This is a genomic window from Sulfitobacter sp. PR48, assembly GCF_028807335.1.
Taxonomy (GTDB): domain Bacteria; phylum Pseudomonadota; class Alphaproteobacteria; order Rhodobacterales; family Rhodobacteraceae; genus Sulfitobacter.
The window spans coordinates 1-105,788 of sequence record NZ_JARAMM010000016.1 but is presented as its reverse complement, the minus strand read 5'-3'; the positions used below and the strand labels follow the sequence as shown (position 1 = coordinate 105,788).

Here is a 105,788-nt window from a genome sequence, read left to right as displayed (position 1 = left end):
CGCCGCCAGTTCTTCCTCGCGCGCGATGAGACGTTCCTCCTCGGCGAGCAGGTCCGGATCAGGCTCGATGTCCTGCGGATAGACCCGTCCGAAACTGCGAAACGCGCCGTAGTCCACCGAGAGGTGAACCTCGACCCATTTCCACGCCGCCTCGAAGGGTTTGGCCGCAGCCTGCAGCTTTTCGATGGCGAGGCGCTCCAGGAGCTCGGGGTTTTCCATATGAGCGCTGGCGCGGTCATCGAAGAGGTCGCGTAGCAGAACCCCGCCTGCCGCCTCATAGGCCTCGATTCCGACAAAGCGCCCGAGGGCCGAGTTCGCCGAATGGGCCGTCTCGGTCAGATGGCGTTTGATGCTTTGCGGATGGATGTGATAGCTGCCCTTTACCGCGTTCCAGACTGCCAGTTGGCGATCATGGTCGTCGGTCAGCGTGAAGGCCATCACGCATTCGAGGGTCAGATCGCCCGCGCGGAAATGCTCGATGATCTCGGGCGCGACACGGGCGAGTTTGAGGCGGCGGCGCACCAGGTCGACGGAGACGCCGAACTTCAGTGCAATTTCGTCCTCGCTGCGGCCTTCGGCGATCATCTTGTCGAAAGCTTCGAACTGGTCCGCCGGGTGCATCGCCGCGCGCTGGAGGTTTTCCGTGGCAGAGGTGAGAATGGCGTTGCGCTCGTCCTCCACGAGGCAGGTCACCGGGTGGTCTGCGGGGATCACACCGTCCTCAGCTAGTTGTTTCAGTGCCTTGAGGCGACGGCCACCCGCATCGACCGCAAAACGTGTCCCAGACAGCGCATGAACCACCAGGTTCTGCTTGACACCGGTCTCTCGGATGCTCGCGAGGAGTTCAGCTTCGTCACTGGCGCTCGCGGCGACTTTGCGGACGTTGAGCGGGCTCGGCTCCAATTGGTCGAGCGGGATAAGGCGAATGTCGGCAGCGCCGTCAGGCGTTGCCGATCCAGCGGCTTTGGTTTTCTTTGCGGAGGCGGATTTCGGGCGGGTTACGGTCTTGGCCATGGTCAGTGTCCTTGTCATGCCGGACCCGGATGAGACTCTCTCTATCCTTTCAAGCCCGGCACCCGGGCTTCCCTTTCTCTGGCTTTCAAATCGCCTTTTCATTTTCTCACCCAGCCTGCCGTCGCGACCGGCGTGTCGCCCTCGCCCTGCTTCAGAAGGAAGGTTTGCTGCGCCTCTGTGAGCTTCAAAGACTTTACGCGTTTCCGCTCCTCTCTCCCCCGGAGAAGCTCAACCGGAGGCAGCAACTTCGAACAGTCCAGATATCAGGGGCCGGCGTAATTGACCTGCAGACACTCTGTTGTTCGCGAGAAATGTCGGGTTTCAGGTCAACGCCTACCTGGGCAGAGAGATGCCGCCAGGCTGAAAACCGGTGCCACTGTCCAGTGTGATCGACTGGCGCACAACTGCGTGTATGGCTGCCAGCCCTCGGATCAGGATCACTTTGATTGGTCAGGACAGGAAATATCAAGTGATATTGCGACGGCACCTCGACGAGAGAGGTACCGTTCGACTTTGCATATTATTCGCGGAACATCACCGGATTGCACACCCGATGGTCGAGCTCGCGAAGGCTAGAGATGCACCCTGGCCAGTGTGATTAGTTTTGGCTGTCGAAGGTATGCGTTCGATCGTGCTGACGACGGCCGCGTGGCCTGCAACACGTGATCCGTCCGCCAGCCATACGGCGCCATGCAGCAGAGAATGATTTTATAAAAACGAACCGCCGTTTTTTTCTTGACTCGACGTCGTCGAAGCGCTTTTCATGACGTCGCCGTCCATCGTCGAACCGATGACGGCCTGTGGACTGAGGAGCCCGCGGATCCCAGGGAGGGGTAATGCTAGAAGTTGAGAACATTCAGGTGGTGTACGACAACGCGATCGAGGCGTTGCGAAACACATCTTTCCAGGTTGAGCCGGGCAGTATCACGGCGCTATTGGGCTCGAACGGAGCCGGCAAGAGCACTGTCCTCAAATCCATTTCGGGTACGCTTTACCCCGAGAACGGTCGCGTCAGGAGCGGCATTATCCGCTTCGACGGCCAGGAACTCGCGCAGCTGATGCCGGACGCGATCGTGCGCCTCGGAATTGCGCAGGTGCCAGAGGGGCGGCGGCTGTTCATAGAGCTGACCGTCGAGGAAAATCTGCTGATCGGCGGCTATACGCGGAGCCGCGGTGAATGCACTGAAACCCTCGAGGAAATCTACGAACTCTTCCCGCGCCTGCGTGAAAAACGCGGCGCTGTTGCAGGATACCTCTCTGGTGGCGAACAACAGATGGTTGCGATCGGCCGGGCGCTTATGGCGCGTCCGAAGCTGCTGATGTTGGATGAGCCGTCGCTCGGGATTGCACCGGTCATTGTGCGTGACATTTACAAGGCGATTGTCGAATTGAACCGTTCCCGCGGGATGACGATTCTGCTGGTTGAGCAGGACGCGGCGCTGGCGATCAAGACCGCCGGATATGCCTACGTTATGGAGAACGGTCGCGTCGTGTTGGACGGTTCGGGAGAGGACCTGTCGAAGAACGAAGATATCCGGGAATTCTACCTGGGCCTCGGTGCGCGCGGCGACCGAAAATCCATGCGCGATGTCAAACACTACAAACGACGGAAGCGGTGGCTGTCATGAGCGCTTTTTTGGAAGTGGAGGCGCTGGCCAAGAATTTTGGCGGCGTACAGGCGGTTAAGGATGTTAGCTTCTGTGTCGAGAAGGGCAGCATCTGCAGTGTGATCGGCCCGAACGGAGCGGGCAAAACGACCGTGTTCAACATGATCAGCGGTCTGCTGCGGCCGAATTCCGGGCATGTCCGCCTGGAGGGCCAGGCGCTGACCGGCGTGCCCGCGCATCGGATGGCGCGGATGGGGTTGGGGCGCACGTTCCAGAACCTTGCCGTTTTCGGGCATGCCAGCGTGGTCGACAATATTCTGATCGGCATGCATTCCAAGCTGCGCAGCGGCCCGTTCTCGGCCGCGATCTATTGGGGCCGGACACGGCGTGAAGAGGTCGCGGCGCGGGAGCATGTCGAGAAGATCATTGATTTTCTCGAGATTCAGGGTGTGCGCGATCTGCCGGTCGGAACCCTCTCTTATGGTGTGCAGAAGCGCGTCGAATTGGCGCGGGCGCTGGCCAGCGAACCGAAGCTTCTTCTGCTCGATGAAATGGTGTCAGGCATGAATCAGGAAGAAACCGAGGACATCGCCCGCTTCATCCTGGACATCCGAGAGGAGCTTGGGACGACCGTTGTCATGGTCGAGCACGACCTCGGGATCGTAACCGATATTTCGGACAAACTCGTTGTGCTCGATTTCGGCCGCAAGATCGCCGATGGCCAACCCCACGACGTGATCTCGGATCCCACGGTTATCGCAGCCTATATGGGCGCAGAGCAGGGAGCAGCGGCATGAGCGATCTGGTTGAAAATCTCCTTTCGGGTGAGAACACGCTGCCGCAACTTCTTCTGCACTGGGCGCATGAACAGCCCCACGCGCTGGCCTTTCGCGAAAAAGATCTGGGTATCTGGCGCAGGATCACCTGGGGCACATATCTCGAGAACGTTCGATACTTCGCATCCGGCCTTGAAGAGCTTGGATTCCGCTCGGGCGACCGTCTGGCGATCGCGGGCGAAGGTATTCCGGAATGGATGTATGCGGATATCGCCGCGCAGTCTCTTGGCGGGACGTGTGTTGGGCTTTACCCCACCAGCCCGTGGCAGGAGCTGTCTTATATCCTGCGCCATTCCCGGGCCCGCGTCGTGGTTTGTGCGGACCAGGAGCAGACCGACAAGGTTCTGGACGCGATGGAGCACGACGGCCTTCCAGACCTTGACTGGATCGTCTGTGTCGATCCCAAGGGGATGCGCCACTACAACCATGCGAAGATTGTGTTTTTTAAAGACGTGCTTGAGCGCGGGCATGGGGCGGACTCGGTCAGGTTTGAGCGCAATATCAAGGCGCTCAGCCCGGACCAGCCGGCCATTGTCGTCTATACCTCGGGCACGACCGGCGCGCCGAAAGGCGCACTCCTGACGCACCGAAACCTTCTGATCGCTTCGCAAAGCGTTCTTTCGGCTCATGGCTATGACGGGCGCACCCATGAAACGGTTTGCTACCTGCCGCTTTGTCACGTGGCCGAACGCTCGTTTTCCACGGTCATGCATCTTTGCTGCGGATCGGTGGTGGACTTCGCGGAGTCTGTCGACACTGTTTCGGCGGACCTTCGGGAAATCGCTCCGACCATTTTTCTCGGGGTTCCGCGCATCTGGGAAAAACTTCAGCAAACCATTCTGATCAAGCTCCGCGAAAGCTATGCGATCAATCAGTGGATCGTCGACCGCACTATCGCCTATGCGATGCGGAATGCTCGGAAGGAAATCGTTCCGGGTGAGCGCCCCGGTGCAATCGACCGGGCCGCTTTGTGGCTGCTGCGGAAGGTTGTTTTCCGGAATCTCAGGCGATTTGCCGGTTTGCATCGCTGCCGGGCCTGCTTTTGCGGAGCAGCGGCGGTCTCGCCCGAAGTTCTGCTGTTCTTCCGCGCGATGGGCCTGCCGATTTTCCAACTCTACGGGATGACCGAGACAGCCGCCGTCGCCATCCAGCAAATACCCGGAAAAGAAAGCTTTGGCGGTGTCGGTGTGCCTATCCCGTCGATGCAGGTCAAATTGGGGCCGGACGGCGAGTTGATGATGCGCGGCCCGAGTATTTTTGCCGGGTATCTGGATGCGCCAGAGGCCACCGAGAACGCATTCGCCGATGGCTGGCTGACGTCAGGCGACATCGCATCTGTGGATGACGGAGAATATCGGATCGTCGACCGAAAGAAGGATCTCATTGTTACGTCGGGCGGCAAGAACATCGCTCCGTCTGAGTTGGAACACGCTCTGAAGGAAAGCCCCTATGTCCGGGAGGCCATCGTTCTGGGCGACGGGCGCAACTTTGTCTCGGCCCTGCTTCAGATCGATCACGACGTGGTCGCGAAATGGGCGCAGGAACAGCAGCTGTCCTTCACCACGTTCCGCAGCCTGACCGCTTTGCCCGAAGTGCTCAAGCTGATCGATGGAGCGGTCAACGAAGCCAACGCGCGTTTCGCGCGCGTCGCACAGGTGCGGAAATTTGTCCTGCTGGAAAAAGAACTGGACCACGACGATGGCGAACTGACCGCGACGATGAAAGTGCGCCGAAAGGCCATCGCAGAAAAATACGCGGCTCAAATCGCTGAAATCTATGGAGAAAGAGCATGAACTACTTGATCGCTCTGATCGCGGCCGGTTTGGCGACCGGGGCCATATACGGCCTTGTCGCAATCGGCTTTGCCATCATCTACAAGGCAACAGGCATTATCAATTTCGCCCAGGGCGAGATGGTGATGCTGAATGCCTACCTCGGCCTGTCCATCGCGACCTTTTCAGGAGTGGGATTCTGGGCGCTGGTGCCGCTTGTGATCCTGGCGTCTATCCTCGTCGGTCTTGCAGTCGAGTTTCTGTTGGTTCGCCCAATGCTGGGTGAGCCGGCTATTTCCATTGTCATGATGACGGTCGGGCTGGCCGTCTGCCTGCGGTCCCTGGTCATCCTAATCTGGGGCGCCGAGCCGCAGGTTCTTCCAGTTCACCCCGCAGAGGATGTCGTTCAAATTTTGGGCGCCCGGCTCTATTCGACGCAGATACTTGCAATTGTGTGCCTCGCGTTGGTCGTGGTCGGCTTCTTCGTGTTCTACCGGCATACACGTGCCGGTCTTGCCATGCGGGCATCGTCCAGCAATGAGACGGTCGCGCTGCTTATGGGGATCGATGTGCGCCGGATATATGCGCTGGCCTGGGGGCTGGCGTCGGTCACCGGCGGGCTGGCCGGGCTTCTGGTTGCAACCATCTACGAACTGGGGCCGGATATGTTCGCATTCGGTCTGCGCTCGTTCCCTGCGGTGATCCTGGGCGGCCTCGACAGCGCCATCGGCGCGGCCGTCGGAGGCGCGATCATCGGTGTTCTGGAAAACCTCGGCGAAGGTTACATCGGCCGCGGGTTGAAAGAGATCGTCGGTTTCGTGGTGATCCTGATGGTTCTCATGGTGCGCCCCTACGGCATGTTCGGCACCCGTGACGTGGAGCGGGTCTGATGCGCGCAGGTATCTTCAAGGAAACTTATCCCGAACTGGTTCGTCTGACTGACTCAATGCCGGTCAAGGTCTGGTCGATCCTTCTGGTCCTGGGCGCATCGCTGCTGCCTGCTCTTGTCGGCTCCTATGCGCTGAGCTTTGGGACTACGATCGTAATTACCTCGATCGGAGTTGTCGGTCTCAACTTGCTGACAGGCACCTGTGGGCTGATTTCGCTTGGCCATGCCGGCTTTATGGCGGTTGGCGCCTACGGGGCGGGGATCATGGCGTTGGACTATGGCTGGTCCGCGATCCCAGCGATTCTGGTTGGCGGCTTTGCCGCGTCGCTGTCCTCCTTGCTGGTGGGGGTGCCGTCGCTGCGGCTCAAAGGTCTGTATCTGGCTATCACCACATTGGCCTTCACGGTCATTGTGACCCATTTGATCCTGAATATGCCCCAGCTGACGCGCGGTTCCGCCGGCCTCTTCATGCCGGTCGCGGACCTGATGGGTATCGAGATGAAATCGACGGGCGCGTTTTACCTTTTTGCCCTGGCGCTGGCCGTACTGGCCGTTCTCGGAGTGCTTAACCTGATGCGGTCGCGCGTCGGACGCGCGTTTCTGGCGATCCGCGAACAGGACATCGCCGCCGAGATGATGGGCATTCATTTAGCCCGGTTCAAGCTTCTCGCCTTTGCGATTTCGGCTTTCTACACGGGTATCGCCGGGGCGCTGTTCGCCTATCAGGTCCGCTATATCAACGTCGACAGCTTCGGCCTGCTTCTGAGCATCGAGGCTCTCGGCATCATCATCGTGGGCGGCCTGGGATCTGTCGCGGGCGCGGTTATCGGCACTGTCTTCATGACGTTGCTGCCCGAAGGCATCCGAATACTCTTCGATCTTCTTGGGGCTGGCCTTCAGGAGATCTTCTCGACCCGAGCGCTTGAGCTGCGGGGCCTGATCTATGGCGCCGTAATTATCCTCGTTCTGAGATTTCAGCCCGAGGGACTGATCGGGATCTGGCGGGAGGTCCGCCGGATCTGGACGAACTGGCCGTTTCGGTACTGAGCCCGGCCAGACAAACACGGAGGAGACGACAATGAAAAGAATGATTGCGGTTGCCGCAGCGGTGCAGGCCCTGATGGGTCCGGCTTACGCCGAAGCGCCGGGAGTATCCGACCATGAAATACGGATTGGGGAAATCCTTCCCCTGACCGGCCCGGCGAGTTTTGCCGGAAAGGCGCACTACCTCGGCACCAAGATCGCTCTGGCACAGGCCAATGACGAAGGCGGGGTCGGCGGGCGCACGGTCGTGGCGCTGACCGAGGATGACGGTTACGTCCCGGCGCGGACCTTTCAGTCCGCCCAGAAGCTGCTGAGCGTGGACGGGATCTTCGCCATGACCGGCACCTCCGGCACCAGCCACATGCTGGCCATGCTGCCGTTGCTCGAAGAACAGGACGTGCTAACGGTTGTGTCGATCAACCCCGCGGAATCGCTGTACAATCCCGTGCGCGAGAACATCTTCGTTGTCGGCACCAGCTATGGCAACGCGATCCACCGCATCATGCGCCTCGCCGTCGAGGAGCGGGGTCTGAAGGACGGAAAATTCGCGATTATCTATCAGGAAGATGACTACGGCGCGAACGTCAAGGCCGGGTATGACCGTGCGGTCGAAGAGTTCGGACTGAACAGCGTTGCCGAGATTCCCTACAAGCGCGGCCAGAAAGATTTTGCAGCCGAGATGTTGCGGGTCGCGAATGAAGGCGTCGATTTCCTGATCTCGGGCGGCATCATCTCCGAGAATGTCGCAGTCTTTAAAGAAGCGCGCAAACTGGGGCTCGACGATCTGGGCATCGGCACTGTCTGGACGGCGCATTTACCGATCGTCCAGAAGCTGGCCGGTGAGGCGGCCAACGGCTATCTGACTGCAGATTACGCGGCGACGCTTTCGGAAGAGGCGGCCCAACCGTTCATGGAGTTGGCCCGGAAATACCTTGACGAGAGCGAGGTTGCTGAGATCAATCGTTACTCCATGACGTCCTACGCCGGCGCGACGGTCCTGGTTCAGGCCATGCGGGAATGTTCCGACGATCTGACAAGGGCTTGTGTCAAAACCGCATTGGAAAGCGGTAAGGCCTTTGAGGTGGGCAGCGCGCTTGGTGCTGTGACCTTTGCGCCTGATCGTCATTTCTCGGATTCTCCGGTGCGCGTGTTGCGCAGCGATCCGGAGGGTGCAGGTTTCGTGCCGTTGACGAATTTCTAGCCGATATGTGGGGCGGCCGGATACTGGCCGCCCCGCGCGCAAAGCTTGTGCTACCCCGCATATATGGCTTATTCGCTGACCGGAACATGTGGAGACCCCCCGGGGAAGGCTGCAATACGATGGTCAGAACTGTTGGCTCGGACGGAGCCAAAACGATGCAAGCCATCCGCAAGGCCGGAGTGAAGCGGATTTACAAGCATGGTTTCGAGGCGATGAAGCTGCGGAGCCTTGCGGAGGATGTGGGGATCCAGGCGGGTTCACTTTACAATTACATCCGCAACAAGGAGGAATTTCTGTTTCTCCTGCTGAAGGAAGTTCTGGAAGAGCTTCTCGAAGGGCTTGAGCGGGAGCTTGCCGGTATCGACGATCCGAAAGAGGCGCTGATACGTTTTATCAACTTTCATTTGCGCTGGCATACGGCGCGTAAGGAAGAAGTGTTCATCGGGAACATGGAGCTGCGCAGCCTGTCGAAGCAGCATCTTCAGGAGATTATCAGGATGCGGACCGAGTACGAGTCGCGCCTGCGCCGGATACTGGAGCGCGGAAACGAGGCGGGGGAATGGTCGGTCGCGGATCCGCAGGTTATTTCCTATTCGATCATCGCGTCGCTGACGGGCGTGTGTAACTGGTACTCGCCGCGGGGTCGCCTGTCGCAGGACGAGATCATCGCGATCTATACCGATCACGTGTTGGGCGCGGTGGGGGCCCGCTAGACGTCCGCCAGGGTCACGCGCCATGCCGGGGGCCGCTTCCCGAGAAACGCCGATATCCCCTCTGCTGCAGACCTATTCCAGAATACCCAAGTGGGCCAAAACTCGGCGACTTGTTGTGACCCGGCACATGGAGTGTGTGAGAGCCCTAGGTCGGACGCAGTGCGCGCCAGCAGGTCCTAAGCGCGCGGTATTTCGACAATGTCCGCATCACTGCCCGATGGCACCGCGCCCGATCAGGGTTCTACCCGAATATCCAGGCCAGTGTTGCAGTGGTGCCGGCGATCCCCAGGATGATCCAAACGGTTACGGCCATCCGATCGGTCCGCATCCCGCTTTCTGCCAAAGCTGCGCTTTGTCCTTTCCGCACTTCGCTTCCATGGGCCGTCGCGAGCTGCATCCGGTCAGCGAAGAACCAGATCATCGCGACCCCCGAAGCCCAGGCGATCATGATCCAGACAACGATCGAAGGCAGACCCAGCATATTCTCCTGCTCGCGACCCACTGTCCGGACAAAAAGTGAGTTGCCGATAGCGATGCCGGGCCCGATGGCCAGAAAGAACCAGGCCAGTGCGACGGACCAAGCCGTCGAAATGACCGGCGTCGAAAAGGGCTGAGCGGGGAAAGTAGATTCCAGGAACCGGGTCAGGGCGTTCCAGCGCTCGCCCTGATCGTGGTAACGGGTGATGACCGAAATGACCAGAACTGCTCCGGTGTTGAAGAACAAACCCCAGCCTACAGAGTGGATGGTCCAGGGCGCGGGGCCCCAGGGCAACTCCAACCCGACAAAATCCAAGGCCCGAATGCCGAAGGGTTCTGTCACGAAAACGCAGAATACGCCGATTAGCGCCCCGACCGCGATGGAACGGTGTGCGATGCTGATCCGGTAGCAGGCGGCGACCATCGCCGGTAAAAGCTGTGCGGCCAACGGCAGGCAGAGCGATGCGAGCTCTGCTGAAAGGAAAGGGGCTGTTATCGACATCAGCACGGAAATGAGAACCAGGATCGCGACCAGGATACGGATCGAAGCCACGGCAAGTTTGTCGCTCAGATCCCGATGATAGTATCGGCGGTATATATCGACCACGCCGAGCTGAGCGGCGGCGAGAAAGCTGCCGGAGATCAGGGCAAAAACCAGCGAGAAAAGACCGAAGTAGAGAGCTGCCATGAACCAAGGCGACAGCTCCGACACGCGCTCCATCACCTCACCTGTGATATCCGGCATGTTGCTGATCAGGCCGAACCCGCCGACGATCATTGCGAATGCCATGATCGCGGCTCCGACCGCGCCGGCGGAAACCCAGGTCAGGCCGGGGCCGAAAACCCGGTTCGATTTGCTTGAGACGGCGAAGAGGTACAGTACCGGCGATGCGCTCAGCCCCATGAAAGCGAGCGTCGCCGAGAGAACCATCGCGGTGCTCCACGGGCTTCCGTCGGGGGGGGCGAAACCCGAGCCGAGCGTAAACTGGACGATGCCGGATAGATTGAAGAATGGTGCGGTTCCTTCGCCGTTCATCTGAAGGTCAACAATGCGGTCTGCCAGCCTTTCGAACCCGCCCGCGAGGAATAGAGTGAAACCGATCAGGCCAATCAGGGCAAGAAACCCCATCGCGCCATAAACCGCACCGCTGTACATGACGGCGCGTATTCCGCCGATCACTGCAATCAGTGCGACAATCGAGGCGATGAGAAACAGGGAATAGACCGGATCGAAGACACCACCGGTCAGGTCATGATAGAGCAGGGCGAAGGCCGTCATTACCCGCCCGCCGAAGGCGACGGCAAACAGAACGGCGATCACGGCAGACAGCACCACAAGGGATTTACTGGCGAATACCTCATCGAGAAAGCTCGCCTGGCTGGGGGTATTCAAATGAACGGCCAGAGCCCATATGCGTTTGAAGAGAAAGACGCCGGCAAGCGGTATCAGCACGCAGCCCAATGACATCGAGGCATAGGCAAATCCGTTTTGCGCCACCCCGTCGGCAAGGCCGATGGAAAAGAATGGCACAAAACCAGAGGTCGAAATGACGATGATTGCGGTGAATGAAGGCAGCGTGCCAACCGGGTCGATAAAATTACGGGCGCCTGTACCTTGCTGTACCGCAATGCGGGCCCAGTAAAGTGCGATCCCCAAAAAACCCGATCCAAAGGCGAAGAGCCACAGAGCGGGAGATTCAAGCGCGATCATCGTATTGCCCTCAATCCGGCTGGCGGCTGTGGAACCGCGAAAAGGCTCCGCGCCCGCCGTGCCGGGTAACGATGTGACCGAAAACGCAGCCCGCCGTCACCAGAACGAAGGTGATGGCGATCAGCAGGTCGGTAGTTGAAAGGTCGAACGACACCCAACTCACCAGAAACAGCACGCCCCAAAGTGCCAGAACCGCTGTTCCGAAGGCGATCTCGCCGGGGGTGAAAGTCTGGTCGAAATAGGTGTTCACGATCAGGTGCCCCATGAAAGCACCGGCGAGTACCAGTGCGCCCGAAGCCCCTGTCAGAAGGTGATCAAAGGCAATTCCTTGCAGCATCAGGCAAAACCCGAGCGGTCCCAGGCTCAGCCAGACCGCGTAAACGGTGATACGTCTGTCAATTGTCGCATCTGTTGCCATCCTGACCTCCATTTATTCATGCTGGCGGTCCGCGGCGGGATTGTGCCCGCCGCGGATTTGCCGCTACGCGTCGTACTAGTCCGATTTCGTGGAAGAGCCGCTCCGGCGACGATCCCGGTCGCGTTCGCTGTACATAACCTTCGAAAGGTCCTCCAACGGATCAACCCCGCGTGCCTGGGAAGCCGACAGGCCGATTTCTCCCAGAAGACGGTCGACGAAAGGTGCCTGAGTCCGGTAGCGCAGCGCGGATGTGACGACTTGCTCGGCCGGGTTCCCCGACTTTTCGACGCCGTCTCCATTGCCCGAAATGCCGCCAAGACCGTCCACCTGGAGGATCTTGATCTCGTCGATCTTCTCCATCGGTTTGACGCTCTCGCGGATGATCGCCGGCAGGTTTTCGACAAGGCGATTGTCGATCTCGCTACGCCGGCTTTCCGCAGTGCGCATGTTTTCTGCCTCGTTCAGGGCGCGCTTGCCTTCGGCCTCGACGGCATAACGCTCCTTCATCGCAGCGACGGCAATCCGGTCGGCCTCGGCCTTGTCGGCGGCGGCGGATTTTTCCGCTTCGGTCAGGATCCGGATCCGGGTCGCTTCCGCCTCTGCCTGCTGCTTGGAGTCGATCACTTCGATGGCCATCCGGCGATTGGCGATTTCCAGTTCGCGTACCGTGCGGGTCTTTTCCTCGCTTTCTGCAAGCTTGCTCTTGGCCGCTTCGGCCGCCGCGAGCGAATCCGCCCGTTCCCTGGCCTTCTGCGCGATAGTGATGTCTTTCTCCTGCTCTTCGATCGCCTGCGACATCAGCCGTCGCGTATTGAGCATGTCCAGCTCCTTTTCCAGCTCGATCCGGGCCTTTTCGGTCGCTTCACGCTCGCTGAGACGCTTTTCCTCGATCTCACGCTCATGCACGGCGGACGCTTGCGCGATCTCGGCCCTTTGCGCGGAGCGACGCAGCGATACTTCGGCCTCTTGCGAAATGCGGGCGAATTCGCTTTCGCGCTGGATATTGAGCGACTCCAGTTCCGCTTCGAGATCTTTCTTGCGGATCGAAACCATCGTGCTCTGTTCGATTTCGTTGCGCAGTTTCTTGCGGCTTTCGATCTCTTCGGTAAGTTTCGTCAGGCCTTCCGCGTCAAAGGCGTTATCGGGATTGAACCAGTCTCGGCCGGTTTGATCCACCAGCGTCACCGCAACACTGTCTACCTCCAACCCATTTGTGGCCATGTTTTTCTCAACCGCCTTGCGGATTGAAGCGGCGACATCGTTCCGGTTCTCGTGCAGTTCTTCCAGAGTTTTTGATGCCGCCACGACGCCCATGGCATCGACAAAGCGGCCGTGAACCAGATCGCGAAGGTTTTCGGAACTCATCGTGCGGCTTCCCAACGTCCGCGCGGCGGTGGCCACGCCCTCATTGGACGGCATGACCCGGACCAGGAATTCCACCCCCAGATCAACTCGCAGGCGATCACGGGTGATCAGCGATTTTTCCTGAGCGAGTACAACCTCTTGCCGCAAGGTATTCATGTTGACCTCGGTAAGGCCGTGGATGATGGGCAAGACAAAGGCGCCGCCGCCCATCACAACTTTCTCGCCGCCGAAGCCGGTTCGAACGAAGGACACGTCCTTGCTCGAACGGCGGTAGAGCCAATGCAGAAGATACGCGAAGACTGCGATGACGATCGCCGCCAGGATCACGATTGCAACTATGTTCGCACCATTCATATGCCCATTCCCATCCTACGGTTGATGCGCGGTCCTTCAGCGGACGCCGCGCGTTGTGTCAGTTTCAGGTTCATTTTCCTGCTTCCGCCTCGGCAGGGGCCAGCATCACGGCGACCGTCAGCAGGGCCAGTCCGAATGCAATGCGGTTGGGAAACTCGGCCAGGCTAAGTGTCAGTCCGACTGCACCGTTCGATATGCCGCTGTTGCTGCTGATCAGGAACTGCACCAGCGGGTAAATCGCCCAGCCGACGGCCACGATAAGGCGCAGCCAGAAATAGCCCCGGCGCAGCGGAACGATGCGCGCCCGGGTAACGGCTTCGTCCATCCTCCCGAAAAACAATTCGCCCAAGACGTAGAGCCAAAGAACGATCCCCAGAAGGAAGCTCAGCGTTGCATCGAGGAATCTCGCGTCTCCCAGGTACCGTACGGCTACCATCAGGGCGGTCACCCCGATCAGCCTCCAAAACAACGATACGGTCTGAGGCTCTATCTGCCTGACGGCAAAATAAAGTGCGGCGATCTGCAGCGGCATTGAAGCGAGCCATCCCGCATAGAAATAGTCGACCGGTGCGACCCCGGTCGCGACCCAGCTCGCACGTGTTTCATAGGCACAAAGCGTGCCGACCAGTGCGGCAAGTGCGGTCAGAAGAATTGGCAGCTTCCAGCCGCGCCGGACCCATGCCGTTCCCATCAGCAGGAAGACACTTGCTGCGGCCAGCGCCAGAACCGACGCGGAATAGCCGGCGGCGACGATATCTCCCGCATTCATATAGGTTCCTGACATTGCTCACTCCGTCCTTGTCATGTTTCAGATTTGCGTGCGTATGTGCGGCGAGCGCGCGTAGAGCGCCACCATGGGCAGGATTAGCAATCCGAAGATGAATTGCTGCCATTCGAAGCTGAGCCCGATTCCGACCAGGAACGACGTCAGCACCTGCAGAACCAGAACTCCGATAACGGTAAAGCCGTAGCCGCCGACGCCTCCCAGCAAAGACGTTCCACCGACCACCACCGCGGCGATGGTCATAAAGAGGTAGGAATCGCCAATTCCGATAAAGCCGCCTCCGCTCCAGCCCAGCAAAAGGGCGCCAGTAAAGCCGGAGAAAACACCGCTGATGACGTGAACGCCGTACCAGTAGCGCCGTTCGGAGATATTTACTCGTGACGCAGAGGTGCGGTTGACCCCGATGGCGTACAGGTAACGTCCGTAGACAGTGAATTTCAGCGCCAGGATTACCAGCGTGCCCAGTACGATCCAGATCAGGATCACGGCTGGAAATTTCATACCGAAGGTGACACCGTTCATCGCCGCGATGTTGCTAAGCCACTCTGGCACCGGACCGAACAGAGAGCCGCCGTAGCGGGATCCGAAGATCGTTGCGATCTGGGTGGCGCCAGCCACTGCGAAGCCAACCCCGAGAGAAACGATCAGGGCTTGTCCCTGCAATTTGTAACTCAGAACGCCGTTCAACAGTCCGATCAGCCCGGCGGCGACGATCACCACGGCGAAGGCGAGGGAAGAATGCACGCCGAGGCTGAGAATATAGGCCAGCCCGACATTGGCACTGCCTATGACGAAAGGGATCGAGAGATCGAGCCCGCCGACGAGCGCCACCAGCGTCTGCCCGGTGCAGGCCAGCCCGAGGAATGCGGCAAAGACCAGCATGGATTTCACGTTCCCGGTTGAGGCAAAGCCCTCGACGGTCATCGACCCTACAGAAAACAGCCCCGCCAGCACCATCAGTCCGATGAACGAGCTTCGGTATTGGGCCATGTAGCGGCTGAACCGGAGGGTCAGAACGAGAATCCCGAGCAGAATTGCCGCCGATATCACGGTGTAGATGTTGAAAAATCCGGTCAGGGACACCGACAGTACGGCAAATCCCGCAACCAGCAGGCCAAAGACGACGACTGCCCACTTATGCCGGTGCCAGATGCTTAGGAACTCGTCGATAAGAGACAACTCGTCGACGCGCATCCGCATCTGCTGCGGCGTGAATTGATGGGCCAGGAAATTCCAGACCCAGACGGCGATGGCAAGGGTGCCAAGCCCGATGATGATGACAACGGGCATCGGCATGTCTTGCTGAACGCCCAGTACGATATTGGCAACAGCGATGCCTGCGCCAACCAGAAGCCCGGCCAGGCGGATGATTAGGCCAAGGCGGAGGTTCGGAGTATTGCTGTCGGTTGTCATCTGACCCCCAAGATGCTGCTGGCGCTTCCGAGACCGGTGGAGAGCGCGAAGATGAGAAGAAGGATGATCGCCGCGATGACGACGTAGACGGCGACATGCACATTCGCCCGGCTCGATCTCGAAACCAGCAGACGCAGCATCACCGGGATCGTCAGAGCAACGAAAACGACCCCGAGCCAGTAGCCGAAGAGGCTTCCCATACCCGCCGCCGGACTGTCGATGACAAGCGCGGAGTAAAGCTCAGGGGCAGAGAGTACCGGTGCCGCCTGTGCCAGGTCGCGGTAGTCGAAGACGGCATGCAGGGCGACACCCAGCGCAACGCTCGCGACCGCGATGAAGAACAGGGTGGGTGAGAAGCTGCGGATACGCCGCTGGATATGCGGCAGAGCCAGAGTAAGGACCAGCGATGCGACAAGAACAGCGCCATAGGACAGCTGGGTCACATAGCTTTGCATCGAGCCAAAGTTGAAAGTCGAGAGGCTGTAGGAAATCAGATAGATGTTCACCGCCCCAATGAGCGATCCGGCAACGCTGGCCCTCCCGCCGGCCAGCGACGCACCGCCCAGAACAAGCGCCGTTACCGCCGAGAGCGTATAGTTCGTGCCCTGTGACGGGTCTCCCGAGGAAATCAGCGCGGTAAAGCAAATCGCTGCAAGGCCGGCGTAAATGCCGGAAATCACATGCGCGCCGATCCGCACCTTGTAGATCGGAATGCCGGCCGTGTAGGCGGCGCGCTCGTCCGACCCCATAAGGCGCAGGTGCGTGTAGAAGGCAGTGCGCTTGAACAAAAGCCAACCGGCCGTCGCAAGAACCACGATCAGCAGAATGGGTGAGAAAATGGTGGTGCCGTAGCCCCAGGTCGCCATGAACTGCGGAGCCATCCCGCCCGGCCGGGGCAGGATCACCATATTGATCCCGGTCATCGCCAGATAGCCGCTAAGCGACACGATGATTGGTTGTACGCGGACATAGATGATCGCCAGCGCCATCAAAACCTGGTAGGCGACACCTGCCAGAATACAGAAGCCGAATACCACGAACAGGTTCTGCGACATGCCGTGCGCTGTCAGCTGGATTAGCGAAACGTTGATAAAGCCGATAAGCGGTCCGATTGCCAGATCGACCGTGCCGCGCCCGGCAATCACCGTTGCCATCAACGCATATGTCGCAAGGGTCAGCGGTGCGAGTACGATCATCGCACTCCCGAAACCGCTGGGAGATATCAATGCCGGCGACCGAAGTGCAGCCAGCACGAGCAGACCGAAAAGCAATGTGATCGGTATCAGAAGCCCGATGCCGGACGTATCACGGCGTCGCAGGAATACGGCCTGTGGGGTAGGGGCCGCGGCTGCGTCGCTCATTTGCGAACCTCCCCTTCGATCACCTGTCCGTTCTCTCCGAATTCGACGATACGGATGGGGCCTGGCGCGTATGGCCGCGGTGCCTTTGCGGGTTGAGGCGCGGCTGCCACGTTCGGCATCTGTGCGATCCCGGCTGCGGTCTCGGGGTCATCGCCGGCTTCCTGCCGGGGAACGCGCGTCAACGGGAAATTGTCGCTTAGACCCGCCCGGTTTGTCTGGCCGAACATGGCTTCAAGAACACGGTGATTGTCGAGCGTGTCGCCATCGAAAGCATCGAAGAGACTGCCATTGCGAAACACCATCACGCGCGAAGCGAAGCCGGGGAACTCCTCCAGTTCGCTCGACATGTAAACAACAGTATTTCCCCTTTCGGCGAAGGCACTTAGATGCTTGTGCAGTTCAGCTTTGGCCTTGCCGTCGATCCCGCGGGCCGGATCGTTGAGGATCATGATTTTCGGTCGCAGTGCGAAGCCCCGTCCGATCAGAACCTTTTGCTGATTGCCGCCCGACAAAGAGGTAATCCTGTCCCTTTTGGCGCCGAACTTGATCAGCAGGTTGGCCGCCTCGGATTTAAAGCCAGAATCCAGAGTCGGCAGATCGATGATCCCAAGCTTGCGGCCAAACGTGCGCAGCCGGTAGAGCGGCATCATCATGTTCTCGAAAATACTGAGCGACGGGAAAATACCTTCGCGCCTGCGGTCGCCAGAAACATAGGCCACGCGCGACTCCTGGGCCGAGGACAGGCTGTCGACCAGAGATGCCTTGCCGCCGCTATCGTAGACACGGATAGTGCCCGCCAGCGGTTCGATGACCCCGGCCAGCATCTGGACGAATTCGGATTGTCCTTGTCCGTCAAGCCCGGCGAGCCCGACGATTTCACCCTTGATCAGTTCAAAATCGAACGTCTCGCTGCCCGGCCAGACTGCGACGGCCTCGGCGCGCATGGCGAGTTCGGCATGTTCGGGCTTAACCGGCTCAAGCGTAGGCGACAGCTTGCCCGGATCGTCTCCGGTCATGAGCGCCAGCAGATTGTTTTCAGTAATTTTTGATTTCGAAAGAACGCCGACATCGCGCCCGTCACGCAGGACGGTGGCCTTGTCGGAAATTTCGATAAGCTCCGCGATCCGGTGCGTAACGATCAGGATCGAAACCCCGGCATCGCGCATCTGGCGCATCTTGTCGAACAGCCGCTTGGTGCTGTCGAGGTCAAGTGCCGCGGAGGACTCGTCGAGGATCAGAATCTTCGGATCGGTCAACATCGAACGTCCGATGGTGATCCATTGTCTCAGGTTCAGCGGGAGCGCCCCGACAAGCTGGTGCGGGTCGACATGTTCACCCACGAGTTCGTGCATGATGGCCTCGGCGCGCTCGACCTTTTCTTCGAAGGGCAGCGATTTGCTGAACAGCTCGTCCGCGCCCATGAAAAGGTTGTCGACAACTGAACATTCGTCGGCAACCAGCACTTCCTGAAACACTGTCGCGATTCCCAGGTTGTGTGATTCCGCCGGCGTCGAGGGCGTTTCGCCCAGGATCGAAACCGTCCCGTCATCGACGGGGAGGATGCCTGAGACAACCTTGGCAAGCGTGCTCTTGCCGCAGCCGTTGCCGCCTACGATGGCGTGGATTTCTCCCGCGCGCACCGTCAGCGATACACCATCCAGGGCACGCGTGGGGCCGAAGTACTTCTTCACACCGGACAGAGAAATGGTCACCGGCCGGCTGCGCGTCTGAGGAGTGTGCGTTATGGAAGTGGCTGCGTTCATTTCCGAACCAATCGTCGATGTCCGCTGCCCCTGGGCGGGGCAGCGGCAGTCAGGTTTGTGACTACGGCTTGTAGGCGCGCGGATCTGCTGGGTTCAGGAAGAACTGATCCAGATTTCCGCCCCAGACATTCGCACCGAGCTGCAGCCAGTGCTGGCTGTTCTCATCGCAATCCTCGGGGACGTATTCCGCCATTTGCTCGTAGTTCAGACGCACTGGGGCCATCATGACCGACGCGACCTTGGGGCCTTGGCCCTGAAGGGTGCGCATCATCAGCTCGAAGACCACCTGCAGTTCATCGCGCGGCGGCCAGGTTTGCACCGCCGACTCGGCGATATCGGGATTCTTGCGCCAGGTGCAGAGTGCCCCAAGCTCGCCGCCGATCGACACTTTGATGTCCCGGCCCGATTGCTTGACTGCGCGGAGCAGGCCCATTTCCATCGACGACTGACCGACGATCGCGTCGATTTTTCCGGGATGGGTGGCCAGCCACTTCTGCAGCTCGCCCTGAGCAACCTGGTCGGTCCACATGCCTGCGATCGTGTCTACGATTTCGATTTCGGTTCCTTCGGTCAGGCCCGCGCGAATGCCGCGGTCCTGGCTGTCCGAGGTCGAAGTTCCCGGAACGCCTTCGACGACCAGAACCTTACCCTTGCCGCCCAGTTCCTCGGCCATGGCCTGACCGACAGCAAATCCTGCGACCTGGAAGTTGACCGAAGTGTTGAGAACGACGTCGGATGACTGGTAGCCCGTGAAGGAAAAGATCGGAACGCCTCTTTCCCAGGCATACATCACCGATGGCGTCATGGCTGTGGGGTTGGAGCAGCACATGATGATTGCATCGACGCCCTGATCGACAAGCTGGCGGATCTGTTGGATCTGCACAGAGTCGTTCAGGTTCGATTCCGTCACGAGAATTTCGCTGACGAGCCCGAGGTCGTGCCACTCAGGAACGATCTTGTTCATAACTTCGTCCATGGCGTCGACGCGCCAGGTATTGCCGGCATATGAACTGGCATAGCCGATCTTCCATGGCGGTGGGTTCTTTGCCACGAAATCACGCAGACCCGACGGTCCGATCGGCTGTGCCGGATCGAGCATTTCGGGGTTGTAGAGGTAGTCGACAAGCGCGGGATCGAGCTCGTCTGTGCCTTCGGCCGAGACTGTCGAGCCGAATGTCATGAGGCCGATGGCCGCGGCCATCAAGGTTAACGTGGGTTTGAATTTCATTTCGTCCTCCCAGGTTGCTGGTTTCTTAGTTCTCTGGATCTGGCAGGCGCTTGCGATTGCGGAGCCGTTGCGCCTGCCGCCAGAGTCGTCAAAATTTTGTCTCCTCGTGCGGTTGACAGGTCATGCCGCGCTCACCCGGCTTTTGCGTTCGACAACCTTCAGGGCCTCGAGCAAATAGCGGCGGAACGCGGGATAGTTCTCGGCCATGGGCAGATGACCCAGACCGTCCAATTCGATGAAAACACTGCCCGGAATCTTCCGGGCATAGGCCTCGACCGCTTCGGGCGGGGCCAGATAATCGTAGCTTCCGGACATCAGGACGACGGGGCAGGCGCGACAATCGATATTGCCCAGCTCTTGCCTCAGGTCGTGATCGACCGAATAGAAGTAGGTGTCTCCGTGAAACGCCGCCGCGCCTTGCGATGCATGATGCATTACGAGGCGCCGGTCGCGTTCGGGGCTGTGCGGAGACAGGCTGTCCCACATGGCGGCGGGGATTGCGCGGGCCGGATTGGCACGCGGGCTGCGCCAGATTTCCTGATGGAAACCGGGGGAGTGGTGCATTGCGCCGATCGGAAGAACGGCCCGGAACCGGTCGGCATGATAGCGGGCCAGTTGCAATGCCAGATTGCCGCCGAAGGAGACACCGGAGAAGATCGGCCGTTCGAGATTAAGCGCGTCGCAGAACCGCAGGACAAATTTCATGAAATGGTCGGCGGTCAGGCGGTATTCGCTTTCCCACCAATTCCGGTTCGCCGGTGGGTCCGACTTGCCGTGATAAGCGAGGTCATAGGCGATTACGTCATAACGGCGGGTGATCTCGGAATCTTCCAGCAGGCTGCGCCACTGATGATTGTGGCTTCCAGCTGCGTGCTGGCAGACCAATGGCTGACCCTGTCCATTGCGGAGGTAAAATACCTCGTATTCAACCTCATCCACGTGAATGGTCACGTAACGTCCGACGGCCTGAGCGTGATGTGCCATATCAGAGCCTCGGTTCCTGAAGGATTGGGATCATTGCGGCAATCCCACCTGGCGCAGGAGCTCGATCTGTCGGGTGATCCCGCCGAGATTGCGCATCAAAACGGCAATATCGCCTTCGATTCGCATATCTCGCGTGGCACTGGCAGCGAAAATGCCCTGGCAGCCGGGCGCGGGGACGGTCTGAGCCATATCGCGCCACGTGGCCGCACAGGCCCGAAGCGCAAAATCGTAGCTTTCCAAGGGGCCGGGATCGGGGGTGATGCGGTGAACGCGCCCATCGACCATCTCGACTAGTGCCCGCGAGCTGCCCATGTCCAGCAGATACGAGCATGTGAAACCGCGGCCATGTGCAGAGACCACCGGATCGACATCCGACGCCGAAGCGAATTGCCCTGCCCATTCGGACGTCTGCATTCCCGGTTTCCCCCCCAGTTCCCTCGCCCCTACGCCGGGCCCTTCTTGTCGCGGCGCCGTGCGTATATGTATAAATTTCGAAATTTCGAACTTTATTTGATATGTCGAACTGTGGTCGGCAAAATAGATTCTGTCAAGCGCATTGTGTTGGGAAAGCCATTAGGTATACCTGCTGGCATCTGCGGGCCATGCGAAAGACTGTTGAAAAGGATCGAAATTGAACAAATCGACCGATCGCGGGATCGACCGGAAAAAACCGCCTGTTATCCCCGAAACACCCACGCCGGCGATTGCCCGGGGGGCGGCGATTCTCGATTTTGTTGCGGCGTCGTCGACGTCGGTGACGGCTCAGATGATCTCGGAAGGTCTTGGACTGCCCAAGAGCAGCGTGCACAATCTTTGTTCCACGCTCGTTACCCTGGATATGCTGTCGCGCCGCGGCAATCAGTCCTATGTTGTCGGCCCGCATGTCATGCGCTGGTCCCGTGCATTCAGCCAACGTGCTGATGTCGCAACGGAATTTGCTCATGTTCTGGATGACTCGACGCCCGTTTTAGACGCGGTGATTACACTTTCTCTGCGTGAGGGAGACGAGGTGATGCTGATCGCGGTGCGCAATGCAGGGGCTCTTGTCGGCGGCGGGCTGCGTATCGGACAGCGGCTGCCGCTCGCCTTTTCGGCGATGGGCAAAGCGTTCCTAAGCCACATTTCGGATGCCCGGATCGAGCAGATGTTCGAAGACGGGTTTCCCGCGCGGCCCACGGGGTTGTCAGCGCAGTCCGTCAAGGTTCTGATCGCCCAGGTGCGCCGCTGCCGGATCGAAGGCCATGCCACGGATGACCAGGAATGCCGTGATGGGGTCCGCTCATTTGCAAGTACGGTGCTCGATGCGTCTAATCAGCCGGTCGCGGCAGTTGCCGTTTCCATCTCATCAGACGATCCCGATCTGGATCGGAATCAGGAAGTTGCCGCGTTCACGCGATTGACCGCACAGAAAATTTCCAGCCGTTTGGGGGCCGATCTGGGCGAATGATCCTCCGTTCGCCGCGGTTCCAGGCGGTTTGCCCCGGACCGACAGCCCGCCTCGCTTTGGCGCGCTAGGATCAGGACTTGTCGGGCATTGATCTACACGCTAGTGTTCGCGGGCGGAGCCGACCCCAATGTTATGCATAGGAGAAAGCTCATGAACGTCATATCCCCGAGGATGGGGAAATCCGGCGCCGATTTCGATGCTATCGTCGTAGGCGCGGGTTTCGGCGGAATGTACACCATTTACAAGCTGCGCGACGAACTTGGCCTGTCTGTTCAGGCTTATGAAAACGCCAGCGATGTGGGTGGCACCTGGTTCTGGAACCGCTATCCCGGCGCGCTGTCAGATACCGAAAGTTTCGCGTACCGCTATTCCTTCGACAAGGAAGGCCTGAAGAACGCCAAGTGGAAGACCCGCTATCTGACCCAGCCGGAAATCTTCGGTTATCTTCAGGATTTTGCCACCCGTTACGACATTCGCCGCAGCTATCAGTTCAACACCAAGGTGACGGCTGCGAATTTCGACGAGGCGGCTGGCCTTTGGCGTGTCACCACTGACAGAGGTCAGCAGGTGACTGCTAAATACCTGATCACCGGTCTGGGGCTGCTGTCGGCCACGAATACTCCGCCTTTCAAAGGTATCGATAAGTTCAAGGGCGACATTTTCCATACCGGCAACTGGCCGGAAGGCATCGACCTGTCGAACAAGCGGGTCGGGGTCATCGGGACCGGATCGACCGGTGTGCAGCTGATCATCGCGCTGGCCCCTGTCGTCAAGCATCTGACCGTATTGCAGCGTTCCGCCCAGTATGTTGTGCCGATTGGCAATTGGCCCGAGGACGAGGCCCGAATCAACGAATACAAGGTGCGCTACGATGAAATCTGGGAACAGGTGAAGAATTCCGTGGTCGCTTTCGGCTTCGAGGAAAGCACCGTTCCGTTCCATTCGGTATCGCCGGCGGAACAGCAGCAGATATTCGAGAATATCTGGAATAAGGGCGGCGGATTCCGCTTCATGTTCGAGACATTTTCCGACATTGCCACCGATCGGGACGCGAACAACGCCGCGGCGGACTTTATCAAGAGAAAGATCGCCAAGATCGTTAAGGATCCGGAGACGGCGAAAAAGCTGATGCCCAACGATCTTTACGCCAAGCGTCCGTTGTGCGCGGTCAACTACTACGACGTGTACAATCGATACAATGTCACCCTGAAGGACGTGAAATCCGATCCGATCGCCGAGTTTACCGAGCGCGGTGTCCGGCTTGAAAGCGGTGACATGTCAGAGCTTGACGTGGTCGTATTCGCTACCGGCTTCGATGCGGTTGACGGGCACTATACCCGGATGAATCTGACGGGACGGGAAGGGGTCTCGATCAAGGAAAAATGGAGCGACGGACCTCTGGGTTATCTCGGCATGATGGAAGCCGGGTTCCCCAATTTCTTCATGATCCTTGGCCCCAACGGCCCCTTCACGAACCTGCCGCCAGCCATTGAGACTCAAGTGGAGTGGTTCTCGGACGCTATCAAGATGATGGAGGAGAACGGCCACGCGACGATGGAGCCGAAACAGGCCGCGGCGAATGAATGGGTCGAAACCTGCCGCGACATCGCCGACATGACGTTGTTTCCACAGGCGGAAAGCTGGATTTTCGGAGCCAACATTCCAGGTAAGAAAAACGCAGTGATGTTCTATCTCGGAGGTATCGGCAATTACCGGACTGCGCTTCAGTCGGTGGTCAATGACGGGTATTCGACAATGATGTTCGACCGTTTCAATGTCAGACAGGACGGCCCTGCACACTGGAGGCGGCTAAGTACCTCGCTCAAATAGATGCGTGCGCGTTCCGCTTTAGGAGATATCGGCCCCGGCTCGGCGCAGTGCCGTGCGGGGCCGGTGCTTGCAGACCGTACGGCGTGCAACCAATAGTCCATGTATTGCGAGCTCTTCAGCGATTTCACGGTCGCTGAGGCGTTCGGGATGGGTGCGGCAAATCTCGGCGATCCGGTGTTGCAGCTCCAGAGACGTAACCGGCCCTTGGTTGCCGGTACCGATCCCTCGGAAGAACAGATCCGAAAAAGCGAACCTGCCGCCTTCAATGCCCAGGGTCAGGTGTTTTCGAATGCGCCCGACTGTTGTTTCGTGCAAGGAAAGGTCGTGCGCCAGAGCCGATGCGGTCAGAACCTGCGGATAGGCGATATCGCCGTTCAGAAAGCCAGCTTGCACATCCAGTGCACTTTTTGCCACGAGGAAAATCATTGTATCTCGTGCTTCGAAAGTCCGCAGCTCGCGCAGGGCGCCTGAGATCAGGCTTTTGTCGGTGCACGTTGCCAGCGACAAAGTCGGTTTCAGATAGCTGTTGCGTTCCAACTGCCACTGCCCGGCCTCGTCCTTGAAAAGGAACATGTCAGGTCCGGGCGGCGCGATCGGGCCGGCCTCGAAATCCGCGCCGGGTTTTGGATTAAGGCCCCGCAGCCTTCGGATCATCGCGGCAAGGGTGTCGAGAGGTACTGCGCATTCCCGGGCCAGCTCAGCCAACGAGCCAGCCGCCAGAAGTGGCAACCGCGACAGGAGCGCCCGCATTTGGTCGGTCAGGGCATCCTGTGCGGCAAGCTGAAGCGAAAGGCACTCGGCGAGCGAACGCGCGAACAGCCCGGAAGGCTCGGCATCCTGCAGCGCCAACAGCACGGTCTCTGCAACGGGCGCATCTGTTCCGGCGAAAGCCGCGATTTCTGTGACATTGGCGCCGACCCAACCTGATGGCTCGAGAACTTCCAGCCATTTGTGAGCGATGGGATGCAACGCGCGATCCTTCACCAGAAGCGGGATTTGCGCGGCGACGTGGGTGTAGAGAGAGGTCTGCGGGACCGCAATGTTCAGCACCGTTCGACTTGATTTACTCAGGAATGCGGGCGGCGGGCGATGTCTTGGAGGATCGGCGATGTCAAACGATACCGCCAACGCAGGGTTGTGACCGGCGGATACCACAACTGCCTCGACATGTTCGTCTTCCGAGAGCGCGCAGGTTTGAACAAAGGAAAGAACGCCCGGCGCCGTTTTCGCTGCCGCGCGCTGTCCGGTCTGCAGCGACAGACCGGGCCGGTCAGTCAAGCGCAGGGGAGCGATCTCGGGCAATCCGCCGGTAAAGCGTTGAACGCGGTATATCCAGCTCTTCGGCGGCCTTGGCCACCGATCCTTCGTGGCGCGCCAGTGACCGTTCGATCGCATCGCGCTCAATCTCGGCCAGGGTGAGATGGCCCATGTCGACCTTGTCTTCATTCTCGAAGGGTGCGACCGGAAGGCCAAGCGCATAGCGTTGCATGAACGATTTCAACTCCCGCACATTCCCGGGAAAATCGTGGTTCATCAAGAAGTTGAGTGTATTGCTGTCAATATCGCTGATATCGGTTTCCTTGCTTATCTGGCCTAGAATGCGATAGCTCAGCGGAACGATATCCGCGGGCCGCTCGCGCAATGGCGGCACATGTAGACGCGCTACGTTCAGCCGGTAGAAGAGATCCGACCGGAACTTTCCTTCCTGGACCAGTTCCTCAAGCGGTTGGTGCGTCGCGGCAATGATGCGCACATTGATTTCGCGCCCCTTGCTTTCGCCGATCCTCGACACTTGTCCGGTTTCCAAAAATCGCAGCAGGTAGGGCTGCATTTCCAGCGGCATGTCTCCGATCTCGTCAAGGAACAGTGTTCCGCCGGCGGCATCTTCGATCCGTCCGGACATGCCCCCGCGCCGGGCGCCGGTAAATGCACCCTCGACATAGCCAAACAGCTCCACGCCGATCAGGTCGCGCGGAATGGCCGAGCAGTTCACCGCGACGAAAGGTTTGCCTTTCTGGTCGCTCGACTGATGGATCGCCGAGGACAACACCTCTTTACCGACCCCGGTTTCGCCGGTGATCAGGACTGGCACATCGGCTTTCGCGAGAACGGCGGCTTTGTCCACAAGATCGGTTTGCGACGGGCAGACCTCAACGAACTTGGCCAGGGGTTCGGGCATCGAGGCGCTGTGCCGGACGGGCTTGCGCTTACCAACATGGATGGCAGCACCGATCAGTTCACCGTCGGAATGAATCCACTCTATTTCTCCGCCGCGCAAGGCTTCATGCGTGAGATCCAGCGACCAGCTTTCGGGGGACAGCCCCTGCAAGCCGGGGACAAACCCGCCCTGGTCCAGCTTGGCCTTATCCAGGCCGCCCCAGCCATTGCGCCGGATGATTTTTCCCCGCCAGTCGACCATGACGAGACCCGTATTGTTTGCAGGGCGCTCGTGAAAACTGTCGATCAGGGTAAGCTGATCGATGAGGTCCAGTTTCGACAGTTCGCTTTCAATTCGCTCTACCAGTGCCGAGATGACCGCGCCCGCTCGCAGAGCGATAGTTTCGGCGGGTCCGGTGAGATCGACAACGCCCAATACAGAATGATCGACCGGGTCGCGAATGACGTCGGCCGCACAACTCCAGCTCTTGCCGGCGGCGCAGAAATGCTCGTGGCCGTGAATCATCACCTCGCGCTGTTCCTTGAGTGCCGTGCCGACAGCATTGGTCCCGATCTGAAGCTCGTCCCATGTGGCGCCGACCATCACGGCGTTCGCCGCCAGATCGTCAGAGAGTGAATCGTCGCCGTCGATGAAGATAAGCTGACCTTTGCGGTCGGTCCCGATGAGGATGGATTGCGCTTCGTCAAGGTAGTGCCCGACGGATTTCAGTGACGTCCGTATCACGCTTTGCATGCGGCTTTCGCTGATCGTAGGGCCTTCGCTCTCGTTCAAGGGTCCGACCGGAGCAGCCGCTTTCGTCGGGTCGAGCCCATAGCCCAGACAACGTCGCCAGCTATCGATGACGACCGGCCTGACCATGCTCTCGCCGACTTCGTCGCCGCTGAGCAACTTATCCCAGTGCCTTTCCAAATCGTATATGTATTCGCGAGAGTGCAACTTTGCGATTTCTGTGACAGCCATCCCTGAACCTGTGTGAAAAACTCCTGTCCTTCGGAGGGCCGATGTTAAAGCATGAACTCTTGCATGTAAAATGGTGGTTTATGCTGTGATGCAGCATGAAATTAGCGCATTTGTCTGTTTTTGCTGCCTTCGGAGGAAGGTGGCAGACCCGACAGGAACTGCGACGCCTTCGCCTTTGGCGGAAGTTTCGCCGGGGGGCTGTTGGTCCGGGCCAGGCGTCCGCCGCGGGGAATGTCTCATGACGGTCGCCAAGAGTTGGCCCGGTCGCCGGAACCTGCGAATTGGGAACAAAAGCTGCCATTGTTCCCTCCGACATCATGTCATCTGGCTGAAGCCCGGGTACCCGCTTTCGGCTTCCTTCCGGATGGCTTTCAGATAGGTCGGCACTCCGCCCGGATAGATCAGAAACTCGCGGGTTTTTCCGGGAATATTTGCGCCGACATACCACGAGTCGCCTTGCGGAAAGAGCGTCTGGTCGGCGATTTCAATGGTGGTTCGGGCCCAGTTCGCGGAAGCTTCGGTGTCGGCTTCGATCCGGCTCACCCCTTTTTGGTCCATATCTTCGATGAACTGGATGATCCAGTCGCCCTGAAGCTCGGCGCAGGTGGGGCCGTTGCAGAAACCAGATGGGCTTTGCGGGCCGTAGGACATTAGCAGATTGGGGAAGTCCGGTATCGCCATGCCCAAGTGCGTCGTAATACCCTTTGACCAATGCTGGCGCAGGTTGCGCCCATCGGTGCCTTTGATGTCGATCTGCGTCATGCCGCCCGATACAGCATCAAAGCCGGTGGCATATACGATGATATCGAACTCCCTTTCCTTGCCGCCAGAGAAGATGCCCCTGTCGTAGATACGGTCGATCGGATATTTGTTGACGTCCACCAACTCCACATTGTCTTGATTGAAACATTCGTAGAAATGCTGTTCCAGGCAAGGCCGCTTCACGCCGAAGGGGTGCGGAGGGTCCGTCGGTGCGAGAAGTTCGATCAGTTCCGGCTTTTTGATCCGCTTGCGGGTCTGGTCGCGCCAGTAGTCGTACTCCGCGCGGTTTGCGGCCGGGTTCGACAGCACGTCGTTGAAATTGCCCAGCCACCAGTTGAAGGCGCCCATCTCCCAAATTTCCTGGAATGTCGCCTTGCGCTCCTCCTCCGAAGATTCCGCCCAGGTCCGGGGGTGGAAGTCGAACTCAAAACCGGCAAAGGTGCGCGGTCTGGTTTCGAAGATTTCAGGATAATGTGCCTTCATCTGGACATTGTCGGCCTTGCTCAGCTTCTTCTGCCGCATGGGAATTGTCAGGTTCGGAGTCCGCTGAAACACAGTAACCTGCCGGGCCGTTTTCGAGGCTTCCTGAAGAATCTGAACCGCGCTGGCACCCGTGCCTATGATCGCGATGCGCTTGTCATCCATGTCCAGGCCATATTGCGGCCAGTGCGCGGAATGGTGGGCGACGCCGCGAAACGTGTCCCGCCCCGGAAAATTGGGGATCACAGGCTTTGACGCAAACCCCAGACAGGGGACGAAATACCTGCAGGTAATTGTTTCGCCGTCGTCCTTGTGAACCTTCCAAACACGCTGGCGCTCGTCGAACTCGGCGCCGTTGACTCGCGTGTCGAACTGACAGTCTTTGCGAACGCGCCATTTCTTATCGACATGGTGGAAATACTTTCGCAGCTCGACCCAGGACGGGAATTTCTCGTTGAAATCCCAGTCTTGCCACAGCTCGGGATCGGAGAACTGGTAGATCGCGCCGATGCTGTCGACGCGCGCGCCCGGATAGCAATTCCAGTGCCAAACGCCTCCGAGGTCGTGACCGGCTTCGATAAGGCGAGTTTTGTAGCCGTGTTTGCGCAGGTGATAGAGAAGGTAGACGCCGGCGAAACCGGCCCCAACGAGCACAACGTCGAAATCCGCTGTGCTGTTCTTTGCCTTGGTAGTCATAATCGCTCCCCACGATTTGCCCGCCCCTCGTTCATGGAGCGGTGTTGTCCTGATGTCCCGGATGTCAGTCCCAGTAACGGCCGCCTTGCGGCAGGGCATTGAATTCGCTCGGTTCATGGCAGAGGTAGAGCGGAATTCCCGACCGTTCGAGCTGCTTGATCTTCTTGCGTGACGAGGTCATGGCGTGACAGCTCCAGTCCCACGGCATGGGGATCAACGCTTCGAACTGGTCGCGCTGGTGCGCGACGTCCGCGCCCAGAATGAATCGCCCGCGATGCTGAAGGGTCACGACCAGAACCTGCATGCCCGGGGCGTGGCCGGGTGCCTTGATCAGGCGGAATGTACCGTCGCCGAAAACATCGTGGTCGCCATCGATCAGCAGGACATTCAGTTTGTGAATGTCGCGGAAGTCGTTCTGCACATAGACCGGGCGGGTCCATTCGTCAGGGAAAAGCGCATACTGTAGTTCCGCGCGCTGCATGATGTGCACGGCGTTGGGAAAGTAGCTCATTCCGCCCGCGTGATCGAGATGCAGGTGCGAATAGATGACATACCGAACGTCCTTGGGCTGGATGCCCATGAAATCCAGCTGCCGGTCGATGGCATGGTTGCGTGTGAAGCCCTGAGCGCCGAAGGCGTCACGGATGCCCGCGCCCCAATAACCTTCGGCTTCTTCCGGGTCGGCCACGGCATGATTGCACCCGGTATCCCACAGGATCACCCCGTGTTGCGGGTGCTGAAAAATGGCAACCGTGGTCGGAATCGATACCGTGCCTTCCGCAAAGGCTACCAGTTTCGCCTTTTCAAGCGTCAATGGCCCGCAGTCGACCACGGACATTCTTGGTCCTGGTTTCATTCACTCCTCCCAACTGAGTAGGACTCAGGGAGCAGGTTGTGTGCCAAAATCGCAGAGAGGCATAAATATCAATTAAAACAAATAACTATTGGAAATTCTTGAGCGTTTTGGATTTCAAAATGAGAATCCTGATATGAGTGGAGTCTCAATTTGGGAATGGCTCGCGCGCCGATCCTCTCGTCAAAATTGTAAAGCGGGCTGATGCGCGATTCTTCCGAAACATGCCTGGAAAAAGTGAGGGCGCCCGAGCGCTCTCAGGTGTGAATCCCGGAGACAAAATGGACAGCGGGAACGGTCGGGTGATCTGACCGTCGCGGAGTAAAATTCCGCATCTTGTGCCTGAGGCAACGAGCTGAAGGCAGGGAGATGTATGCTGTGGAGCTTTACAACCGGGTACGCCTTGCGTGCCATGTTTAAGGAATGAGCAAGAGCGAGGCGGTGCGACTGTTCAACATCGACCGCAAGACGGTCGCGAAGATACTGGAGCACTCGGTGCCGCCTGGGTATCGTCGGTCGAAGCCGCCGGTCCGACCGAAGCTTGATCCCTTCATTCCGATCATTGACCAGATACTGGAGGAGGACAAAACCCAGTTGAAGAAGCAGCGGCACACGGCGAAGCGTATTTTCGAGCGTCTGCGCGACGAGCACGGGTTCACAGGCGGCATCATCATCGTCACCGACTATGTCCGGGAGAAGAAGCGCCGGACGCGGGAGGTGTTCGTACCGCTCACTCATCCGCCGGGGCACGCGCAGGTCGACTTCGGAGAGGCGGTCGGCGTGATCGGCGGCGTCAAACGCAAACTGCACTACTTCGCGATGGTCCTGCCACATTCGGATGCCCTGTTAATCAAGGCGTATCCGGCCGAGACGACCGAGGCGTTCTGTGATGGGCACGTCTCGGCCTTTGACTTCTTCGGCGGTGTGCCGGCGTCGATCCTTTACGACAACACCACCATCGCGGTGGCGAAGATTCTCGGCGACGGCAGCCGCAAGCGCACCCGGGTGTTCTCGGAACTGCAGTCGCATTACCTGTTCGAGGACAGGTTTGGCCGGCCGGGCAAAAGGGAACGACAAGGGCAACGTGGAAGGTATGATCGGCTTCGGTCGGCGGAACTACATGGTGCCGATGCCATGCTTCGAGAGCTTCGAGGCGCTGAGCGCCTGCCTGGAGGCGCAATGTCTCAAGCGTCAGGACGAGGTCCTTCGCGGTTACGCCGAGACGGTCGGTCAGAGACTTCTCCGTGATCTCGATGCCATGATGGCCTTGCTGGCAGTACCCTACGATGCCTGCGACAAGATCAGTACGCGAGCCACCTCGATCTCGATGGTGCGCTACCGTGGCAACGATTACTCGGTGCCAGTTGCCTACGCCCATCGCGAGGTCCAGGTCCGCGGCTATGTTGGCGAGGTTGTCATCGGTTGCGGTGCCGACGTGATCGCGCGGCATCGGCGGTCCTACGAGAAGGCCGACATGATCTTCGATCCGATCCACTTCCTGCCGCTGCTGGAGCAGAAGGTCGGGGCCCTGGACCAGGCCGCGCCGCTGCAGGGCTGGGCCCTGCCCGGAGAGTTTGCCACCCTGCGCCGACTGCTGGAGGCTCGGATGGGCAAGAATGGCAAGCGCGAGTACGTCCAGGTCCTGAGGCTGCTTGAGACCTTCGAGATGGATCACGTCCATGGTGCCGTGCGCCAGGCCCTCGATCTCGGGGCGATCGGCTACGACGCGGTCAAGCACCTGGTGCTTTGCCGCATAGAACGCCGGCCGCCGCGGCTCGACCTCGACATCTATCCCTACCTGCCCCGGGCGCGGGTCCAGACCACGAAGCCGGCCAGCTACATGAGTCTGCTGTCCGGAATGGCGAGATGAGCGACACGCCGCAGGTGCTGCTTCAGCACCATCTCAAGAAGCTCAAGCTGCCCACTTTCCAGTCCGAGCACGCCAAGCTTGCGCGGCAGTGCGCCGCCGAAGGCCGGGACCATGTCCAGTACCTGCTACGGCTCTGCGAACTGGAACTGATCGAGCGGGAACGCCGAATGATCGAGCGCCGCCTGCAGCGTCTGCAGAAGACCATCGCCGACCAGGACCTGCTGATCATCGACGAACTGGGCTTCGTGCCGCTCTCGAAGACCGGCGCCGAACTGTTCTTCGAGATCATCTCGCAGCGCTACGAGCGCGGGTCCATCATTCTCACCTCGAACCTGCCATTCGACGAATGGACCGAGGTCTTCGGTTCCGAGCGCCTCACTGGCGCAATCTTGGATCGCCTGACACACCACGTCCACATCCTCGAAATGAACGGCGAGAGCTTCTGGCTACGTCAAAGCCGAAACGCCAAAATTTGACCTCGCGAAGTCAAGGTCAAAAAACTGGCCTGCGGCCAGGGCGCCTTGACGCGCGTCAGCTATCTGGAGAGCACGCGCGCCAAGGCGCCCATCATCCCAGAAAAACTGGGGACTATTGCTCCGGGAAACTGACCCTTTTTGCGCCGGGATTGACAGATGGCCGCAAGCCGCAACCCGCTGGCAACGGCGGAGTATTTTGAACATGTTTGGTGCGCATCCGTTCAGGCTGGTGCCGACGGCATTGTCCGGGTGGTTCTGGGAGATGTCCACCTGGGCCTGATGAGCCGGCCGACAGCAGCGGCTCGTTATGGAAAGGCCTGTATCGACGGGATTCCGGATGACGACGTGGCTTACCTCGGCTTCCGCATCCAGGTCGCTTCGATCCGAACCTTGCGAGAATGCCTGGATGACGCAGGCTTTCCCGTCGCAGGCAGCACCGCAGGCGCCGTTTGGCTGGCGCCGTCTCAGGCGCATGGCTGTCTGGTCGAATTTCAAGAAGACACCGGTTTCTCGGAAGGCGCGCGCTAGATGACCGGCATGTTCAAGTGGTTTGACCGGTTCGTCTCGGCGCTGATGGTTCTGGGCGAGATAATCGTGGCTGTGCTGTGCCTTCACATCGTGGTCCAGATCATTGCCAGCGCCGTGTTCGACAGCCCGCTCGAAGGCACCGACGCCATCGTGTCTTATTGGTACATGGTGCCGATCGTGTTCCTGCCGCTGGCCCACATCCAGCGCAATGACAAGCACATCAAGGCTGAGATATTCACGAACAAGCTCGGCCGCAAAAGCCGATTTCTTCTCGATCTCGTCATTCTTGCCGCTCTGGGCGTATTCTGCGCGCTTTTGACCTGGCAGACCATGCAAGAGGCTCTTCAGGCCACGAGGATGAACGAAGCGATCGAACTGGTTCACACCTCGCTTCCAGCCTGGCCCGGCCGCTGGTTCGTGCCGCTGGGATTTGGCGCGATGGGCTGTGCGGTTGTGCTGATGTTCATCAGGCGTGTGGTTGCCGGTGCAAAGGGCCGGGAAAAGCCATGATGGGGGTCGAACAAGGCTTTCTCGCCGTCGTTGCCCTGCTGATCCTGATCGCGCTCAGGTTCCCGATTGGCCTGTCGCTGGCGACGGTTGCATTCTCGGGAATAGCGCTATTTCTCGGATTTGGCCCGGCGCTGAGTTACGTCGGCCGGATTCCACGGGAATTTGCGACTCAGTACGAGTTTTCGGCAATACGATGTTCACCCTGATGGGGTCGGTGGCTTTCCAATCCGGAATGACCACGTCCATCTACAAGGCAGCGAGGCTTTGGCTTGGCCGGTTGCCGGGCGGCCTGGCCGTGGCGACCAATTTCGCCTGTGCCGGGTTCGGTGCGGCTTCGGGATCGACATTTGCGACGACGATCGCGATGGGCAAGATCGGCCTCCCAGTGATGCTGCGTTACAAGTATCATCCGGGCCTGGCCACGGCCTCTTGCGCCTGCGGCGGAACCCTGGCGGCGGTAATCCCGCCCAGCATTGCGTTGATCGTTTATGGAATTCTCGCTGAGGTCTCGGTTTCCAAACTGTTCGTCGCCGGCATCGTTCCGGGCATTGTGACGGCCTTCGCATATGGCGGTATGACCGTCGCCCGGTGCCGGCTGAACCCCGATCTGGCGCCGAAACTTGAGGATCGCCCGACATTGCGCGAGAAATTGGGTGCACTGGCGGAAATCTGGCAGTTGCCGGTACTCGTTCTGATCGTCATGGGCGGTATCTATGGCGGGCTGATGAGCCCGACTGAAGCCGGCGCTTTTGGGGCCTTCGTCGCAATCTTGATATCGGTCTTGCAGCGCCGGCTGTCCTTCGCACCGCTTCGGCGAAGCTTGAGAGATGCCATGGTGACGACGGCTTCGATCCTATTCGTCGCGATCGGCGCGCTGATGTTTTCGCGTTATCTGGCTTTGATCGGTTTGCCCGCTTTCATTTCATCGGCGGTCCTGCAACTGTCGCTCACGCCACTGACGGTGATCATCTGCGCCAGCGTGGTCTTCATTTTGCTCGGTATGTTTCTCGATCCGATGGGCATCATGCTCATTACAATTCCGATCTTTCTGCCGCTGTTCACGGAAATCGGCTATGACCTGATCTGGTTCGGAATAGTCGTCGTGAAGTTCATTGAAATCGGGCTTTTAACGCCTCCGGTCGGATTGAACGTTTTTGCGGTTTCGACCCTCGTTCGCGGTCAGATCGGTGTCGAAGTCGTCTTTCGCGGCGTGGCCTGGTTCCTGTTGGCCGAAACCGTCGTGATGATCCTGCTTTTCGCTTTTCCCGAGATTGTAACGTGGCTTCCCGGATTTATGAGATGACAAAAACCATACGTGGCCTGATTCCCGAAATTTCCGCGCGTCATTAGCATTGGCCCTTGCTGAGGCGAGATCTGCATGCGCATCCCGAGACGGCTTTCGAGGAGACGCGAACCTCCGAGGTCGTCGCCGATGCGCTAAGTGACATGGGACTTCAGGTGCATCGCGGGCTGGCGCGGACAGGGGTGTCGGAACGATCCAGTCTGGCTCCGGCGACCGGCGTATCGGGCTGCGCGCCGATATGGATGCGCTTGATATCCTTGAGGAAAACACATTTGCGTATCGATCGGTTTTCGAGGGGAAAATGCACGGATGCGGTCATGACGGCCACACGACAATGTTGCTGTCCGCAGCCGAGTATCTACAGAACTCCAAGGACTTCAATGGCACGGTCAACCTGATTTTCCAGCCCGCCGAGGAAAACGAAGGCGGCGGGCGCGAGATGGTTACCGACGGGTTATTCGACAAGTTTCCCTGGGATGCGGTCTTTGGAATGCACAACATCCCCGGCATTCCGGCAGGTCACTTCGGTGTCAAGGACGGGCCGATGATGGCGTCCTTCGACATTTTCGATGTTGAGGTGACAGGCAAGGGTACACATGCCGCATGGCCGCATACAGGCACCGATACGGTTCTCGCGGTCGCCTCCATGATCCAGTCGCTTCAGTCAGTCGTGAGCCGGAGTGTGGCTCCTCTGGATGCCGCGGTCGTCAGCGCGACAAAGCTCTTAGGTGGGAACGCGTGGAACACGCTGCCCGAGCGGGCGGGGTTCGGCGGCACCACGCGAACATTCCGGCCCGAAGTGCAGGATGCCGTTGAAGCGGGAATTCGCCGTGTCGTGGAGGGGCAGGCGAAGAACCACTGTGTAGAGGCAAGTGTGCGCTACGAGCGGCGCTACCCGCCTACGATCAATACCTTGCACGAGGCGCAGATTGCCGGCGATACGATCGAAGAGGCCTTCGGGGCAGGGCGGTTGAACCGAAATCCGGATCCGCTTATGGCAGCAGAAGATTTCGCGTTCATGCTACAGGAACGTCCCGGTTGCTACATCTGGCTGGGCAACGGCTCAGAAGGTGAGAAGGGCGGCGTGATGGCCCACAAACCGCTCTACGACTTCAACGACGACATCATCCCCTTCGGTGCGAACTACTGGGTTCACCTGACGGAAAAGATACTGCGGTCCGGATGATAGGGCGCTCAAGGATCGTGCGGACAAATCATCCCGGGCGCTACGGTCGGCGATACTGCTGGCAGATGCGCGCCGGGTGTTCTAGAAGACCGCCCATCGGACACAAGTGAAGAGCATCATGGCAGGGAAGGGAACGGGCAACGACTTTGATACCAGCGCGGTGGACGAGCGGAAAGGAATCAACTCCGTTGAGGTCGGGCTGAGAGTTCTGGAGGTGTTATCCAGTGCCGGACATTCTCTGCCGTTGAAGGATATCAGCCGGCTGAGCGGCCTGTCCGGCAGTCAGAGCCATCGGTATCTCACCAACCTGATCCGCGGCGGATTGGTTACCCAGGATGCTTCGACAGGGCATTACCGGCTTGGCAGCATGGCGCTTCGTGTCGGGCTGTCGGCGCTGCCTCAGATCGACGCGCTGAAAGTCGCTGAGGATGCGCTCGACCGGCTTGTCAGCCGGATCACGGAAACTTCCATGATGGCGATTTGGGGCGAAAGAAGCCCAGTCACCGTCAGGTGGCACCGGGGCAGTACGTTCATTTTTTTGCCGGTCGGTGTCGGTAGCACGTTTCCGCTTTTGAATTCCGCGACCGGACGGGTCTTCCTTGGCTATCTTCCCAGGGTGGTAACCAACTCGCTCCTAGAACAGGAATTGGAGGAAGCCGATCTGAACGAAGAAACGGTGAACATGGACGACGTGATCGCCAACGTGCGGGCGCAGGGATATTCCGCGCTGGAAGGCCATGTATTGCCCGGCTATTGTGCCACCTGTGCACCGGTGTTCGACTCGCAGGGAGAAATCGTTGCCGGGATCACAATCATGGGGATGGCCAACCACCCCAAGGAAATCAGACGCGCGTCGACGCAGACGTTGTTGGATATGACGCGGGACGCGTCACGGTCGCTTGGATGGTCGGAGAAATAGCCTTATCGGTCCTGTTTCGCTTTCATCGCGCGCAACCGAAGTTTGTGCATTGTGTTGTGAGTGGACTATTCGCAGGTCGTATATGAAGAGTTTTCCAGGAGAGGTTTATTAGGATGGTCAGAACCGCCGGCTCGGACGGGGTCAAGACGTTGCAGGCGATCCGCAAGGCGGGAGTGAAGCGGATCTACAAGCATGGTTTCGAGGCGATGAAGCTGCGGAGCCTTGCGGAGGATGTGGGGATCCAGGCGGGTTCACTTTACAATTACATCCGCAACAAGGAGGAATTTCTGTTTCTCCTGCTGAAGGAAGTTCTGGAAGAGCTTCTCGAAGGGCTTGAGCGGGAGCTTGCCGGTATCGACGATCCGAAAGAGGCGCTGATACGTTTTATCAACTTTCATTTGCGCTGGCATACGGCGCGTAAGGAAGAAGTGTTCATCGGGAACATGGAGCTGCGCAGCCTGTCGAAGCAGCATCTTCAGGAGATTATCAGGATGCGGACCGAGTACGAGTCGCGCCTGCGCCGGATACTGGAGCGCGGAAACGAGGCGGGGGAATGGTCGGTCGCGGATCCGCAGGTTATTTCCTATTCGATCATCGCGTCGCTGACGGGCGTGTGTAACTGGTACTCGCCGCGGGGTCGCCTGTCGCAGGACGAGATCATCGCGATCTATACCGATCACGTGTTGGGCGCGGTGGGGGCCCGCTAGACGTCCGCCAGGGTCACGCGCCATGCCGGGGGCCGCTTCCCGAGAAACGCCGATATCCCCTCCGCGGCGGCCTCGGACCGCCACGCCCTCGCGATTGCGTCGAGTGCAATCGACAGATGTTCCTCTTCGTCTGCCCGTTCTATGTCGTTGAATAGTTTCTTGCTGGCTGCCACCGCGACCGGAGAGCTCTGGAGGATTTCTCCAAGCATGCCGGAGACGGCGGCATCCAAGTCGCCCGGCTCGGTCACGCGATGCACAAGGCCAATCCGCAATGCTTCGTCCGTCCCGATCGCCGCTCCGGTCAGGCAGGTGGCGCGCGCGGTGCTCCCACCGAGCCGGCGCAGCACGAAGGGGGAGATGACGGCAGGCACGATTCCCAGACGCACTTCGCTCAGCCCGAAAAGCGCTTCGGTCGAAGCTATCGCGATATCCGCTGCGCAGACCATCCCGAAGCCGCCGCCGAAAGCCGGACCATTGACCCGTGCGATCACCGGATGAGGGAAGGATCCAATGGCCTGAAGAAGACGGTGGATCTTTTCCGCTCCAGACCGGCCAATGCCGTCGGGGTCATGCAGAATGCTGCGCATCCAGTTCAGATCTCCCCCCGCGCTGAAAGCGCGTCCTGCACCGGCCAGAACCAGCGCGCGGATCCGGGGATCGTCCCTGAACGCTTCCACCGCGGCAGTCATTTCCGTGACCGTATCGATGCTCCAGGCGTTTCGAACTTCGGGCCTGTTGATCGTCAGCGTAGCGACGCCGTGATCAGATACGTCCTTTAAAACATGGCTCATTTTTGACTCCTTAATTCGTCGCTCATTTATTTTACTAACGGTCATTCGTTTTTTTATTGCATGACCTCCACGCTCATGCAAGATTGTGAGTGCAACATTCTGCAGGAGGAGCTGATGACAACGCAATCCGACAAGATCGAACTGTCTATTGAAGGTTCCGTCGCAACCATCTGGCTGAACCGCCCGGACTCGGCGAACGTGATCGATCTTGAACTAGTGCAGGCGCTTCGATCCGCCTGCTTCGATCTGGAAGACCGCAAGGATATCCGCGTGGTTCTGCTGCGCGGGCGCGGAAAGCAGTTCTGCGGCGGCGGGGATATAGGCATGTTCCACGCCAACCTCGACGAGATGGGGCGCTTTATCAAGGATGTCATCGCGGACTTCCACGAGGCGGTGTTGTCGCTGCGTCGGCTGCCGATGCCCGTCGTCGCTGTGGTGCAGGGAGCGGTCGCGGGTGGCGGGCTTTCCATGGCCTTGGCATGCGATTTTGTCGTGGCTGCGAAAGGAACCAAATTCGCGACCGCCTATCGCAAGCTCGGGGCTTCCACCGATGGCGGCATGACCCACATCCTGACCCGGCTGGTGGGAACCCGTCTTGCGCTTGAGCTGCTGCTCGCCAGAGATGTGTTTCCTGCGGAAGAGGCGTTGGCGCTCGGCCTGATAAACCGGGTCGTGGAACCAGACAAGCTCGACTCTGAAGTTGATGAGCTGTGTGCGGTTCTTGCCGCAAATGCACCTGAGGCCACCGGGGTCACCAAGAACCTTGTCTATGCAGCGCCGACGGCCTCGTTTGACATACAATTGGGGCGCGAGATGGCGGGTTTTGCCCAGGTCGCGTATAGCGAGAATTTCAAGGAAGGCGTGCGCGCCTTCGCCGAACGGCGCAAGCCGGATTTTTCAAGCTGAGGGGATGCCAGAATGGGTAAACTGAAAGACAAGGTCGTTTTCATGACCGGCGGCAGCCGGGGTATCGGTCGCGCCATTGCGCTGCGGTTCGCGCAAGACGGTGCCAGGATCGCTTTGGCGGCGAAGACAAGCGACCCGCACCCAAAACTTGAGGGCACCATCCATTCCGTTGCCCGTGAAATCGAAGCGGCCGGGGGGCAGGCTCTGCCGCTTCAGGTGGATGTGCGTGACGAGGATGCGCTGCGCAATGCTGTCGAAGAGACCGTTGAGGAATTCGGCGGGCTTGACATTTTGGTCAACAATGCCAGCGCGATCAGTCCGACCGGCCTGCTTGGAACTCCGGCTAGCCGTTTCGATCTCTTGCAGACGATCAACCTTCGGGGTACTTATCTGTGCGGCCAGTTCGCGATGCCGCATCTGGTCAAGGCCGAGAACCCGCATATCCTCACATTGTCTCCGCCGATCTCGACCCAGGGCACTTGGTACGGGCGTTATCTGGCATACGCGATCTCAAAGTACGGCATGACGATGTGTACTTTGGGTTTTGCGGAAGAATTCCGGGAGCAGGGTGTCGCGGCCAATTCGCTCTGGCCGCGAACGATGATCAGTACGGATGCGGTCAGGGTATATTACCCCGAGGACTACGCCACGGGCCGTAAGCCTGACATCATGGCCGATGCAGCCTATGCCATCGTGACGAAGGATAGCAGGAAATTCTCGGGCAACGCCGTGATCGATGAGGACTTTTTGCGTCAGGAGGGTGTAACGGATTTCACCCACTACGCCATGGATCCGTCCGCAGAGCTTGCTCTTGATATTCTGATCGACTGATCGACGGAACTCAAATCACGATAAGGACCACTGCCATGATCCCAATCGGCGAGTACCTCAGTCAGAACGCTCGGCGTCTTCCTGAAAAGGAAGCTCTTGTCAGTGGCGGACGGCGTTGGACGTATGCGGAACTTGATCGGGAAACATCCGCCATCGCCGCGACGCTTGTCGCGCAGGGGGTCCGTCCGGGTGACCGGATCGGAATTATCGGCGCGGCATCGGGCGACTGGGTCCGGCTTGCCTTCGGCATCACCAGATGTGGCGGGGTCATTGCCGCGCTGAACTACCGCGAGACACCTGATCGCGTGGCGCGGATGATGGCCGATGTTGGGGTAACGCGTCTCTTCGCGGACCCGTCAAGCGCCAAGGCGCTGGCAGCCGAACAACTGGAATGCCCCGTTTCCGACCTGACGCGCGATGCGGTGGATGGGATGGCGCAGGGCGATGAGCCGGGCGATATTGCCGTTTCCCCTGACGGCGGCGCGGTGATCCTGTTCACCGGCGGCACGACAGGCCTGTCCAAGGGCGTGCTTCTGAGCCATGCGAACCTGTTCTGGAATGTGATCAACCAGGTTCAGGGGACCCGGATGGACGAATCCGACCGGACCCTGATCGGAACCGCATTGCATCATTCGGCGGCATTCAACACTTGGCTTCTGCCGACGCTGTATCTCGGTGGCACGGCTATTGTACTTCCGGAATTCACGCCGGAAGGCTGGATCGAAGCGGTGGGGCGCGATGGGGTGACCAACGGCTTCACGCCGCCGACGATGATCCGGCAGATTCTTTCGCATCCGCTGGCGGCGCGAACCGATTGGTCGCAGTTCCGTCGCTGGTATTCCGGGGCCGGTGGCCTTTCGGCCGAGGACCGCGCGGCGATGGAGGCGCTCGTCCCCGGCGTCGGGATCTACTACGAATACGGGCTAACGGAAGCCGGGCCGATCGTTACCTGCTTGCGGCCTGAGGATTACGAACGGGCGGCACCCAATTCCATTGGCCGGGCCGTCCGGCATTGCGATATCCGCATCCTGCGCGAAGATCGCGGGACTGCCGGGACGGGCGAGGCTGGCGAGATTGCAGTGCGCGGGCCGATGGTGATGTCCGGCTATGTGAACCGGCCCGAGGAAACGGCCAAGACCTTTCACGACGATTGGCTGCTAACCGGCGACCTGGCGACCATGGACGAGAACGGGTTCATCACCTTTCTCGACCGGTCCAAGGACATGATCAAGACTGGGGGGCTCAATGTCTATTCCCAGGAGGTGGAACAGGTTCTGGCCGATCACCCGGCAATCCGCGAGGTTGCGGTGCTTGGCTTCAACGACGACACCTGGGGCGAGCGTGTGACCGCAGTCGTCGTCCTGCGTGACGGTGCGTCGGCATCGGAGCGCGAGCTTATCGATTTTGCGCGGTCAAGGCTGGGTGGATACCAGACGCCGAAGAGCGTGGTCTTTCTACCGTTTGACGCTCTGCCGCGGAACTATCTTGGCAAGATTCTGAAACGTGACCTGCGGATTCAGTTGGAGGCGGAAGAATGACCATCCGTCTGACATCTCCCCGGCCCGGCGTTGCGCTGATCACGATTGACCGTCCGGAAAAGCGCAACGCATTCGACGTAGAAACCGATAACCGGTTGCGGGCGATCTGGCCAGGTATCGAGCGCGACGCTGCCATCCGGTGCATCGTTCTCACTGGGGCGGGCGAGAAGGCGTTCTGTGCAGGTGCCGATATCCCGTCTTATCTGCCTGAACTTAGACGCCGGGCCGAGACCAACATGGATGACGGAACCTTTGGCGGCATGACCCGCCGGGTTCCGACCCGCAAACCGATCATTGCCGCGATCAACGGCGACGCGCTTGGCGGCGGGCTGGAGCTTGCCCTGGCTTCGGACATCCGCCTTGCTTCGGCGAAGGCGCGCTTCGGCCTTCCCGAAGTGTGTGTGGGCGTGATCGCCGGAGGCGGCGGAGTAACGCGGCTGCCGCGGCTCCTGCCTCCGTCACTCGCCGCGCAGATGCTGCTGGCCGGGGACATGATCGACGCCGAAACTGCGCTTGTCTCGGGGCTGGTGAGCCGCGTTTACCCGAACCCGGCCGAGCTTATCGAGGCGGCTCTGGATACTGCCGAGCGTATCGCCAGCAATGCCCCGCTGGCTGTAGAGCGGACCCTCTCTTTGATCCGACAGTCGCGTTCCCTTTCTCTTGCCGAGGCTCTTGAAGCAGAACGCGCGGCCTTCCGCGACATCCTGGCAACGGCGGATTCCGTCGAAGGGATCGCAGCCTTCGCCGAACGGCGCCCCGCCGATTTCAAAGGAGTCTGAACGATGACGGATTTCCATGACCTGGATGAAACGACACGGCAGATCCGAGAAATGGTCTCTGCCTTCGCACAGGATCGGGTGGCGCCACTGGCGGGTCAGCTAGACCGGGACGAGAGGTTCCCAAGGGCACTGTGGCCTGAAATGGGGGCACTTGGCCTGCATGGAATGACAGTTGCCGAAGAGGATGGTGGGGTCGGGCTCGGCTATCTTCAGCATGCCATCGCGGTAGAGGAAATGTCGCGCGCGTCGGGCAGTCTGGGAATATCCTATGTCGCCCATTCAAACCTCTGCATCAACCAGATCCGGAGGAACGCGTCTGCCGAACAGCGGGCTGCATATCTGCCGCGGCTCCTGTCCGGCGAGCATGTCGGCGCGCTTGCAATGAGCGAGGCCGGCGCGGGATCCGATGTCGTCGGCATGCAGATGCGGGCCGAGCGTAGAGGCGACCGGTATGTCCTGAACGGCAGCAAGATGTGGATCACCAACGGGCAGTTCGCAGATGTCGTGGTGGTCTATGCCAAGACCTCTCCAGAGGCAGGCAAGCGCGGGATTTCGACATTCATCGTGGAAACCGGCAACCCCGGTTTCTCTGTCTCGCCGCCGTTGAACAAGATGGGAATGCGCGGTTCGGGGACCAGTGAGCTTGTGTTCCAGGATTGCGAGGTGCCCGCCGCCAACTTGATGGGGCCTCTGGATGGCGGCGTCGGTGTCCTGATGAGCGGGTTGGACTATGAACGGATCATCGCGGCAGCGGCCTGCCTCGGGCTGATGCAGGCGGCGCTGGACGTTGCCATTCCCTATGTTTCCGAACGCCGGCAATTCGGCCGCGCGATCGGCGAGTTCCAATTGGTGCAGGGCAAGATCGCCGACATGATGACGGCCCGCAATGCGGCGCAGTCCTATGTCTATGCCGTCGCAACGGCCGCTGACCGGGGGCTGCCTCTGAGGAAGGAAGCGGCGAGTGCAATCCTCTTCGCATCAGAGAACGCGACGAAAGTCGCCCTCGACGCAATCCAGCTTCTCGGGGGCAATGGTTATGTCAATGACTACCCGGCCGAGCGGATCTTGCGGGATGCCAAGCTTTACGAAATCGGAGCGGGGACCAACGAGATTCGCCGGATGCTGATCGGCCGGGAAATGTTGTCTCATGTGAAATCCGCAATCAGCTGAGATCGCGCGGCTAATACGGTCGGGGGAAGTTTCGCCAAACGAATAATACGGTCGACCGGTTGAAAAAATGACGAGGCCCCTTGCGGGCTGCCGCAGGGTGATTGGGTGGAAACGTCGCTCGGCGGACCGAAGGAAGTGAGATCGAAATGAGATATAGACGACCAGATGTACTTTCCACCGGCGCTGCGCCGGTGTTCAATCCAGTCGAGCTGGCGGCGCCCGGGGCACTGCGCACCCTTCAGGAAGACCGGCTGCGCAAGCAGGTCGACTACCTCGTCCGCAACTCCGCCTTCTATCAGCGCCGCTTCGCCGAGGCAGGGTTGACGGCTGCGGATATCCCGACCATCGGGGATTTGCGGCGCATTCCGTTCACCACGAAACAGGACCTGCGCGACAGCCTGGCGCGTGTCCGGCCCCTGGGCGAGCATCTGGCCGCTCCGCTCGGCGAGGTGGTGCAGATCCAGGCGTCTTCGGGCACCACGGGCAGCCCTTCCTATGTCGGGCTGACCGAAAGCGACGTGCTGTCCTGGCAGGAGATGACGGCCCGCGCCCTGTTCGCCTGCGGCATGCGTCCGGGCGATCTGGTTCTGCACACCTTCGCGCTTGGCAAGGGCTTTGTGGGCGGCATCCCGATGTTCCAGGCGGTTCAGTATCTTGGTGCCAAGGACATCCCGATCGGGGCCGATGGCGGGGCTGACAGGCTGCTGATCGCGGCACGGGACCTGAGACCGCGCTGTGCGATCGGCACGCCGAACTTCCTTCTCTATCTTGCGGACATCGCCAAAGACGTTACCGGCGTCGCCGCGGCCGACCTGGGGGTCGAGCGGCTGATCGTCGGTGGCGAGCCGGGCGGCGGCATTCCCGCGATCCGGGAAGCGCTGGAAGCCGCCTGGGGCGCCACCTGTTGCGAGGTTTTGGGTGGTACCGATCTGGGATGCACCTATTGGGCGGAAAGCGACAGCCAGATCGGAATGCATATGGTCGGCCCGGATCACATTCTGGCCGAGCTCATCGATCCGGAAACCGAGGAGCTATTGCCGTACGAACAGGGCGTGGAGGGCGAGCTGGTCTATTCCGCGCTGACCCGCCAGGCCTCACCGGTCTTGCGATTCCGCAGCGGTGACCATGTCATCGTCACTTCCGCCTCCGGGGCCGACGGCCGCCCAGGGCCGACGATCCGCTGCGTGGGGCGTACGGACGATATGCTGATCGTCCGGGGTGTGAACCTGTTTCCGTCCTCGGTTCAGGAGATCATCGCGGCCATACCCGAAACAAACGGGACGATGCGCATCGTTGCGGATTTCGCTGGCCACAGCACCCAGGGCAACCTCAAGGTTCTTGTTGAGCGCGGTCCGGGGCGTGACGCAGCCGAGGACACGGCCCTGGCCGCCGCCGCAGAAGCGCGGATCAGAAATGCGCTGGCGGTGAAAGCCGACGTCACCATCGTTCCAACCGATTTCTTTTCCAAACCGGGTGCCCTCAAGGTCGCCCTGACCCTACGCGAGATGCCTGATCTGCCGGGAGAAGCCAGATGAACCAGAATGTCAAACCCGCTGCGACCGAGCTCTCCGATGCCGATGAGGCGCAACTGAATGCCGAAGCGTTTGAGCAGCTTCTGAAGGAGCTGCGCAGCCGCCGTGCCGCATCGCGCAGGGGTGGCTCGGACGCTGCGCGCCAAAAGCACCTCGACAGGGGCAAGATGCTGGTGCGCGAGCGCATTGATGCGCTGATTGATCCCGGATCGCCGTTTCTGGAACTGGCTGACCTCGCGGGCGCAGAGCTTTACGGCGACCGCGTTCCCCCCGGTGCGGGCATTGTAACAGGCGTCGGCATGATCGCGGGCCAAGCCTGCATGATCATTGCCAACGATGCGACGGTGAAGGGCGGTACATACTTCGGCATGACCTGTCGCAAGCACGTCCGGGCGCAGAAGTTCGCCTGGACGAACCGGCTGCCCTGCGTGACCCTTGTCGACTCCGGCGGAGCCTTTCTGCCCGATCAGGCGAATATCTTCCCCGACGAAGGTCTCTTCGGGTCGATATTCCACAATCAGGTTGGCATGTCGGCTGACGGTATTCCCCAGATCGCGGTTGTCCTTGGGGCCTGTACGGCAGGCGGTGCCTATATCCCGGCACTTTGCGACGAAATCGTCATCGTTCGCGGGCAGGGTTTCATGTATCTGGCCGGGCCGCAGCTGGTCCAGGCGGCGACAGGCGAAAAGGTGGACCCCGAAGCGCTCGGCGGTGCAGAAATGCACAGCCAGGTCAGCGGGGTCACCGACCATATGGCGGAGAACGACGCGCATGCGCTCGCCATCACCCGGGATATCGTCGCGGAACTACCGGCCCGGCCGGCCCCGATTAGACCGCGCACGTCGCCCGAGGCTCCGGCCCTGCCGCCGGGCGCTATGCACGGGCTGATCAACCGCGATCCGCGACGGCCGAATGACACCCGCGAAATCCTGCGTGGCATTCTCGATGGCGGCGATCTGCAAGAGTTCAAGGCGGGCTACGGCAAAACCCTGATCACCGGTTTTGCCCGGATCGGCGGCTACCAGGTTGGCGTCCTGGCTAATAACGGCGTTCTGTTCACGGAGTCCGCGAACAAGGCAACGCATTTCATCCAGATGTGCTGCCAGCGCAATATCCCGCTTGTCTTCTTCGCCGATGTCTCGGGCTTCATGGTTGGCCGCGAGGCCGAGGTGAACGGGATCGCCAAGGCCGGGGCCAAATTCATCACCGCGATGAGTTCCGCCACCGTTCCGAAATACACGGTCATCATCGGTGGCTCGTACGGAGCCGGCTATCTGGCGATGTGCGGTCGTGCTTTCCGTCCAAACGCGATGTTCATGTGGCCCAACGGCCGGGCGGCGATCATGGGCCCCGATCAGGCGGCGACGACGCTTGCTCTGGTCAAACGGCAGGGCTTCGAGAGCCAGGGCAGGGATTGGACGGCGGAGGAAGAAGAAGCCTTCAAGGCACCGATCCGCCAGGAATACGAAACCTTCGCCAGCGCCTTCAATTTCGCCCGCAACCTATGGGTGGATGGCGTGATCGAACCGGATGAGACCGCACCGGTTCTGTCCCTGCTTCTGGAAATCTCGGCCTCCGTTCCGGCTGGGCCGACTCGCTTTGGCGTATTCCGCACCTGACCGTGGGGAGAGGAGATCATCATGTTCAAGAAAGTTCTGATTGCCAACCGCGGCGAAATCGCCTGCCGAATCGCCCGCACCTGCCGCGAGATGGGCGTTGCCGTCGCCACCGTACATTCCACGGCCGACCGCGATGCACTGCATGTGCGCGAAGTGGGCGAGTCCGTCGAGATCGGATCCGCTCCGGCCGGCGACAGCTATCTGCGGATCGACCGCATTGTCGAGGCGGCCCTGGCGGTTGGCGCCGACGCCGTGCATCCCGGATACGGGTTTCTGGCCGAGAACCCAGAATTTGCCGATGCGGTCGTGGATGCAAGTCTGACCTTCATCGGACCGTCGGCAGAAATTTTGCGCCGTTTCGGGGATAAAGCGGCCGCCAAAGCCGAAGCCGTTGCGGCGGATGTGCCGGTTGTTGCCGGCACTGTCGAGCCGAGCGCTTCCGTCGACGACCTGATCGAATCCGTGGCCGGTATGCCATTGCCTCTCCTCCTGAAGGCTGCTGCCGGTGGCGGCGGGAAGGGGATGCGCGTCGTCGCATCCCCTGACTCGCTGCGTCAGAATATCGAGGCAGCTATCCGCGAAGGGCGGTCGGCTTTCGGAAACCCGAACCTGATCGTCGAGCAATATCTGCCGGAGGCCCGGCATATCGAGGTTCAGATCCTCGGTGACGGCAATGGCCGGGTAATTCACCTGTTCGACCGGGAATGCAGTCTTCAACGGCGGCACCAGAAGGTGATCGAGGAAGCGCCGGTGACAAGCCTGCCCGACGCGCTGCGGCAGGAGATTCTGGCACACGCCGTCCGTCTGGGCGAAAGGGTCGGATATCGCGGATTGGGAACGGTTGAGTTCATCGTCAAAGACGGCAAAGCCTATTTCCTCGAGGTCAATCCGAGGATCCAAGTCGAGCATCCGGTTACCGAAGAAATTTGTGGACAGGACCTCGTTGCCTTGCAGATACGCAGTGTTGCCGAGGGGCGCCTTCCGATCGAACAGGCCGATGTCATCGTAGGGGGGGTCGCGGTCGAAGCGCGGCTCTATGCTGAAGACCCCGATCAGGACTTTATTCCCTCGACGGGAAAGCTCGAGTCGCTCTCTCTGCCATCGGGGCTTCGCGTGGACCGGGGCATTGCGGCAGGCATGAGCGTCACACCCTATTACGATCCCATGATCGCCAAGCTGATTGCCGTCGGCCCGGACCGGCAGCAGGCCTATGCCCGGCTGTCTGCCGCACTCGAGGAAAGCGCGGCCCTGGGTGTACAAAGCAATCTGCCGCTCCTCAGGGCGCTCACCACCTCTCCGACGGTTTTGCGAAACGAGGTGCATACCGGATCGATTGCAGAGATCGTGTTGGATCTGGCGGCTGTACCGCAGGTGTCCACGGAAGAGGCCGCTCTGGCCGCCGCACTCTGGCTCAGGGCCCACCGGGCCTCCGCCCCGATGCTCTGGACGGGCTGGACCGGCGCCACTGGCTGGCGGCTGAACACCGGCACCTCCGAGGCGAACCATGCCCCTTCGATCCGTTGTGCAAGCGGCGCTATGGGTTTTGACATCCGGTTCGGCATGCTGGACCTGGATGACGCTCTGGTTGTCGCGGCGAACGAGGACACCTATGCAATCCGTCTGACCGAGATCGGTGAAGACCTTGTTCTTGCCGATCTCGACGGCCGGACACTGACCCTGATCCCGTCATGCGATGAGGGAAGAGCAGGCTTCATCCGGGGTGCGCGCGGCGTGTCACTGACTGTGACCCCCTACCTGTCAGGCAAACTTCTCTCCTCGGGCGGCACGGCGAGTGGTGAGGTTCTAGCGCCGATGATGGGACAAGTCATAGCAGTCGAGGTAGTCGAGGGGCAGGCGGTTGGTCTTGGAGACCGGCTTGGCGTCATGGAATCGATGAAGATGGAACTGGTTCTGCGTGCCCCCGTTGCCGGAACCATCGGCACCGTCGCTTGTGCCGCCGGCGAGTCGGTGGAAAGAGATCAGTGCCTGTTCGAAATCCTCGCAGACCAGGACGAGGCCGCAGCATGACCGATCTGCCCGCCCGCGTCACCCTGCACGAGGAAGGTCCAAGGGAAGGATTTCAGTTCGAGAAGACACTCTTCCCGCTGGCCGAGCGCGTGCGTTTTGTCGACATGCTCAGCGCAACCGGGCTGAGCCGGATTCAGGTCGCGTCCTTCGTATCGCCCAGGATGGTGCCGCAGATGGCGGATTCGGCCGAGCTGTTCGGCGCAATCGCAAAGCCATCCGGGGTGCGGCATACCTCGCTCTGGCTGAGCGAGAAGGGCTATCGCCAGGCGGCGGAAACGCCCGGTGTCGATCTGTCCGGCCTGATCCTGCTTTATGCATCGGACGCCTTCAGCCTTCGCAACAACGGATGCAGCGCGGACGAGATGCGACGGAGACAGGAGGACTGGATCGCCATGTACGACGCCGATGGCGTCGACATCGAGGCGATCTACATCATGACTGCCTTCGGCTGCAATCTTCAGGGAGACATCCCGTTCGCGGCGCTGGACGCCAATCTGGACTGGATCGCCAGCCGGTTCGCGGGCCGCGCGTTGCCGGTGATCTATCTGGCGGACACGGTCGGCTGGGCGGTTCCAACAAGCGTCACTACGCGTATTTCATATGTGCGCAACCGGTTTCCCGATGCGCGCATCGGCTTGCATCTGCACGACACCCGCGGCGCCGCGATGGCCAGTTTCCTGGTCGCGCTTCAACTGGGCGTAACTCAGTTCGATGGCTCTGTCGCCGGATTGGGCGGCTGTCCCTTCGCGGGGCATGGGCACGGGGCTGCTGCCGGCAACATCTGCACCGAGGATATGGTCTTCATGGCCCATGAGATGGGGATCGAAACCGGAGTCGATCTCGAAGCCCTGATCGAGGCGGCCCGAATGGCCGAAGCGCTGATCGGCCGCCCCCTGCCGGGCCGGGTCATGCATGGCGGATCGCTCGCGTCCTACCGCAACAGCACACCAACCATTGGAAAGAGAACTTAGATGGCGCAAAGTCAATCACGACACACAACAAGCCTGCATACCGTCGCAAAGTCGGCGATGGTCGCCATACCCGCCGTGGCGCTCATCATCCTGTCGGCCCGGATACAGGTGCCGATGTACCCGGCCCCGATGACGATGCAGCTTGCGGCCGTCCTTGGCGTGGCGGCGTTCCTTCCGATCCAAAGCGCCATCCTGCCGATCACACTGTATCTCGGCCTCGGCCTGGCGGGTGTGCCGGTCTTCGCCGGGGCCTCTGCGGGACCCGCCTATTTTGCCGGACCGACGGGAGGATACCTGTTCGGCTTCTTCCTGGCGTCGGCCCTCATCATCGCCTCGCGCCAGGTCACGGATCGGCTTGTGCTGCGAATGCTGGCCATTCCCCTGGCAGCCGTAATGGTTCTGGTCACCGGATGGGTGTGGTTGTCCGTGCTTATCGGCCCGGCCGAAGCGTTCAACGCCGGTGTCATGCCGTTCCTGGCAGGCGACGCCGTGAAATCCGTCCTGATCATGCTGTTGATCTATGCCGTCCACGCGCAACGCCTTGAAAGGACAAAGTCATGACGAGCTATGAAGATATCACCTACGAGATCCGCCCCGAAGGCGTGGCCCGGATCACGATCAACCGACCGGACCGCATGAATGCCTTTCGCGGGCAAACGGTGGACGAGTTGATCCACGCCTTCCAGCGCGCCGGTTGGGACAAGACGATTGGTGTGATCGTGCTGACCGGGGCCGGGAAAAAGGCATTCTGCACCGGTGGCGACCAGAGCAGCCATGATGGTCAGTATGATGGGCGGGGCACGATCGGGCTGCCGGTGGAAGAACTGCAAAGCCTGATCCGCGACGTTCCCAAGCCGGTCATCGCCCGGGTCGCCGGATACGCGATTGGCGGGGGAAACGTGCTGGCGACGCTCTGCGACCTGACGATCGCGGGCGAGAGCGCGCAGTTCGGCCAGGTCGGCCCCAAGGTTGGCTCGGTCGATCCCGGCTTCGGTACTGCTTACCTCGCACGCGTTGTCGGCGAGAAGAAAGCGCGAGAGATCTGGTATCTGTGCCGCCGGTACACCGCAGCCGAGGCCGCCGATATGGGGTTGGTCAACAAGGTCGTGCCGGACGACCGTCTCGACGACGAGGTCGATGCGTGGTGCGCCGAAATTCTTGAGCGGAGCCCGACGGCCATCGCCTTGGCCAAGGCCTCCTTTACCGCCGAGACCGAGAATATCAGGGGATTGTCCGGCATCGCCATGCAGGCGCTCGCCCTCTACTACGACACGGCGGAATCCAAGGAGGGCGTCGCGGCGTTTCTGGAAAAGCGGAAACCGGATTTCCGTAAGGGCCTTCGGGACGGCGAGAAACGGAAAACCTTGTGAATTGGAATGGGCAATGCAAAAAAGCCAGACTGATGGAAGCTTTCTTGACGCGAAAGATATCGCATTTCGGGATGAACTGAGAGCATTCTTTCAAGCCGAAATCCCCGCAGATATCCGCGGGAAAATCAGCGCGGGACAAGTGCTGGCCAAGGAAGAAATTGTGACCTCGCAGCGCATTCTTAACGCAAAGGGGTTGGCGGTGCCCGGCTGGCCGCTCGAATGGGGCGGCAAGGACTGGACACCAATCCAGCGCTATCTGTTCACGGAAGAGTTGCAGTTGAATGCGGTGCCGCTTCCGTTGCAATTCAACTGTCACATGGTGGGCCCGGTGATAGCGGCCTTTGGCAACAAGGCGCAGAAAGAAAGGTTCCTACCGCGCGCGGCAAACTGTGACGATTGGTGGTGTCAGGGCTTTTCCGAACCCAACGCCGGTTCAGACCTTGCCTCGTTGAAGACTCGTGCGGTGCGGGACGGCGACGATTATATCGTGAACGGACAGAAGACCTGGACGACATATGGTCAATATGCCGATTGGATCTTCTGCCTTGTCCGGACCGACCCCGACGCCAAGAAGCAGAGGGGCATTTCATTCCTGTTGATCGACATGACGACGCCGGGCGTGGAATTGCGCCCGATCGTGACGCTCGATGGGCGCCACGAGGTGAACGAGGTATTCTTCACTGATGTTCGCGTGCCCGTCGCGAACCTTGTCGGTGAACCGAACCGTGGCTGGGATTACGCGAAGTTCCTGCTGGCAAACGAACGTTTCGGCATCGCTCGAATCGGTCTTTCGAAAGAGCGTGTCGCGCGGATCCGAAGGCGGGCTAGAGACAATGGCGCTTGGGACGACCCGCTTTTCCGTGCCGAGGTGATCCGGCTGGAAATTGAGCTGAAGGCACTGGAAGTCACGCAGATGCAAATCCTCGAACGCGCCGGGCGAAGGGGCAATGAGCCGGATCCCGCCTCGTCAATCCTCAAGCTGCGCGGTTCACAGCTTCAACAAAGGGCCTCAGAACTTCTGATGGAGCTAGAGGGCCCGGAGGCACAGCGCGCGATAAGCGACGTCACGGATCCCTATGCAAAGGCCGAAGAGGATCTGGCCGCCGCTGCGGCACTTAACAACTACCTGAATTTCAGGAAAGTCTCGATCTACGGTGGATCCAGCGAAATTCAGAAAAACATTGTCTCAAAGACGATCTTGAACCTGTGAGGCCTACGTGGACGTAACGAATGACGAGCATCGGATGCTGCAGGACAGCCTCGACAGCATCCTATCCGAAACGGCCGATCCCGCGGAAATCTGGCAACAGCTCGCCGGGCTTGGAATGCTTGGCCTGACTCTGCCGGAGCATGCAGGGGGCGCTGAGCTCGGGATGCCCGAACTGCTGCTCCTTTCCTACGCCATGGGGCGCGCTGGTTTGACCACACCGCACGTCGGTGCCGAAATCCTTGCCATGCCACTGCTGGCCCGATTCAGCGACCTTCCTTCCGTAGCGCCATTGTTGGGCAGACTCGTCGACGGATCACGTATCGTGACCCTTTCGCTGGAGGCGCGCGCGCCGGTCATGGCCGACCGAAATAGCGAAAGCGGTTTCCGCATGAACGGCGAGGTGACCCTCGTGCCAGCCGGCGCCAGTGCTGACCTAATCGTGCTAATGGCGACCCTGGACTGCGCTCCGGCGCTGTTCCTGTTGGACCTCGGCACTCCCGGTGTTCTTCGCATCCCGTATCTGCCGGTCACCCCCGGCGGCGGTGCGGATATTAGGCTGACGGATGTGACCCTGCCAGAGGGGGCACTGTTGGCACATGGAGACGAAGCGGCGGCGCTGATCGCCGAAGCCCAGGCCCGAGGGCAACTTGCCACCTGTGGCGAAATGCTTGGCGGGATGGAAGTCCTACTCGAATTGACCGTCGACTACCTGCGCACCCGCCATCAGTTCGGCCAGCCGCTGGCTGCGTTTCAAGTCCTGCAGCATGCGGCAGTCGACATGTATGTTGAACTGGAGACCGCGCGCGCGATGCTGGACTACGGCCGCCGCATGTTCGGCGCCGACCCGATGCGGCGATCTCTGGCGCTGGACGCGGTCAAGCTAAAAATGAATGAAGCGGCAAAGGTGATCGGTGAGAGCGCCGTGCAGCTTCACGGCGGCATTGGCATGACCGAGGAAAGCTTGACGGGCCGCCAGTTCGCCAGACTGACCGCCGGACGGCTGGCGTTTGGCGACAGCCGCAGTTGCATGAACAGGCTACTGACCGGTGACGAGAGCATCGCGCTCAGTTGACCCGAACCATCACATCCTGGCGAAAGGCCAAACGATGATCGACGTGTTCCTCTGCGATTACATCCGCACTCCTTTCGGCCGCTATGCCGGTTCGCTGTCTCCTGTTCGGGCCGATGACCTGGCGGCCATCCCGATCCGCGAGCTGATGCTGAGGAACCCGGACGCCGACTGGGCCGCTGTGGATGACGTTTATTACGGCTGCGTCAACCAGGCGGGTGAGGACAACAGGAATGTCGCACGCATGGCGGCGCTGCTGGCCGGCTTGCCGGTCGAGGTGCCCGGCGCGACGATCAACCGTCTTTGCGGCTCGGGCATGAATGCCGTGATGTCTGCGGTCCGCGCCATCGCCGCCGGCGAGGCCGAACTGATGATCGCTGGCGGGGTCGAAAGCATGTCACGCGCGCCCTTCGTCATGCCCAAGGCCGGGGCGGCGTTTACACGCCGGGCCGAGATATACGACACAACCATCGGTTCACGTTTCGAGAATCCGGCCTTCGCGAATATCTACGGATACGAAGCAATGCCTGTGACTGCAGAGAATGTTGCAGCGGATTTCGGCGTCTCGCGCGCCGACCAGGATGCCTTCGCGCTCCGTAGCCAGACGCGCGCAGCCGCCGCGCAGACCACGGGCCGTCTCTCACGCGAGATCGTGGGCGTGGCAGTGCCACAGCGAAGGGGCGGCCCTGTCACCGTCGACCAAGACGAGCATATCCGGCCCGATACGACGCTGGACTCCCTCGCGAAGTTGCGCGCTCCCTTCGTCGAGAATGGCACTGTCACTGCCGGCAATGCTTCTGGGGTGAACGATGGCGCTGCAGCAATGATCCTAGCGAGCGAAAGCGCCGTCCGGAAACACGTCCTCATACCGCGCGCCCGTTACCTTGGCGGGGCGGTCGCGGGGGTGCCCCCGCGTATCATGGGCATGGGTCCGGTGCCAGCGACACAGAAGCTCTGCGCACGGATTGGTCTGTCGCCGACGGAATTCGAAGTTATCGAACTGAACGAGGCCTTCGCAGCCCAGGGACTGGCCGTCCTGCGCGAGCTTGGCCTACCTGACGACGCGGAGCACATAAACCCGAATGGTGGCGCAATTGCCCTAGGCCACCCACTTGGAGCGTCCGGTGCCCGCATAACCGGGACGGCGGTCCTGGAGTTGCAGGAACGCGGCGGAAAACGGGCGCTCGCCACGATGTGCATCGGGGTGGGGCAGGGCATAGCAATCGCTGTGGAGGCTGTTTGATGAGCGACTCGATGGTCCGTCTGGACATTCAGAATGGTATTGCGATCCTGACCCTGAGTAACCCGCCGGTCAACGCGCTCTCGCATGCGCTGCGCACTGCCTTCTCCGTACGGCTGGTAGAAGTTGCCCGTAACACGGCTGTAGAGGGGCTGGTTATCGCCTGTGCCGGACGGACCTTCGTAGACGGCGCCGAAATAAGCGAGCTTGGCCAGGTGAATACCCCGATGCTCCGCGAGATTATCAGTCGGCTCGAATCGATGGGCAAGCCAAGCGTTGCGGCGCTGCATGGCACCGCGCTCGGCGGCGGTCTTGAGCTGGCCCTTGGCTACACGTTCCGCGTCGCCAACCAAGACGCCAAAATCGGCCTGCCCGAAGTCAAGCTGGGGCTGCTGCCGGGCGCGGGCGGAACCGTCCGGACTACCTATCTCGCCGGCGCCAAGGCGTCCCTCGAGTTGGCCGGAAGCGGCGAGATGATGCGGGCGGACGCAGCTGGAAAACTGGGTCTGATCGACGCCGTATTCGCCGGTGATCTGATCGCCAACGCGGTCCGCTTCCTGCAAAGGAAGATCAGTGAGAATGATATTCCCGCCCCGGTCAGCCAGCGCGCCGGGGACATGCCTTCGGCCGATCCCGCAGCGCTGGAAAAGCTGGCCGCCGAGCTTTGCCAAAAGGCGCGCTCCAGCGCGCCGATGCTGACGGGGCAGGCGGTCAAGGCCGCCCTCGAACTGGATTTCGCGAGGGCCATGCAGGAAGAGCGTAGGCTGTTCGACGAGGCGGTCGCCAGTCCGCGTTCCGAAGCACTACGGCACCTCTTCTTCGCAGAACGTGCCGCCGCCAAACTGCCCGAGGATGTCGCCGAAGCCGGCACCCGCTCGGTTCAGGCCGTCGGCGTGATCGGCGCGGGCACGATGGGCAGCGGCATAGCGATGGCCTTCGCCAATAGCGGCTACGACGTGATCATTCGCGAAATGAACGCCGAGGCTCTTCAGCGCGGGCTTGAACGGGTGGCCACGACCTACGCCCGTTCTGTCTCGCGCGGGTCGTTGGCCCGGAACGAGGCCGACCGTCGCATTGCGCGGATCGAGGGCACCGTCGAAGCCGCGGACCTTGCCAAATGTGACCTGATCGTCGAAGCCGCCTTCGAGGATATGGAGGTCAAGAAATTGGTCTTCGCCGAACTCGACAGAATTGCCCGGCCTGGCGCGATCCTGGCGACGAACACATCATATCTGAACGTTGACGCGATTGCGGCGGCCACCTCGCGCCCTGACGATGTGCTGGGCCTGCACTTCTTCTCCCCCGCCAACGTCATGAAGCTGGTCGAAGTCGTGCGCGGCGCCGAAACCGCGCCCAACGTGCTGGCAACTGCTTTGGATGTGAGCCGAAAGCTGCGCAAGCAGCCGGTTGTCGTCGGTGTGTGCCACGGCTTTGTTGGCAACCGGATGCTGGCCGCCCGCAACGCGCAGCTGTCTCAACTGCTTCTGGAAGGAGCAACACCCGCGCAGGTCGACGGCGCATTCCGGGCACTCGGCTGGCCGATGGGCCCCTGCCAGATGCAGGACCTGGCCGGGCTCGACATCAACTGGCGCAATCGCAAGGCGCTCGGCACGCCCGACGCATTGCCGGACAGGCTGTGCGAACTGGGACGCTTTGGCCAAAAGGCTGGCAAGGGTTGGTACCTATATGACGGCAACCGTGAACGGAAACCGGACCCCGAGGTGCAGGTAATCATCGATACGATGGCCGCCGAGCGCGGCATCACGCGCAAACTACTCAGTGAAAATGAAATCATCGACCGAACCCACGGGCCGATGATCACCGAGGGCCGCAGGATCCTAGAGGAAGGCATCGCGGTCCGCAGTTCGGATATCGATGTGATCTGGGTGCATGGCTACGGCTTTCCCCGTGATCTGGGCGGACCGATGTTCTGGGATGACAAGGGCCGTCTGCGGACAAAAGGAGAAATCTGATGGTATTAAAACTGGAAAAATCGCTGAAATCCAAGGACGCGCCCGATCTGTCGCGGTTCGACTGGGAAGATCCGCTGCGGCTGGAGGGTCAGCTGTCGGAGGAAGAACGGATGCTGCGCGACGCGGCGCGGGATTTTGCGCAGGCGGAACTGCAGCCGCGGGTGACCGCGGCCTACCGCGAGGAGAAGGCGGCGCCAGAGCTTTTCCCGCTGATGGGCGCGGCTGGCCTGCTGGGCGCCACGCTGCCCGAGGATTACGGCGGGCTAGGTGCCTCCTACGTCACATACGGGCTGATCGCGCGCGAGATCGAGAGGGTCGACAGCGGCTACCGCTCTATGATGTCGGTGCAAAGCTCGCTGGTGATCTACCCGATTTACGCCTACGGCAGCGAGACGCAGCGCCTGAAATACCTTCCTGGCCTCTGCGACGGATCGCTGATCGGCTGCTTTGGCCTGACCGAGCCCGACGCTGGATCGGACCCCGGCGGCATGAAGACGAAGGCCGAGAAAACCTCGGGTGGCTACCGGCTGACCGGCAGCAAGATGTGGATCTCCAACAGCCCCTTCGCCGATGTCTTCGTAGTCTGGGCCAAGTCCGAGGCCCATGGTGGGAAGATCCGTGGCTTCGTGCTGGAAAAGGGCAAGGCAGGGCTCTCGGCACCGAAGATCGGCGGTAAGCTTTCCCTACGCGCTTCGACCACCGGAGAGATCGTGATGGACGGCGTCGAGGTGGGCGAAGATGCTCTTCTGCCCAATATCGAGGGTCTGAAGGGGCCCTTCGGCTGCCTCAACCGTGCGCGTTACGGCATCGCCTGGGGCGTGATGGGTGCAGCCGAAGAGTGCTGGCACCGCACAAGGCAATACGGTCTGGACCGCAGGCAGTTTGGCCGGCCCCTGGCACAGACGCAGCTGTTCCAGAAGAAGTTGGCTGAAATGATGACTGAGATCACGCTGGGCCTGCAGGCTGCGCTGCGGGTCGGGCGTCTGATGGACGGCGCACAGGCGGCGCCCGAGATGGTCAGCCTGATCAAGCGCAACAATTGCGGGAAGGCGTTGGAGATCGCGCGGATGGCCCGCGACATGCACGGCGGCAACGGCATATCCGAGGAATTCCAGGTGATGCGTCACATGGTGAACCTAGAGACCGTTAATACCTACGAAGGCACCCATGACGTCCACGCCTTGATCCTAGGCCGTGCACAGACAGGGCTGCAGGCGTTTTTCTGAGCTTCAAGACCCGAGGAGATGTGCTGATGAAAGTCCTTGTACCCGTGAAACGCGTGATCGACTACAACGTGAAAGTCCGTGTGAAAGCGGACGGAAGCGGTGTCGATCTCGCCAACGTCAAGATGTCGATGAACCCGTTCGACGAAATCGCCGTCGAAGAGGCAATCCTCCTGAAAGAAGCCGGCATGGCAGACGAAGTCGTGGCCGTCTCCATTGGCGTCAAGCAGGGGCAGGAAACTCTGCGTACCGCGCTGGCCATGGGTGCAGACCGCGCCATCCTGGTCGTAGTCGCCGATGACGTGCACACCGACATCGAACCGCTGGCCGTGGCCAAGATCCTGGCCAAGATCGTCGAGGAAGAACAGCCCGGCCTGGTCCTGGCTGGGAAGCAGGCGATCGACAACGACATGAACGCCACCGGCCAGATGCTGTCGGCGCTCTTGGGTTGGTCCCAGGGCACCTTCGCCTCGGAAGTGGACATCGAAGGCGACAGCGCAAAGATCACCCGCGAGGTCGATGGCGGCCTGCAGACGATCAGCGTCAAGATGCCGACCATCGTGACCGTCGACCTGCGCCTGAACGAACCGCGCTATGCGTCGCTCCCGAACATCATGAAGGCCAAGAAAAAGCCGCTGGATGAGAAAACCGCCGCCGATTACGGCGTCGACGTCACCCCGCGTCTCGAAGTCGTCAAGACCGAAGAGCCCGCCGCGCGTGCCGCAGGCATCATCGTGGGCTCGGTTGACGAGCTGGTTGCGAAACTCAAAGAAGCGGGGGCTGTGTAATGGCTGTTCTTCTTCTCGCCGAAGTCACCGGTGGTGAGCTGTCGATGGACGCCACCGCCAAGGCCGTCACCGCCGCCAAGGCACTGGGCGACGTGACCGTCCTGTGCGCCGGGGCCTCGGCCGCCGCTGCAGGCGACGCTGCCGCCACCATCGACGGTGTGGCCAAGGTTCTGGTCGCCGAAGACGAAACGCTGGGCCACCGCCTGGCGGAATCGACCGCCGCGCTGATCGTGAGCCTCGCCGATGGCTATAGCCACATCGTGGCACCTGCCACCACCGACGCCAAGAACGTCATGCCGCGCGTCGCCGCGCTGCTGGATGTCATGGTGATCTCCGAGGCCACCGACGTGGTTGATGCCGACACCTTCGTGCGCCCGATCTATGCCGGCAACGCCATGCAGACCGTGAAGTCGAGCGACGCCAAGAAGGTTATCACCTTCCGAACCTCGACCTTTGACGCCACCGGCACCGGCGGTTCGGCTTCGGTTGAAATCGTGTCGGCCGCGGCCGACCCGGGCCTGACGAGCTGGGTTGAAGACAAGGTTGCAGCATCTGACCGCCCCGAGCTGACCTCGGCTGGCATCGTGGTGTCGGGTGGCCGTGGCGTGGGGTCAGAAGAGAACTTCGCCCTGATTGAGGCCCTGGCCGACAAGCTGGGCGCCGCCGTCGGTGCGTCGCGCGCCGCCGTCGACTCAGGTTATGCCCCGAACGACTGGCAAGTGGGCCAGACCGGCAAGGTCGTGGCACCGGGCCTCTACGTCGCCGTGGGCATCTCCGGCGCGATCCAGCACCTTGCTGGCATGAAGGACTCGAAGATCATCGTCGCCATCAACAAGGACGAGGAAGCTCCGATCTTCCAGGTGGCCGACTACGGCCTCGTGGCCGACCTCTTCCAGGCCGTGCCCGAACTGACCGAAAAACTCTAACGAAAACCTAAACCCGCCTGCACTCCCGGCACGATCCGGTTGTGGGCGGGGGACTGGTGGATTGCGCCGGTGAGTGCGCCCTTTCCGCCACGGGCATTTCAACAGGTCCAACCGGAGTTCTCAGGCAAATGCGCACAAGCATGTTTCTCACCGAACCGGAACCTCCGCGCCCTGGTGCTTCCCGTCGCGGACGGTATTTCCCGGATAGTCGCGAACAATCCCAGCAAGATGACCTGTCACGGAACGAATACTTATCTTGTCGAAACCACGGACGGCGTCGTTGTCATCGACCCCGGCCCGATGGAGGACAGTGCGCACCTGGCCACCTTGGTCGCTTCCTTAGGGTCAGGACCCATTGATTTCTGTACTGCGGCGTGATTCACGGTTCGAAAACGAGCGGTGACCATGTCTGATCTTTTCTGGCTTACGGACGCGCAGATGGCGCGTCTTGAGCCCTTCTTCCCCAAATCCCACGGCAAGCCGCGCGTTGATGATCGACGTGTGCTGAGCGGCATTATCTTCATTAATCGCAATGGGTTGAGATGGCGCGACGCGCCTTCGGCCTATGGCCCACACAAAACGCTCTATAACCGCTGGAAGCGGTGGAGCGACAAAGGCATCTTCGCGCGGATGATGGCCGGTCTGGCAGCCGAACACGGCGAACAGAAGACGGTCATGATCGACGCCACTTACCTGAAGGCCCACCGTACCGCGACCAGTTTGGGCGTCAAAAAAGGGGGCGCGGACGCCTGATCGGTCGGACCAAGGGCGGCATGAACACCAAGTTGCATGCCATCTGCGACAGCCGAGGGCGCCCACTCAACCTGTTCGTCACCGCCGGCCAGGTCAGCGATTACATCGGCGCACGGGCACTTCTCAGTAGCTTGCCGGATGTCGATTGGCTGCTCGGGGATCGCGGCTATGACGCCGATTGGTTCCGGGAAGCGTTGAAAGACAAAGGGATACGCGCCTGCATCCCTGGCCGGAAACAGCGGAAGAAACCGGTAAAGTACGACAAGCGTCGTTACAAACGGCGCAACCGGATCGAGATCATGTTCGGCAGGTTGAAGGATTGGCGTCGTGTCGCAACCCGATACGACAGGTGCCCGAAGGTCTTCCTGTCAGCCATCGCCCTCGCAGCTATCGTCATTTACTGGCTATGAGATGCTGTAACGGGGCCTGCGTCAGGCACAACCGTTGCCACTTGTCAGATCAGTACCGCGCTGTCGCCATTCCCGTATTGACCCCACATGGAGGATGACGGGATGAAGCTATTTATTGGATTGGATGTGTCGTTGGCGAAGACCGCCGTTTGTGTGGTCAGCGAGCATGGCCAGATCGTCAAAGAGGCGGAGACTGAAAGTGAGCCGGAAGCTTTGGCGCATTGGTTGGACGAACTTGACGGCAGTATCGCAGCGATTGGCCTAGAGGCCGGGCCACTGTCGCAATGGCTGCACAGAGGGCTGACCAAAGCCGGTCTGGAAGCGGTGCTCATGGAAACGCGCCAGGTGAAAGGAGCGCTGAAGGCGATGCCGATCAAGACGGATCGCCGCGATGCAGAAGGGATCGCACGCCTTCTTCATCTCGGCTGGTTCCGCCCGGTCCACTGTAAATCCGTCTCTGCTCAGGAAACCCGGGCAGTTCTCGGCGCTCGAAAGGCTATCCAGCAAAACATGATCGCTCTGGAAATGTCGTTGCGCGGACTGCTGCGGAACTTTGGCCTCAAGGTCGGTGCGATCTCCCGCGGCAAGTTCGAGACACGCATTCGGGAATTGGCAGATGGCAATCCGATGCTGGAAGCCGCGACTGAACCGATGCTGCGGGCCCGAGCGTCCCTACGGCAGGAACTGGCCGGTCTCGAAAAGTGCGTGCGGCGGTTGGCCTGGGATGATCCGGTTTGCCAACGCCTTATGTCGATGCCAGGAATCGGTGTGGTCGTAGCACTGACATTCCGTGCCGCGGTCGATGACCCGACCCGCTTTCGGTCTTCGAAAAGGGTCGGAGCCTGGGTTGGTTTGACGCCTTCACGCAACCAGTCTGGTGAACGGGACTTGTCCGGCGGTATCACCAAAGCGGGTGACGTCAATCTGAGGCGAGCATTGTGCCAGGCTGCAACCGTCATGATGAACCGTGGCCGATCAACATGGCTGAGAACATGGGGAGCCCAGCTCGCGCAGCGGCGCGGGCGCAAAATCGCGATGGTTGCTCTCGCCCGCCGCATTGCTGTCATCCTTCATCGGATCTGGGTGGATGGCACGACCTTCCAGCCGGATGCAGCGCCAAGAGTGGCCTAACAACAAAAGGCACCGCCCATAGCCTGTCTGATCGCAGGCTTTCGAGGTCCCGCAGGGACGTGGTTCCGATGATGCCGTGGTCTGGACTGTCGCTGGCTTTTGCCAAGCACGCCTATGAGATGGGCACACCGGAATTACATCGAACCAGCATCATGTTGGCAGCCGCCGCGCTGACCACGAACCGAAGCATGTACCCGAAGGACCTCAGCCGATAGCCGCGCAAAGACAGGATGGGCTGAAGAAACACCAAGGGAACCGCTCTGGCGGATCAATTTGATTGCACGAAGTCCCTTGACACAGACGCCCCCGTTACCGAAGTCCTGACCCTTCTGTATCTCCGGTTTGCTATCCTGATCCCGTCACCGCCCTTGGCCGAGGCCGGTGACGGGACGGTGTTTGGCGTCTGAGCCTTGTGGCGTTGACCACGTTTCCTAGCGAGCCAGCACCGTCTCTCTTCATCGTCTCGAACAGTTGAATGCGGCCGATCAGGACCGCGGAGCAGAAGGAAGAGAGCATGAGCAAAGTATCACAGGCAAGGATCATCGGTATAGATGTCAGCCGGGATTGGTTGGATATCCACTGTCTGCCAGAAGGCAAGCGCACGCGGCTGCCGAACAAGGCAGAGGGTCACGAGCGAGTCGCTCAACTCGCTCTTGAAACGGGTGCGCTGGTTTGCTTCGAGACTACTGGCGGTCAGGAATGGCGGCTATGGTCCGCCCTGGATGTTTGCGGGATCGCGACCCGGCAATTGCCACCCGCCCAGATCAAGGCCTTCGCCGCCAGCCGGGGCACACGGGCAAAGACGGACCGGATCGACGCAGAGCTCATCGCGCGGTTCATGATGTTTCGACCGGATGCGGGACGCGTACTGCCACATGGAAAACTTCGTCTTATCAGGGCGTTGTCGTCAAAGCGTGGTCAGTTGGTCGAGACACGCAAACGGCTTCTGGCGCAGATCAAGGCGCATGGGAAGCTGGGATCGGCGGATATGTTTGAAGCCATGAACGCCGAGCTGAAAGATCTTCTTGATCGCCAGATCGCAGGGTTGGAGGAGCGGATCGAGCAGACCCTGGCCTCGGATGATGAACTGGCGAGAACTGCCGACATCCTGCGTTCCGTTCCCGGGATCGGCCCCGTCGCTAGCACTATGCTCATCGCCTAGATGCCCGAGCTTGGCCAACTCTCGGGTGAGCAGGCCGCCGCGCTGACGGGTCTGGCTCCGATCGCACATGACAGTGGCGCCATGCGCGGCAAGCGCGCCATCGGAGGCGGCCGCCGATTGTTACGACACGTGATGTTCCAGGCGGCGCTCGTCGCCAGCCATCACAACCCGCTCCTGAAAACCTTCGCCGACCGTCTTCGTGCCGCCGGAAAACCACACAAGGTTGTCATCACAGCAGTCGCCCGCAAGCTCGTCACAATCGCAAACGCGCTTTGCAAATCTCGTCTCAAATGGTCCCATCAGGCCGCATGAGAAATACAGTTGCTAGGCGCGCTGGCTGGGCGCTGCAATGAAGCTCGCTCTATGATCCCTGCAGCAACTGGATGAATCCAGCCCGGTTGATGGCCCGGTCAAACTCCTCAATAATCGCATCGAGAGCATCCGCCTTAATAAGCGCCTCGCGAAAGTCCCAAAGTGTGCCGGCATCCGGCGCGGTGTCGGCGAAGCCGGCCGGGAGAACCACATCCAACTGACACGGTCCCGGATCACGCAGACACCGTATCAACCAGAGACTTCCGTAGGTTCCAAGTATGAAATTTACTTATCTGGTATCGTAAAACCAGTAAACGCCTTGATCTCTTTCAGTGCAAAGTTCGACGTCATGGCCTTGATCCCAGGTAGACGTCGAAGGACGGTCATCGAGAAATCAGCATAGGCGTCCAGATCCCGACAAGCGACTAGAAGAACAAAATCTGAGCCGCCACCCACGGAATGGCAGGTCACGATCTCGTCCAGATCGATGATTGCCTTCTCAAATGCGGCCGCGTCGCTTTCCCCATGGGTGTCGATCTGTACGCTCACATAGACCAAAACGCCCAGCCCGATCTTCCGGCGGTCGAGATTTGCACTGTAACCGGCAATAATGCCAGCTTCCTCTAGCCTGCGGGTGCGGCGCCAGCAAGGAGATGTCGACATACCTGTTCGCTCGGCAAGTTCATTGTTATTCATCCGCCCGTCGCGTTGAAGCTCACGCAATATCCTTCGATCCGAAGGATCAAGTATCCCGTTTCGCGGTGATTCGGCAGCACTCATGCTTCTCGCCCCCATCTCCGAAGATCTTACCCGTTTGGAGATCAATCTGGGAATATCCTACCTGTTCTTCAAGTCAAATCACGAAAATCAGGCAGGTATCTCCAAGTGACAGGTGGCAAGTTCAACGAAAAGGAGAAACACGATGCTTAAAGGCTTTACCGGTCCATACACGCCCAAAGGACGCTCCTCTCTCGTTCCGTCACCGCCATGGCACTACGCCGGCCGGATCGTCTCAATCGGAGCCCGGACCGAAGCGGAAGTAGCGCAACGCTTCCTGCCCTCTGGGTTCGGTGGCGCGTCCGGCCGGATTTTCGGCCATTTCTGCGAATGGCAGGCCACCACGGACGGCTCCGAACTGCTGGATCCGGCATATTCTCAATACAATGAATTCTTCCTGCTGATCGAAGCGCTGTCCGATCAAGGCGAGGCCCGGCTTTTCTGTTCGTTCATCTTCGTCGACCAAGACATTTCGATGGTCCGCGGCCATATGCAGGGGTTTCCCAAGAAGCTCGGCGCGATTCGGATCGGGCGGTCGTACGGCCTCGACCATCCAGCCGCCGGCCGGCAGGGTTCAGGGACGAGGCTGGGCGCCACTGTCGCGGTAAAGGACCGTCGGTTGATCGAAGCCGAATGGACCGGATCGACCGGGAACGCCGAGCCGATCGGCTTTCTGGGAACACCGACTTTCGGACTGGTCGGCGCACCCTCCATCATCGGCACCCCCACCTCTGGGGACATTCGTCTTGTCAGACAGTCACTATCTGCACGGGTCGTCGGACCGATCCATGCGGCAGAAGGAACGCTCAGGCTTCTCGACTCTCCAATTGACGAAATTGGCGACCTAGCGGTCCTCTCATGCTTCGCTGCGACAACCTGTGAGGCGGCGCTTACCGTGACCGGTGCAGAAGAGGCTGCGTTTTGACCGGCTCCGCTCTCGACCCGCTTCGCGGCGATGGCTATCTCAGGCTCGCGGTAATCGTCAACCCCGGCCTGCCACCGGGCTTTCTCGCCAACACCGTCGCAACCATCTCTGTCGGCATCGGAGCGCGACAACCCGGGTTGGGCCGCATCGATTTGGTCGACAGAAATGGCCTCCACATCAGCATTAGCGCCGACAGGCCGGTCCCAATTCTGCAAGCCGGCCCCGAACAGATCCGGACTCTGCTGACGCGCGCGACATCGCAGACCGATCTCGACATCGTCGTGTTTCCTGAATTCGCCCGGCGAATGAACCACTTCAGCGAATACGAGGCCGCCTTCCCTGGCCGGGATCTAATGCAGGAAACGCTCGACGGGATCGGGTTGTGTGGACCGTCCAAAGTCGTGAAATCGCTGACCGGATCCCTGAAATTATTGAGGTAAATATGTCGTCTACTGCATGGAGTTATTTTGAGGGTGACTGGCGCGAGGGCCCGGCGCAATTGATGTCGGCTACCACCCATTCGGCTTGGCTGGCCCATACGGTCTTTGACGGCGCCCGCCGGTATGACGGTGTATTCCCGGACCTGGAACTGCATTGCGAACGGGTGATCCGGTCGGCACGGATCATGGGTATGACGCCCGAGATCACGCCCGAGGAGATCGAAGGGCTTGCGCGGGACGGTGCCAGCCGGTTCGACGGCAACGAAACACTCTACATCCGGCCGATGTTCTGGATCGAGGAAGGCTTCGGGCCGATCGACCCCGGTACGACACGGTTTGCGCTGGTCATCCAGGCGATGCCGATGCCGGATGTTGAACCCGGCTTTTCCGCGCAGATATCCGATTTCCGCAAACCCTCTCCCGAAACCGCCCCGACGGGGGCCAAGGCCTCGTGCCTCTATCCGCAGGCGACCCTCGCCTGGACGGCGGCACGGAAGGCCGGTTTCAACAACGCGGTGATGCTCGACGCCATCGGGAATGTCGCCGAGTTCACCATGCAGAACATCTTTATCGTGAAGGACGGGACGGTTCACACGCCCGTGGCGAACGGAATGCTGCTGCCCGGCATCACCCGCCGCCGTGTCATGCTCTTGCTCAAGGACATGGGGATCGAGACCGTCGAACGGACGATCCGTCCGGCAGAGCTGATGCAGGCGGACGAGATCATATCCTCGGGCAACCACGCGCGGGTCTATCCCTGCAACCGAATCGGCGAGCGGAACATCGGGGTCGGTCCGATCGGACGCCGCCTTGTCACAACCTATCGCGATTTTGCCCATTCCAACATCTGATTAAACCGGAGCGGACCTACGCCGCCGAATATCGCCAACAAACGGAGGGACTAATGACCAAGGAATTCACATCCACACGTATTTCCGTGGAACGTGACGCCAACATCTATGTTCGGATTCACGGAACGGGGAAACCTGTCATCTTTGTTCCCGGCTGGACTTTCGATCATACCGCCTTCGAAAAGCAGATTGATGAAATACCTTCGGGCTACCGTTATGTCCTGTACGATCCCCGCGGGCATGGTCGATCCACATCCTCTTTCAACGGCAATACGTATGAGCAGCACGGGCGCGACCTGAATACGCTCATGACACAGCTGGACCTCACCGAAGCGACACTGGTGGCGTGGTCCTATGGCGCAAATGCAGCCTATTCCTATCTCCGCGATTTCGGCTTCGACCGGGTCGAGGCACTGGTCATTCTGGACGAACCGCCAAAACCGGCGAGCGACGAGACCATCGCCTGGGGAGAGGGGGATATCTGGACGCTCGGCACATATCTGGGAATGCTCGGCAGCGGGCATGGTGAGTTCATGTCCGGATATGCCCCGCAAATGTTCTCCCGAGAGCTTAGCCCCGAGGAATTGGATCATATTATCGGGATGACGGAGAAAACACCGGGATTTGTTGCCGCCAGTCTGTTCGCGAACGGCGCATTTGCGGATTGGCGCGACGTTCTCACTGCCGCGTCAAAGACCATTCGTGTCTGGAACGTTGTCCGCAGCGAACATGAGGCGGTCGCGACGGAATGGTTGAATGCAAACGCACCCGGATCAAAGATCAGTATTTATACTAGTCACATGATGATGTGGGAGTTCCCGGACAGGTTCAACACCGAGCTTTGTGAGTTCCTAGTGGGTTCTTAGAATGAGTTTGAGCCTGCAGGGCTAGAGGCCTCGTTCTGTCGGGCGCTTGTCGCAGGGAGCACAACGATTGGCATCGTCGATTAACATAAGTTCTGTTATGCGAATTTCGGCCGACACCAAATTTTGCTGTAGAATTCGTCCTCTACCTCCTCCCTGTGGACGACCGACTGGCGGCACCGGTATTGCCGGTGCCGCCCTTTCCTGAAAGAACGATTGAACGGCCCATAATGTTTGCGAGACGGATCATCACGTGACCTGCGTTTCGGCAGGCATTCCATTCCGGCGATCTCGCGCCATCCCAAGATTTCTTCTCTGCACTTCCGAATGTAACATATATCGCGTGGCGATATTTCGCGCATCGTGTCCGTTTCAACGGCATGAACTTGCGGGACCGTGTAGCACTAAACATCCAGGAATTGAGACGCGCCCGCAGCCTCAGCCAGGAGGAGCTTGCTCATCGGGCCGATGTGAGTCGCGGCCATATGGGCAAGCTCGAGAACGCCAAGTTCGCGGCCTCCCTCGACCTTCTCGAACGTATCGCCAAAGCACTGAACGTAGATCCAGCAGAGCTCTTCACAAAACGCTAGCCAGTTTTTGCCAGCCCCTGATGCGTCCTGGAGCGGAACGTCTCAAGAGGTAGTCAAATGGAGTGCAGAGAGTTCGATGGGTAAGAAGAAGACAGGCTGGCCCTTCCAGAACGGGTTTCTGAACGACGGTGCGCAGGAGATTCACCTGTTCACCGACTACCGTTGGAATGATGGCTCGGTGAGCCGCCGCTGGCATGTCGATCCAGAACGCTTTGATGCTTGTCTGGTCGAGCTTCGCCCAGTTTCCCTGAAGGCATCAGACCGTTCGGATCAGTAGGAGAACCACTCCGAGTGGCCCATGTTGCCCTCGTAGTCGCCGTATTCAACCATGATACTGCGCAAATAGAAGTACGAGGAACCTCCGCCGGTCGGATAGGCGATCTCCTGACCGCCTTCCGATACGAATGCCTCGGGCCAGGGCGTGTGGGATCGGTAGACCCGCTGGATGTACCGGCAGGTGCGGTTCTCTCGGTCGCAGGAACGGAGAGACCAGTCCCAATACTGTTCACCTCCCCTTTCTCTATAGGCTTGACCGGTGAACCAGATCACATGGGTGCGGTTCAGCCATTCGTATTCGGGCAGAGTGGTGTCGAGCTCGCCCTCCCCGCCGGGCCCGCCCAGCTCGACCGGCACATGTGCGAAGGTGCAGACCCCGAAGGGCGGCAGGCTCGGCCAGGGCGTGATGCGGCGGATCATAGTGCGATAGGCCCGTGCACAGACTGCGCTCGGGGGGAAGCCGCCAGCCATGCAGAGCATGATGGCGCAGTCGATGTCATAGGCCTGCGCCTTCCCCGGGGCTCCGAACACCGCCATCACCCCCATCGCCGCTGCCATCGCCTGTCGCTTCATGTCGCTCTCCCGCAAAAGTTGCGCAGACTATCGCGCAATATGTATTTTTCTGCAATATGTCGTATTGACTCCATATGACTTTATGGCCTTAGTGTCGTGCAGTAGAAGGGCTCTCGTGGGGAGAGTCCGAACATGCCGATAGCGCGCAACCAGATCCTGATCACCATCGATGGTGTCAAAGACCTGTCCGAACAGGGCATCGCGTTCCGCTGCCGGTATGAACTCGTGGGGTTCACGGACGATGGCAAGCCGCGCTACCAGTGCATCTACCTGCGCGAGGGTGAGCCGGAAGCCATTCTGGTCTCGACCCGGATCACCCCGCACGGGCCTGAGCCGCGGTATTTCAACATATGGCCAGGGCTCTTCAAACATCATCTCGAGTTCGGTGACGGGCGCGATCTGCGCTTTGGTCCTGACTACAGCATCACCCTCGAGGAGCGCGGCTGACGTTATCGCCTTCGGCCGCGACGGCACAGCCCGGACTTCGGGCTGGACCTTTCACGGTGAGCGCCCTGCCTGGGCTGGTTTGGAACATAGCGCTGAAGCCGAGGTCGTTCTGGCCTCGTTGGACGCCACGCCGCCTTCCAGTCGCGACGACACCCTCTCCCTGATCCGCACGACTGCCGTCCGCCACCAGGGGAACCGTGCCCTGCGGCAGGTCAGCCTTGATGCGGACGACTGGCAAATTCTGTTCCGCGCCCTGGTCGAGGCTGAAAGCAGCTACAACCCGACCGCCGTCAGCCCGAAGGATGCCTATGGTCTTGGCCAGCTGATGCCGGATACTGCCCGTGCGCTCGGCGTCGATCCGCGCGATCCCTCCCAGAACCTCGACGGCGCGGCGCGGTATCTGCTCGCACAACTCGGAACGTTCAAGGACATCGACTTGGCGCTCGCGGCCTACAATGCCGGACCGCACCGGGTGGTCGAGTATTCCGGCATCCCGCCTTTCATCGAGACCCGCGACTACATCGCGCGCATCCACCGGATCCGGTCCCGGCTGTCGGGCACGCCCGTTGCCCCTCCGGACATTCGCGTCGCAGACCGGGTTCCAGCCCGCGCGCCGGTCCTCATCGACCTTCAGTAAAACAAGGAAACTTCGCATGCTTCGACATCGCCTCAGCCGCCTCTTGCCTGTTACTACAACCCTGGCGGCTTTCGCAACGCCAGCCCTCGCGCAGGACTTGTCACCGATCCAGACCATGCTGGAAACCGTCGAGGCCGCGCTGACCGGTCCGATTGGGATCGCGGTTGCCACACTCGCCGTCATCGGCACTGGTTTCATGTGCATGATGGGGCGGCTGAACTGGGGCTGGTTCGCCTCGGTCATCATCGGGATCGTGCTGATCTTCTCGGCCGGCACCATCGTTGACGGCTTCTCCTGAGGTTGGCCGATGACTTTCCCGCACACTCGCATCCTCCGGTCCTCTCGAACGCGTTTGCACGGCAAACGCTGCCTCGAACCGACCTACGGATTCTTCATTTCACCTGAGCGGGAAAGCACCTAGTTGGCAGAACGATCCCCCCTCTTCCTGGGTCTCGCCCGTCCGCCCAAGTATCTGGGTCTCCCTGTCGGATACCTCGTGGTGCTGGCGACCGGGGTCGTTCTGCCGTTCATCTGGACGAAGTCGATGGTCTTCTTCCTGGTCGGTCTCGTCGCCTATCCGATCCTCTGGTTCGTGGCCGACCGCGAGCCGCATTTCTTCGAGGTGCTGCGGGTCTCTTACGGCTCGGTGCGCCCAACAAAGAACCGGGCTCTGCATGGGGGTGACAGCTTTGGCGCTTGATGCGGGCACACTTTCCACTCACGGAACCGCTCTGCTTCAGGCTGGCGGCGGGGCGTTCGCGCGGGAGAGCTATCTCGCCGAACACCTGCCGTATTTCGCGCTTGCGGATGACGATGTGATGGTGCTGCGCGAGGGCGATCTCTTGGCGACCCTGCGCCTTGATGGTCTGAACCCGATGACCAGTGAGGACGCCCGGCTCGACGCGCTCAAGCGCGCAGTCGCCGCCATCGTCGCCCAGACCGGCAATGCCTTCGGCTTCTACATCCATCGGATTTCCGTGCCGCAGGACTTGGGCATGCGCCTCATCGAAGAGGACAGCTTCGCCGCCGCGATCGACGCCCGATGGCAGGCCCATGTCAAAGACCTGCGCCCGGCCAAGCGTCAACTCTATCTCAGCGTCATCCGGCGGCCTGATATCTCCGCGCGCATTCCGTTCCTTCGGGCACTGGCCCGCAAGGCCTGGGTCAAGGACCGCGCGACGCGCGTGCAGGAACTGAACGAGGTCATGGGTTTCTTCGAGGTCGCGCTTGCCTCCGCCAACCCCGTCAGGCTCACGAAGTCGGGCGGTGAATGGCTGGGCTATCTCAACACGCTGAACGCGGGCAGCTTCTCCCCCATCGCCTTTGGGCAAAGTGCCCTGCCCCTCTCGCATACCTTGAGCAACTGTCGCGCGACCTTTGATAGCGATGTCGTCACCCTGACCGACGCCGTGACCGGCCAGGTCAAATACGGCGCGCTCTTCTCGATGAAGACCTACCCCGCATTGACAGATGTGACACTGCTCGACGCGCTCGACCTGCCACTCGACATTGTGCTGACAAACTCCTTCAGCCCGATCCCGAACAACATCATGGCCGAACGCATCCAGCGGATCATCCGCCAGATGCACGCCTCCGACGATGCCGCCGTCTCCTTGCGCGAACAGCTGGGACAAGCCGCCGACGATCAGGAAGCGGGGCGCATCGCTTTTGGCGACCATCACCTGTCCATCGCGGTCTATGCGCCTGAGCGCAACATGCTCGAACGCGCTGCCGCCCAGATCAAGCGCGTGGGTCAGGAGATCATGTCGGTGATCGTGCGCGAGAACATGGCGTTGAAAGCCACCTACTTCGCGCAATCCCCCGGCAACTTCGGCTACCGCGCCCGCAAGACGCCGATTTCCTCGATCAATTTCGCCGACTTCGCAGCTCTGCATGGTAGCGTCGAAGGACGCGGTCCTGATCAGTCGCCCTGGGGTCAGACCATTTCGGTCCTGCCCACGGTCGGCACCTCTGGTTATCGCTTCAATTTCCACGAGGCGGGAGCCCCAGGCAAGGAACCGACCGTTGGCCATACGCTGGTTCTGGGGCGCACCGGGACCGGCAAGACGCTCACCACTGCCTTTCTCGCAGCGCAGGCGCAGCGGGTCGGCGCACGGCTTTTCTTCTTCGACAAGGATCGCGGCCTGGAGATGGCCGTGCGCGCCCTCGGCGGGCGCTATAACGAAATCCGGGCTGGCGTGCCGACAGGTCTGAACCCGCTCGCCACCGAAACCGACGAGCGCGGCCGCGCCTGGCTCTCGGACTGGCTTGCGACACTTCTCACACGGAATGGCACGCTCTCGGGCGAGCAATCCCGCCATATCCAAAGCGCGGTCGGCCAGAACGCCGATGCGGGGGCGGCGCTGCAGCGTTTCGCCAGTTTCGAGACCCTGTTCCAGTCACTCGATGATGATGGCGAGCTGCAATCCCGCGTTGCCGAATGGGCCCCCGGCGGGCGCTATGGCTGGGTGTTCGACGAGCCCGAGCGCGGCGCGGGCCTCAAGCTCACGGGCGACATCGTCGGGTTTGATATGACCGAGATCCTCGACATGACGACCGAGCGCATGGCGGTACTCTCCTACATCTTCCGCCAGATCGAACGCGTGGTCGAAGACCGCCGTCCCACCATCATCGTGCTCGACGAAGCGTGGAAGCTCTTGGACGATCCGTATTTCGGGGCGCGGCTGGAAAACTGGCTGGTGACGCTTCGCAAGATGAACTGCGTCGTCATCATGATGACGCAGTATCCGAGCCAGTTGCGCGACAGCCGCGTCGGCAAAACCATCGTCGAGACGGTGCCGACGCAGATCCTCTTCCCGAACGATCGCGCCACCGTCTCCGATTACGATTTTCTCCGCGTCAACGCCAAGGAGGCTGCCCTTCTCGTGCAGCCGACCATCGGCCAGCGCATCGCGCTTATCCGCTCGGCGGGCGACAGCGTCTTCGTCGATGCCGATCTCTCCGCACTTGGCGACCTCCTTCCCATCCTTGGCGGCGGCGCCACTGGCGAGGCCCGCGTGCCTGCCGATTGGCGCGCCAATCCCGATTTCTGGAGACATGTGATATGAGTTCGAAACCCCTCCTCGCGCTTTGCGCCGCCGCGAGCCTTCTTTCCGCTTGCGAGAAATACACCGAGAAAACCTCGCCCTGTTTCGGACGCAATGGCGAGCCGCAAGTGACGCGGTCCGCCCTGTCCTTCTCGACCATGGGCGCACCGGTGCAGGAGACGGCCAAGCCTGACTGCACCTTCGAGCCCCTGCCCCGTTCGGAATGAGCCGCGCCGCGATCATATCCGCCGGGCTCTGCCTCGGCCTCAGCGCCCTGCCTGCGCATGCCCAGGGCGTGCCGACACAGGACAATTCCGCGATCGGTCGCGCCATCGCCCGGGTGAGGGCATTGGCCGAGGATCTAAGCGTCCAGCAGGACAAGGATCGGACCGAGTCCACGCTGGCGGATGTGCAGGCCGACCAGCTGCGCGTCCTCGAGGAAATGACCGCTGCCATTACCGGGCCTGGCTTCGACATCCGTGCGCTCGAGGGCAATGCGGATTTCGGGGTGGCGGCGGTCTATCCCAATACCGATCCAAGCCCGATGAACAGCCGCCTCTTCGGCGAGGGCCGCGAGACGGTCGAGATGATGATCGTCGAGGTCGCCGGCGAGTTCGCAGGCGCGCCCGGTGTGGCCCGCGCCGGTCTCTCGGCCACCCAGTGGCGCTGCCTCTTCCAGGCTCTGATTAAACAGGAGAGTCGCTTCAACGTCGCCGCTGAAAGCCCGGTCGGGGCTTATGGCCTGACCCAGCTCATGCCTGGCACCGCCTCCGATCTCGGCGTCGACCGCTATGACGTGAAAGACAACCTCCGCGGCGGCGCGCGCTATATCACCACCCAGCTCAACCGCTTCGGCAACATACCCCATGCGCTCGCGGCCTATAACGCGGGGCCGGGTCGGGTCATCGAATACGGGGGCGTGCCGCCCTTTGCCGAGACCCAAGGCTATGTGCGCAACATCTCGAAATTCTACAACGAATACCTCGCTGTGGTGGGCGGTGCCGACGCGCTTGGCACGCTCTCGCCCTCGGATTTTGCGCTCGCCGAATATGCCAGCATCTCCGAGGCGGGCGTCTATTACGCCGCCGACAGTTCGGCAACGACCGAGCAAGTGATCAACCGCCTCCGCGCGATCATCCTGCAGATCGATGCGCAACCCAATGCCAAGGCGGCCTGGGAACTCAACACCTACGCCAAGGCCGAGATTGGCCGCATCCTCAACCTTCGCGTCCGGCTGATGGCCGCCAACCAGCAGCGCGAGGCGGTCTATGCGCAGCACCTCGTCGCAGACCGGTTGGCGGAGCGCGACTTCATGCAGATGGGAGTTCCCGAATGAGACAGCTTCTCCTGACCGTGGCCGCGGTCGCCACACTCGGGTTTACCTCGCCCGCAACGGCCCAGGGCGTCCCAACCTTTGATGGCTCGCAGCTTGGTCAACTCGTGGCGCAGCTCGAACACATGGCCGAGGACCTGAATGTCCAGATGCAGCAGCTCGCCACAATGCGGCTGGAACTGGAAACCCAGCTCTCGCAGCTCACGAACCTCGAGGCGCAACTGACCTCGCTCATTGAAGGCAGCGGGCTCGGAGAACTCTTCGCCACGGTCGAAGAATTCCGAGCGCTGCGCGGCAAGCTGGTGGCGCCCCTCAATACCGCACAATCGCTGGCAAGCGGCGATTTTCTCAGCGGCTTCAATCCGGGTGCAGAACTCTCGGCCTCGGTCGAACGGGTGCTTTCGGGCAGCGGGTTTACTTCGGAACGCCTGAGCACGCTTTCTGGCTCGGATGAGCCCGCCGATAACCGCATCGCCGCTTCCGCCGGGGCCAGCGCCATGCTCTCCGTCGCGGCACAGGAAAGCCACGAAGAAGCGGGCCAAAGCCTTGAGCGGCTCGAGACCATGGTCGGGCTCATCGACGATCAGGACGGGCTGAAGGCTGCCGTCGATCTCAACACCCGCGTCACCGCCGAGCTTGGCATCATCCTGACCCAGATTTGGCGGCTGGAAGCGGCGCAAGGCGTGAGTGCCGGCCAGCTTGGCGTTGTCGATGCCGCGACCCTCGCGGATGAGCGCAAGTTCCGCTCGATGGCGGTGGATCCATGAGGCAAACCATGACCCGCAGCTTGGCTCCAGGCCGGGCGCTCGGTCTCGCCGCCCTTGTCTTGAGCATCCTGCACAATGCTGCGTCGGCCCAGACCCCGAGCACGAACCCTTCCGGCGACACGCCCTTCAACTCGATGGCCATCGCGCGGGATCAAACGGATGAATGTCGTGTTCCGAAACCCCCTACCGATCTGGCCGAAACCGCCTATCTGCGCAATGGCTACCGCGCGATCTTGCGCATCCTGATTGCCGAAGAGGCGCTCGCTTCGGAAACCTGCACCTGCCTGCTGGATCAGTTCGCCTGGGATCAGGCGCTTGCCGCCCTGCCCCGGTTCCAGACCTCGGACAACCCGCGCCTGCCCTTCAACGTGCTCGAGCTCTACGCCAAGGCGGACGCGCTCGAGGCGCAAGTTGTGGAGGCCTGTGCGGAGTAAATGGGGGTCATTCGCGACATCCTTGGCCAAGTCGACGCCGCGGTGAACACCGTGGCGCAGGACGGCTTTATCTCCTCGGCGGCCTCGGTCGGTAATGTCATCTCGGCGGGCGCGACGCTCCTTGTCGTGCTCCTCGGGATCAACGCGGTCATGCAGCTCCGCCCCCTGCCCTTCGGAACCGGGTTTGCCTTCGGGATGAAAGTGGCCCTGGTCGGGATCTTCGCGCAGAGTTGGGATAATTTCAGCGTCATCTATGACATCGTCACGCGCGTGCCCGACTCCGTGGGCGCCTCGATCCTGGCGCTTACCGGCTCGGGCGACGAGGCAGGGGTCTATGAGAGCCTCGACAATATGGTCGCCCGCATCACCGCCTATGGCGATACGATCGGCGACCGCGCGGGCTGGGTCTTCGGCGCGGTTCTGGGTGCCATCTTCTTCGTCCTCTCCGCCGTCTTCGCCGCCGTCACCGCAGGGATCATCGCCTTCGCCCGCATCGTCTTCGCGCTGATGATCGTCATCGCCCCCTTCATGATCGTGACCTCGCTGTTCAAACCGACCCAGTCCCTCTTCGAGGCCTGGACCCGCGCCACCATTGGCTACGCGCTCATGCCGGTCGCCGCAGCAGGCGCCGCGGGCATCATCGTCGCCATCGCCGAAGCGATCGGGGACGCCTCCGCCGATCCGGGCGATGTCGAAACCGTCAGCCTGATCCTGCCCTTCCTCGTCATTCTGATCCTCAGCGCCGGGATCATGGCCTCGGTGCCCTACATCGCCTCCAATCTCACCGGTGTCGTCGGCATCGCGTCCAATGCCGTCGGTCTCACGGGCCTTGCGCGCCAGGGGTTCGTGAACACACGGGAGTATGGCGCGGGCGCAACCTCGCGCCTCGTCACCGGCAAGTCCCCGCATGAGCTGAACCAGATGGCCAATGCGGGTGTGGTGAAGACCGGCGAGCTGATCCGGCAAAGCCCCGGCGCGCTTCTCTCCGCCGCCAAGGCCTTCCGCAAACCCTGATGTGAAAGACGACTGACTTGAAGAAGCTTGTGACCAGTTCCTCCGCGCCTGACCGCGACGCTTTTGAGGCGGATTTCATCTACGGGCCAAGACGGCGCGAGCGCTTCGCCTGGTTCGTGGCAGCTGCGGGCATTCTGGTCGGCGTGGCCGGCATAGTCGCTGGCGCGAGCCTCTTTCCGCTCAAATCGACCGAGACCTTCGTGGTCGTCGTCGACAAGGAAACCGGTGAGATGGACCGCGTCGCCGCCGTGCAGGCGCTGACACTCTCGGAAAGCGACGCCATCATCCAGGCCAATCTCGTCGCTTACGTGGATGACCGCGAAACCTATGACCTTACGGACGGCGAGCAGCGCATCAACTCGGTGCTTGACCGATCCGACGGCGACGCCGCCCGTACGCTGCGCGATCTTTGGTCCTCCACCAACGAGGACTACCCGATCACCGTCTATGGCCGCGACGCCAAGATCGAGGTGGTGATCAAATCGGTGAACCAGATCGAGCGCGGCGTTGCCCAGGTCCGCTTCACCCGCACGCTCCGCCGTCCGCGCGACACCCGCACCGTGACCCGGTCTTACGTGGCCACCGTCGGCTACGACTTCCAACCCGAAACCCGCCAGCGCCTTCAGGATGTCTGGGCCAACCCCTTGGGCTTCGTGGTGACCTCCTACCGCGTCGACGCCGAGACCCTGGAGAACTGACCAAGATGAAATCCCTGCCCGCGCTCCTTCTGGCGCTTGCCCTTCCTGTTGCCGCCAATGCCGAGGCCACGCCGCAAGGCGGACCGCTCGACATCCGCATCCGCACCGCCGTCTATAATGAAAACCAGGTCTACCGGATCGAAACTGACTTGCGGCATTCGACCACGATTCATTTCGGTGCGGGAGAACGCTTCGAGGCGGTGATCGTCGGCGACACCGAGAGCTTCCAGGTCGACCCGATCCCGGAGCTCGGCAATGTGCTGACGATCAAACCGCATGTGGCGAATGCCTCGACCAACATGACGGTCATCACCAACCGCCGCACCTATTCCTTCCATCTGCGCGAGGGCTCGATCCCGAACCGCACCGGCATGTTCTTCGAGGTGCGCTTCCGCTACCCCGACGAGGAACGCCGCGCGGCGGGTGCGACGCAGCCCAAGGGGTTCGAGGCCCCGCGCAACTACAACTACCGCGTCTCCGGCGAGGGCGACTTCCGCCCCAGCCACATCTATGACGACGGGCGCTACACGTATTTCGTCTTCCCGGAGAACGGTCGCCAACCCGCCCTCTTCAAGGCCGATGACCAGGGCCGTGAGCGCACGGTCAACTGGACCCAGCAAGGCAACACGGTCCGGGTGCTTGGGGTGAACACCTACTGGTCGCTGCGTATCGGCGATGAGGCGATCTGCGCCTGGCGCGACGAGAGCGCCATCTACGTGAGCAACTGACCATGGCCGAACAAACCCCTCCCGACCTTCAGGACCGTCTCGACCAGTTCAGCCAGCGCGGCAAGTCCAAGCCCCGCGGAAACAGCCTCGGGGTCGGCGCGCTCGCGGCCGCCCTCGCCCTTGGCGGGGCCGGGGTCGCGTATTTTCTGGCCACCGGTCTGCAGGAAGGTGACAGTGCGCTTGAGACCTCCGATGTCGAGACCTTTCAGGACCGCCGCCCCGGCTCCGGCGGGCGGCTGAAGTTTCCGCCCGACGAGACCGAGCAACGGGTCAATGACGCACTGATCGCCGTCGAGGAAGCGCTCGACGTGCCCGCCGCCCCTGCCCCGGAACCGAGCGCCGAGGTGCTGGCCGAAATCGCCAAGCTCCGCGAAGCCCTCGCCGCCAGCCAGGCTGCCCGCAACTCGGAAATCCAATCCGCTGTCGCGGACCTGCGCGAGGCCTTCGACGAGCAAAAGGCCGCGCTCGAAGCAACGCTCGCCGCAAAGGAAACCGAGCTGGCAAACCTCCAACGCCAGACCGAGACTCGCATCGAGGGGCTGCAGGCCATGCTCGATGCCGAACGGGCGCAGCGCGAGGGGCTTGAGGCCGAGCTCGATCGCGAAGGGGTGATCGCCGATCAGCGCCTTCTCGAACAACGCCGGCGTCAGGAAGAGGAGCAGCGTCTGCGCGAGGCCGAACGCATCGCCGAGGAGCTTCTGACTGCCCAGATCAAATCCCCCGCCGTGGTCTATGCGGACGGTCCACGTGGTGGTGCGAGTGGCGCGGCGGTGGCCGATCCTGCCGCCGCTGGCGCAAGTGGACCGGCCCTCTCGGGCAACGAGCAGTTCTTGCAGAGTGCGCGACCGCTCGAGGTGCAGGAGGCCGCCCGCCTCATCCATCCCGAACGCACGCTGACCCAAGGATCCGTCATCCAGGCGGCGCTGCAAACCGCTATTAACAGCGATCTGCCCGGCTCCGTTGTCGCGGTGGTCTCCGAGCCGGTGCTGGCGTTTTCCGGAGACCGGATCCTGATCCCCCGGGGCTCCCGCCTTTTTGGCCAATACCGCTCCGGGATCGAAATGCACCAGAAGCGCATCCTGATCCTTTGGACCCGCGTCCTGACCCCGGACGGCACCTCGATGGAAATCGCCGCTGTGGGCGGCGACCAGCTTGGCCGCTCGGGCCTCACTGGTCTCGTCGACACCAAGTTTGCCGAGCGCTTCGGCGGGGCGGCGCTGATTTCCGTGATCGGGGCGGCGCCTGCCGTGGCGGCGGAGAGTGCCAACAACGAGACGACAAGCATTGTCCTGGGCGATGTCAGCAGCGACCTGCAGGACGCTGTCGGGTCGGTCATCGCCGATCAGGTCTCGATCGCGCCGACGATCTATGTCGATCAGGGCGCCTCGGTCACCGTGCTCGTGGACCGGGATGTGGTGATCTACGGGGGTTCCGGTTCACAATGAAAAAGAAGCATCAGGTTTCGCGTTCGAGCCGCAGGCGAGAGGCAGCGAAACCAGGTTCAATATTACCGGAATCACCGAATTGATGGATCAGGCCTCGCCAGCCTCATACCTCGAGCGTTATCTCGACCCGTTCCGCGATCTCCTGCGGCGTGACGACGTGGTCGAGATCGCGATCAACCCCGACGGCAAGGTCTGGCTCGAGGTCGCGGGGGATGCCAGCATGCGCCACGAAGGTCAGACCGTGGATCGGACCACAGCCCTCAACATGGCCCAGACCATCGTCGGCGATGCCAAGGCCCGCGTCTCTGAAAAGAACCCCCTCGTCTCCGGCAAGGTGGAATATGCGGGCCGCCCGCTTCGGGTCCAGGTCGCCGTGCCGCCCGCCATCGATCGCGGTGCCTCGATCACCATTCGCCTCTTCGCCTCTGGCAGCATTAGGGACTACGCCCCGGCTTATCTCTTCGGCAAGGCCGTCTCGCTCGACGCCCTCCGCGCGGAGAAGATGAAAAACATCGCCAGTCTAGCGGAGGAGAACCTTGAGGCCGCGCTGCAGACTCTGGTCGAGGCGCGGCTCAACGTCCTGATCAGCGGCGGCACCTCGACCGGGAAGACCACGTTCGCCCGCCACCTCCTGACCCATGTGAGCGAGCACGAGCGGCTGATCACCATCGAAGACGCTTTTGAGCTCTTCCCCGGCCAGCCCAACACCGTCGCCCTCCTTGCCGACCGCGGTGCCGGTTCGCAACGCAGCGCCAACGCTCTCCTTCAAGCCTCCCTCCGTATGCGACCTGACCGGATCATCGTCGGCGAGCTGCGCGGTGCCGAGGCCCTGACCTACCTCGAGGCCATCAACACCGGCCATGGCGGGTCGGTTTCCACCATCCACGCGGAAACCGCAGAACTCGCAATCGATCGACTGGCGATCATGGTGCTGCAGGCCGGCACACCACTGACCTTTGCCGAGGTTCGGGAATACATCCGGAAATCCATCGATGTGATCGTCCAGCTCGGGCGGGCCGAGGGGAAGCGGGGGATTACGGAGTTCTATCTGCCGGGGTCGAGAAAACTACCGACATAGACGGCGCGATGCAGCCGTTTGCAACGCTGAACTGAACTTCCGCAAGGCGAAGTGTAGCGTTCACGCCAAAAGGAGACAGCTGACGTATTATCAACGGGCAGCGGTGACACTCCGGACCTTGGGGCGTTGAAGGAGTATCGCACAATTTCTTTGACCGCAGCGCGAAGAAAAACCTAACTATTTGAATTACGTATGATACTCTCTATGCGAGCAGCAGCGGGGTCGGCACAACCACCCTAAAACGAAAGGAGGCGACCACTGACTCAAGTACTTCCAGAAGATTTGGTTAATATAGTTTCGGGCGATCCAGAAGAGTTGGGTGTTCATCTCCAGCTTGTTAAACGGGACGTGCTCTTGAAAGATTGCGTGGCCCGTCTCCACTGTCATTGCCTGACTGTGGATGGGAACGGACGCGTCAAGCCGGAGCGTCTTGCGGAATTTATGCGCAACTCAATTATCGATTATGCCGTCCCGAAATCGCGGTTGGATGATGCGCGGGCGCGGGACGCCAGATTCAAGTCCGGAAGCGCGGTTGCAGCCCTGCACCACGAGGCAATCGGCACTTTTACGGACCTTGCCAATACTGGCGAAGGCGGCGAGATGCTGCTCTTCCTACTCGCAGAGCGCTTTCTCAAGGTTCCTCAGGTGCTCTGTAAGATGGACCTTAAGACCGACTCTCACATGCACTATCATGGTGCGGACGGCGTCTATGCTTCCGTAAACGAAAACGGCCTTCTCAAACTTTTCTGGGGCGAGTCAAAGGTGTATGGCGACCCTACAGCGGCCATAAGAGATTGCCTTTCATCACTTGCCCCTTTCCTCGTGGAGACGGACCACGAAGGCGCTGATCGCGAGCGGGATCTCGTGCTCCTCAGCGACAAAGCCGATCTCAGTGATCCGGAACTTACGGCCGCATTCCGGAAATATTTCGACCGAACCTCACCGCTATCGAACAGGGTCGAATATTGCGGGATCGCGCTTATCGCCTTCGATGCGGATTTCTATCCGAAAGATGATGCAAAAGGCATCGGGGAGGACATCCTGAAGGCGGCGAATGACGAAATGGAAAAATGGGTGAAGAATGTAAAGAACAGACTATCGGTGGAGAAACTCGACAAATTCGACATTCAGTTTTTCTGTGTGCCAGTGCCTTCGGCGGATGGGTTTCGCGCATCGTTCCTTAAGGCGCTGGGTATTAAGAAATGAAAGATACCGAACTCTTTGATTGGCTGTCGGGTGAGGCGCTTCGTGATGATATTATCAGGTTGACTCAGATCACAGTGGCGACTGAGATAACAAATCTGGACGCAATCCATGAATCCGCTGACCCAAAGAAGAGCTTTGACTGGCAGCAGCTTCTTTTGGCCGGAAGCCTTTTGGCCAGATCAACCGAACGAACGCATCAGGAGGCGGCGCTGCGGATCGCAACCGCTGCCGTCACACTCGAAACTTCGCCGGAAGTGCGGGATGCGGGGGCTGTCCTCCTCGAAAAGCTGTCCAATCGCAGGTCCGTCGAGCTGGCAATACTGCGAAACCGGATCGCTCCCGATCTTGAGGGCAGACTGGGCGTGTCGATGCGCCTTGAAGCCAACAGAAGACGTTTCGAGGACTCGATACTCCTTGAATCGAGCGGAAAATGGATAGGCGTCAACGATTTTCAGAAAGAACTATGGGCGGGCGCCTCTTCCGGCGCCGGCTGGCTTTCAGCGTCCGCGCCAACCGCGTCCGGAAAAACTTACCTCGTTTTGCAGTGGCTGCTCGATCACGTTCGCACGAGCAAGACAAAGATCGCCGTTTACCTTGCCCCAACCCGGGCTTTGGTGAGTGAGATTGAACTCAGTCTGAAGGAGCTATGTCAGTCGGACACCGGCATCGAGATCACGTCGCTACCGCTGACGGAAGTTTATTTCTCATCTACGACGGGAGACAAGAAAGCCGTCTTCGTATTCACGCAGGAGCGTTTGCACCTGCTTGTCAATCTTCTCGGGGAGGACTTCAGTGTAGACCTTCTCATTGTTGATGAAGCGCACAAGATCGGAGACAATCAGCGTGGTGTAATACTGCAGGATGCAATCGAGCGGGTGTCTCGGCAGAACCCGATGATGAAGGTCGTGTTTGTAAGTCCTTCGACACAAAATCCCGGAGAACTGCTTGAGGATGCGCCGAACGATATGCCGAAAACGTCGGTCAATACCGATATGCCAACCGTTCTGCAGAACGTGATCCTAGCCGAGCAAGTGCCTCGGAAGCCCAAGGAGTGGTCGCTGGACCTTGTCTGGGGCGATTCACCCATACCACTGGGCACGCTTAAACTGTCAAACAAGCCTGCGGGCCTGAAAAAAAGGCTGGCGTTTATCGCAGCGGCGGCAGGCGGTCGCGGCGGCACACTGGTTTACTGCAACGGCGCGGCTGAAGCGGAGGACGTCGCGCTCCTTATCAGCCAGTTGGAAGGCTCGGAGAAGACAGATGATCAGGAATTGCTGGACCTGGCTGATCTGGCCCGCAAAGGGGTCCACCGTAATTATCAGCTCGCGCCGCTGGTCGAACGTGGTGTCGCTTTTCACTATGGAAACATGCCCTCTCTCATCCGCACCGAGGTTGAGAGGCTGTTCCGCGACGGCAAGATAAGATTTCTTGCCTGCACCTCGACGCTGATTGAAGGAGTAAATCTCTCTTGCAGGACCATCGTTGTGCGCGGTCCCCGGAAGGGCCGTGGGAACCCGATGGAGCCGCACGACTTCTGGAACCTCGCGGGACGGGCCGGTCGCTGGGGAAACGAATTCCAAGGCAATATTATCTGTATCGATCCAAAGGATGAAAAAGCATGGCCCGTCGGCGTGCCGAAGCGCTCACGCTACCCGATCAAGAGAGAAACTGACGTCGTTATATCTTCCACCGATGAACTGGCTGCGTATCTTGAGAACAGAAACATCGACTCTTTGGCCGATCTTGCGCAAGGCGAAGAATTCGAACAGGTCGGGGCTTACCTCCTCAATACATATATTCGTCTTGGTACGCTTTCCGATGCCGCATTTGCGAAACGGCATTCTCCAGATGCGCTCCGGAAACTCGATAGAAGCCTCGAAGGTATTTCGGCGCTGATCAATATTACGCAGGATGTTCTAGTAAGACATCCAGGCGTCAGCGCGGTGGGCCTGCAGCGTTTGCTGGAAGCTTTTCGAAAGTACGAAGGCAATATCGAAAATCTGCTGCTCGCGCCTTCGGAAAGCGTCGATGCGTACGACAGGTACGTCACCGTCATGCGACGGATTAACGCAAATTTGTATCCTGTCTTCCTGCCAGACAGTCTCATTCCCCTGCACGCGCTCGTGGTTGTCGAGTGGCTGAAAGGATTGTCTTTGGCTGCAATTATCAGGAAGCGTATAGAGTATCAGCAACGAAACAACAGATCGTTCAAGCTTCCAGTGCTCATTCGCGAAACGATGAGCATGGTGGAAGAGACAGCAAGATTCAAGGCACCGAAGTATATTTCCGCCTATATGGATGTCCTCCGCCTGTTCTTGACTGAAGCCGAGCGCGAGGACCTGATTGATGAAGACTTTGACATCGGGATAGCGCTTGAGTTTGGCGTCTCCAGCATCACGCTTCTCTCATTAATGGAACTAGGGCTTTCCCGCATGTCTGCGGTGGCCTTGTATGAGAAGATTGCGCGCGACGATCTGGACAAGGAAGGTTGCCTGGCCTGGATTAATCAGCATGGCCCGAATTTCGCCGGGATGGACCTGCCTAACCTTATCGTCAGGGAAACGCTGCAGGTATCGGGCCTTGATGATCCGGAAGCGGGCCACGAATTCAGCGAATAGAGTAGAGAGGAAGCGATTATGCCCGCAAAGCCAGTAGAGATCGGATCGCTCTCATTCGCGAGGAAAGGAGACGCAAACGACTTTTTTAGGGATATGCTGTACAAATATGAACTGGGTGACAAGGTAACCAATGAAGACGCCGAAATACTAACGCATCTCATGCATATGCATCCCGAAGCCGCCGAAAAGATCGGCCCGGGAATTGAAAGCTTCAGTGTAAGAACGGCGGATTACGGAACGCGCTGCTTCTGGGTCAACCGCGTCGATGGAACGACAGAAAAATTCTCCTTTCGAGCGTGTTACTGATCATCAACACAGAGCTGCCATCGGCTATCGCTCATTAATTGGCTCGTATTCGAGTTTATGCTCTTCCTGGTGTGCGGTGACCTGCCACTGGGCTCTGATCCAGCCATGACTGGTGCCCGGTTGGTCTTAAGCTGCCTACGGATTCTGGACCGCCGAAAGGTGGAGGATCCGGTTGCCGAAAACAAACGCGAAATACATGCTATGCGAAATCTTCTTCTCTAAAATTCAATCTTAGTTCTGCGCCACGGCTGCCCTATACCCTCGCTGCTTTTTGCTAGCATGGAGCTTCATGAGCGCCGTGACAGCCTTGCCCTCGTCATCATGAAATTCGATCATCATCTGCCCTCGAAACCCGATACGGCCCCATTCCCGCACGAGGCATGCGCCGCCAAACAGGTCTGGTTGAACACTCATTCTATAGAAGCGCCGCATGTTGATAGACAGGTCGACCCGCTTGAGATCGACTGTCGTCGGGAACACTTCCATTTGCTGCATCGTATCCAACATATTGGGCAATCCCTTCTCATGTGTCACAATATCAGGTAGACATATGTGTTTCCACTATGTTCTAATTTTTCCCGACTCGGGCGAAACATTTCCGCTGCACTCTCTCCTAGCTTGGCAGAACTGCTGCAGGTTTAGGATTTTGACTGTACTTCGTGTTCTTGAATAGGGCGACAAATGGTAAAGAACATCTGCATATTCTCGGACGGAACCGGCCAGATGGGTGGCGCCAGGCCAGACCAACGGCTGTCGAATGTTTACAAGATGTATCGAGCCATGCGTCCCGGCCCAGATTCACCAATTAGCCCTAAGGACCAAGTGGCTTTTTACGACCCGGGCTTGGGAACAGGAGAACGCGGTGGGTTTTTCGGTCGGATCAAGCCCATCCTGGAAAGCGCCGTCGGAACTGGCATCGACCACAACATAATCGATTGCTACGAGCAGATCATCGCCCATTACGAGCCCGGCGACCGTGTGTTGCTGTTTGGGTTCTCGCGCGGGGCCTACACAGTAAGAGCACTTGCAAACGTTATGAACCTCTGCGGTGTCCCGACGCAGATGCCAGATGGTTCGCCGGTCCCGCGTTACGGCCCCGGATTGCGCAAGATCGCCAAGGACGCTGTAAAATTCGTGTATAATCACGGTGCTGGAAAACCGCGCGGACAAGATCCTTACTTCAAGAACCGTGAAGAACTCGGCAAGCGATTTCGCAAGAAGTATTCGAGCTTTCCGCTCGTAGGCGAAGAAAATCAGGGAAACGTTCAGCCAACATTCATCGGGGTCTTCGACACGGTGGCATCACTGCGAACGGCAGTTGTCCGCACCTTGGTCTGGGGCGTCACGTTCGGGGTCGGGGCGGCTTTGGCCGCAGGCGTTGCACTCGGATGGTCTTGGCTTTTGGTTGTTCCGCTTGGCGTACTTCTAGTCGCGCTTCTTTGGCAGCTAGGTTCCCTGTTGCTCGACAACTTCAAGTATTTCTCGGACGATCCCGAGCGCAAACTGAAGCTCTGGCGCCCAACCGATTGGCCGCAGATTCTCAAGACGGGTCATTTCGCGGCTTGGAACAAGCGCAACTACGACAAGTGGCTGGATCCCGATGTCCAACACGCCCGTCACGCCATGGCGATCGACGAAGACCGTGCTGACTTTCCAAGGGTTGGATGGGCATCGAAGGCGGCCGCGATTGAGACCAAAGATCGAGAGCCGAAGTGGTTGAAGCAGGTCTGGTTCCCGGGCTGTCATAGCGACATCGGTGGAAGCTATCCTGAGGCAGAGTCCCGCCTGAGCGATATCGCCCTCGATTGGATGGTCGACGAATTGAAAGACTGCGTGCCGTCGATCCAGATCAACGAGAACGTCTTGAACCGCGCCCCTGACCCTCTGGGTTTGCAGCACCGCGAAGACGCGATGGTAGCATTTGGCCCCCTCCGCATCCGCTGGAAGAAGGGAATTCGCGCAGTTGGCGACGACTTCCCGCTCCATCCTTCAGTCGAAGAGCGCATGCGAGCCAAGGCCGTCGCCCAGTGTGGCGAGGTCAAACCCTACCGACCTGCCCAATTGAAAGAGCGACGCGACTTGAAATTCTACTACGACGAATAGGGGACTAGTCGACGGCGCTCACCCTCCCAACAATTCCTCGATGAAGTCCTCCTGCCGGTCGAGCGCCGCCTTCCAATCCTTCGGCACGGCGGCTTCCCTTTCGAGCGTCTCGGGCTCGGGCTGCCCGCGTCCGGCCTCAATCGGCATCACGCTCATCGCGCGCGCTTCGCGCCGCTGCGATCGATCCCGGACAGGCGCACGTTCGGCTAGTTTCGCCTGGTCGTCTGCGCCGACCTCAAAGTCACCGCCCCAGGGCCCCACGCCCTGCACACTCGGCGGATAGGGGAACGGCTTGCCGTCCTGGCGGGCCAGCATGTCCTTGAAGAACGGATCGTCGTAATACTTGATCCGGCTAGCCTTGATAGGGTGCTGGGGCGAAGCGAGGATTATGACCTCGTCGGGATCCATGAGGCGCGCTTCCGTCTCGGAAAGTAGCGGCCGCTCTTCCAGACGCGCCGAGGTCGAGGTCGCGCCAAGGAAGCCCTTGTTGCGACCGTACATCCGGGTCACCGCCTCGCGGGTGGTGCTGCCGACCGCGGCGGAGACCTCTTTCACCGTGCGCTGGTCCCGCGGGGTGATGTAGAGCTTCAGCCCTGCCCCGTTCTCGAGACTTTCACGGCCCTCGGGCCCGTAAATCCGATCAAGCGAAGCCAGCGACTGCGCGATCATCGCGACGCGGCCGCCATAGCTTGCCAGCGAATGGATCGCCCGCTCGAGATAGGGCATCGCCCCCATCTGCTGGAATTCGTCGATCATCATCATGACCGGCCAGGGCTCGTCCGGGCCGGGCTCGTTCAGCCGGATCGAGGCGATGAGATCGGCGAACATCAGGCGCAAGAGCGGCGCCAGCGTCGCGATGTGATCCTCGGACACCGCGATGTAAAGCGACTGAGGGGTCTTCCGGAAGGTCGAGAAATCGAAGTCACTCGCTTCGGTGGCCGAGCGCACCGCCGGGTTGTCCCATTGTTTGAGACCCGCCGTCATCAGTGCCTGGATGTTCGAGGTCAGAAGCCGCGACGAGGCCGACGCGGCGTTGGTCCACAGCTCGCGCAGGATGTCTTCCTCAGCTTCGTCGGCGTAGGTCTTATACTGGGCGTTCTTGTATTCGCCCCCGGCGACGATCTTGTTCACCTCTCCAAGGTTCGGCGTGCCGCGCTGGATCGCCAGCAGGCAGGCCGCGACAAAGATCGACTTGCCGGCCTCGGAGAAGGTGTCGAGCGTCTTGTTGTCCTTGTCGAGGAAGAGGTCTGCCAGGATCGAGACCTCGGTGAAGCGCTGCGCGAATGTCGGGGCCTTGGCAATCCGCGCAAGCGGGTTGTAGCGATGCGTGGCATTGGCCCAATCAAACGGGCTGAAGCGATAGACCTCGTCACCGTTCAGCGCCCGGAGCCGCGCGGTCTTTTCGAAGTTCTCGCCCTTCACGTCGAGCACGACGACCGAGCCCGCAAAGCTCAGAAGGTTCGGGATCACGAAACCCACCCCCTTACCCGCGCGGGTCGGGGCCACCATCATCACATGAGGGATGGTGGTCGAGGAGATGAACTCGGCCTTGGACGTCGGGGAGCCGAGCTTGCCGCAGACAAAGCCCTTGCCGGGTGCCTGAAGCATGTCGTTCTTCTTCAGCTCCGCCTTGGTCTGCCAGTGGGCCGAGCCATAGTCGTCCCGCTCCTTCTTCCAGGTCCAGGCAAGCGCCAGGGCGCCGAGGCCAATCGCCCCGAAGCCTACGGCGCCAAACCCCACCTTGAACGCTTCGGGATGCGCCGCTCGGGTGCCCGCGCTGGCTTTCCAGAGCGCCAGCATGTCAAAACTACCAAACCCGGTTTTCAGGGCCAGGGTCAGGTAGAAGGCGGCGACGATGGTGCCGATGACGGCGCCGCAGATCACCCCGAAGAGGAGCGCGGCCCAAAGGGGGAGTGTCTTGGTCATGGTTGTCATCTCCCCCTTAGAATTCCATCTCGTCATCGAGACCACGATCTAGTGTTTTGTTTCGGGCAAGTTCACGCCCCATTTCCTGCGCCTCTTGCTGGCCGCGCATCCGCGCCACCTCCGTCGCCTTGTCCTGCTGCAACCCGGCGGCGCGGTCGGTGAAGACTTGGTCGCCGGTCTCCTCAAACGTCATCTCGAGGAATTCCTGCGTGACGGTGATCTGGTCGAGCTTGCTCGGAAGGGCCGCGTCCAGCACCTCGTAGTTGCCGCGGCGAAGTGCAGCCAAACCCTCCTCACCCAACTCCTTGAAGAGCTCGGATTGCAGGGTCCGCTCAACCACCTCTTCCTGTTCCTCGGTGAGCTTGCCGTCCCGAAGCATGTCGGCCAGGTCCTGCAGGTAGGGATTGGGCGTCCGGTCGTCTTCGTCGATGAGGGGCAGTGTCGCCTCCTCTTCGTCCGCGAGGGTTCGGCCGATCTCGACGCCCAGTTCCTTCGCCCGCTCCATCAGTGCGTCCATCACGCCGTCGACCTTTTCGAGCGCGGCATCGAGCTGGTCGTCACTCGCGGTCTCCACGCTGAGACCGTCCTTGGCCAGCACCGCGTTCATGTCGCGCTCGACCCAGTCTTGCGCCATGCCGTAGTTGCGCGTGCCGCCGGCAGTGATCCGGGCTACCAGCTCCTCGCTGTCCATGCCCACCTCCTCGGCGCGCTCGAGCACGTAGCGCAGCCCCTCGTCATTGCCGGATTGCAGCGCCGCAATCAGCACTTCGCTGCCCGCCCCCGGCGGATAGGGTTCTTCGAGCTGCTTTCCAAACCGTGCGCGCAGCTCCGGGTCAGGCACCATCTGCGAGAGGTCCGCGATGATCGGCGCGGCCTTGGCCTCGAAGGCGGCGCGCTCGGCCGGGTCCAATTCCTCGGCCTTGAGCCTCAGCGCCTCGATCGTGCGCTCGGAATAGTCGATCGCATCACCGACGGTCTTGATGTCCTTCATGTCTATCTCTCCTTCGGTGAAGTTCCAGGGCGTGCCGGAGCCGAGACCGTCTGCCATGCCGCGCACGGCGCGCGCCATGTGACGCTGGTCCATCCGGTCCAGCAGGTCGGCGAGGTACTTGTAGTCCTTGGCGAAGCCCACCACCTGCGCCTGCGCCATGGCGGATTCCTGGGCCGTCATGACGATCTCGCGCGGAAGGCGGGCCTCTTCCTTGGCGCGGTAGATCTCCTCAATCCCGGCGGGCTTCTCGAAAATGCCGCGCTCGAGCCGGGTGGTGGCGTCGAGCGTCACGCCGTAGCCTTCAGCGATCTCGGCCTGCTTCTCGCGCATCAGCTGCGGCGACATCACGCCCTCGGCCCAGCAAGAGAACCAGGTGCCGTTTTCGACGCCGCGATTGTTCAGGATGATATGGGCATGCTTGTGCGCCCGGTCGTCATGGACCGCGAGGACATAGTCCCACTGATCGCCATATTCCCCGCTCTCGAAGAAATGCTCCGTCCAGTCCATGGCGATGTCGCACACCTGATCGACCGTCACGTCGGTCGGGAACGAGAGCAGCATGTGCGAGGTGAACCCGAGCTTGGTCGAGCCGCGCCAGGTCCCGGCCCAATCCTCGATGATGTCTTCTTTCTGCTCCTCAGAAAGCACCGCCGCATCGGTCAGCGCGTTGGTCATCGTCGAATAGGTGTATACCGCCTTGTCGTTGATGTAGGAAATCTGCGCCCCGAGGCTACACCTCGTCTTGCAGCCTCCTGCCCGGATCCGTTTGAACACCGCAGCCCGGCTCTGCCCTGAAGCCACTTTCAGCGCGTTGCGCGCCGACATGGATCCGACGCGCGAGAAACTTCGCCCCTGCCGACGCCCCGCCAGCCGCGCGTCGATCCGCGCCGCGGCCTGACCCCGGATACGCTCATCCTCCCAGAGCCGGCCCATGACCGAGGCATAGAGGGCGAGCGGATCAGCCATTCCTGACGAGCCTCAAACCTGTCACGGTCTCGCGCGGGGTGCCCTCCAGAACCGCGCCATCCGCCCCCTGCCCTTCTTCCCTTTGCGGCCACTCCTGATGACGCAGCGCTTGCGCCGCATCCTTCATCCGGCCCATCTCACGGCTCATCGACTGCGCAAGATCGAGCAGTTCGATCAGCACTGCGCGATCCGCCGCCGAGACCTCCAGCCGACCGCGATGGACCGCCTTGGCGAGCACCATGCCAGCGTCGCTCACATCCTTCGCCTGTCGCCATGCGGCGCAAAATTCGGCGACCAGATCACGGGGCACATCGAGGAAACCGCACCGTCCGCGCAGCACCGCATTGAGCGCCTGTGACCGGTTGGAAAAACCCCGTTCGCGCCACTCGGCATCGAACGCTGCAAGCTCAGACTGACTAGCCCGGAAAGCCACTGTCTCGCTCGGATCGCGCGCTGCGATCCCCTCGCCCGCCTCCTCTTTCGCGAGCCGGTTCACGTGGCGCGGAGAGATACCGAACGCCGCCGCCAGCTCCTTCGCGCTCTCGCCCGCCGTGAAGCGCCGCGCCACTTCGATGCGCTCTTCAAGCTTCAGGTTTTTCGCTGGCCTCGGCACTAGGGCGTTCTCCCGCTGCCAGAAAAAGATTGCATGCGCAGACGCGCGCGAGGCAGCGATTGCTCGCAATCGCTTTCGCGTGCGGCGGAGCATTCAGCTTTGCGGGAAACGCCCATGACAGACCCCTCGGACAAAATGTGCAAACATTGGCCATATCCTGCCAACGTCTTCCTTCTCTCCTTTGCTTATACTTCAATACATCACATTGCGCAATATAACGTTTTGCATGCTGTGTCTTTTTGCTGGCAATAGGGTGCAGTCAAGACTGCTCCGCAGCGCGACATGGAACGCCGCCGTCCTCATCGATGCGCGGCAATCTGGTCGAATTAATCTGCCTAAACTTGCGCTGGAGCAGCACGCGATGTCAGGCAAACCGAGCGCCCGAGCCGGTAACGGATCGGGCGCGAAGAACACGAAAACGGCCCGCGCGAGATAGCGCGGGTCCCACCATTCGAGGGCGTCACGAAGCTTCTGAGAGACGGTGTCAAACCCCTGCGGATCAGTAGACCCGCAGGGGTGTCTGGGTCAGTGACCCAGTCCCTGAGAGCGCAGGTCGTCGTAGCGGCTGCGGGCGATCAGCGCCTCGGTCTCGAGGCTGTCGAGTGTCTCGGGATGGGCGTCTTCATCAAACGCGGCGAGGTAGGCATCAAAGGCCATGTCGGCTTGCAGTTCGGCGAGGTCGATGGATTGTTCGAGTGTCATGGTGTGATCCTTTCCGTTGATCGTCGTTGGACGGATCGTGGAAAAGACCGGGGGCATGAGAGCGGGCTGCACCCGGCACGGGGCGGAATGAAATGGAGCACGCCGGGGGCAGGTTTGTTGTGAGCGGTGCACCGCAGCGCTCAAGGCGCAGCCGTCCAGAAACCTGCCCCCAGCGTTGCCGGCCGCTCGACCCCGGGCTAGCGATCTGAGAGGCCAACAGGTCGACGGAAAGGCGCGCGACGGTGGCCCTGACGTGAGACGTCGCCCCCCGGACGCATGACGTTGATCTGCGGTTTACACCCTCGCGGCAAAGGGTGAGTTCGGCACCCTGGCAGCCTCGCCAACACGACCCAAGCGCGGGTTGCTCGACTGAGAGAAGGGGTGCGCTTACCTCGCACAGTGGGCTCCCATTTTTCCCCTGCTGACTTTCGGCTCACCCTCGGGTTCGCGCGATCCACTCTGTCCCTCAACAGAACGATCAAAGCTGCTTCTGCGATCGATCCAGTCAGACTATCCGCCTCGGTGTCAGCGTCCGAAATATGCCGCATCCTTCTGACACGGGTTTCGGACCCGAACCGCTGCCATTCCTCATAACGAGAAATAGCCAGACCGCCGGAGCGGTCTGGCCCTTGGCTTAGGCGGCGTCTTTCGGGCCCCAGGGGATGACGGCCTGCAGGGACAGATCGTCCTGGTTCGCGGCCTTGCCGAGGTTGGCGTTGAAGCCGTGGTCGCGGATGGTCAGCGTGTAGTAGTCGGCACCGGTCTCCTTGTTCTGCTTCTTCCAGATGCCGCCGCACTCGACCAGCTTGCCGCGCGGGGAGCGGCCGAGGACGCGGTGCGTGGGGGCCATCGGGTTCGTGCTCGCGACGGGCTCGACCGTGATGTCGAGGTCGAAGGTCAGGGTCGAGATGGAGCCTGTGCCCTTGGCGGTCTCGATGTCGGCGCTGGTGAATTTGATGCAGTTCGTGGTCATTGCTCTTCTCCTTGTTTGCGTTGCAATGATGGTCACCTTGCAGCTGGCCAAGGCCCGGGCACACCGAAGGCGAAGCGTAGCGGAGAGGGGCAGGTGCCGGTCTTTTTGCTCCGCGAGGAATGACCCGCAGGGTCAGGGGAAAAAGATCGGCGGCAACCTTTGTGGACGGGACGACAGCTGCGACCAGCATGTCATGCAACTCAGACAAAGGGAGAAGTGCGTTGGCCGCTAAGGAAGGATGGTGAACAGCCGTCAAAGATGCCAGAGGGCGCATGTTGATGCATGGATCATAGCTGGAGCAGGCATTTTCGGATCCATGTCACTTGCCAGATTCCCGACGCACCCACCTTGCGACGACAGCGAAAACTTGCTGTGACAAAGAAGTGCTACCGGGGGTATCGTAAGAGCGAAATTTTGGACCAAATCGTTTTCGGGCACAGACAAACTAAGCCGAAGTACAAGAAGTGAGGCAAAATAGCTTTGGAACTAGAAGAACTCGCAAAGCAGTGCCAAAACTGTGCACAGCATAGCCCAGTGATAGTCTTGGGCAGCGGGGCCTCGATACCGCATGGCATTCGTGGCATGGGGGATTTGGCCGTTTGGCTCCGCGATAATGTACAGGCCGACGATGGACCGGAAGTCGATGCCTGGACACTTGTTAGAACAGCCTTGGCCGCTGGAGATCATTTAGAAGCAGCACTAGAAAACAAGCCTCTACCCGACTCCTTGGTTGTCAAGATTGTCCGAAGTACCTGGGACTTCATCGCTCAGGGCGATTATAGCCTGCTCAAATCAGCTATAAAGACCGAGACCATTTTTCCGCTCCGCACCCTATTCACAGGTTTATTCCGAAGTACAAACCGCAATATCCATGTCGTAACAACAAACTACGACCGCGTTGCAGAGTATGCAGCCGATTCAGGCGGCTACATCCACAACACGGGTTTCCTTCCGGGCTATCTGCGACGGGCCGATGGGGCGGAGAATCTGATTTTCAAACAAGGGGCCAATTTGGCGCGGACGGTCACAGTCTGGAAAGTCCACGGGTCTCTTGATTGGTTTTCAGACCCGCATGGGGGTGTGATGTCGCTACCGATGACGAGCGAGTTGCCCGATGGTTTGGTTCCGTTGATCGTCACGCCAGGTGTAAGCAAATATCAGCGGACGCACGACGAGCCCTTTCGGAGCGCGATACAGGGCGCCGATCGTGTGTTGAGTGCCGCGACCGCATTCATTTGCATAGGATACGGGTTCCGCGACGGCCATATCCATCCGAAGCTGATGACGCGTTGTCGTGTGCATGACGTTCCCATCCTTGTCGCAGCGCGCACCTTAACGCCCGAAGCCAAGGATTTTCTCAAGAACAACGCCGGGCGTCACTACCTCGCGCTCGAGAACCACGATGAGGGGACGATGGTTTACAACCGTGACAGCCCAGACGGTATTGTTGTTACCGGGGGCAAATATTGGGAGTTGCCTGCATTGAACGAATTGATTGGGTTTTAGGAGGAAGAGTTGGGCATACTTGATTTCAACGATGATGAAAGTCTCGGCAAAATTATTGCCGTCGATACTGCCACTGTGACGGTGCGAGTCGATGAACTTGAACGCCTCAAACGGATTCAGGTCAATCGGTTGACCGCGATCAGAAGCTCGAAAGCCGGGCAGCACTTAATCGGGATAGTTTCGCGCATCACACGCAAAGCAGGTGACGAAACTGCAATAGACGGGTCTGAGGAGGATCCGGAAGCCGCGCTCCCCGAAAACAACCTCGTTCGGGTCGCTCTGATTGGAACACTCGTAGACAAGGAGGGGCTGAAAGAGAACGTCTTTAAGCGCACCCTAGAGACTGTGCCCGAAATCGATGCGGATTGCTTTTCCTTGGAAGGTCAGCGCCTGACAGACTTCATGCAGGTCATTTCGCAGGTTTCCGGCGACGGCCCGCAGCTTGATCTTGGTCGCTATGCTTTGGACGAGGACGCGCGGGCCTTCTTGAACGGCAACCGTCTGTTCCAACGTCATGCCATCGTGGTCGGTAGCACTGGCAGCGGCAAATCGTACACAACTGCGCGGCTCCTAGACCAGATTGCCGGTCTTCCACAAGCCAACGTAATCTTGTTCGATATCCATGGTGAGTACCAGACCCTCGATAGCGACGAGTTTCGGCATCTACGCATCGCTGGGCCGGGGGACATTGGACACGATCGCCGACTGGCCGACGGTGTTCTACATCTACCGTTCTGGCTTCTCGGCTATGAGGCATTGGTCGCTTTGTTTGTAGATCGGTCCGATCAGAACGCTCCGAACCAAGCCATGCTCATGACGCGCTGTATCACCGATGCGAAGCGCGCAATGCTTGATCCGGGAAAACACGCCGACATTCTTGCAAATTTCACTATCGATAGCCCCGTGCCTTTCGATATCGACAGTGTCCACAAGCAACTATCTGACTTGAACGAACAAATGGTTCCGGGCGCTAACAACAAGGATAAGCAAGGACCATACTTCGACAAGCTCAGCCGCTTAATCGCGCGATTTGAAGCCAAACGAAATGATCGCAGGCTTGGGTTCATATTTCAGCCGCCAGCAGCCTGTATGGATATGGCCTGGCTGTCGGAGGTAACGCATTTCCTGATAGGCGGGCGCGGATCGCAAGCTGATGGCAAGGGTGGGATCAAGATCATCAATTTCTCGGAAGTGCCGTCCGACATCCTGCCGCTCATGGTCAGCTTGATTGCTCGGCTGATATTCACAGTCAGCCAGTGGACGCCACCAGACAACCGTCATCCCATCGCATTGTTCTGCGATGAGGCACATCTGTATATCCCGGAGCGTGCATCGTCAGAGTCAGCCGATGAGATCTCTGTCGGGATTTTCGAGAGGATCGCCAAAGAAGGCAGGAAATACGGTGTTGGACTAGTGGTTATCAGCCAAAGACCATCCGAAGTGAACCGCACCGTTCTGAGCCAGTGCAACAATGTCATTGCGATGCGGCTGACCAACGGCGACGATCAATCCGTGATCAAACGGTTGCTGCCTGACAGCCTCGGCGGGTTTGGTGATCTTCTACCGGTCCTCGACATCGGTGAGGCATTGGTGGTCGGCGATGCGAGCTTGCTTCCGACGCGAGTTGTGGTGTCCGAGCCGCGCTTCAAGCCCAATAGCGCGACAGTCAATTTCTGGGATCGTTGGAGTGACGCGGCACCAGTTGCGGGAACGGAAGATGCCGTCCTTTCTTGGCGGAGACAAAGCAATCACTAGCCCTAGGAGCGATGAAAACAGTCAACGAGTATTGCCGCACATATTATGCTGGGACGATTCTACCGACCATCGCGGTAAGAGTATCGGGCGCAAGCTTGGAAGAAATTGCATCCAACTCCAAGAGGGGCTGCGACAGGTAAGGATGAAACTTCTCCGACATTAAATTCCCAGCTCCAGCGAACAGATCGACAGGTTCGCCAGATCGAATGTGCGCTAGTACCGTTTGAAGATCGGGGGTTTCGTCCCCGGCCTCCACCATCAGAAACCCGTCATGCAGTTCGACCGAAAACCCCTCACTTCTCAGTGCTAGCGCGAGGGTTGATGTCTTCACCGTACCGACCCGCGTCGCAATGACTGATGTATGCTCGCCAATGGTGTGTAGGTTATTGGCCCTAAACCCCAGCTGTTCATAGTGAGCACGCGCTTCCTCGAGCATCATCAAAGAGACTGTATCCATGTAAGCTGGGCTGGAATCCCCCTCGAGCACGGCGAACATTCGGTCGATCACTTTGTCATGAATGTCCCCCGCATCGCCGCCGAAGACGGGCGGCACACCAGCCTTCGCGGGTTTGACGACGATGACCTTTTCACGATCATGGATTTCTTGAACAACCCAACGTCGCCCAGAGAATATTAATAGCATCCCAGGGGCAAGAACATTATCGATCGGCAGGGTTCCAAGGTCCCGCCCCTCTGCGACCAACCGGAATTCCTCAGGCGTCTGAAACACCGCATAGAAGCTGTAATGCTCAACCAGTTTTTCGCCCGCGGGTCCCAAAAGCAACAGCCCGCTGCCGACCTGTTCGATCAAGCCGGTTTCTGGGTGGCCGATTGCACGCAACACATCTGCGAAGACTTCGGTTGTGACCTTCCGAAAGGGGCCTTCGCGGCAGAGCACATTGTAGACCACGCTTGCAGACGCACCGCCGCGCTGCGCTATGACTGACAGTATCTGGTGGACGAGCGTCGAGAGATGAAGCGCCTGAGGTTTTGGAGGTTCGCACCAGCCTTCCAGCAGCAAGTCTATCATCGCGATGGACCTGATCAGGCCGAGGCGAAGACGATCCACGAAACTGCTCTCCGGCGTCAACTTGGCTTCGACAGCATACTGCCTGAGAATGGCCGGCTGTCCTTCACGCCGGCCTGATCGGCCAAGCCGTTGTCGCAACGCGGCGACGCTGAATGGCGCACCGATTTGAGCCACGCAGGTCACGTCACCGATGTCGATTCCAAGCTCGAGCGTCGATGTGCAAACGGCTGTCGTCGGTTTCGCAGGGTCCTTCAAGCGCCGCTCAACGAAGTCACGGTGTTCTCGGGAGAGGCTCGCGTGGTGGGGATAGAATTCCTGTGGCAGGTGCTCCCGTTCGCAAAGCTCCCGCAACCGATCTGCGTAAATCTCGACCCGTTGACGCGCTCCGGCGAAGACCAGGTTGTCGCTGCCTCGAAGGTGTTTGAAAAGATGTGCTGCGATCGCGTCCGTTGCGGATGGGCTGTTTTCATCTTCATCGCCGGAAAGGTAACCGCGAAGCTGAAGCTTCAATTCAGCCTCGCCGCCATCTGCTTCGATCAGCTGGACAGCGTTTGCGGCGTCAGGGCGAAGATAGGCCTTAGCGAGGTCCATGTCGCCTAGCGTAGCTGACAGACCTATCCGACGGATTGGGCGCTTTATCGCGAGCTCGAGCCGTGTGAGCAGTGAACGAAGCTGGACACCGCGTTCGCTGTCCAGAACTGTGTGCAGCTCGTCGATCACGACCGCCCGTGTCGCCCCAAACAGGCGGGCAATTTCCAAACCGCGACGAATGAAAAGCGCCTCAAGGGACTCTGGGGTTATCAGAAGGATCCCTTTTGGAGATATCAACGCGCGCGTCTTGATGGATTGCGAGACATCTCCGTGCCAGGGAACAACCGGAAGCTCTGCTTCCTGGCAGATGCCCTCCAGCCGCATGGCCTGGTCCGTGATCAGGGCTTTCAGCGGACCGATGTAGAGCAGGTCGAAGCCGGTGCCGCCCGACGGCTCGTCAAGCACCTGTGAAATCAACGGCAGGAACGCCGCCTCGGTCTTTCCGCCCGCCGTAGAAGCTGCAACGATTAAATCGGCATTGGATTCGCAGATCGTCCGGATGGATCGCGCCTGGATGTCGCGAAGTTCGCGCCAACCTTTCTGGCGTATCCATTTCTGCACAGGCCTCGCCAGTTTGTCGAACGCACTGCTCATCGGCGTCAGAGCTTGAAGCTGATCAGATCATCGTCACCGGGGTCTTGGGCACCAGTCGACTCGTCTACCTCGTTCATGTCTTCGCCGAGGTCTTCGGAGACCTCGATCTTTTCGATCAGATCGCTCCACTCGACACCGGGGTTTTGCTCAAGCACGGAAAGCAGGTTCACGAATGCCGTCACCGTATTGCGCGGGGTGCGGAAGTAAGCTTCACCGATCCGGTCCGAACAATGCGCCATGAAGGCCTCGAGCGCGTCGTCCGGCAGAGCACCGGCATCGTCCTGCATGATCCGCCGCACATTGGCCAGAAGAACGAAGAGATCTTCAGGGGTCAGGCTGGCCAGCCGGACAACCGGTCCTGAAAGGTCGACCAATCCGTCCCGCGCGAAGGTGTTCTCGGCCAAACGCGATTGAAGGGCTTCGTAGCTATAGAGCCCTCGACGGGTGTTCATCAGAAACTCCGGGGTTCCACCCATAAGGAATCCGAGGTTCTCGGCGCTACCCTGCAGCACATCGTTCAGGATCCGGAGGATCTGTTCGTAGTTTGCATTGCGGGCCTGCGACGAAGTGAGCTTGTAGAGGTTCACCATCTCGTCGAGGCCGACCAGCAATCCTTTATACCCGGCCTCGCACACGAATGCCGACATCAGCTTCAGATGGTCATAGACACTGGCGTCGTCGATGATCGTTCGCACACCAAGTGCTTTGCGCGCGTCGGTGCGTGTCGCGAACTCGCCGCGCAGCCATCTCAGGGCTGCGGATTTCAACTCGTCGTCGCCGGTCTCATGGCCTTCCCAATATCGACGGATGACTTCGGCGAACTCAAACCCTCCGGTAAGTTCTTCAAAGTGGCCAAGGCGTTCACGAATGACGGTCCCCGTGGGCAAATCCCGTTCTTCAGCATCTCGGTGAGCCTGGCTGACAAATCGCTCCACCACGCTGGCCAATGCCCCGCCATCGGGCTTGGTCCGCGTCGAGAGGTTTCGGGCCATCTCGGCATACAGCCCGCGAGCTTGTCCGCCGGTCGCGTGAATGCGCCGATCTGGCGCTAAATCCGCGAACATCACGACCAGGCCTTTCTCCAGAGCCACGAGGCGGATCAGGTTCATGAAGAACGTCTTGCCCGATCCGTACTCCCCGATGATGAACCGGATCGCCGATCCGCCATCGGATATCCGGTCCATGTCCTTGACGAGCTCTTCAATCTCTCGGACGCGGCCAACCTGAATATGGCGCAAACCGAGTTTGGGCACGACCCCGGCCCGAAGCGCCTGTACGATTGCATCGCGTTCACGTGGTTTCAACTTAGACATCCCTGCCCTCCGCACTCATCTTTTCTTTTACCGCCTCCGCAATTTCCAGAGACACGTCATATCCATCATACTCGTCGAGCAGTGCTTCGTTGTAGGTCTCAAAAGCCCATTCATTCACGACTTCCAAAGCCCCGGATGCCATCAACCCATGCGAGGCGCAGATCGTCTCGAACTCGGTTTCAGACCAATGCTCTCGAGTGACCAGTTCGAGGACAAGGGCGCCGTGTTTCGGGTCAAGCCCTACCAGCTGGCTTTGGCTGGCAGGCGCGGAGGCACCACTTTCTTCCTCTTTGACATCGAAAATCTGACCGAGGACGGACGACACGCGCTCTGTGTCCGAACGAATTGCTGCGATCCGTGAAGCGTCGAGTTTCGGTCCGCTGGCTTTTTCGAGCGCGGGTATCGCTTCGCCCGGGCGACCCGGTTGCGACGCGCGAACAGTGCGTGGACCATCCGCAACTTCGCCAGCATGCAGGTCGGTGTAGGCAAGCGCAGGATCAAGTCCCAAAGCCTTGTAGATTTTCTCGATGCTTGCGACTTCGTCGGAGTGAATAATGCCATCGGCATGTGCTGCACCGACCAGCGCTGCCCGCATAGCGGCTTGGCTGTCTTGGCCCACCTCCTTCAGTTTGCGCCGCAGAAGCGTCATGTCCGGTGGCACGGCCAGGAACCATTCAAGGTTTGCACGCAGCCTGCGGCGTTCCTGATCGCTGAGGGCCGTGGCAGAAACCTGATCTTCCAACGCCCTGCGTTCAGGCTCCGCGATGCGACCATCAGCATGGGCGACTAACGACCCAAGTGCCAATTCGATCAAGGCGCTTCGATAGCTGTCGGAAACGTCCTCCAGTCTTTCGATGGGTTCGCCCAGACGAAACAGCACAACAGGCTCCTCCGTCTTGGGCGACCGGAGCGCAAACCGAGGGTCGGGCGCCAGACCGAAACCGAGGCGCGCGAGCGCGTCGGCGGCTCCTGTCATTTGCCGTTTTCCGATCTTCTCGTTCGTTTCTCCCTCCAGTCGTCCGATCACCTCCTCAAGCGGCACCAATCCCCCGCGATCGACGATATCGCTTGCCCAAGATTTCAAGCGGTCCATTTCCTCTGATGGGAAAGCATCCCAAAGTTCAGAGGGTAGCAAGGCATGCGCTTCCACACTTCCGCGGCCGTCAGGGTTTCGGCCCAGGAAGCGACTGAGCTTGTCGAGGTCGTTCATCACCTCGTCAGCCAGCTCTTGCGCAATCTCGACCGGCTTGCGCAAGCCGGAGATGTCGGGCACGGGTTTGCCATCCACGGTCGGATTGACTGACCCCTGAAACTCGCTGGAGGCGGCGCGATAGGATGCCGTGAGTGATTTCCGGGGTTTTGTCACTTTGAGCCCATCAGGAAAACGCCGATCAAACCGCATACGGAAAAGAGCGACGAACTCGTCACGGCACCGCGTCGCGGGAGTTCTCAGATTTGTTTCCGGATGGCAGATGAACCAACTCAGCAACCAGTCAGCCGTCAGGTTCTCGCCTTTGTCGATCCGAGCTCCGATTGCGTATTTGAGTGAGAACGGAAGTTCCCAGCCCTGCTTCTCGAACATCGGCTCGATGGCGTCGAGGTCGGTTTCGGCAAGCATCGCAATGTCGAGGAACTCCCCCAAATAACGCCTGACAGAGTGGTTGTCAGGGTAAAGTGACTGCAGCCGCCGAACTTCCTGGACGATATCCTTGGCATCTTCGTTGGACTGATCGACGAAGAAGCGACGCTCCAGCCCGTAGAAGTACAGGAACATGTATCCGGGGTTGTAGGAAGCGTCGTTGCGCCCGTTGGCCAACCAGTCGAGGTAGGTCGCCCGGCACTGAGGTGAGATATCCGCGTATCCGGGCCAGTAGGGCATACCTTCACCAGCTTTGTCGGCTCCAGAGCGCGCGACAGACAGAGACGGATCGATATAGGCTCGGCACTTGTCACGATACCCGTTGGTGTTCAGCAAGGGAGGCGTGCCGACATAGACCATCCCGCCGATGTTGCGGCCGGCGACGCTAGCTGTTTCATTAGACGGGACCCACCCGCTTTTCGTTGATCGGGTCGATGCGCTCGATGCCACTCGTGAGGGCTGGTTTCGTTCAGCGACCGCTGCAAGTGCCGGCGCCGCAGACTTTCCAACCCGAACGATTTCACCGTAGTCCTGCTTTGGTGGGGAATAGGCTTGAACGGCAGCCGGCGCTTTGGACGCAATGGCTTCGCGAGTTCGTTCGCGCTCACGCTCGATACGCTTGTCGTAGGCACTTGGGCGCGGCACCGGCTCAGGTCGGGGGGGTAGATTTTCGGAACTCCCCTCAGCTTGCGCCTTTGCAGCGACTTTCCGCGATCTCCGTTTTTCTTGCCACCAGACCAGAATGACGGGAACACCAAATGCAAACAACATCTGGCCGCCAATCGGCCAACCCTGAAGCATTGTGGTCACCACGACCATACATAAGAAAAAATACAGGACGAGAAAGAATGTAATTCGGAAAAACTTGATTATTGAAGACATTATCGGAACCCTCTCCGAACCACACTATTTTGCACAGCCATCTTTGCAACGACTAACGTCATGGTTGAAGCACTTCCCATGCTTTATGCTTGATTGGGCCGATGGCCACATACATCTGTTCGCACCGTTGCGGGCACACCCCTGCCCCAGTGACCGTAACCGGAACGGCCGAGATGAAGCGTTGCCACGACCATGCGACGGCTGGTCGGGCTGGCTCCGGAGGAGACGGCCGGGCCAGCGGCACGTCGCAGGGAGAGGCGGCGTTTCAGCTCGGGGAGGGCGGCTGCGCGCAGCCGACCGAGTAGGGCGCGGTCCTGGCCAAAGGGCGGGAGGGGCCAATGTTCCCCTTGAATGCTTCAACTTAAGAATCAAAAGTTACTTCAACGGCAGGGCCATTGAGACAGGCGGAACACACTTTGATTGAGCTGAAAATCGAACTGGTTGGCATCAAACCACCCATCTGGCGCCGTATCGTCGTGCCGAATGACATCAGCTTGGACATCCTGCATTCCGTTCTCCAGGGCGCTATGCCTTGGCAAGACTATCATTTGCATGAGTTCGAGATTGGCGAAGACAGGTTCGAGGCCCGCGACGAAAGTGACGACAGCTGGGACCCTACCGATGGGCGGAAGGACGAGAAGAGGTTTACTCTTGGAAAGCTGGTCAAGAAAGGCAGTCAGTTCACATACACTTATGATTTCGGCGATGGCTGGCGGCATCTCGTCACCGTTGAGAAGTTTAGCAAACCAACCGGAAGACCAGATCTGGACTTTCCCGCCTGTGTTGACGGAGAGCGAGCCTGCCCGCCAGAGGACTGTGGAGGACCCTACTCTTACGAAGAGTTTCTCGACGCGCTGACCGACAAACACCACCCGGAACATCGCGATACAAAGCAATGGGCGGGCGCGTTCGAACCGGAAGTGTTCAGCGTGCAGCAAGCCAATGCTGCCGTCGGTGCGATGTTTGTATGGGCAAAAGAACGCCACAATCGAAAGTGAAACCTGACTCTGGTTTGGCGCAGCGGCTTCGACAGGGGCACATAGCTTCGACTGTTCGATCCGAATGGCCGGATGTCTTCTCAGCCCTCCGAGGGCATCCACGCCCTGCTTTGCTGGTGAGCTTCAGAGCTGACAACCACCAGTCTCTTTGAAAATTCCAGAATTTGTCGATCCTTGACGGACTATCTCACAGGTTATCACAGAAACAAGTGGCGGCATCTTTAAAAATACATCATTATGTCGCCCATGAGTGGACAAGAACACGAAAAACTAAAGAGTCTTCTTGAGGCTGTCCCCACGGGGTTCCTCGTGGACTCCGCCTGGCTGGAGCACCACGGGATAGGTCGGCGTTCGTCCTACGGCTATGTGCAACGCGGCTGGCTAGAACGCCTAGGACGCGGAGTGTTCCGCCGTCCCGCACCAAGCAGCGCCACCACGAATACGCTCGACTGGAAGACCAGCCTGCTCTCGCTCCAGCACATCATGCACTACCCTGTCCATATCGGGGGGGCGACGGCATTGGGCCTGCAAGGCTATGCGCACTACCTCTCACTCGGCGACAAGAGCACAGTCTGGCTCTACGGCTCAAAAATCCCCAACTGGCTCGAAAAACTGCCGCTCAACACCGAACTCCGCACACGCAGCGTATCGCTGTTCTCCGATCCAGAGTTGGGTGTCAATGACGCGCGAAATAATCTCAACGAGACAGCATCGTCCCTGCCATGGGACTGGAAACTGGTGATGTCCTCGCCGGAACGCGCCATCCTCGAAGCGCTTGACGAGTTGCCGGATCAGGAGAGCTTTCACAACCTCGACATGGTGTTCGAAAGCCTGACGACGTTGCGCCCAAGAACCCTCTCGGCACTGCTCAGAAGTTGCAAGAAGATCAAGGTCAAACGCCTGTTCTTCGTGTTCGCCGACCGCCACGACCATGCCTGGCGCAAGCGTCTCGATCCGGAAGACTTCGACCTCGGCAGCGGGGATCGCGCATTGGTCAAAGGCGGCAAGATACATCCACGCTACAGGATCATGGTGCCCGAAGAGTTTGTAAGAAAGGAACGTGGTGATGGCGCGTGAAGACTATGCCGCCCAAGTGGCCCTGCTCGTACGGGTACTTCCATATGTGGCGAAGGAGGAGATATTTGCGCTCAAGGGCGGGACGGCCATCAACCTCTTCTATCGCGACCTTCCGCGCCTCTCGGTCGATATCGATCTGACCTATCTGCCTGTCAAGGACCGCGCCGACAGCCTCGTCGAGATCAACGACGCGATGGACCGGATTACCGCCGCCATCGAAGGCGGCATCGCCGGCGCCAAAGCGCAGCGAATTGCCGGCGGTGGCGGCGGCGCCACGCGTGCGCTCGCCCGCCTCGGCACAGCCGAAATCAAAATCGAAACCTCCCCCGTTACCCGGGGCGTCGTGCATGATCCGGAACAACGCGAAGTCTCCGAAGCCGTCGAGGAGGCGTTCGGATATGCGACGATGAACATCGTCTCCTTCGAGGATTTGTTCGGCGGCAAGCTACATGCGGCCCTAGATCGCCAGCACCCGCGAGACCTCTACGACGTTAAACTGCTCTACGAGAACGAAGGGTTTACCGACGAGTTGTTCCGCACGTTTCTGATCTACCTCGCGAGTTCACCACGCCCGCCGCACGAACTGCTGAATCCAAACCTGATCGATCTAGATCAGCCCTACGCGCGGGAATTCGAGGGCATGACGAAGGAAGCAGTCGACCTAACGGAATTGGTCTCAACGCGCGACCGCCTGATCGGTGATATCCAATCCCGCTTGGATGAGGGCGCGAAGAGGTTTCTGAGAACCCTGCATGACGGCGATCCAGACTTCGACGCGATCGACCGCCCTCAAGCGGCCGAGCTTCCAGCGGTCCGATGGAAGCTCATCAACGTGAACAAGCTGAAAGCAGAAAACCCCAAGAAGCATGCCGCCCAAGGGGAAGAGTTGGAGAAGCTCCTCGGCTGAAGATGGACCAGAGATGACTGATTTCGAGAACGACCCCGACTACGAAGAATGCCTTGTGACCTTTTTTGATGTCCTCGGTTTCAGGAACCTCCTGCACACGCGAAGCGGTGCAGAGATCAGGCACTTGCTTTCGATGTTTCGCAGGGTGTCCGAAGGGGATGCCACGCCGCCCACCCGCTCCGACGAGATGCGGATGATCAGCGAAGTCCATGCAGAGATCGTGTCTGACGCGATCGTAAGAACCAGAACCATTGAAACTCAGTACCAGGCTGGCCCTTTGGTCTGGGAACTCATCGATCTGCTGCACATCCAGATCGAATGCGTGGCGAACGGCATAATGGTGCGCGGCGCGATGACCATCGGCCCTATGCATCTCGGCATCGACTTCAGTGGTCCGGTGTTTGGGCCTGCCCTCGTTCAGGCTTATTTCATGGAAGAAGGCGAGGTCATCTTCCCGCGCATTGCGATCCATGAAGATGTCATCGAACGCCACCGACAGGACCAAACGCTTTGGCGGGAAGGACATTCCTATGAGGATGAAGAGCGTCACCTGAACAACCTCCTGCGCCAGGACGAGTCAGGCCTCCACTACATCGACTATCTTCGCGCCAGTCTGAGCGAGCTCGACGGCGAATACGCCGGCTGGATCGAGTTTCTGGGTAGGCACAAAACGTTGGTGGAGAGCGGTCTCGCCGACAGTCCCAACGCGACTGTCACTGTACCCTAATTAATCAGATTCTGCGGATTGGAAGCGTTTTCGGCAGATTCTGTACCCTTAATTGCAATATATCCACAGG

97 protein-coding genes and 1 pseudogene are annotated in these 105,788 nt (G+C 60.1%); 70 read left to right on the top strand and 28 right to left on the bottom strand.

Features of this window, described 5'->3' with window-relative positions; translation table 11 throughout:
• Positions 1-1,014 (bottom strand): ParB/RepB/Spo0J family partition protein (locus PVW51_RS19190; RefSeq protein WP_274576841.1); only part of this gene is annotated, 1,014 nt, incomplete at its 3' end.
• Positions 1,015-1,850: 836 nt separating this feature from the next.
• Between PVW51_RS19190 and PVW51_RS19185 the strand changes: the two genes are divergently transcribed.
• The 7 genes from PVW51_RS19185 to PVW51_RS19155 all read left to right on the top strand — a co-directional run bounded on the left by PVW51_RS19185 (position 1,851) and on the right by PVW51_RS19155 (position 9,076).
• Positions 1,851-2,642 (top strand): ABC transporter ATP-binding protein, encoded by a 792-nt coding sequence (locus PVW51_RS19185; RefSeq protein WP_274576839.1) that lies wholly within the window; start codon positions 1,851-1,853, stop codon positions 2,640-2,642.
• On the top strand, positions 2,639-3,418 hold the full coding sequence (locus tag PVW51_RS19180; protein WP_274576838.1) for an ABC transporter ATP-binding protein: 780 nt from the start codon (positions 2,639-2,641) through the stop codon (positions 3,416-3,418). Before PVW51_RS19185 ends, PVW51_RS19180 begins: the two co-directional genes overlap by 4 nt.
• Positions 3,415-5,250 carry an AMP-dependent synthetase/ligase gene (locus PVW51_RS19175; protein WP_274576837.1) on the top strand — a complete coding sequence of 612 codons (1,836 nt, stop codon included), beginning with the start codon at positions 3,415-3,417 and terminating at the stop codon, positions 5,248-5,250. Before PVW51_RS19180 ends, PVW51_RS19175 begins: the two co-directional genes overlap by 4 nt.
• Positions 5,247-6,119 carry a branched-chain amino acid ABC transporter permease gene (locus PVW51_RS19170; RefSeq protein WP_274576836.1) on the top strand — a complete coding sequence of 291 codons (873 nt, stop codon included), beginning with the start codon at positions 5,247-5,249 and terminating at the stop codon, positions 6,117-6,119. Before PVW51_RS19175 ends, PVW51_RS19170 begins: the two co-directional genes overlap by 4 nt.
• The gene (locus PVW51_RS19165; RefSeq protein ID WP_274576835.1) at positions 6,119-7,165 is read left to right on the top strand and encodes a branched-chain amino acid ABC transporter permease; all 1,047 of its coding nucleotides are present in this window, start codon (positions 6,119-6,121) and stop codon (positions 7,163-7,165) included. Before PVW51_RS19170 ends, PVW51_RS19165 begins: the two co-directional genes overlap by 1 nt.
• A 31-nt stretch (positions 7,166-7,196) precedes the next feature.
• The gene (locus PVW51_RS19160) at positions 7,197-8,363 is read left to right on the top strand and encodes an ABC transporter substrate-binding protein (RefSeq protein ID WP_274576834.1); all 1,167 of its coding nucleotides are present in this window, start codon (positions 7,197-7,199) and stop codon (positions 8,361-8,363) included.
• Positions 8,364-8,518: 155 nt separating this feature from the next.
• On the top strand, positions 8,519-9,076 hold the full coding sequence (locus PVW51_RS19155) for a TetR/AcrR family transcriptional regulator (protein WP_274576833.1): 558 nt from the start codon (positions 8,519-8,521) through the stop codon (positions 9,074-9,076).
• A gap of 241 nt (positions 9,077-9,317) precedes the next feature.
• Here the strand turns inward: PVW51_RS19155 and PVW51_RS19150 are convergent, their stop codons facing one another.
• From PVW51_RS19150 to PVW51_RS19105, 10 genes are all read right to left on the bottom strand, one after another.
• Positions 9,318-11,264, bottom strand: coding sequence for a hypothetical protein (locus tag PVW51_RS19150; RefSeq protein ID WP_274576832.1), 1,947 nt, complete (start codon positions 11,262-11,264; stop codon positions 9,318-9,320).
• Positions 11,265-11,274: 10 nt separating this feature from the next.
• Positions 11,275-11,682, bottom strand: a complete 408-nt coding sequence (locus PVW51_RS19145) for a hypothetical protein (protein WP_274576831.1) — start codon at positions 11,680-11,682, stop codon at positions 11,275-11,277.
• A gap of 75 nt (positions 11,683-11,757) precedes the next feature.
• Positions 11,758-13,401 carry a flotillin family protein gene (locus tag PVW51_RS19140; protein ID WP_274576829.1) on the bottom strand — a complete coding sequence of 548 codons (1,644 nt, stop codon included), beginning with the start codon at positions 13,399-13,401 and terminating at the stop codon, positions 11,758-11,760.
• Positions 13,402-13,471: 70 nt separating this feature from the next.
• A complete protein-coding gene (locus tag PVW51_RS19135) occupies positions 13,472-14,185 on the bottom strand; it encodes a bacteriorhodopsin (protein ID WP_274576826.1) in 714 nt (237 codons plus the stop codon).
• Between the two features lie 24 nt (positions 14,186-14,209).
• Entirely contained in the window at positions 14,210-15,598 is a 1,389-nt protein-coding gene (locus PVW51_RS19130; protein ID WP_274576824.1) for an ABC transporter permease, read from the bottom strand.
• On the bottom strand, positions 15,595-16,959 hold the full coding sequence (locus PVW51_RS19125; protein WP_274576823.1) for an ABC transporter permease: 1,365 nt from the start codon (positions 16,957-16,959) through the stop codon (positions 15,595-15,597). Before PVW51_RS19125 ends, PVW51_RS19130 begins: the two co-directional genes overlap by 4 nt.
• Positions 16,956-18,671 carry a sugar ABC transporter ATP-binding protein gene (locus PVW51_RS19120; RefSeq protein ID WP_274576822.1) on the bottom strand — a complete coding sequence of 572 codons (1,716 nt, stop codon included), beginning with the start codon at positions 18,669-18,671 and terminating at the stop codon, positions 16,956-16,958. The genes PVW51_RS19125 and PVW51_RS19120 overlap by 4 nt, the downstream gene beginning before the upstream one ends.
• Positions 18,672-18,783: 112 nt before the next feature.
• Entirely contained in the window at positions 18,784-19,950 is a 1,167-nt protein-coding gene (locus tag PVW51_RS19115) for a substrate-binding domain-containing protein (RefSeq protein ID WP_274576821.1), read from the bottom strand.
• Between the two features lie 120 nt (positions 19,951-20,070).
• Positions 20,071-20,934, bottom strand: coding sequence for an alpha/beta fold hydrolase (locus PVW51_RS19110; protein WP_274576820.1), 864 nt, complete (start codon positions 20,932-20,934; stop codon positions 20,071-20,073).
• Between the two features lie 30 nt (positions 20,935-20,964).
• Complete coding sequence (locus PVW51_RS19105; RefSeq protein ID WP_274576819.1) at positions 20,965-21,348, bottom strand: hypothetical protein; 384 nt, start codon at positions 21,346-21,348, stop codon at positions 20,965-20,967.
• 217 nt (positions 21,349-21,565) lie between these two features.
• Between PVW51_RS19105 and PVW51_RS19100 the strand changes: the two genes are divergently transcribed.
• Together PVW51_RS19100 and PVW51_RS19095 are read left to right on the top strand one after the other, a co-directional pair.
• Complete coding sequence (locus PVW51_RS19100; RefSeq protein WP_274576818.1) at positions 21,566-22,381, top strand: IclR family transcriptional regulator; 816 nt, start codon at positions 21,566-21,568, stop codon at positions 22,379-22,381.
• Between the two features lie 150 nt (positions 22,382-22,531).
• A complete protein-coding gene (locus tag PVW51_RS19095; protein WP_274576817.1) occupies positions 22,532-24,211 on the top strand; it encodes a flavin-containing monooxygenase in 1,680 nt (559 codons plus the stop codon).
• A gap of 18 nt (positions 24,212-24,229) precedes the next feature.
• On the opposite strand, the gene PVW51_RS19090 is transcribed toward PVW51_RS19095, so the two are convergent.
• From PVW51_RS19090 to PVW51_RS19075, 4 genes are all read right to left on the bottom strand, one after another.
• Positions 24,230-25,513: an RNA polymerase factor sigma-54 gene (locus PVW51_RS19090; RefSeq protein ID WP_274576816.1), complete on the bottom strand. Its 1,284-nt coding sequence runs from the start codon at positions 25,511-25,513 to the stop codon at positions 24,230-24,232.
• Positions 25,482-27,350 carry a sigma-54-dependent Fis family transcriptional regulator gene (locus PVW51_RS19085; RefSeq protein ID WP_274576813.1) on the bottom strand — a complete coding sequence of 623 codons (1,869 nt, stop codon included), beginning with the start codon at positions 27,348-27,350 and terminating at the stop codon, positions 25,482-25,484. The genes PVW51_RS19090 and PVW51_RS19085 overlap by 32 nt, the downstream gene beginning before the upstream one ends.
• A 315-nt stretch (positions 27,351-27,665) precedes the next feature.
• Complete coding sequence (locus tag PVW51_RS19080) at positions 27,666-29,288, bottom strand: flavin-containing monooxygenase (protein WP_274576812.1); 1,623 nt, start codon at positions 29,286-29,288, stop codon at positions 27,666-27,668.
• Between the two features lie 64 nt (positions 29,289-29,352).
• Complete coding sequence (locus PVW51_RS19075) at positions 29,353-30,126, bottom strand: N-acyl homoserine lactonase family protein (protein ID WP_274576811.1); 774 nt, start codon at positions 30,124-30,126, stop codon at positions 29,353-29,355.
• A gap of 438 nt (positions 30,127-30,564) precedes the next feature.
• Between PVW51_RS19075 and istA the strand changes: the two are divergent.
• The 9 genes and pseudogenes from istA (at position 30,565) to PVW51_RS19030 (ending at position 37,640) form a co-directional block, all read left to right on the top strand.
• A pseudogene (gene istA / locus PVW51_RS19070) lies at positions 30,565-32,011 on the top strand (IS21 family transposase).
• Entirely contained in the window at positions 32,008-32,487 is a 480-nt protein-coding gene (locus tag PVW51_RS19065) for an ATP-binding protein (RefSeq protein WP_274576810.1), read from the top strand. Before istA ends, PVW51_RS19065 begins: the two are co-directional and overlap by 4 nt.
• Positions 32,488-32,643: 156 nt before the next feature.
• Entirely contained in the window at positions 32,644-33,015 is a 372-nt protein-coding gene (locus tag PVW51_RS19060) for a hypothetical protein (RefSeq protein ID WP_274576808.1), read from the top strand.
• The gene (locus PVW51_RS19055) at positions 33,016-33,525 is read left to right on the top strand and encodes a TRAP transporter small permease (RefSeq protein WP_274576807.1); all 510 of its coding nucleotides are present in this window, start codon (positions 33,016-33,018) and stop codon (positions 33,523-33,525) included.
• Positions 33,522-33,731, top strand: a complete 210-nt coding sequence (locus PVW51_RS19050; RefSeq protein WP_274576806.1) for a hypothetical protein — start codon at positions 33,522-33,524, stop codon at positions 33,729-33,731. The genes PVW51_RS19055 and PVW51_RS19050 overlap by 4 nt, the downstream gene beginning before the upstream one ends.
• Positions 33,719-34,828: a TRAP transporter large permease gene (locus tag PVW51_RS19045; RefSeq protein WP_274576804.1), complete on the top strand. Its 1,110-nt coding sequence runs from the start codon at positions 33,719-33,721 to the stop codon at positions 34,826-34,828. Before PVW51_RS19050 ends, PVW51_RS19045 begins: the two co-directional genes overlap by 13 nt.
• 193 nt (positions 34,829-35,021) lie before the next feature.
• Positions 35,022-36,014 (top strand): amidohydrolase, encoded by a 993-nt coding sequence (locus PVW51_RS19040; protein WP_274576843.1) that lies wholly within the window; start codon positions 35,022-35,024, stop codon positions 36,012-36,014.
• Positions 36,015-36,132: 118 nt separating this feature from the next.
• Entirely contained in the window at positions 36,133-36,933 is an 801-nt protein-coding gene (locus tag PVW51_RS19035) for an IclR family transcriptional regulator (protein WP_274576803.1), read from the top strand.
• A 113-nt stretch (positions 36,934-37,046) separates the two neighbouring features.
• Complete coding sequence (locus PVW51_RS19030) at positions 37,047-37,640, top strand: TetR/AcrR family transcriptional regulator (protein ID WP_274576802.1); 594 nt, start codon at positions 37,047-37,049, stop codon at positions 37,638-37,640.
• Here the strand turns inward: PVW51_RS19030 and PVW51_RS19025 are convergent.
• A complete protein-coding gene (locus PVW51_RS19025) occupies positions 37,637-38,431 on the bottom strand; it encodes an enoyl-CoA hydratase/isomerase family protein (protein WP_274576799.1) in 795 nt (264 codons plus the stop codon). The genes PVW51_RS19030 and PVW51_RS19025 overlap by 4 nt on opposite strands.
• Positions 38,432-38,545: 114 nt before the next feature.
• Between PVW51_RS19025 and PVW51_RS19020 the strand changes: the two genes are divergently transcribed.
• The 22 genes from PVW51_RS19020 to PVW51_RS18910 all read left to right on the top strand — a co-directional run bounded on the left by PVW51_RS19020 (position 38,546) and on the right by PVW51_RS18910 (position 63,372).
• Positions 38,546-39,337, top strand: a complete 792-nt coding sequence (locus PVW51_RS19020; protein WP_274576798.1) for an enoyl-CoA hydratase/isomerase family protein — start codon at positions 38,546-38,548, stop codon at positions 39,335-39,337.
• Positions 39,338-39,349: 12 nt separating this feature from the next.
• Complete coding sequence (locus tag PVW51_RS19015; protein ID WP_274576797.1) at positions 39,350-40,168, top strand: SDR family oxidoreductase; 819 nt, start codon at positions 39,350-39,352, stop codon at positions 40,166-40,168.
• A gap of 35 nt (positions 40,169-40,203) precedes the next feature.
• Complete coding sequence (locus PVW51_RS19010; RefSeq protein WP_274576795.1) at positions 40,204-41,706, top strand: class I adenylate-forming enzyme family protein; 1,503 nt, start codon at positions 40,204-40,206, stop codon at positions 41,704-41,706.
• On the top strand, positions 41,703-42,485 hold the full coding sequence (locus PVW51_RS19005; RefSeq protein ID WP_274576793.1) for an enoyl-CoA hydratase/isomerase family protein: 783 nt from the start codon (positions 41,703-41,705) through the stop codon (positions 42,483-42,485). The genes PVW51_RS19010 and PVW51_RS19005 overlap by 4 nt, the downstream gene beginning before the upstream one ends.
• Before the next feature lie 3 nt (positions 42,486-42,488).
• Positions 42,489-43,655, top strand: a complete 1,167-nt coding sequence (locus tag PVW51_RS19000; RefSeq protein WP_274576791.1) for an acyl-CoA dehydrogenase family protein — start codon at positions 42,489-42,491, stop codon at positions 43,653-43,655.
• Between the two features lie 146 nt (positions 43,656-43,801).
• Positions 43,802-45,190: a phenylacetate--CoA ligase family protein gene (locus PVW51_RS18995; protein WP_274576789.1), complete on the top strand. Its 1,389-nt coding sequence runs from the start codon at positions 43,802-43,804 to the stop codon at positions 45,188-45,190.
• Positions 45,187-46,806 carry an acyl-CoA carboxylase subunit beta gene (locus PVW51_RS18990; protein ID WP_274576787.1) on the top strand — a complete coding sequence of 540 codons (1,620 nt, stop codon included), beginning with the start codon at positions 45,187-45,189 and terminating at the stop codon, positions 46,804-46,806. Before PVW51_RS18995 ends, PVW51_RS18990 begins: the two co-directional genes overlap by 4 nt.
• Before the next feature lie 21 nt (positions 46,807-46,827).
• Positions 46,828-48,834, top strand: coding sequence for an acetyl/propionyl/methylcrotonyl-CoA carboxylase subunit alpha (locus PVW51_RS18985; RefSeq protein WP_274576786.1), 2,007 nt, complete (start codon positions 46,828-46,830; stop codon positions 48,832-48,834).
• Entirely contained in the window at positions 48,831-49,805 is a 975-nt protein-coding gene (locus tag PVW51_RS18980; protein ID WP_274576785.1) for a hydroxymethylglutaryl-CoA lyase, read from the top strand. The genes PVW51_RS18985 and PVW51_RS18980 overlap by 4 nt, the downstream gene beginning before the upstream one ends.
• Positions 49,806-50,366: a biotin transporter BioY gene (locus tag PVW51_RS18975; RefSeq protein ID WP_274576783.1), complete on the top strand. Its 561-nt coding sequence runs from the start codon at positions 49,806-49,808 to the stop codon at positions 50,364-50,366. It abuts the gene before it with no gap.
• Positions 50,363-51,175, top strand: a complete 813-nt coding sequence (locus PVW51_RS18970) for an enoyl-CoA hydratase-related protein (RefSeq protein WP_274576781.1) — start codon at positions 50,363-50,365, stop codon at positions 51,173-51,175. The genes PVW51_RS18975 and PVW51_RS18970 overlap by 4 nt, the downstream gene beginning before the upstream one ends.
• Before the next feature lie 13 nt (positions 51,176-51,188).
• Positions 51,189-52,385: an acyl-CoA dehydrogenase family protein gene (locus PVW51_RS18965; RefSeq protein ID WP_274576779.1), complete on the top strand. Its 1,197-nt coding sequence runs from the start codon at positions 51,189-51,191 to the stop codon at positions 52,383-52,385.
• A 7-nt stretch (positions 52,386-52,392) separates the two neighbouring features.
• Positions 52,393-53,457: an acyl-CoA dehydrogenase family protein gene (locus PVW51_RS18960; protein WP_274576778.1), complete on the top strand. Its 1,065-nt coding sequence runs from the start codon at positions 52,393-52,395 to the stop codon at positions 53,455-53,457.
• Between the two features lie 34 nt (positions 53,458-53,491).
• On the top strand, positions 53,492-54,697 hold the full coding sequence (pcaF, locus tag PVW51_RS18955) for a 3-oxoadipyl-CoA thiolase (protein WP_274576777.1): 1,206 nt from the start codon (positions 53,492-53,494) through the stop codon (positions 54,695-54,697).
• The gene (locus PVW51_RS18950; RefSeq protein WP_274576774.1) at positions 54,697-56,667 is read left to right on the top strand and encodes a 3-hydroxyacyl-CoA dehydrogenase NAD-binding domain-containing protein; all 1,971 of its coding nucleotides are present in this window, start codon (positions 54,697-54,699) and stop codon (positions 56,665-56,667) included. Before pcaF ends, PVW51_RS18950 begins: the two co-directional genes overlap by 1 nt.
• Positions 56,667-57,893 (top strand): acyl-CoA dehydrogenase, encoded by a 1,227-nt coding sequence (locus tag PVW51_RS18945; protein WP_274576772.1) that lies wholly within the window; start codon positions 56,667-56,669, stop codon positions 57,891-57,893. Before PVW51_RS18950 ends, PVW51_RS18945 begins: the two co-directional genes overlap by 1 nt.
• Before the next feature lie 26 nt (positions 57,894-57,919).
• Complete coding sequence (locus PVW51_RS18940; protein ID WP_274576770.1) at positions 57,920-58,678, top strand: electron transfer flavoprotein subunit beta/FixA family protein; 759 nt, start codon at positions 57,920-57,922, stop codon at positions 58,676-58,678.
• Positions 58,678-59,604, top strand: a complete 927-nt coding sequence (locus PVW51_RS18935) for an electron transfer flavoprotein subunit alpha/FixB family protein (RefSeq protein ID WP_274576768.1) — start codon at positions 58,678-58,680, stop codon at positions 59,602-59,604. The genes PVW51_RS18940 and PVW51_RS18935 overlap by 1 nt, the downstream gene beginning before the upstream one ends.
• A 405-nt stretch (positions 59,605-60,009) precedes the next feature.
• A protein-coding gene (locus PVW51_RS18925) for an IS5 family transposase (protein ID WP_274576767.1) occupies positions 60,010-60,767 on the top strand; the annotation gives its coding sequence in 2 pieces (ribosomal slippage) (positions 60,010-60,346 and positions 60,346-60,767; 759 coding nt in all).
• A gap of 102 nt (positions 60,768-60,869) precedes the next feature.
• Positions 60,870-61,898: an IS110 family transposase gene (locus tag PVW51_RS18920; RefSeq protein ID WP_274576764.1), complete on the top strand. Its 1,029-nt coding sequence runs from the start codon at positions 60,870-60,872 to the stop codon at positions 61,896-61,898.
• Between the two features lie 514 nt (positions 61,899-62,412).
• Positions 62,413-63,060, top strand: a complete 648-nt coding sequence (locus PVW51_RS18915; protein ID WP_274576762.1) for an IS110 family transposase — start codon at positions 62,413-62,415, stop codon at positions 63,058-63,060.
• The gene (locus PVW51_RS18910) at positions 63,061-63,372 is read left to right on the top strand and encodes a transposase (protein WP_274576760.1); all 312 of its coding nucleotides are present in this window, start codon (positions 63,061-63,063) and stop codon (positions 63,370-63,372) included.
• Positions 63,373-63,421: 49 nt separating this feature from the next.
• Here the strand turns inward: PVW51_RS18910 and PVW51_RS18905 are convergent, their stop codons facing one another.
• Together PVW51_RS18905 and PVW51_RS18900 are read right to left on the bottom strand one after the other, a co-directional pair.
• Positions 63,422-63,589 (bottom strand): hypothetical protein, encoded by a 168-nt coding sequence (locus tag PVW51_RS18905; RefSeq protein WP_274576759.1) that lies wholly within the window; start codon positions 63,587-63,589, stop codon positions 63,422-63,424.
• 68 nt (positions 63,590-63,657) lie between these two features.
• The gene (locus tag PVW51_RS18900) at positions 63,658-64,152 is read right to left on the bottom strand and encodes an Lrp/AsnC family transcriptional regulator (RefSeq protein WP_274576757.1); all 495 of its coding nucleotides are present in this window, start codon (positions 64,150-64,152) and stop codon (positions 63,658-63,660) included.
• 142 nt (positions 64,153-64,294) lie between these two features.
• On the opposite strand from PVW51_RS18900, the gene PVW51_RS18895 reads away from it, so the two are divergent.
• The 6 genes from PVW51_RS18895 to PVW51_RS18870 all read left to right on the top strand — a co-directional run bounded on the left by PVW51_RS18895 (position 64,295) and on the right by PVW51_RS18870 (position 68,095).
• Positions 64,295-65,074, top strand: a complete 780-nt coding sequence (locus PVW51_RS18895) for an acetoacetate decarboxylase family protein (protein ID WP_274576755.1) — start codon at positions 64,295-64,297, stop codon at positions 65,072-65,074.
• Positions 65,071-65,514 carry a DUF2000 domain-containing protein gene (locus PVW51_RS18890; protein ID WP_274576753.1) on the top strand — a complete coding sequence of 148 codons (444 nt, stop codon included), beginning with the start codon at positions 65,071-65,073 and terminating at the stop codon, positions 65,512-65,514. Before PVW51_RS18895 ends, PVW51_RS18890 begins: the two co-directional genes overlap by 4 nt.
• Positions 65,515-65,516: 2 nt before the next feature.
• Positions 65,517-66,365 carry a branched-chain amino acid aminotransferase gene (locus PVW51_RS18885; RefSeq protein WP_274576751.1) on the top strand — a complete coding sequence of 283 codons (849 nt, stop codon included), beginning with the start codon at positions 65,517-65,519 and terminating at the stop codon, positions 66,363-66,365.
• Between the two features lie 53 nt (positions 66,366-66,418).
• On the top strand, positions 66,419-67,231 hold the full coding sequence (locus tag PVW51_RS18880; RefSeq protein WP_274576749.1) for an alpha/beta fold hydrolase: 813 nt from the start codon (positions 66,419-66,421) through the stop codon (positions 67,229-67,231).
• 377 nt (positions 67,232-67,608) lie between these two features.
• Entirely contained in the window at positions 67,609-67,818 is a 210-nt protein-coding gene (locus tag PVW51_RS18875; protein WP_007120600.1) for a helix-turn-helix domain-containing protein, read from the top strand.
• Between the two features lie 76 nt (positions 67,819-67,894).
• Positions 67,895-68,095, top strand: a complete 201-nt coding sequence (locus PVW51_RS18870) for a hypothetical protein (protein WP_007120601.1) — start codon at positions 67,895-67,897, stop codon at positions 68,093-68,095.
• On the opposite strand, the gene PVW51_RS18865 is transcribed toward PVW51_RS18870, so the two are convergent.
• Complete coding sequence (locus PVW51_RS18865; RefSeq protein ID WP_007120602.1) at positions 68,089-68,667, bottom strand: hypothetical protein; 579 nt, start codon at positions 68,665-68,667, stop codon at positions 68,089-68,091. The genes PVW51_RS18870 and PVW51_RS18865 overlap by 7 nt on opposite strands.
• Positions 68,668-68,799: 132 nt before the next feature.
• Here PVW51_RS18865 and PVW51_RS18860 point away from each other — a divergent pair, with 132 nt between their 5' ends.
• The 17 genes from PVW51_RS18860 to PVW51_RS18780 all read left to right on the top strand — a co-directional run bounded on the left by PVW51_RS18860 (position 68,800) and on the right by PVW51_RS18780 (position 84,425).
• Positions 68,800-69,114, top strand: coding sequence for a hypothetical protein (locus PVW51_RS18860; RefSeq protein WP_007120603.1), 315 nt, complete (start codon positions 68,800-68,802; stop codon positions 69,112-69,114).
• A 79-nt stretch (positions 69,115-69,193) separates the two neighbouring features.
• Positions 69,194-69,751 (top strand): lytic transglycosylase domain-containing protein, encoded by a 558-nt coding sequence (locus PVW51_RS18855; RefSeq protein WP_274576739.1) that lies wholly within the window; start codon positions 69,194-69,196, stop codon positions 69,749-69,751.
• A 16-nt stretch (positions 69,752-69,767) separates the two neighbouring features.
• Positions 69,768-70,049 (top strand): TrbC/VirB2 family protein, encoded by a 282-nt coding sequence (locus PVW51_RS18850; RefSeq protein WP_274576736.1) that lies wholly within the window; start codon positions 69,768-69,770, stop codon positions 70,047-70,049.
• A gap of 123 nt (positions 70,050-70,172) precedes the next feature.
• Positions 70,173-70,451 (top strand): type IV secretion system protein VirB3, encoded by a 279-nt coding sequence (locus PVW51_RS18845; protein ID WP_274576734.1) that lies wholly within the window; start codon positions 70,173-70,175, stop codon positions 70,449-70,451.
• Complete coding sequence (locus tag PVW51_RS18840; RefSeq protein ID WP_274576731.1) at positions 70,426-72,819, top strand: type IV secretion system protein B4; 2,394 nt, start codon at positions 70,426-70,428, stop codon at positions 72,817-72,819. The genes PVW51_RS18845 and PVW51_RS18840 overlap by 26 nt, the downstream gene beginning before the upstream one ends.
• Complete coding sequence (locus PVW51_RS18835) at positions 72,816-73,025, top strand: hypothetical protein (protein ID WP_007120608.1); 210 nt, start codon at positions 72,816-72,818, stop codon at positions 73,023-73,025. The genes PVW51_RS18840 and PVW51_RS18835 overlap by 4 nt, the downstream gene beginning before the upstream one ends.
• Positions 73,022-74,134 (top strand): lytic transglycosylase domain-containing protein, encoded by a 1,113-nt coding sequence (locus PVW51_RS18830; protein WP_007120609.1) that lies wholly within the window; start codon positions 73,022-73,024, stop codon positions 74,132-74,134. The genes PVW51_RS18835 and PVW51_RS18830 overlap by 4 nt, the downstream gene beginning before the upstream one ends.
• Positions 74,131-74,898, top strand: a complete 768-nt coding sequence (locus PVW51_RS18825) for a type IV secretion system protein (protein WP_007120610.1) — start codon at positions 74,131-74,133, stop codon at positions 74,896-74,898. The genes PVW51_RS18830 and PVW51_RS18825 overlap by 4 nt, the downstream gene beginning before the upstream one ends.
• Positions 74,899-74,906: 8 nt before the next feature.
• Complete coding sequence (locus PVW51_RS18820) at positions 74,907-75,332, top strand: hypothetical protein (protein ID WP_007120611.1); 426 nt, start codon at positions 74,907-74,909, stop codon at positions 75,330-75,332.
• Complete coding sequence (locus PVW51_RS18815) at positions 75,333-76,346, top strand: type IV secretion system protein (RefSeq protein WP_007120612.1); 1,014 nt, start codon at positions 75,333-75,335, stop codon at positions 76,344-76,346.
• A 17-nt stretch (positions 76,347-76,363) separates the two neighbouring features.
• Positions 76,364-77,044: a virB8 family protein gene (locus tag PVW51_RS18810; RefSeq protein WP_274576716.1), complete on the top strand. Its 681-nt coding sequence runs from the start codon at positions 76,364-76,366 to the stop codon at positions 77,042-77,044.
• A 5-nt stretch (positions 77,045-77,049) separates the two neighbouring features.
• Positions 77,050-77,772, top strand: coding sequence for a TrbG/VirB9 family P-type conjugative transfer protein (locus tag PVW51_RS18805; protein ID WP_274576713.1), 723 nt, complete (start codon positions 77,050-77,052; stop codon positions 77,770-77,772).
• A gap of 2 nt (positions 77,773-77,774) precedes the next feature.
• Positions 77,775-79,217: a TrbI/VirB10 family protein gene (locus tag PVW51_RS18800; protein WP_007120615.1), complete on the top strand. Its 1,443-nt coding sequence runs from the start codon at positions 77,775-77,777 to the stop codon at positions 79,215-79,217.
• An 82-nt stretch (positions 79,218-79,299) separates the two neighbouring features.
• Entirely contained in the window at positions 79,300-80,295 is a 996-nt protein-coding gene (gene virB11 / locus PVW51_RS18795) for a P-type DNA transfer ATPase VirB11 (protein WP_007120616.1), read from the top strand.
• Positions 80,296-80,643: 348 nt separating this feature from the next.
• The gene (locus tag PVW51_RS18790) at positions 80,644-81,501 is read left to right on the top strand and encodes a HamA C-terminal domain-containing protein (RefSeq protein ID WP_235859527.1); all 858 of its coding nucleotides are present in this window, start codon (positions 80,644-80,646) and stop codon (positions 81,499-81,501) included.
• On the top strand, positions 81,498-84,119 hold the full coding sequence (locus tag PVW51_RS18785; protein WP_084353841.1) for a DEAD/DEAH box helicase: 2,622 nt from the start codon (positions 81,498-81,500) through the stop codon (positions 84,117-84,119). Before PVW51_RS18790 ends, PVW51_RS18785 begins: the two co-directional genes overlap by 4 nt.
• 18 nt (positions 84,120-84,137) lie before the next feature.
• Positions 84,138-84,425 (top strand): DCL family protein, encoded by a 288-nt coding sequence (locus PVW51_RS18780; RefSeq protein ID WP_007120620.1) that lies wholly within the window; start codon positions 84,138-84,140, stop codon positions 84,423-84,425.
• A 231-nt stretch (positions 84,426-84,656) separates the two neighbouring features.
• On the opposite strand, the gene PVW51_RS18775 is transcribed toward PVW51_RS18780, so the two are convergent.
• A complete protein-coding gene (locus tag PVW51_RS18775; protein WP_007120621.1) occupies positions 84,657-84,932 on the bottom strand; it encodes a WGR domain-containing protein in 276 nt (91 codons plus the stop codon).
• Between the two features lie 174 nt (positions 84,933-85,106).
• Between PVW51_RS18775 and PVW51_RS18770 the strand changes: the two genes are divergently transcribed.
• Positions 85,107-86,528 carry a phospholipase effector Tle1 domain-containing protein gene (locus tag PVW51_RS18770; RefSeq protein WP_040701697.1) on the top strand — a complete coding sequence of 474 codons (1,422 nt, stop codon included), beginning with the start codon at positions 85,107-85,109 and terminating at the stop codon, positions 86,526-86,528.
• Positions 86,529-86,546: 18 nt separating this feature from the next.
• Here PVW51_RS18770 and PVW51_RS18765 read toward each other — a convergent pair whose 3' ends face one another.
• The 5 genes from PVW51_RS18765 to PVW51_RS18745 all read right to left on the bottom strand — a co-directional run bounded on the left by PVW51_RS18765 (position 86,547) and on the right by PVW51_RS18745 (position 92,699).
• Complete coding sequence (locus PVW51_RS18765) at positions 86,547-88,454, bottom strand: type IV secretory system conjugative DNA transfer family protein (protein ID WP_269348001.1); 1,908 nt, start codon at positions 88,452-88,454, stop codon at positions 86,547-86,549.
• Between the two features lie 16 nt (positions 88,455-88,470).
• Positions 88,471-90,411, bottom strand: a complete 1,941-nt coding sequence (locus PVW51_RS18760) for a relaxase/mobilization nuclease domain-containing protein (RefSeq protein ID WP_084353828.1) — start codon at positions 90,409-90,411, stop codon at positions 88,471-88,473.
• Entirely contained in the window at positions 90,404-91,117 is a 714-nt protein-coding gene (locus tag PVW51_RS18755; RefSeq protein WP_232272178.1) for a helix-turn-helix domain-containing protein, read from the bottom strand. The genes PVW51_RS18760 and PVW51_RS18755 overlap by 8 nt, the downstream gene beginning before the upstream one ends.
• Positions 91,118-91,549: 432 nt before the next feature.
• Complete coding sequence (locus PVW51_RS18750) at positions 91,550-91,726, bottom strand: hypothetical protein (RefSeq protein WP_165198475.1); 177 nt, start codon at positions 91,724-91,726, stop codon at positions 91,550-91,552.
• Between the two features lie 634 nt (positions 91,727-92,360).
• The gene (locus PVW51_RS18745; RefSeq protein ID WP_037207756.1) at positions 92,361-92,699 is read right to left on the bottom strand and encodes a DUF736 domain-containing protein; all 339 of its coding nucleotides are present in this window, start codon (positions 92,697-92,699) and stop codon (positions 92,361-92,363) included.
• A 582-nt stretch (positions 92,700-93,281) separates the two neighbouring features.
• Here PVW51_RS18745 and PVW51_RS18740 point away from each other — a divergent pair.
• On the top strand, positions 93,282-94,205 hold the full coding sequence (locus PVW51_RS18740; protein WP_143514619.1) for an SIR2 family protein: 924 nt from the start codon (positions 93,282-93,284) through the stop codon (positions 94,203-94,205).
• Positions 94,206-94,214: 9 nt separating this feature from the next.
• Positions 94,215-95,960 (top strand): ATP-binding protein, encoded by a 1,746-nt coding sequence (locus tag PVW51_RS18735; RefSeq protein ID WP_084353831.1) that lies wholly within the window; start codon positions 94,215-94,217, stop codon positions 95,958-95,960.
• Between the two features lie 43 nt (positions 95,961-96,003).
• Here the strand turns inward: PVW51_RS18735 and PVW51_RS18730 are convergent, their stop codons facing one another.
• The 3 genes from PVW51_RS18730 to PVW51_RS18720 are packed head-to-tail and all read right to left on the bottom strand — an operon-like array spanning position 96,004 to position 102,009.
• Positions 96,004-98,175, bottom strand: coding sequence for a DEAD/DEAH box helicase (locus tag PVW51_RS18730; protein WP_084353832.1), 2,172 nt, complete (start codon positions 98,173-98,175; stop codon positions 96,004-96,006).
• A gap of 5 nt (positions 98,176-98,180) precedes the next feature.
• Complete coding sequence (locus PVW51_RS18725) at positions 98,181-99,488, bottom strand: ATP-binding protein (RefSeq protein WP_084353833.1); 1,308 nt, start codon at positions 99,486-99,488, stop codon at positions 98,181-98,183.
• Positions 99,481-102,009: a tellurite resistance TerB family protein gene (locus PVW51_RS18720; RefSeq protein WP_209259818.1), complete on the bottom strand. Its 2,529-nt coding sequence runs from the start codon at positions 102,007-102,009 to the stop codon at positions 99,481-99,483. Before PVW51_RS18720 ends, PVW51_RS18725 begins: the two co-directional genes overlap by 8 nt.
• A 416-nt stretch (positions 102,010-102,425) precedes the next feature.
• On the opposite strand from PVW51_RS18720, the gene PVW51_RS18715 reads away from it, so the two are divergent.
• The 4 genes from PVW51_RS18715 to PVW51_RS18700 all read left to right on the top strand — a co-directional run bounded on the left by PVW51_RS18715 (position 102,426) and on the right by PVW51_RS18700 (position 105,718).
• A complete protein-coding gene (locus PVW51_RS18715; protein WP_235866649.1) occupies positions 102,426-103,007 on the top strand; it encodes a plasmid pRiA4b ORF-3 family protein in 582 nt (193 codons plus the stop codon).
• A 246-nt stretch (positions 103,008-103,253) separates the two neighbouring features.
• Positions 103,254-104,084, top strand: a complete 831-nt coding sequence (locus PVW51_RS18710) for a type IV toxin-antitoxin system AbiEi family antitoxin domain-containing protein (RefSeq protein WP_084353844.1) — start codon at positions 103,254-103,256, stop codon at positions 104,082-104,084.
• Positions 104,074-104,991: a nucleotidyl transferase AbiEii/AbiGii toxin family protein gene (locus PVW51_RS18705; RefSeq protein WP_084353836.1), complete on the top strand. Its 918-nt coding sequence runs from the start codon at positions 104,074-104,076 to the stop codon at positions 104,989-104,991. Before PVW51_RS18710 ends, PVW51_RS18705 begins: the two co-directional genes overlap by 11 nt.
• 13 nt (positions 104,992-105,004) lie before the next feature.
• Positions 105,005-105,718: a hypothetical protein gene (locus PVW51_RS18700; protein ID WP_274576666.1), complete on the top strand. Its 714-nt coding sequence runs from the start codon at positions 105,005-105,007 to the stop codon at positions 105,716-105,718.
• Positions 105,719-105,788: the final 70 nt, after the last annotated feature.

Coding starts and splice junctions, on each gene's coding strand:
- PVW51_RS19185 (WP_274576839.1), top strand. CDS start 1,851: ATGCTAGAAGTTGAGAACATTCAGGTGGTGTACGACAACGCGATCGAG.
- PVW51_RS19180 (WP_274576838.1), top strand. CDS start 2,639: ATGAGCGCTTTTTTGGAAGTGGAGGCGCTGGCCAAGAATTTTGGCGGC.
- PVW51_RS19175 (WP_274576837.1), top strand. CDS start 3,415: ATGAGCGATCTGGTTGAAAATCTCCTTTCGGGTGAGAACACGCTGCCG.
- PVW51_RS19170 (WP_274576836.1), top strand. CDS start 5,247: ATGAACTACTTGATCGCTCTGATCGCGGCCGGTTTGGCGACCGGGGCC.
- PVW51_RS19165 (WP_274576835.1), top strand. CDS start 6,119: ATGCGCGCAGGTATCTTCAAGGAAACTTATCCCGAACTGGTTCGTCTG.
- PVW51_RS19160 (WP_274576834.1), top strand. CDS start 7,197: ATGAAAAGAATGATTGCGGTTGCCGCAGCGGTGCAGGCCCTGATGGGT.
- PVW51_RS19155 (WP_274576833.1), top strand. CDS start 8,519: ATGCAAGCCATCCGCAAGGCCGGAGTGAAGCGGATTTACAAGCATGGT.
- PVW51_RS19150 (WP_274576832.1), bottom strand. CDS start 11,264: ATGATCGCGCTTGAATCTCCCGCTCTGTGGCTCTTCGCCTTTGGATCG.
- PVW51_RS19145 (WP_274576831.1), bottom strand. CDS start 11,682: ATGGCAACAGATGCGACAATTGACAGACGTATCACCGTTTACGCGGTC.
- PVW51_RS19140 (WP_274576829.1), bottom strand. CDS start 13,401: ATGAATGGTGCGAACATAGTTGCAATCGTGATCCTGGCGGCGATCGTC.
- PVW51_RS19135 (WP_274576826.1), bottom strand. CDS start 14,185: ATGTCAGGAACCTATATGAATGCGGGAGATATCGTCGCCGCCGGCTAT.
- PVW51_RS19130 (WP_274576824.1), bottom strand. CDS start 15,598: ATGACAACCGACAGCAATACTCCGAACCTCCGCCTTGGCCTAATCATC.
- PVW51_RS19125 (WP_274576823.1), bottom strand. CDS start 16,959: ATGAGCGACGCAGCCGCGGCCCCTACCCCACAGGCCGTATTCCTGCGA.
- PVW51_RS19115 (WP_274576821.1), bottom strand. CDS start 19,950: ATGAAATTCAAACCCACGTTAACCTTGATGGCCGCGGCCATCGGCCTC.
- PVW51_RS19110 (WP_274576820.1), bottom strand. CDS start 20,934: ATGGCACATCACGCTCAGGCCGTCGGACGTTACGTGACCATTCACGTG.
- PVW51_RS19105 (WP_274576819.1), bottom strand. CDS start 21,348: ATGCAGACGTCCGAATGGGCAGGGCAATTCGCTTCGGCGTCGGATGTC.
- PVW51_RS19095 (WP_274576817.1), top strand. CDS start 22,532: ATGAACGTCATATCCCCGAGGATGGGGAAATCCGGCGCCGATTTCGAT.
- PVW51_RS19085 (WP_274576813.1), bottom strand. CDS start 27,350: ATGGCTGTCACAGAAATCGCAAAGTTGCACTCTCGCGAATACATATAC.
- PVW51_RS19080 (WP_274576812.1), bottom strand. CDS start 29,288: ATGACTACCAAGGCAAAGAACAGCACAGCGGATTTCGACGTTGTGCTC.
- PVW51_RS19075 (WP_274576811.1), bottom strand. CDS start 30,126: ATGTCCGTGGTCGACTGCGGGCCATTGACGCTTGAAAAGGCGAAACTG.
- PVW51_RS19065 (WP_274576810.1), top strand. CDS start 32,008: ATGAGCGACACGCCGCAGGTGCTGCTTCAGCACCATCTCAAGAAGCTC.
- PVW51_RS19060 (WP_274576808.1), top strand. CDS start 32,644: ATGGCCGCAAGCCGCAACCCGCTGGCAACGGCGGAGTATTTTGAACAT.
- PVW51_RS19055 (WP_274576807.1), top strand. CDS start 33,016: ATGACCGGCATGTTCAAGTGGTTTGACCGGTTCGTCTCGGCGCTGATG.
- PVW51_RS19050 (WP_274576806.1), top strand. CDS start 33,522: ATGATGGGGGTCGAACAAGGCTTTCTCGCCGTCGTTGCCCTGCTGATC.
- PVW51_RS19045 (WP_274576804.1), top strand. CDS start 33,719: ATGTTCACCCTGATGGGGTCGGTGGCTTTCCAATCCGGAATGACCACG.
- PVW51_RS19035 (WP_274576803.1), top strand. CDS start 36,133: ATGGCAGGGAAGGGAACGGGCAACGACTTTGATACCAGCGCGGTGGAC.
- PVW51_RS19030 (WP_274576802.1), top strand. CDS start 37,047: ATGGTCAGAACCGCCGGCTCGGACGGGGTCAAGACGTTGCAGGCGATC.
- PVW51_RS19025 (WP_274576799.1), bottom strand. CDS start 38,431: ATGAGCCATGTTTTAAAGGACGTATCTGATCACGGCGTCGCTACGCTG.
- PVW51_RS19020 (WP_274576798.1), top strand. CDS start 38,546: ATGACAACGCAATCCGACAAGATCGAACTGTCTATTGAAGGTTCCGTC.
- PVW51_RS19015 (WP_274576797.1), top strand. CDS start 39,350: ATGGGTAAACTGAAAGACAAGGTCGTTTTCATGACCGGCGGCAGCCGG.
- PVW51_RS19010 (WP_274576795.1), top strand. CDS start 40,204: ATGATCCCAATCGGCGAGTACCTCAGTCAGAACGCTCGGCGTCTTCCT.
- PVW51_RS19005 (WP_274576793.1), top strand. CDS start 41,703: ATGACCATCCGTCTGACATCTCCCCGGCCCGGCGTTGCGCTGATCACG.
- PVW51_RS19000 (WP_274576791.1), top strand. CDS start 42,489: ATGACGGATTTCCATGACCTGGATGAAACGACACGGCAGATCCGAGAA.
- PVW51_RS18995 (WP_274576789.1), top strand. CDS start 43,802: ATGAGATATAGACGACCAGATGTACTTTCCACCGGCGCTGCGCCGGTG.
- PVW51_RS18990 (WP_274576787.1), top strand. CDS start 45,187: ATGAACCAGAATGTCAAACCCGCTGCGACCGAGCTCTCCGATGCCGAT.
- PVW51_RS18985 (WP_274576786.1), top strand. CDS start 46,828: ATGTTCAAGAAAGTTCTGATTGCCAACCGCGGCGAAATCGCCTGCCGA.
- PVW51_RS18980 (WP_274576785.1), top strand. CDS start 48,831: ATGACCGATCTGCCCGCCCGCGTCACCCTGCACGAGGAAGGTCCAAGG.
- PVW51_RS18975 (WP_274576783.1), top strand. CDS start 49,806: ATGGCGCAAAGTCAATCACGACACACAACAAGCCTGCATACCGTCGCA.
- PVW51_RS18970 (WP_274576781.1), top strand. CDS start 50,363: ATGACGAGCTATGAAGATATCACCTACGAGATCCGCCCCGAAGGCGTG.
- PVW51_RS18965 (WP_274576779.1), top strand. CDS start 51,189: ATGCAAAAAAGCCAGACTGATGGAAGCTTTCTTGACGCGAAAGATATC.
- pcaF (WP_274576777.1), top strand. CDS start 53,492: ATGATCGACGTGTTCCTCTGCGATTACATCCGCACTCCTTTCGGCCGC.
- PVW51_RS18950 (WP_274576774.1), top strand. CDS start 54,697: ATGAGCGACTCGATGGTCCGTCTGGACATTCAGAATGGTATTGCGATC.
- PVW51_RS18945 (WP_274576772.1), top strand. CDS start 56,667: ATGGTATTAAAACTGGAAAAATCGCTGAAATCCAAGGACGCGCCCGAT.
- PVW51_RS18940 (WP_274576770.1), top strand. CDS start 57,920: ATGAAAGTCCTTGTACCCGTGAAACGCGTGATCGACTACAACGTGAAA.
- PVW51_RS18935 (WP_274576768.1), top strand. CDS start 58,678: ATGGCTGTTCTTCTTCTCGCCGAAGTCACCGGTGGTGAGCTGTCGATG.
- PVW51_RS18920 (WP_274576764.1), top strand. CDS start 60,870: ATGAAGCTATTTATTGGATTGGATGTGTCGTTGGCGAAGACCGCCGTT.
- PVW51_RS18915 (WP_274576762.1), top strand. CDS start 62,413: ATGAGCAAAGTATCACAGGCAAGGATCATCGGTATAGATGTCAGCCGG.
- PVW51_RS18910 (WP_274576760.1), top strand. CDS start 63,061: ATGCCCGAGCTTGGCCAACTCTCGGGTGAGCAGGCCGCCGCGCTGACG.
- PVW51_RS18900 (WP_274576757.1), bottom strand. CDS start 64,152: ATGAGTGCTGCCGAATCACCGCGAAACGGGATACTTGATCCTTCGGAT.
- PVW51_RS18895 (WP_274576755.1), top strand. CDS start 64,295: ATGCTTAAAGGCTTTACCGGTCCATACACGCCCAAAGGACGCTCCTCT.
- PVW51_RS18885 (WP_274576751.1), top strand. CDS start 65,517: ATGTCGTCTACTGCATGGAGTTATTTTGAGGGTGACTGGCGCGAGGGC.
- PVW51_RS18880 (WP_274576749.1), top strand. CDS start 66,419: ATGACCAAGGAATTCACATCCACACGTATTTCCGTGGAACGTGACGCC.
- PVW51_RS18875 (WP_007120600.1), top strand. CDS start 67,609: ATGAACTTGCGGGACCGTGTAGCACTAAACATCCAGGAATTGAGACGC.
- PVW51_RS18870 (WP_007120601.1), top strand. CDS start 67,895: ATGGGTAAGAAGAAGACAGGCTGGCCCTTCCAGAACGGGTTTCTGAAC.
- PVW51_RS18865 (WP_007120602.1), bottom strand. CDS start 68,667: ATGAAGCGACAGGCGATGGCAGCGGCGATGGGGGTGATGGCGGTGTTC.
- PVW51_RS18860 (WP_007120603.1), top strand. CDS start 68,800: ATGCCGATAGCGCGCAACCAGATCCTGATCACCATCGATGGTGTCAAA.
- PVW51_RS18850 (WP_274576736.1), top strand. CDS start 69,768: ATGCTTCGACATCGCCTCAGCCGCCTCTTGCCTGTTACTACAACCCTG.
- PVW51_RS18840 (WP_274576731.1), top strand. CDS start 70,426: ATGGGGGTGACAGCTTTGGCGCTTGATGCGGGCACACTTTCCACTCAC.
- PVW51_RS18835 (WP_007120608.1), top strand. CDS start 72,816: ATGAGTTCGAAACCCCTCCTCGCGCTTTGCGCCGCCGCGAGCCTTCTT.
- PVW51_RS18830 (WP_007120609.1), top strand. CDS start 73,022: ATGAGCCGCGCCGCGATCATATCCGCCGGGCTCTGCCTCGGCCTCAGC.
- PVW51_RS18825 (WP_007120610.1), top strand. CDS start 74,131: ATGAGACAGCTTCTCCTGACCGTGGCCGCGGTCGCCACACTCGGGTTT.
- PVW51_RS18820 (WP_007120611.1), top strand. CDS start 74,907: ATGACCCGCAGCTTGGCTCCAGGCCGGGCGCTCGGTCTCGCCGCCCTT.
- PVW51_RS18815 (WP_007120612.1), top strand. CDS start 75,333: ATGGGGGTCATTCGCGACATCCTTGGCCAAGTCGACGCCGCGGTGAAC.
- PVW51_RS18805 (WP_274576713.1), top strand. CDS start 77,050: ATGAAATCCCTGCCCGCGCTCCTTCTGGCGCTTGCCCTTCCTGTTGCC.
- PVW51_RS18800 (WP_007120615.1), top strand. CDS start 77,775: ATGGCCGAACAAACCCCTCCCGACCTTCAGGACCGTCTCGACCAGTTC.
- virB11 (WP_007120616.1), top strand. CDS start 79,300: ATGGATCAGGCCTCGCCAGCCTCATACCTCGAGCGTTATCTCGACCCG.
- PVW51_RS18785 (WP_084353841.1), top strand. CDS start 81,498: ATGAAAGATACCGAACTCTTTGATTGGCTGTCGGGTGAGGCGCTTCGT.
- PVW51_RS18780 (WP_007120620.1), top strand. CDS start 84,138: ATGCCCGCAAAGCCAGTAGAGATCGGATCGCTCTCATTCGCGAGGAAA.
- PVW51_RS18775 (WP_007120621.1), bottom strand. CDS start 84,932: ATGTTGGATACGATGCAGCAAATGGAAGTGTTCCCGACGACAGTCGAT.
- PVW51_RS18770 (WP_040701697.1), top strand. CDS start 85,107: ATGGTAAAGAACATCTGCATATTCTCGGACGGAACCGGCCAGATGGGT.
- PVW51_RS18765 (WP_269348001.1), bottom strand. CDS start 88,454: ATGACCAAGACACTCCCCCTTTGGGCCGCGCTCCTCTTCGGGGTGATC.
- PVW51_RS18760 (WP_084353828.1), bottom strand. CDS start 90,411: ATGGCTGATCCGCTCGCCCTCTATGCCTCGGTCATGGGCCGGCTCTGG.
- PVW51_RS18755 (WP_232272178.1), bottom strand. CDS start 91,117: ATGCTCCGCCGCACGCGAAAGCGATTGCGAGCAATCGCTGCCTCGCGC.
- PVW51_RS18750 (WP_165198475.1), bottom strand. CDS start 91,726: ATGACACTCGAACAATCCATCGACCTCGCCGAACTGCAAGCCGACATG.
- PVW51_RS18745 (WP_037207756.1), bottom strand. CDS start 92,699: ATGACCACGAACTGCATCAAATTCACCAGCGCCGACATCGAGACCGCC.
- PVW51_RS18740 (WP_143514619.1), top strand. CDS start 93,282: ATGGGGGATTTGGCCGTTTGGCTCCGCGATAATGTACAGGCCGACGAT.
- PVW51_RS18730 (WP_084353832.1), bottom strand. CDS start 98,175: ATGAGCAGTGCGTTCGACAAACTGGCGAGGCCTGTGCAGAAATGGATA.
- PVW51_RS18725 (WP_084353833.1), bottom strand. CDS start 99,488: ATGTCTAAGTTGAAACCACGTGAACGCGATGCAATCGTACAGGCGCTT.
- PVW51_RS18720 (WP_209259818.1), bottom strand. CDS start 102,009: ATGTCTTCAATAATCAAGTTTTTCCGAATTACATTCTTTCTCGTCCTG.
- PVW51_RS18710 (WP_084353844.1), top strand. CDS start 103,254: ATGAGTGGACAAGAACACGAAAAACTAAAGAGTCTTCTTGAGGCTGTC.
- PVW51_RS18705 (WP_084353836.1), top strand. CDS start 104,074: ATGGCGCGTGAAGACTATGCCGCCCAAGTGGCCCTGCTCGTACGGGTA.
- PVW51_RS18700 (WP_274576666.1), top strand. CDS start 105,005: ATGACTGATTTCGAGAACGACCCCGACTACGAAGAATGCCTTGTGACC.